The following is a 114,093-nucleotide window of genomic DNA, read 5'->3' on the forward strand; positions in this document are numbered from 1 at the left end:
CCCGTGGGCGGAGCCGAAAGTGCGAAGCCGACAAGCTTCCTGTCCTCGTTCTCCGCGACGCAGATCCGGAACAGCGGATTCGGGTCATCCAGCACCCTGGTCCACATGCCCAGGCGTTGCTCATCATGCGCGGAGTCGAAGAACCCGTCAGGCAGCAGATGCGTGTAGGTTTCCTTCCAGCACTCGACATGCAGCCGGGCCAACTCCGGCGCGTCAGCCGGCAGAGGTTTCCTGAGTTTCTGCGCCACGCCTATCCCCTGACGTAGGCGGCGAGGTGTTCGCCGGTCAGCGTGCCCGAGGCGGCAAGATCTGCAGGGGTCCCTTCGAAGACGATGCTTCCGCCTTCGTGGCCTGCTCCGGGGCCCAGGTCGATGACCCAGTCGCTGTGCGCGACGACTGCCAGGTGATGCTCGATGGCAATGACGGTATTGCCTTCGTCGACCATCTCGTCGAGCAGCCGCAGCAGGTTCTGCACATCGGCAATATGCAACCCGGTGGTTGGCTCATCAAGGACGTAGGTGCCGGCGCCTTGCCCGAGGTTGATGGCCAGCTTGATGCGCTGCCGTTCGCCGCCGGAGAGCGTATTCAGCCGCTGGCCCAGTTTCAGGTAGCCCAAGCCCACCTGGTTCAGCCGTTCCAGCATGGCCTTGGCCTTGGGCACCTTCAGCTGCTCCAAGGCTTCTTCCATGCTCAAGTCCAGGACTTCGGCGATGTTCAAGCCGTCCAGGGTGTATTCCAGCACTTCAGCTGTATACCGCTTGCCTCCGCACTGCTCGCACGGCAGGGCGACCCCGGCCATGGAGGCCAAATCCGTGTAGGTGTAGCCGACACCGTTGCAGGCAGGACAGGCGCCGGCCGAATTGGCGCTGAACAAGGCCGGCTTCACGCCGTTGGCCTTCGCAAAGGCGGCACGGATCGGATCCATGATCCCGGTGTAGGTGGCGGGGTTCGAACGCCGCGATCCGCGGATCGCCGTTTGGTCCACCACGGCAACATCCTCGCGCTTGGCGATCGTCGAGTGGATCAGCGTGGACTTGCCCGAACCCGCGACGCCGGTGATCGCGCACATCACGCCGGTGGGAATATCCACGGAAAGATTCTTCAGGTTATGCAGGGAGGCGCCACGCACTTCCATCGCGCCAGTGGCCTTTCGCGGGGTCGTATTGAGGGCGGCACGCGTCGTGAAATGCTTCCCGGTGAGAGTATCGCTGGCGAGCAGGCCATCCACGGCTCCGCTGTAGCAAATGGTGCCGCCGTGGGTGCCGGCGCCCGGACCCAGGTCGATGACGTGGTCGGCAATGCCGATGACCTCTGGCTTGTGCTCCACCACCAGCACGGTATTGCCCTTGTCGCGCAGGCCGGCCAGCAACCTGTTCATCCGCTGGATGTCATGGGGATGCAACCCCACGGTGGGCTCGTCGAAGACATAGGTGACATCGCTGAGCGCCGATCCAAGATGCCGAATCATCTTCACGCGCTGGGCTTCGCCGCCGGAGAGCGTGCCAGCCGGGCGGTCAAGCGAAAGGTATCCCAGGCCCAGATCCACCATGGATTCGAGCACGGCCTTCAAATTGGTGATCAGCGGTGACGCATCCTGAATCTGGATCTGATCCAGTGCGTCGAGCAGCTCGGACACCTGCATTGCCGTCATGTCCGCGATTCCCAGGGAATTGATCTTTGACTCGCGGGCCGCCGGTCCCAGCCTGGAACCGTCGCAGGCGGAGCAAGGGGCGGTCGTGGAGATCCGCTCGATCCACTCGCGGATATGGGCTTGCTTGATTTCCCTGCCCGAATGGATGTAATTGGACTTGATGCGGGTGATCAAGCCGGAGTAGCTCATGTTCGCGCCGTTGAGCTTGACCTTGCCCGCTTCCTCATAGAGCATGCGGTCCAGCATGGCCTTGGGCATGTCCCTGAGCTTCACGTCCAGGTCCGGCTGCGTGCCGGCGGTCAGCGTCTGCCACAGCCACGCGCCCGGGGCGAAGTTGGGCGCCTTGATGGCTCCCTCGTTCAGGGTCTTGTCCCAATCCAGCAGTTCATCAAGGTCGATGCTCGCCTCGGTGCCGAAACCCTCGCATACCGGGCACGCCCCCTGGCCGAGATTAAACGAATACGCGCCCGCGCCGCCGGCGCTCGGGGTGGAGTACCGCGAATACAGCACGCGCAGAAGCGAATAGGCATCGGTTGCCGTGCCCACGGTAGAACGCGAATTCGCGCCCATGCGTTCCTGGTCGACCACTATGGCCGTAGACAGATTCTCCAGCACCTCCACGTCAGGCCGGGGCATCGACGGCATGAAGCTCTGGATGAAGGTCGTGTACGTTTCATTGATCAGCCGCTGGGACTCGGCGGCAATTGTGCCGAACACCAGCGAGGACTTGCCTGAACCCGATACGCCGGTAAAGGCGGTGATGCGGCGTTTGGGAATATCGACGTCGACGCCCCGCAGGTTGTTTTCCCGTGCTTGGCGTACTCGGATCGTGTCATGGCTATCGGCAGGGTGCTGGCTCATGTCCCAAGCCTACTGACAAATGAGCACATCAGCACCTCGCCCGGGCCTGCCTGCTTGCAATTGCTGCCCCTTCCGGTGGAGGATCGAATTATCAGGGAATCAGCGATTCCTCGTCGAGAGCGGAGAATGCCATGCCGGATGCACCTCGGAAACTACTCAAGCTCAGCTCGGCCGCAGCACTGGCCGGCTGCCTCGCGCTCGCCGGTTGCGGCAGCACCTCCGGCGGCGCACCTAGCGAATCGCCCACGGATCCTGGAGTCAGCCCGACGCAAACCTCCTCCGCAACCGCATCCCCGAGCGAATCCTCGTCCGAGCCGACAGAGCCGGCAGCTTCAAGCACGCCGGCCGATGAGGAATCGGAGCAAACGGAAACGATCGGGGGACAGGAGCTGGGCAAGCTGCCGTCAAACGCCACCGAGTATGCCGACGCGCTGGTCGTTGCCTGGGGCAATGGGAACGAAGCCCAAATGAAGCAGTTGGCCACCGCCCAAGTGGTCGCATCCCTGACAGGGCATTCGGCGGCAGGTGGACCAAATTGGTCGCAAACCAGCAGCGACGCCGGAGCAGGGTCGGTGTTCGTGAGCTATGAAAATGCCGATGACGGGACTGTGCTGAACCTGCGGGTGCGAAACCAGGTTGTCGGCCAGGGCCATGAACAAGGCGTGGTTGAAGCAAGCTTCGAGTAGTCCACGGCGTCACACTAGCGCCATACCGCTTAATTGTGGCCAGACGCCCTCATCCGCTGAATCGCTGAATATTCATCTAGGGAACGGTCGATACCCCAGCAATCGAATCCAATGGGAGTCCTTGCGATTTCTGGCGGGAATTATTCGGCAGAAGCGCGAATTTCCGTAACACTTAAGCTAATCACAGGATTTCGGTGTAATAGAAATTACGCCTATCATGATTGAGGCGTGCGCCACGACACACCTGTGGCCGTCGCGCAGGGTGCTCCGATCCCTAACCGTATTTAAGGACTTTCATGAAGCTGCTGAAATCTATCCCACTGCTTGGCTGGGTGCTCGTTGCCATCGTGCTGGGCATCCTGCTTGGCCCGGTCATGCCGGTCTGGCTGGGAAGCGTATTCCTGACCTACAACTCGATCTTCTCCGGATTCCTTGGCTTCATCGTACCTTTGATCATCTTCGGCTTGGTCGCACCGGCAATCGCTGAGCTTGGCAAGGGCGCCGGCAAGTGGTTGGGCATCACCGCAGTCATTGCGTACGCCTCGACCTTGGCCGCAGGCCTGCTTGCCTACTTCGTCAGCCGCTGGCTGTTCACCAAGTCGCTGTCCGGCGGCGGCGTCGAAGAAGTTGGTGCAGGCGAAGGATCTGGTTTCGAGCCGTACTTGTCCCTGGTCGGCGAGGCGGGAGATTCCGCAACTGAAATCGTGCTGACTCCGTTGATGGGTGTGATGACCGCACTGGTGCTGGCATTCATGCTGGGCCTGGGGCTCACTGCCTTCCGTTCCACCGTGCTCTTCCGTGGTGCGGTGGAATTCCGCAGCATCATCGAAATGGTCATCCGCCGCGTGATCGTTCCGGCGCTGCCGCTGTTCATCTTCGGCATCTTCCTGGACCTGTCCGCCGCCGGTGACGCCGTCGTCGTGGTCCAGAAGTTCCTCTTCGTTGCAGTGATTTCCTTCGTGCTCACCCTGGTGGTCCTGCTGGCGCAGTACACGATCGCTGGCGCGATGAACAAGCGCAACCCGCTGGCCGCCCTGTGGGGCATGCGCAATGCCTACTTCACCGCATTGGGCACCTCGTCTTCGGCCGCAACCATTCCGGTGACCCTGGAATCGGCCAAGAAGAATGGCGTGGCCGACGCCGTGGCAGGCTTCGTGATCCCGCTGTGCGCCACGATCCACCTGTCCGGCTCGATGGTCAAGATCACCTGCTTCTCCATCGCAGTGCTCCTGCTGACCGGCGGCGACGTATCCTTCGGCGTATACTTGCCATTCATCCTGATGCTGGGCGTCATGATGATCGCCGCCCCGGGCGTGCCCGGCGGCGCTATTGCGGCCGCTGCTGGCCTGCTCTCCCAGATGCTCGGCTTCGGCGAGGTCGAGGTCGGCCTGATGTTCGCGGCCTACATTGCACTGGATAGCTTCGGCACCGCAACCAACGTGACCGGTGACGGAGCGTTGGCCATGATCATGCACAAGCTGACTCGAGGCAAGCTCGGCACCCAGCCGCAGGATCCCGAGGACGAAATCGTTGAACTGGCAGATGGCACCGAATCGGGGGAGCACAAGCTGGCCTAACCCGCTTGCCACGCAAGCATAAGCATCGATGCCCGGTACCAGACTCGCAGGTACCGGGCATCGATGCTTTGTTCTGCCGGCAAGCAAGCCGGCCCACGAAGAAACCCGCCCAGCGGCCGAACCGGAACGGCTCGGACGCTGGGCGGGTTTATCGCTGCAGTGGAAGCAGAAGTCCTAGATCCACATGGCCGGGTCGATGTACTCGGCCGGGTCCACCGCCGGCTTGTGCTCCTCGGGCCGGCGCGGACGGTTCTGCGCAGGGATTCCGGTGACGATCGACCCTGCCGGTGCATCCTTGACGACGACGGCGTTCGCGCCAATTGCCGAGTCGGCACCGATCACGATCGGGCCCAGGACCTTGGCTCCGGCGCCGATGACCACGCGGTCCCCGATGGTCGGGTGGCGCTTGACCTTGGCCAGCGATCGGCCGCCGAGGGTCACCCCGTGGTACAGCATCACGTCGTCGCCGATTTCGGCGGTCTCGCCGATGACGATGCCCATGCCGTGGTCGATGAAGAAGCGGCGGCCGATGGTCGCGCCGGGATGGATCTCGATGCCGGTCAGTGCGCGGTTCGCCTGGGATAGCAAACGCGCTGGCCATTTCAGCGCCGGGTTCTGCCACATCTTGTGGGCCAGCCGGTGCATCCAGATGGCGTGCAGCCCGGAATACACGAAGAAGTTTTCCGGATCGCTTCGCGCTGCCGGATCATGCTGGCGTGCGTTAGCCAAATCCTCACGCAGGCGGGAGATAAAACTCATGAATACTACCTTAATGGTTGCGGTTCGCTGCGGGACAATCCGCAGATGTCACACAGCAAATCGGCGCGAGCTGCACCGATAAAGGTCTCTCTATAGACCCAACGGTGGCTCACGCCGATTTATTCTGCTACTGCGAATCTGCTTAGCCGCGGATGTCGTCGAAGAGCAGCGTGGAGATGTAGCGCTCACCGAAGTCGGGGATGATCGCAACGATCTGCTTGCCTGCATTTTCCTCGCGTGCGGCGACCTGCACGGCGCCCCATACAGCTGCACCAGCGGAGATGCCGCCGAGGATGCCTTCCTTGACGCCCAGCGCGCGAGCGGTCGACACCGAATCCTCGATGCTGGCATCCAGGACTTCGTCGTACAGCTCGGTATTGAGTACCTCGGGGATGAAGTTCGCGCCCAAACCCTGGATCTTGTGCGGGCCCGGCTTTCCGCCATTGAGGATTGGGGAATCCTTCGGCTCCACTGCCACGATCTTCAGGTTCGGGTTCTTTTCCTTCAGGTAGCGGCCTGCGCCGGTGATCGTTCCACCGGTACCGATGCCCGCTACCAAGATATCGACCTTGCCTTCGGTATCTGCCCAGATTTCCGGACCAGTGGTGTCTGCGTGCACCTGCGGGTTAGCGGTGTTGGCGAACTGCTGCGCCCAGATGGCGTTATCGGTGGTCGCAACGATCTCCTTGGCCTTTTCCACGGCGCCGCGCATGCCATCGGCGCCCGGGGTCAGCACGATCTCGGCACCGAAAGCGCGCAGCATGACGCGGCGTTCGGTGGACATGGTCTCAGGCATGGTCAATACGACCTTGTAGCCGCGAGCCGCGCCAACCATGGCCAGCGCGATGCCGGTGTTGCCGGATGTGCCCTCGACGATGGTGCCACCTGGCTTCAACGCGCCCGATGCCTCGGCTGCATCGACGATGGCCACTCCGATGCGGTCCTTGACGGAGTTGGCCGGGTTGAAGAATTCCAGCTTCACGGCGATGTTGCCTGGCAGGCCCTCGCCGACGCGGTTCAGGCTCACCAGCGGGGTGTTGCCGACGACTTCGGTGACGTTGTTGTAGATCTTGCCCATCTTGTATGCAATCCTTACGTGACTCTATGCAGCCGCAGATAGTTGCGGCGAAATAACTGCTGGAATCTGGCGTATCCGCCGGACACCCATCGGGTTCACAACTAACCCTAATAGGCCTAAAGCGCGACTAGGCTTCGTTTAGCCATTGAGCGTAATATTTCCTGACCTTTGCGATCTTTGGATCGATAATCACCCGGCAATATCCGACTCCTTGGTTTTCGGAGTAATAATCCTGGTGAATTTGCTCGGCAGGATAGAAATCTTTCGACTCTTCCAGCGTGGTGACGATCGGATTGGGGTATACGCGCGAGAACTTGTCGATGGCGGCTTCGAAAAGCTCGCGCTGCGCATCGTCGAGCGGAAACATCGCCGAGCGGTACTGGGTTCCCACATCGTAGCCTTGGCGGTTCAGCGTGGTCGGGTCGTGCACGGTGAAGAACATGTCCAGGATGACGTCGGCCGGAACCACTTGCGGATCGAAAATCACCGCGACACCTTCGGCATGGCCGGTGGTGCCGGTGCAAACCTCGCGGTAGTTCGGATCCTTGGTATGGCCGCCGATGTATCCGGAAATCACCGCGTAGACGCCACGCGTTCGCTGGTACACGGCATCCAAGCACCAGAAGCAACCGCCAGCTAGCACGAAGGTGCTCAACTTGGTGTCCTGGACTTCCAGGGTCGGAGTGAATTGATGAGGTGACTGAAGGCTGAGAATACTCACACAGTTCACAACGTTGCGGCGTTGCATTCTGTTCCATCCTCATTTGCACCGCGTAGTCTGGTTGGTATGCAGAGCAAGGCAAATAACTCGCAAGACCTGGGGAAGAGCAACGTTTCCCCGGAGGCCTCGACGCTCAAGCCCGTTACCGAAGCAAAGCCAGAGCAGCCGGTGGAGGACGCCTCGGCTGCGCAGACCACCCTGGGTAACGTCCTTGAAGCCGCCGAGGAACTTTGGCCAAAGTCGTTGGCCGAGGATTGGGATGCCGTTGGGCTGGTCACCGGGCGAACCGGCCAGCAGATTTCCAAGATCGTGATGGCTGTTGATCCAACGCTGGAGGTGATCGAGGACGCAATCGAGCGTGGGGCCGATCTGCTGATCACTCACCACCCGCTGCTGTTGCGCGGAGTCACCCAGGTTGCCGGCACGACATTCAAGGGTGAGGCCATCCACCGCCTGATTGAATCCGGTACCGCGTTGCTGACCGCGCACACCAATGCCGACAGTGCCATCGGGGGCGTCAACGACGCGCTGGCCGATGCCTTTGGGTTGAAGGACTGCGTGCCGTTGGTGGAGTCCAAGGACGGGCTGCCCGAGGAAGGCCTGGGCCGGGTCGGCTTCTTGGAGAAGCCGATGAAACTCGACGATTTCGCGGAACGCGTCTACACCGTGCTGCCGGCCGTCGCCGGCGGAGTGCGCGTCGCCGGAGAACGCAACGGAATCATCCGGAAGGTTGCCCTGTGCGGCGGCGCCGGCGATTCCCTGTTCGATGCGGTGCGCTCGCACCAGGCCGATGTGTACGTAACCGCCGACCTGCGCCATCACCCGGCAAGCGAAGCGCGCGAAGCTGCCAATGGCGGCTTCCCTTACCTGATCGACGTTTCCCACTTCGCTTCGGAATGGGTCTGGCTCTCGGCCGGTGCCCGCGCCTTGGGCAATGTGCTGAACGATCTGGGGCATGCGGTGGAAATCGAGGTATCCCAGGTGAATTCCGATCCTTGGGACTTTGTCCTCACACCCTAGCCGGAGCCTGGCATGCTGCACCACGTAGAGATTTGGGTGGAGGACTTGGCAGCCAGCACGGCATCCCTGGGCTGGCTGCTGACCCGTCTTGGCTACACGGTCAAGTCGCAATGGACCAACGGCATCAGCTATTCCTGCGCAGAGTTCTATATCGTTCTGGAATCAGGACCGGATGCGAAGAAGCAACGGCATGATCGGCGTGCTCCCGGGCTGAACCATTTGGCGTTCCGTGCCGGCACCAGGCAGGACGTCGACACGTTGGCGGCCGAAGCGCTGGATCACGGTTTCGCCCTCATGTTCGCGCAACTGCACCCTTATGCAGGGGGAGCGCAGCACTACGCGGCCTATTTGGAGGATGCGGCCGGGTTCGAAGTCGAACTGGTTGCAGCGCAGTGATGATGCCGTGCAGGCCTGGCGTGATTGCCCGGCCGGCACGGCATCATTCGCTGTCGCAACGAGCTCAGGCGGCGTGCCTCACGGTGGTGAACTGGTGGTCTTCTGGCAGCAGGATGTTCAGGGCCAGGCCCTTCTTGTCTTCAACTAGGGAAGCTTCCCACTTGGTCTGGACAAGGTCGAGCAATTCTCCAGGATTCTTCGGGTCGACCGGCTGCTCGACCAGGAAGCGTGCGACCTCGCCCCGGGTGTGCTTGGCGAAATGCGAGACCACTTTCGGCGTTCCGTTGCGCATCTGGAACACATTGACCGCAACGGTGTTGCCATTGGCTGGCTTGTAGGCGGCTGCGTAGGTGCTCGACCGGGCGTCAACGATCAGCTGGCTGCCGGCCGCCTCATCGAGAACCGGGGCCAGCCACTTTTTCCACCAGGTGGCCAGCTTGCCCAGCGGTTCGAGCTTGACCGACATGGACAAGCGGTACGGCGGAATGCGATCGCCAAATCGCACGGCGCCCCATAGCGCGGAGATCACGATGACGGATTCGTCGGCGCGCCGTCGCGCGGCTTCATCCAGGTTCGCGTAGTCCAGGGCTTCAAAGAGCACCCCCGAGTAGATATCGTGCGCCTGGGCTGCTGGCTCGGTGTGCAGGTTGATATTCCGTGCTACCTCATTGGCCAGCGAAGCTCCGACGCCCAGCAGGTCCATGGCATCTTCCCTTGCTGATACTTCTGCCAGGGCATCGAGCACGAGGCGGCGTTCTGCGGAGAGCTCCGGAAAAGAGAGATCTTCGATTTCGAAGGGAGCTCCTTCGACGTGGGCGGTTTTGCCTTCGGAAGGCGGCAACAAGATAAGCACGCTCTCCAGCTTATCGGAGTCCACCTGCTGCTGTGCGCCGGCCATGTCCCCGCCGTGGCGACTCCGGCTGTGAGCGATCCAGTGTTCGAAAGTGGTCCGAAGGCTGTCCTGAACCGATTAGACTGGTAGTGAATGGGATGGCCAGACGGTCGCGTGGCAAGCAATTGTCCCGAGGAACGTCCGGGCTCCACAGAACAGGGTGGTGGGTAACGCCCACTCGGGGTAACCCGCAGGCTAGTGCCACAGAAAATAGACCGCCAGGTTTTCCTGGTAAGGGTGAAACGGTGGTGTAAGAGACCACCAGCACCCCAAGTGATTGGGGTGGCTAGGTAAACCCCACTCGGAGCAAGGTCAGACAGACTGCGTTATGAGGGCTGTTCGCCCCATGCAGTCGGGTGGACCGCTAGAGGCTGCCGGCAACGGCAGTCGTAGATAGATGACCGTCCCGCTTCGGCGCGACAAAACCCGGCGTATCGGCCATCCCATTCATTAATCCCATGGCTGCATCCAGCCCTTCATTCCTGATCGCATCGCCCGGCCCTTGCCTGCTCGTGAGATGATTCACAGTTCCCGATCCGCGCTTTTTCAGCGCACGGTCTAGAATGGATCATGTACTTACGAGGATGATCCTGTTACCTCGTGCCACCGCAAAAGCAATGGTGCTTCCCACGGTGCCAACCGACTTCATGGATCTGCGAGTCGGCTGAATTGGAAGGATTTTCTGTGACCCAGCAGTCTGTCGTTGCCCAGCAAGAATGGAGCGGGCGCGAAGAGCTCGCCGAGGCCATGATTCCACTGATCGGACGTCTGTACCGCAGGAACAATGTGGTGACCTCCGTCTACGGCCGCAAGCTGATCAACCAGTCCGCCATCGACATCATCAAGGCCCACCGCGTCGTGCGCCGCATCGATGGCGAAGAGCTCGACCTGAACGACACCAAGGCGATCCTCGATGCCATCGAGTCCCTGAATGTCGGCTCGGTCTCCGTTGATCTCGGCCGTATGAACAAGAAGTTCAAGGAGTCCGGTTCCGCTGATCTGAACGCCTTCCTGGCTGATGAATTGGGCGAGAAGGTTGGCCAGGCTGGCGCAACCGACGCAGAACCGCAGGATGTCGTGCTGTACGGCTTCGGCCGCATCGGCCGCCTGCTGGCCCGCATCCTCATCGAGCGCGGCGGCTACGGCCTGCGCCTGCGCGCCATCGTAGTCCGCAAGGGCGCGGAGAACGACTTGGTCAAGCGCGCCTCGCTGCTGCGCCGCGACTCGGTGCACGGCCGCTTCGACGGCTCGATCACCGTTGACGAGGAAAACAGCACCATCCTCGCCAACGGCACCCTGATCAAGGTCATCTACTCGAATGACCCGACCACCATTGACTACACCGAGCACGGCATCGACAACGCCATCGTCGTTGACAACACCGGCCGCTGGCGCGATGAGGCCGGCCTGTCCCAGCACCTGCAGGCCAAGGGCGTTTCCCGTGTCCTGCTGACCGCACCCGGCAAGGGCGATCTGAAGAACATCGTTCACGGCATCAACGATTCGTGGATCACCGCAGAAGACAAGATTGTCACCGCTGCATCGTGCACCACCAACGCCATCACCCCTGTGCTGAAGGCGCTGAACGAGAAGTTCGGCGTTACCCACGGGCACGTCGAGACCGTTCACTCGTTCACCAACGACCAGAACCTGATCGACAACTTCCACAAGGGCGAGCGCCGCGGCCGCTCGGCAGCGCTGAACATGGTGATCACCGAAACCGGTGCCGCCAAGGCTGTTGCCAAGGCCTTGCCGGAGTTCGAAGGCAAGCTGACCGGCAACGCCATCCGCGTTCCAACCCCGGATGTCTCCATGGCGATCTTGAACCTCAACCTTGAGAACGAGACCACCAAGGAAGAGCTGAACGCCTACCTGCGCGAAACCTCGCTGACCTCGAACCTGCACAAGCAGATCGACTACATCGATTCGCCTGAGGTTGTTTCCACCGACTTCGTCGGCTCGCGCCGCGCTGGCATCGTTGACGGCCTGGCCACCATCGTGTCCGGCAAGAACGCTGTCGTCTACGTTTGGTACGACAACGAATTCGGCTACTCCTGCCAGGTAGTCCGCGTCATCGAAACCATGGCCGGCACCCACCCAGCTGCAGTGCCTGCAGTGAAGGCAGAAGCCGTCACCGTCTAGGACCTCAAGGGTTTCAGCTGAAGGGGCCATCCCGACGCATTGCGCGTTGGGATGGTCCCTTCTTGGGTTCTGGGCCTGCGATAGGAACGGTCTTGCCGGGTTTTCCTGATGCACGCTTTTCCGCGTCGTGGGCAGGACCGGACGGGGGTCCAGTATTCCCGGGGGGTCGCTATCCTGTTTCCTGCGCTCAGAACCTATTGCCAGAGGAAGTGCCCTGTGCAAGGCTCGGGGCATGATGCGATCAACGAATCCGGCCCTGAACCACGGCGGGTGGCCCGCGGACATGTCGCTGTCCATGGATGATCACGCGCAGCCAATCCGGATGCTGTTGTTCATCCGGCAGGCCTGGGGCCTGGCCGAAGATCTCGCGCTGCCCCAGCTCAGCCCGGTTCCCGAGACGGGATCCTCGGCCCTGCCGGACGAAGCCGACCGGGACCTGTGGGAGCAACGGTGGATCCAGACCTGGTCGAACGCGTGGGCGGGAAAGGCTCGGGGTGCCCATCGTATCCCTGGGCTGGCGGCAACTACCGCGGCAACCGGTCCAGCCACCGGCAATGATTTCTGGACCCAGCAGTACGGCGACGAGGGGATCGACCTCATCGCGTTCGAGCAATGGGAACAGATGTTCGATCCGTGGTTGGGATTGAATCCAGAACCGGTGCTGCGCAGCACGGAGGTCCAGCCGGTGCTGGTCGCCGCCTGGGAGCGCGGGCTGACGGATCTCACCGTGGTGCCGTGGGCCGGGTACTGCATGCACCGGCTAGGCGATTCACATCTGGTAACCTCCTTCGACACCGCCGCCAACTGCTCCCTGCTCAGGCAGGCGCTCGCCGAATGGATTCGCGCCCCGCTGAAGTGAGGCGTCGCCCGCTGCTGCGGCAGTCTTACGTCAACGACCATCTGCACATCAAGGCGAGGCATGGCGGCTGCGGATCCGGAGGCGCATCCGCTGCGCCGGGCTGCTAGGCTCTACGCCATCGGGAATGGATCGAGGTGGACCGATGGACAGGACCAGGGTACTGGCAGCACGCATGGCCAGCCAGCTTCTGCTGGAACCGGCAGAATCCACGCTGCAAGCCTCAGAGCACTTGCTCGCCTTCCAGTCCCAGGACTTCGCTGCAGGACGCTACGGGCTGGCCCAGCGCTCGACAGCCCAAGAATCGCGCCAGCGGGTCGACGAGCTGTTCACCGGCGGCCAGCTGGTCCGGTCGTGGACCATGCGGGGCACGCTGCACATCTGCGTCGCCGAGGATCTCCGGTGGCTGGTACGCTCAAGCCGTGAACGCACCCTGCGCTCAGCAGCCGCACGCCTGCGCGGACTGCAGATCGACGCGCAGGTCATTGACCTGACCGCCGGCGTCATCAGCTCGCTTTTGCAGGAGTCCAGACAGGCCAGCCGAACCGAGCTCTTCAACGTGCTGAACCGGCACGGAATCGAGACGGACAAGCAACGCGGCTTGCACCTGCTGCAGGTCCTTGCCCTGGACGGTTTGATCTGCCTGGGGCCCATACCGGATGATGCGAAGCTCACCGCCCAGGACTTCGTGCTCGTCGATGAACGGATTGCACAGCACCGAGAACCGGCGGATCCGCTGGCGGAAATATTGCGCCGCTATCTCAGCTCCCATGGGCCAGCCACCATCCGCGACGCAGCCTGGTATGCGGGGCAGACGCTTACTGCCATGAGAACCGCTGCCCAAGCCCTCGGCGACGTGCTGGTCAGCGCAGGCAACGATGAGCGAGGAGAAGACTATTGGGTCATTGCCGGAAGCCTGGCCCACCGCGAGCTTGAATCGCCGCAGCTCACCCGGTTGCCGCTGCGCCTGCTGGGCCCCTTTGACGAGTACTACCTGGGCTATGCTGATCGGACGCTGGCAGCCGAAGCGCAGATGTCCCAGCAGATCCTGCCGGGAAAGAATGGCATGTTCCTGCCCTTCTGGCTTGAACAAGGCAGGGCGGCAAGGCTCTGGAATGCAGAAGCAGCGCCGACCGATCAACTCGGTGCGGCGCTGCATCAGCGGTATCTGGACTTCAAGACCGCCCGGTAGGCGGCTGCCTGGCAACCGACACTGGCCTAGTGGCCGAAGGGATCCTCATCGGTACCCGGCAACCAGGTGTTGCCCGGTACGCCCCAGCCAAGAGCCTTCTTGGCCTTCTTCCACTTCTTCTCCCAGCGCGGCTGCAGCTTGTCCACGTACAGCAGGCCGTCCAAGTGGTCGTACTCGTGCTGCATGATGCGGGCGAACCAGCCATGCGCCTCGAAGGAGATCGGCTTGCCGAACTCGTCGAAGCCCTCCACCTTCGCATAGTCGGCGCGCTGCAACGGGTAGTTCAAGCCAGGTACGGACAAGCAGCCCTCCGAATGGTCATCGGGATGGGCAGGAGCCTGCGAAACCTTCGAAAGGGTCAGCTTGGGATTGATCACCACACCGCGCTCGGGAGCATCATCCTGGTCCGGGAAGACGTAGGTGAACATGCGCAGGCCCAAACCGATCTGCGGAGCGGCCAAGCCGACACCGTGCGCCTCATCCATGGTGACGTGCATATCGGCAACGAGCTCGCGCAAGGCGTCGTCAAACTCGGTGACCTCCACCGCACGCTGGTGAAGTACAGGTTCTCCGTAAACAGTGATCTGCCGAATAGGCACGTGATCAGTTCCTTTCAAAAGTGCTTAGAGTGCTCGTCCAATAGTTTCACGCATGATCTCACTTGTGCCACCGAAAATGGTCAGCAAGCGCGAGGCGGTGAACGACTGGGCGATCGGGTACTCCATGATGTAGCCGTAGCCGCCATGGATCTGCAACGCCTTGTCGGAAAGCTTCTTGGCGCTCTCACTAGCCCAAAGCTTGACCTCCGCGGCCTCTGCAGGATCCAGCTCGCCATCGTTGAACGCCAGCACAGCCCGATCCACGAAGCTCTGGGTGACATGCGCCTCAGTCTTCAGGTTGGCCAGCTCGAAACGGGTGTTCTGGTACTCGGTCAGCGCCTGGCCGAAAGTGGAGCGGTTCTGCGCATGCTCCAGCGCCTGCTCGAAGGACGCGGTGCAGATCGCCGACGCTGCTACGGCAATGGCCAAGCGGGCCTGGGGGAGGTGCGCCTTGACATAGGACAGGCCCTGGCCGACCTCGCCAACCAGATCGGCAGCCGTAACATGGACATCGTCGAAGAACAGCTCCGCGGTGTCAGAAGCGCGCAACCCGATCTTGTCGAAGGGGCTGCCATTGGTGTACCCCTCGGAACGCTCGACCATGAACAACGAGAAGGACTGCTCGGTGGCCCGTCCGCTCTCGCCATCGGTACGCGCCAGCACCAGCGCGGCATCGCCGAAGGCCGCATTGCCGATGAAAGTCTTCTGCCCGCTGATCAGCCAGTCATCTCCATCTCGGACCGCCTTGGTGCGTACGGCACGCAGGTCGGACCCCGCGCCAGGCTCGGTAAACGCGCAGGAGGTAATGGTGGAGCCATCGACCATGCGCGGCAGCCACTTGTCCTTGAGCTCGGCAGAACCGTAGGACAGCAGATAAGGCAGAACCAGATCGTCATGCAGGTGGAATGCCAATGCCACGGCCAGATGCCCGGCACGCACGAACTCCTCGTCAAGCACTACACGGAAGCGGTAGTCATCGATCCCCATGCCACCGAACTCCTCGGGCACGGCAAGACCCAGCAGGCCGTTTTCGCCGGCGGCCTGCCACACCTCACGAGGGATCTGGTGCTCCTTCTCCCACTGGGCGTATTTGCCGGAAATCTCCCGGGCATTGAACTCCGTAGCCAGTTCACGGAACTGCTCGTGGTCCTCTTCAAAGAGCGCGCGTTTCACAGGGGAGTACCTTTCGGTGGGTAGAACGAAGGCATGTAGCTCACTGGCTTGCCGAAGTACATGATCCATTATGGTTGCTCAGGCCAATTCATGCCTATTCGCCAGGGCAAACAACGATTCAAGTCACCAAATAACGCAAAAAGTCTCGAAAAACACGGGGTTAGACCTCGAAACGCCGAGTATTCGAAGATACTTTCGAATCAGTGTTTCAACCTGCCGAAATATGACTTAATGCCTCATTTGGGCGGCGTTGCGCTCGCCGGTAGGGCCGAGTTTCCTGTTCATCTAGGCGCTTCCGTATCGTGCTTGCAGCTGGCCTCGGTAATGGACTGGGCTTGCCGGTCTTGCCGTGCCTGGACTCGTGACTTTGCGTGGCGCGCAGCCCGATGCGTCTGGGCGCCCAGTGTGGTTGACGCTCCATTTGGACGGTTGATAGGCGGATTGCAGGTCGCTCTGGGCGGGGAGCAGCGAGGCAGCGTGACGAGGACCTCGTCTGTTCAGTGAAACCGTTTTGCCCGTCTTGGGCATGACCTTGCATCTCACGGGTTCATGCGATGGCTGTCGGCGGTATGAAGTCGAACACTGAGCCAGGAAATGTGCCGCCGTGGTCATGGAGCTCCACAGTGCTGGAAGCAAAAAAGATCTGGTTCAGAATTTCCATTCCAAACCAGATCTTTCGAACTGGGGTGAGTAACGGGGTTTGAACCCGCGACCTTCTGGACCACAACCAGACGCTCTACCGACTGAGCTATACCCACCATGTCTACTTCGATACTAGTCAGGAGCTATAGCGCTCAAGATTTCGTACCGGGCAACGAAAATTACTATACACGCATTCGAGCCAGAAATACCAATTCGCCCACTGCTGCCAATGGGATTGTGACGCAATGCTCATGATTCGTGATTGGGAACCTTTCGTGCGCTGCTGATCTGGCATAACGGGTGATGTTCAGTGCCAAGCTGTTGCCCTTGCCTTCGGCGTCTGGTGCAACAGGGCTATGGCAAGTGAGGCGGGCAACCTGGCTCCATGTGGATGCACGAAAGTCGCTATGGTTCGATCTAATGGTTCGAATAGCTGATGGGGGAGTCGTGGACGTTGATGATCTGTTGGAAGTGCTGGATTCAGGCCAGCGAATTGCCGCCGGTTCTGAGCTGCATGCTCTCATGCACGGCGCGAGCCAGGACGCGTTGCGCATCTGCGCGGAATTGAATAGCGGCTACCGCAGTCCATGCGAAGTGCGTGAGCTCCTCCGGCAATTGACCGGCAGGCATGTTGACGAGTCGGTGGTGTTGTTCCCGCCGTTCAACTCGGACTTTGGACGCAATATCAAACTGGGCAAGCGCGTCTTCATCAATGCCGGGTGCAAGTTCCAGGACCAGGGCAGCATCAGCATCGGGGACGAGTGCTTGATCGGCCATAACGTCGTCGTGGCTACGCTCAACCATGATCTCGATCCTGCTCGTCGAGGTGACATGCTTCCGGCCCCGGTGGGCATTGGGCGCAATGTCTGGGTTGGCGCGAATGCGACGATACTTTCCGGTGTGGCGATCGGCGACAATGCTGTGGTTGCTGCTGCCGCGGTGGTAACCAAGGATGTTCCTGCTGGTGCAGTGGTGGTCGGATCGCCAGCCAGGGTAGTGCGCACGGTCTGATTCTGCGCGGTGCCGGCCGCGCGGCGGCGCGCCCGGCGTGCGGGGAAAGCAAAAGACTCGATTCAGAATCTCCATTCCGAACCGAGCCTTTTCTGCTGGGGTGAGTAACGGGGTTTGAACCCGCGACCTTCTGGACCACAACCAGACGCTCTACCGACTGAGCTATACCCACCATGTTCGCTTCGATACTAGTCAGAACGCTTTCGCGAACCGATTCCGTATCGGGCAACGAGAAATACTATACACGGATTTTCCGCTTGGACGCCAATCGGAAAGCCCCTGGGGCACTGTGCAGTGCATCACCCATACCCCAGGGCCCATCCCTGGCAGCTAGCCGGCGCTTTGGTTGATCTCGGTGGCGATCTTCCGGGCTTCATCGGAGGTTGGGCCCGGGGCCGGAACCATGATGGCTTCGCGGTAGTAGCGCAGCTCGTTGATCGAATCCTGGATGTCTCCCAGCGCCCGGTGGTTGCCGGTCTTGGCCGGAGCGCCATAGTGGGCCTTCGGGAACCAGCGGCGGCTCAATTCCTTCAGGGTCGATACGTCGATAATGCGGTAGTGCAGGTGCTCAATGACCTCGGGCATATCGCGGGCCAAGAAGTTCTTGTCGGTACCCACCGAGTTGCCGCCAAGCAGCGCCTTCTTCGGCTCCGGAACGTGCTTCTTGATGTAGTCGACCACCAAGCGCTGGGCTTCGTCCATGGAAATGCCGTTTTCCAGCTCGGGCAGCAGGCCGCTGGCCACATGCATATTGCGCACGAAGTCATCCATTTGCGCCAGAGCCGCTGGCTCGGGCTTGATGACAACCTGGATGCCCTCATCGACGATCTCCAGATCCGAGTCGGTAATGAGCACCGCTACTTCGATCAATGCGTCTTTAACCAGATCCAATCCGGTCATCTCGCAATCGATCCATACAATTTTTTCTGAATTACTAGCCACGCAACCAATCTACACTTCAACGAACGCTGTGGGGGAGCGCACCCTCTTAACGGCGCGGAAGAACAGTGTCCCAACCGGCCCGAAGGCATGGTGAATGCTAAAATCGTCTGAGATTTCCGGCTGTTGACGTGCCACGCTCGCAAGGGCGGAGCCCAGGCGACGCTGGCCTAATTACTCTCGAACTCATGTCCGTTACAGCCCGAGGTGCCAACGTGTCAGCCAGCAACCCAGCCGCAGTGAGCTCCCCGCCCTACGCTGGAGTGAACAGGACCCTTCTCAGTGGCGTCATCGGTTCCTCCCTGATCCTCTTCGGATCCTTCGGCACCGGCTGGCTGGCCAGCGTCTCCCCGCTGAACCGCGACCCGTTCTTCATCATGCTGCGCACCGAACCCGCCGGCGTGACTGCCTGCGTGATCCTGCTGACCCTGGGTTGCTGGCTGCTCTTCCGCTCGTGGTGGCGGCTGGGACAGAAGCTCAAGGGCTGGGGCGAAGGCTCGCTGAAGGTGGTCCGCCGCGCCGTCTGGCTGTGGAGCATCCCGATGCTCGTCACGCTGCCGATCATGAGCCGGGACGTGTTCGCCTACATCGGCCAGGGCCGTTTGGTCGACGCTGGGCAGGATCCCTACGTTGACGGCATTTCCTCGCTGAACAACTGGTTCCAGCTGGGAACCGACACGATGTGGGCCCAGGACGGCACGCCCTATGGCCCGCTGTACCTGAGCATCGAATGGCTTGTGGTCAACATTGTCAGCGGCTCCACCGACGTGGCCATCCTGGCTTTCCGGGCCATCGCGTTCATCGGCGTGCTGCTGTGCCTGCACTTCGTGCCGAAGCTGGCAGAACTGCACGCGGTGTCCGGGGCCAAGGCCACCTGGATGACCGTGGCCAACCCGCTGTTCCTCGTCAACTTCGTGGCCAGCGCGCATAACGACTCGCTGATGACCGGCCTGGCCGTATGGGCTGTCTACCTGGCCTGCAAGCGCCACGGATTCTGGGCGGTGGTCGTGCTCGCCGCCTCGGTCGGAGTCAAGCCGATCACCCTGGTGCTGCTGCCGTTCATCGGCCTGCTCTGGGCAGGCCCGGACGCCAAGTGGCCGCGCCGCATCCTTTACTGGTTCTACACCGGCATGCTGTTCCTCGCGCTGATGACCCTGGTGGGCTGGCTCAACGGCTACTGGTTCGGCTGGCTCTCGGTCATGCTCAACTACACCGGCGCCGGATTCTCGATCTACGCTCCGCTGGGCCTGGCGACCGTGGGCATCCAGAATATCTTCCATTCCTTCGGCTTGGATTCAGGCGGCGTGCTGGACGTGGTCAAGACCGCTGGACGCCTGATCGGCGTGGTGATCGCCTTCGTGCTGATGTTCCGCGGCAAGTATTCGCACCTGGTGCAGCGCATGGCCATCGCGTTCACCGCGATTGTCGTGCTCTCCCCGGTGATCCAGCCGTGGTACCTGCTGTGGCTGCTGCCGTTCTTCGCCGTCACCGGGCTGCGCGACGACTGGCAGATGCTGTGGCTGCACCTGACCACCATCTTCTTCCTCGCCTACCAGGCCGCTGACCAGATCTTCGTCTGGCAGTTCCTGCAGGAGTCGCTGGTTCCGCGCGTCCAGCTGATTTCCTGGGGCATCTCGATTGCCTGCGCCGTGTACCTGGTCTTCTTCGATCTGAAGACCAAGAACATCTGCGCCGATCTGCTCAGCTCGACGAACTGGCTCAAGAAACTCAAGAAGGCCTAGTGGCAGTGCAGGAGCGAAAGCTGGAACCGCAACGCGCAAGCCTGCGGTCTTTATCCTGGCAGGGGTTCATCGCCTCGGCGCTGATAACCGTTGCCTCCTGGGGAATCGGCTGGTTCCCGCGCAACCAGCTTTCCCCGCTGGCCCGCAGCGGCTTCTTCATCGAGTTCCGCACCGATGCGCCGGGGGTCATCATCTGCATCGTGCTGATGGCCGTGGGCATCGTCTGGCTGACCCGGACCTGGATCCTGGCCCGGCCATGGGTGCAGAGCACAGGCGAGATCACCCGGAAAGAACTGAGCCGCCTGCTGGCCATGTGGTCCACCCCGCTGATGCTCAGCTTCCCGATCCTCAGCCGAGATGTCTACTCCTATCTGGCGCAGGGCCGCATGCTGCACGCGGACAAATCCCCGTATGCCGAAGGCATCTCCGCGCTGCCCGGCTGGTTCGACGGGGGATCCGACGGCCTCTGGGCGCAGTCGCCCTCGCCCTACGGGCCGTTCTTCCTGGTGCTCTCGCGCATCATCTACTTCGTCTCCAACGGCATCCCCGAAGTGGGCGTGGGCCTGCTGCGCATCATCGCCGTGCTCGGCGTCTGGGGCTGCTACCACTACACCGCGAAGCTGGCAGCGAAAATGGGGCAGAGCCCCAACTGGGCCAACTGGGCGATCGTGGGCAATCCGCTGTTCCTGCTGACCATGATCGGCGGAGTCCACAACGACGCGCTGATGGTTGCCGGCGTCTTCAGCGCCTTCGCCTACGCCTATGACCGCCGCACGATGGCCGCCACCATGGCCCTGGCCATCGCCGTATCGGTCAAGCCCATCGTGCTGCTGGTGCTGCCATTCATCGGACTGGTGCTGCTTGGCCGCACCCGCACGATGCGCGCACGCTGGAAGATCTGGGTCAAGGTCGCGGCCATGTCGCTGACCTGGCTGCTGCTGATCGGCGCCGTCACCAACCTCTGGTTCGGCTGGCTGCCTGCCATGTTCACCGCCGGCGACGCGGCGTTCCCGTATGCTCCGGTCGGACTGATTGGCTGGTCGGTGAGCAACCTCGCAGGCCTGTTCGGTGCCGACATTTCGCTGGTCAATACCATCGTGGTGGCCATCTTCCAGCTGCTGTCCCTGGTGATCGTCGCGCGCTTGGCGCTGGCCAAGGACGCCTCCAGTCCGGTGCGCCTGGCGGCCTGGGCGCTTTCCGCGGTGGTGCTGCTCGCTCCGATCATCCAGCCCTGGTACATCCTGTGGCTGATTGCGCTGTTCGCCATTTCGCACAGGGTTGCCTGGGGATCGGAAAAGCTGATGATCCATGCATCGAGCATCATCCTGGTGGCGGTCTTCGTCGACCAGCTCTCCATCGAGCAGTGGCATTCGGCCTGGCTGATGAAGTCGCTGGCCGGCGTGGTGGTCCTGGGCCTGTTCGCTGTGCTCTTCACCGCCGATGCCCCCACCAAGCGGGTGCTGCGCGGGCCGGAAGCATAGCCAAGCTCACAGTCCGCGGCTCAGCTTCCTCACGGATTATTCCGGTTAGATGGAAATATGCAAACGATGTTCTGGCCAGCGACTATCGCGATTCTCGGCGGCGCCTTCTTCCTGGCCTCCGCCGGCATCTTCCTGCTGGCCGTGCAATACCGCCGGCACGGACGACTGTCCTGGCGCCGCACCGTAACGACAGCCACCGCGGCGATCTACGGCTTCGGGCTGTTCAGCTACACCATGCTCCCGTTGCCCTCCTCGCGCGACGAGTATTGCCGGCCCGGGGTGGCCATCCCTCAGCTGGTGCCCGGACGGTTCCTCGATGACTTCAAGCTGGTTATCGTCGAGCGCGGGCTCAGCGGATTCGCAACCAGCTTCACGCTGTGGCAGGTGCTGTTCAACATCATCTTGTTCATGCCGCTGGGGATCCTGGCGGTGCGCTGGCTGCGCGGCAACATCATCACCGGCGTGCTGCTGGGCTTTGCCGCCTCGCTGGCCATCGAGCTGACCCAATACACCGGCATCTGGGGGCTGTACACCTGCGCCTACCGCGTGGCCGACGTCGATGACCTGATCACCAACACCGCCGGAGCGCTGCTCGGTGCGATCATCGCCTACCTGCCGATCTTCCGCTTCCTCTCGGGCCCGGTGGAAGCCGATGCGGCCCAGGCGCCGGCGCGCCCGGTCACCCGGGCCCGCCGGGCACTGGCCAACGTCTTCGATGCGGGCTTCACCTCCGGTGCGCTGTTCGTCATCGGCGCCGCGCTGGAACTGCTTCAGCGCCTGGGCGGCGTGGACTTCGGCGAAAAGTGGATGAACTTCTGGCTGCCGCTGATCGTGTGCTTCTTCGTCTTCTGGCTGCCGAGCCTGGCCCCGGGGCGGGCCACACTGGGCCAGAGGTGCGCCTGGCTGATGGTCGCCAGCACGCAGGGCGGGCCGGCTCCGGCAGGCAGGGCGTTGCTGCGCAGCCTGCTCGGGTTTGGAGGGATCAACTTCCTTTTCCAGATATCCACCAGCATGGACGAGATTAGCGTCTACCCGCTGCTGAACATGCTTGCTGTGATCTATATCGCGATCAGCGCCTTCTACTTCATCTTCGACGCAGATCACCGGGGGCTGGCCGGAAGAATCAGCGGAACCGGATTCATCGACCGCCGCGCACTTTGACTCAAGGCACCCCGGCAATGCCGGGTGCAAGCTAAAATGGAACGCGGTGGCCTGCGCCTTTCGGCGCGGTCCAGCACAACTCGCGTTTGAAGACATACCGTTATTCTCAAAAGATAGGTCTGCTCAGCAGCATGGAAGATAACAAACCACAGGTCCCGGCCGAACCGCACCGCGCCGTCCTAGGCACGGCAGTAGGCGCGACGGTCCTCATTGCCGTCGGCGCATTCGTGCTCTCATTCGCGGCGTTGACCGACCTGGCAGAACGCTCGGGCATCAGCCCGCGCCTGGCATGGATCTGGCCAATCATCATCGACGGCATGATCGTTGCCGCCACCGTGGCCATCGTGGCCCTGAACGGCTTCAACCGCAAGGCCATGATCTACCCGTGGTCGCTGCTGTTCTTCGGCGCGATTGTTTCCACCGCGGCGAACTCCACCCATGCAATCCTGACCGTGGACTCCATCGAGAACGGCGTGCCGCCGCTGGTGTCCGCGCTGGTCGCCGCCATGCCGCCAATCGTGCTGCTGGCCATCACCCACCTGACCGTGCACATGTACCAGAAGAAGTCCGAAGCCGCGAAGCTGCGCGCCGAGCTGGAGTATGACGAGGAAAAGGAAAACGCCGAGAAGTACGGCGTGGCCTATGACGATGGCTACAACGCCGCCTTGGCCGACACCAAGACCGCCGAGGAAGAACGCCTGGCCGTCCTGGAGCAGGAGCACCAGGACGCGCTGGCCCGGGCCCGTGCCGAAGGCATCGCCGCAGGCCGATCGGACTCGAAGGTCACCCCGATCAAGCAGAATGCGCAGCCAGCCAAGGAGACCAAGGCCGCCGCGCAGAAGAACGGCGAGGACAAGGCTCCATTGTTCGACGACATGGCCAAGCGCCTGTCCCGTCCATAGGGACCCAGCCGCACCCGGTTGGCGCGTGAGCACGAACTGAAGGACAGCATTTCCACAGAAGCTGCAGCATCCAGGAGGCATCAATGATGGATCCGGCGCAAGGCCAGGGGCACGACGAGTTCTCCGAGCAGATTGCGGCCGCCGTTGAGCAGTACAAATCGGTGACCGGCGAGCTGAATACCGTCATGTCTGCCATGAAGGCGAAGATCCGCAGGCTCTTCGCGAATTCCGAGGTGCAGCCGCTGTTCATCACCGGCCGGGTGAAATCGCCGCAATCCTTTGCGGCCAAGGCCTCGCGCCGCCTGCAGGAGAACTCCGAGACCGCCCCGGTGCTCGAATTCCCCAACCCGCTGCGCGAGATCCACGACATGGTGGGTATCCGCATCATCGTGATGCTGCCCCATGAGATCCAGCAGGTGGCCAGCCTGATCAAGTCGCACCGGGACTCCTTCGACTGCCGCAGCGACCGCGAGAAGGACATCGGCTCGGTGGAATCCGGTACCTACGGCTACTCCTCGCGCCACCTGCTGCTCAAGACCCGCAGCGAGCCGGTCGTGCGCAAATTCCAGGAAGCCCTCGGCAAGCCGGTGGTTGCCAGCGGCAACTTCGTCTTCGAGGTGCAGATCCGCACCGTGCTGCAGCATGCCTGGTCCGAAATGGAACATGACATCCGCTTCAAGCATCCCGGCGAAGCCGCCTGGAATCCGCAGATCGACCGCCACTTCACCGCCACCGCGGCGATGCTGGAAACGGTTGAGGACTACTTCACCGACATCGACGAGCTGTACCACCGGCTCAACGGCTACCACGACCAGCAGGGCGCCGGATCGGAGCCGCTGACCGGGGAGAAGATCGGCGAAATCTGGCAGACGCTGCTGCCGCATGTCGACCGCAAGCGCGATGACGACTGGTCCTGGGCCGCCGAGCTGCTCGGCGCCCACGGCATCGGCCAGACTTGGCAGCTGGCGCAGCTGCTGGACGCGAATGTTGTCACCGACGTGCGTGCCGCGCTGGATCACCGCTATTCGCCGGGCCCGGACCGGCTGCTGGACGACGTGCTACTCTGGCGCTTCGGCAAGGACCACATCGATAAGACCAGCGGGGGAGACTTGCGCCGCGAAGCCTCGTTGCGCCGCCGGCTGATCCAGATGATGGACTACCGCTCGCAGCTGGGCGCCAAGAACTGACCGGGCTTCGAACACTTCTACCAGCTCAACCGCGGGACTGTTAGTTTGTGCACGTTCGGCCAGCCGGGGAGCCGTTGGCCGGTAGACTAGTGAAGTTGCCCAATTTCTGGGCCGCATAGCTTTATTACCCGCGTGAAAGGGCCACACCATATGATTTCCGTAGCCAACCTTGAGCTACGCGTCGGCGCCCGCCTGCTGATGGACGAAGTGAACTTCCGCATCGACAAGGGCGACAAGATCGGACTGGTGGGACGCAACGGTGCCGGGAAGACCACCATGACCAAGGTCCTCGCCGGCGAGACCCAGCCAACCGCTGGCGAAGTCACGCACAAGGGATCCATCGGCTACCTGCCGCAGGACCCCAAGACCCCTGACATGGAGCAGCTGGCGCGCAACCGCATCCTCGGCGCCCGTGGCCTGGATGTGGTCGTCACCAAGCTGGCCCAGAACCGCGAGGACATGGCCAGTGATGATCCTGCGGTATCCGCCAAGGCGCTGCGCCAGTACGACCGCCTGGAAGCTGAATTCATCGCCGCCGGCGGCTACGCCGCCGAATCCGAGGCCGCGGCCATCTGCGCCAACCTGGATCTGCCCGACCGGATCCTGGACCAGCCGCTGCGCACCCTTTCCGGCGGCCAGCGCCGCCGTGTGGAGCTGGCCCGCATCCTCTACTCGGATGCCGAGACGCTGCTGCTCGATGAGCCCACCAACCACCTGGACGTCGATTCGATCATGTGGCTGCGCGACTTCATCAAGAACTACCCCGGCGGCGTGCTGATGATCAGCCACGACACCGGCCTGATGGAAGCCACCGTGAACAAGGTGCTGAATCTGGACGCGAACCGCGGCGTGGTGGATGTCTACAACATGAACTGGAAGCGCTACAAGGTCCAGCGCGAAACCGATGAGCGCGCCCGCAAGCGCGAGCGCGCCAACATCGAGAAGAAGGCCTCGGTCCTCTTGACCCAGGCGAACCGGATGAAGGCGCGCGCCTCCGGTGCCTCGGCCGCGCAATCCATGCTCAAGCGCGTGGACCGTATGCTCGCCGGACTGCAGGAAGAGCGCGCCTCCGACAAGGTCGCGGCCCTGCGCTTCCCGGATCCTGCCCCCTGCGGCAAGACTCCGCTCATGGCCGAGGGACTGTCCAAGGCCTATGGGTCGTTGGAAATCTTCAACGACGTCTCGCTGGCCATCGACCGCGGTTCGAAGGTGGTCATCCTGGGCCTGAACGGCGCCGGCAAGACCACTCTGCTGCGCATGCTCGCCGGCGTCTCCGAGCCCGATACCGGAAAGATCGTTCCGGGCCACGGCCTGAAGATCGGCTATTTCGCCCAGGAGCATGACACCCTGGATCCGGATGCCAGCGTGCTGGAGAACATGCGCCGCAACGCGCCGGAGCACCTGAACGATGCCGACGTGCGTTCCATCCTCGGCTCCTTCCTGTTCGTCGGCGACGACGTCACCAAGCCGGCCGGCGTGCTTTCCGGCGGCGAGAAGACCCGTCTGGCCCTGGCCACCATCGTGGCCTCCAGCGCCAACGTGCTGCTGCTCGATGAGCCGACCAACAACCTGGACCCTGCCTCGCGCGCCGAGGTGCTCGGCGCGCTGTCCACCTTCCCGGGTGCCGTGGTCATGGTGTCCCACGATGAAGGCGCGGTCATGGCGCTGAAGCCTGAACGCGTGGTCATCCTGCCCGATGGCGACGAGGACCTGTTCAGCGAGGACTACCTGGAATTGGTCTCGCTGACTTAGATCCTTACCAACACCAAAGAACTCTCGTAGGCTTGGCAGATCACCACCGTGAAGGGGATGTGCCAAGCCATGAGTGTTTTAAGACGCAGATTGCCGGTGCTCGCAGGCGCCGCAGCGCTGCTTGCCAGTACGCTGGCCGGTTGCGCAGTCCAGGTGCCCGACGAGGTCAACGCCCAATGGGCGCTGATCGACCCGGCTGGAGTGAATGCGTCGAGCACCAGCCTGGAACTCGGCGTGATGGGCCTTGCCTGCGCTTCCGGGAAGACCGGGGATGTCACCGCCACCCATGTGGACCTGGCCGATGGCCAGATCGCCATCGGCATTGCAGTTGAACCGCTGGAAGGCGAGGCGCAGAACTGCCAGGGCAACGAGACGGTGCCGTACACGCTTGAGCTTGGCGAGCCGGTGGGGGACCGCGTCCTGATTGATGCCTCCTGCCTCGACCGGGCAGAACAGCAGGCGCCCAACTGCAGCGACGGCGGGATCCGCTGGAGCCCGCCTGCCACGCCAAGCTAAACGCCATGGGACGAGAAACCGCGCGGCACCTGGACTACGTCCACGTGCCGCGCGGTCTGCGTTTGCTGCGCACTGCTACTTCGTGGTGCCGCCTGGCGTATGCTCCGCCTCATCGAGCATTGCATCCTCGATGGCCTCGTCGGTCAGCGTGCCGTCGCGGCGGAACTTCTTCTCCTGCTTCGCCCGGATCTTGCGCACCTTGTGCATCGGCTCCTCCAGGCCCAGTGCCTCGGCTTCGGCCCGCTCGGCGGCCTCCTCGGCGTTCAGCTTCTTCTGCTGACGGGCCGCGTACCAGAAGCCGACGAAGGCCAGCACGCCGAAGATGTACCACTGGATCTCGTAGGACAGGTGCGGACCTTCGTCCATGTCCGGCGGATCCAGCTGCTGGGGTGCCTCGGCCGGGGCCGGGTCCTCTCCATACATCAGGCCGTAGGCGCCCTGGGCGATCTCGTAATCCAGCTGCTTGGCGTAGTCCTCGAGCTGGATGGAGGCCAACTGGCCTTCCGGGGCGCCGCGGTCCAAGCGGATTTCCGATGGCTTCAAGCGCACGTCCACGGTGACCTTGCCCTCAGGCGGTGCCGGAACCGCATCCGGGTGGCCGCTTTCCTCGTTGCCGATCGGCAGGTAGCCGCGGTCAACGATGACAGTTTCGCCTTCGCTGGTCTTGAACGGCACCAGAACCTCGTAGCCGGGCCGGCCGGCCTTGATCCGGTTGCGCACGATCATGGTGTCCTCGGCGACGTATTCGCCGGTCAGCTCGGCGGTCATCCAGGTCTTGTCTTCGTCGAGGTTATGGAAGTTCTCCAGAGCCTGCTTGCCGGTCACCGGCTCGGCGAAGTAGTTGCGGTTGACGCGCTCGATGCCTTCCAAGACAGCATCGCGGCGGTCATTCTGCCAATTGCCCAGGGCAATGCACGCGGAGGCGAAGACGGCGACGAGAACCAGCCACCCGACCCAGCGGGTGCTCGCCAGAAAACGATACATCTACTTGCCTTCTCCTTCGTTGCCCTGCATTGGCAGCGTTTCCTTGTAAAGCAGCCGTTCCTTGAGGTAATTTTCGAGCCAATCGCGATGCTCTTCGCAGGCCAGCCAGATCTTGCGCCGGTCCGGGGTATGGATTTTCGGATTGTTCCACAGCAGCTGGTAGTCGGCGCCTTTCCGGCAGCCCTTTCGCGAGCACTGGATTTCGGCGGCAGCGGGGAGGCCGCCTAGCGAACCTAGCAGATCCACTAGTCCTCCTTGGGGGATGTTGTCGGGTGTTGCACTGGTACCTCGTCATCGGCAAAGTTGCCGTCAATCACTTCTGGTTCCCGCTCCTGCTGCTGTGCGGTGTCCTTGGGTGCGTCGAGTTGATTGGCATCGGGCGCCCTGTAGAACTCGGCTGGCGGTTCACGTTTGGTCAGATCCGCACCTCCGTTGGCGATCACCACAGCGATGTAGGGCAGGACCACCGCGCCAATGAGCAGGACCCAGCGAAGCCAGCCGTCGAAAAAGAAGGCGAGAACAAAGCAGACCAGGCGCACGGTCATCGAAATCGTGTATTTGCGCACACGGGTATCACGCTCGGCGGTATGCGACTGTCGCGCTTCGGTAATGCGGTGAACTTCGGGTTGGCCGGAACCGTGGTTCATTGGCTGTGAGGACATGTAAAAGACTTCGCTTTGCAATACGGGATCTGCTCCCATTGTCTCACTTGTAGCACCCAGAGGGTAATTTCTACGCGCCGTCGAAGCGGTAAAACTGGTGAGTAACTAATAGGATTGTTCACGGAGTAGCTACTTAACTAGGCAAAGTGCGTTTTCGGCTGGCCAATGGAGGGATTTTCCATGCCAGGAACTCGAGCGCATGAATGGAGAAATACATTGACTACGGAACCAACCACTGGCCGCAGCGTCCTCGTGACCGGCGGCAACCGCGGAATCGGACTTGCTATTGCGCGTGCATTCGAAGCCAACGGCGACAAGGTGGCCATCACATACCGCAGTGGAGAGGTTCCGGCCGGACTGCTCGGCGTCAAGGCTGATGTCACCGACAGCGAGTCCATCGACGCCGCTTTCAAGGAAGTTGAAGCTGCGCACGGTCCAGTGGAAGTTCTTATCGCCAATGCAGGAGTCACCAAGGACACCTTGCTGCTGCGCATGAGCGAAGACGACTTCACCTCGGTCATCGACACCAACCTCACCGGCGCCTTCCGCGTGATCAAGCGCGCATCCAAGGGCATGATCCGGCTCAAGCGCGGCCGCGTCGTGCTGATCTCCTCGGTCGTGGGCCTGTACGGCTCGCCAGGCCAGATCAACTACGCGGCTTCGAAGTCCGGCCTGGTCGGCATCGCCCGCTCGCTGACCCGCGAACTGGGTTCGCGCGGCATCACCGCCAACGTCGTCGCTCCGGGCTTCGTGAACACCGAAATGACCGCAGTCTTGCCAGAGGAAACCCAGAAGGGATACCTCGAAAGCATTCCGGCCAACCGCTTTGCTGAGCCAGAAGAAGTTGCCAACGTCGTCCGCTGGATCGCCAGCGATGAAGCAGCGTACATCTCCGGAGCGGTAATCCCGGTTGACGGCGGCCTGGGCATGGGCCACTAGAAGTTTTCAGCAAGAGATCTAAAGGAGTATCACCATGAGTGAGTTCAAAGGTGCCATTGTTACCGGTTCCTCCCGCGGCATCGGTGCAGTCACCGCACAGCTGCTGGCCGAGCAGGGCATTGGCGTCGTGGTCAACTACCGCGCCAAGGCCCCACGCGCCAACAAGATTGTCGCCGCCATTGAGGAAAAGGGCGGCAAGGCAGTGGCCGTCGGCGCAGACCTGACCTCCGCCGAGGGGCCGCAGGCTCTGGTCGACGCCGCCGTGGAGAATTTCGGTTCGCTGGACGTCGTCGTGCTGAACGCTTCAGGCGGCATGGAAACCTCCATGGGCGAGAACTACGCGCTGCGCCTGAACCGCGACGCGCAGGTCGCCATGCTCCAGGCTGCGCTGCCCAAGCTCAGCGAGGGCGGCCGCGTGGTCTTCGTGACCAGCCACCAGGCGCACTTCATCAACGAAGTGAGCACCATGGATGCCTATGACGCTGTAGCGAAGTCCAAGCGTGCCGGCGAAGATGCATTGCGTGAAATGATCCCGGAGCTGGCCGAGAAGAACATCACCTTCGTGGTGGTTTCCGGCGACATGATCGAAGGCACGATCACCGCAACCCTGCTCAACCGCATGGAGCCAGGTGCCATCGACGCCCGCCGCGAAGCTGCCGGCAAGCTGTACTCCGTTGAGGAGTTCGGTGCCGAGGTAGCCAAGATGGTCTTCGCCGACGTCGAGACCGGCCACACCGAGCTGGTGGGCGGCGCAGGAGACTTCCTGACGCAGTCGGGCAAGTAGGCCCCTCAGCAACCGCATCAGCTGGCGGCCGGGATCCTGTTTCGGGGTTCCGGCCGCCAGCTTTTTCGTGCCTGGGCCGCAACGGCAGGAATAAAAAATCGCCGGGTACCTCTCATAATGGAGGTGCCCGGCGATTCGGCTAGATATAATCGGTGATCTAGTCCTTCGGCTTTTCGTCGCAGACGATCTTATGCCATGGGCTGTAGGTCCAGCTCTTGGTTTCGGCTGGCAGCTTCTTGGAGCCGTCGATGGTCTCCCGGTAACGGGTGATATCGATGCTGAAGCCCTTCTTGCCGCCGGATTCCGAGACGCACTTCTCGGCCGGGTTGTACTTGGTTTCCGGGTTGGTCAGGTTGTACTTCCCCGAGCTCTTCTGCGAGACATCCCAGTACTTGGTGGACCACAGGCGGGTATTGACCTTGTCGCCCGAAACCCATGCCTGGATCATCACGCCGTAGGGGGTGTTGTTCTCCCAGATCATGTCGATCTGGCCTTCCCACAGGGTAGCTTCGCGTCCTGCAGGGTAGCGTTCGAACCAGCGCGAATGCGGCTTGTGGGTGATGTCGTCGTAGCCGGCCAGGAAGCCGACGTTGTACATCTGGGTGGAGATCTGCGAGAGTCCGCCGCCAACGGCTTCGGTACTGAAGCCGTTTTCCACAACCCCGGAGCTGTAGTAGCCGTTGGCCACGGTGATCGGGCCCAGGGCTTCGAGCAGCGAGAAGCGTTCGCCAGGCTTGATGATGTCCCCGCTGACGCGAGCCGAACCGGCACGCAGGTTCTTGGTGCGCACGGTGTCTGAGGCAGGGTACGGGGTGGAGAAGGTGACGATCGGTTCCTTGATGCCAAGCTTCTTCGCATCTGCGGTGGTGAAGTCCGCTTCCTTCTCGGTCATCTCGACTTCGGCAGTACGATTCTTGGCGGCCGTCGCGGCCAAGACCTTGGCACCGAGGCCCTTGGTCTCCAGCGAGATGCCCTTGGAGGACTTGATGATCGAAGGCTTGCCGTCCTTCAAGACGATCTGCGCATCCTTGGCGGTGCTGGAAAGATCGGAGTTCTTCGTTGCCGCCTTGTAGAGCTTCTTGTCGTCCAAAGCGATCGCCGGAGCACCGTCCTTGGGCGCGTAGCTTGCTGCCGCGGCAATGGATGCGACCGAGATGGTAGCTTTCTTCTTGCCCGAGGCCAGGGTGACTTCGTCCTTCAGCAGCGCCTTGACGTCCTTGTCGTAGAAGGCCTGCAGAGTGTCGGCAGAAATCTGCGGCTTAATGACATCGGCTGGCAGGGCGATCGCAGGGCCGGCAATTTCCCAGTCGTCGCTGATCAAGTCCGCAGCTTCCTTGGTCTTCAGCGCGACGCCGTCAACGGGCTTGGTCAGCTTGGAGGTGCCGTCCTCGAATTCGATGGTTCCTTCGGCAACCTCGGCGTTGGCCTTCTTGGCCAGTGCATCGAGTTGCGCGGCCAGCTTATCCTCGTCAACGTCGACAGTCGGGGTGACGTGGAACTCGCCGGTGAGGCGTTCGTAGAGCTTGACCGGGTTGACTTCGTAGGACGTCAGTTCATTGACGGTGTCTTCAACGTTCAGTTCCAGACCGGCCTTGGCAGGATCCAGTGTGTACTTTTCACCGTTGACAGTGACATCCACTGGCTTCTGAGCCAGGGGGAGAACCTCGCGCTCCAGCTCGGCGCGAGCCTGGTCATTGTTCATGGATCCGATGTTCACACCCGCAATGGAGGCGTTGGCCGGGACCTGGGAGCTGACAAAGGCTGCTCCGCCGAAATATGCTGCTGCTACGGCTGCCACGCAAGAACCGGCAATGATCCAAGGCTTGGCCTTGCCCTTCTGCTTTTTCTTGTCCTGTTGGGAGTGAACAGTCGTAGATGAGGAACTGTCCGGGGAGGGGGTCTGCACTGGTCTAGTAGCTCTTTCGAAAGCGATGGGGGCTCGACGCGCGGCTAAGGCTAATGCCTCAAGCCGTTGCACGCATCAATAGAAATACTAACTGCTGGAACAACCGAACGAGATATCAAAAGCCGGTGAGCGCATAATCGTTATGCAGTTGTTGGATTCCCCTAAGCCAAATCATCGAGAACCAGGTCGGCGATGGCATCCAGGCGCGAGAAGTCCAGACGAACGTCCGCCTCGTCGCGCAGGGCAGGCTTCGCGTTGAAAGCAACACCCAATCCTGCGGCGGCAACCATGGCGAGGTCGTTGGCGCCATCACCGGCGGCGATCGTTGCAGACATCGGGATCTGGTGCTCCTGCGCCCAAGCGCGTAGCATTGTTTCCTTCATTTCACGGTCGACAATCTTGCCGTGAACGGTACCGTCAAGAATTCCTCCGGTAATCCCCAAGGTGTTGGCAAGCGCATGGTCCAGTCCGAGGTGGGCAGCCAACGGATCCAGAATCTGCTGGAACCCGCCGGAAACTACGCCGACCTTGTGCCCGGCCGCATGGAACCGCTTGACCAGGGATTCGGCGCCGTCGGAGAAGATAATGCGCTGGCCAACCTCGGCGAGGACATCAACTGGCAAATCCTTCAAAGTAGCTACGCGCTGGATCAAGGATTGGGTGAAGTCCAATTCGCCGCGCATCGCGGCCTCGGTCACTGCAGCCACTTCTTCTTCCCGACCAGCGTGGGCGGCGAGCAATTCGATGACTTCCTGCTTGATCAAGGTGGAATCGACATCCATCAGCAGCAGGAGCTGTGGCGCCTCGGTAAGCCCGGCAGGAACCGCAGCTACGCACAAGTCCGCATAATCCAGTGCCCCGTCGGCGACTAGGGCATCGACGAATTGCTTGGCAGCCTGCTGCAGCTGAGCGTGATCGGCCTGCTCGATGCGGAATTTGGCAACCAATCGCTCTTCGATGGTTTTGATCCGGCTTTCGTCGGCGTCCGGAATCAGTCCGGCTCCCGTTGCCCGCTGCAGGACAGCGGCGAAGTCGGTGCGTGAAAGGGATGGGCGGGATGCGAAAACCAATGATGAAGCCATGCAATCATTTTTCATTGCCCCGGTGATTACGACCAAACATGACGTGTTGGCCCCGGGCACAGGCACCGGTCCGATGGGCGCGAACTGGCATTGCAACAGGAGGCGATGCAGGTCAATCCGCCGATTTTCGAGTCTTGCATGGCATTTCCGATTAGTGAAACAGGGGTGGAAAGTCTAATCTTGAATACCATGAGCGAAGTGCTAACTTTCAAAGATGTCAGCGTTGTACGCGGGCGAAAAGAACTGCTCAAGGACGTGTCCTGGGAAGTCAAAGAAGGGCAGCGGTGGATTGTGATCGGCCCCAATGGCGCCGGCAAGTCGACCTTGATGAACATCGCATCCACTCGGCTGCACCCCACCCGCGGTACCGCGGATATTCTTGGTGAACGCTTGGGCAAGGTTTCGGTCTTCGATCTGCGTCCGCTGATCGGCCTGAGCTCGGCCCTGGTTGCCAACTCCATTCCAGCCAACGAAACCGCGCTGAACGTGGTGCTCACTGCCGCCTACGGCATGACCGGCCGCTGGCGCGAGAAGTACGAGAAGCTCGATGAGCGCCGTGCTTTCCACCTGCTGCACAACTGGGGCATGTCTACCTTCATGAACCAGCCTTTCGGCAAGCTTTCCGAAGGCGAACGCAAGCGCGTGCTGATCGCCCGTGCCTTGATGACCGATCCCGAGCTGCTGATCCTCGATGAGCCGGCAGCTGGTCTGGATCTTGCCGGTCGCGAAGACCTGGTTGGCAAGCTGGCTGAACTGGCAGCCGACGAGGATGCTCCAGCACTGGTTCTGGTGACCCACCACCTTGAAGAGGTGCCAGCGGGATTCACCCACATCTTGATGATGCGTGACGGCGAAGTCGTCGCCGCCGGCGAGATCGGCTCCACGCTCAACGAAGAAAACCTGGAAGCAACCTACGGCGTGCCGCTGAGCCTGCGCCGTGAAGGTGGACGCTATTCGGCTTTCGCACGCAGCTAACAACAACAACTAAAGGGGAAAGTACCACGTGATCGAATTTTGGCGTGAAGCCCTGATCTTCCTTGGAGGACTCTGGGCCGGAACTATTAACACCGTCGTCGGGTCGGGCACCTTGGTCACTTTCCCCATTCTCGTGGCGTTGGGCACGGCACCGGTGAATGCCGTGGTCTCCAACGCCATGGGTCTGGTTGCTGGAGGCTTCTCCGGCGCCTGGGGCTACCGGCGGGAAGCCGCCAGCGTCAAGAAGACGCTGCTCAAGCTCGTGCCAGTCTCCTTGGCCGGCGGGTTGATTGGTTCACTGCTGCTATTGAATTTGCCGGAGTCGGTCTTCGGCGTCGTGGCGCCGGTGCTGTTGGTTTGCGCTCTGGTCTTGGTAATCTTCCAGCCGCGGCTTTCCAAGTGGGCGAAGACCCGCCAGACCGCATCTGGCGGTATAGACCCGGATGATGCCGACCGCGCGCCGATTCCATTGGTGCTGTATATCCTCGTGTTCCTGATCGGTGTCTACGGCGGCTACTTCACCGCGGCGCAGGGCGTACTGCTGATGGCCGTATTCGGTGTTTTCCTGCACGCTTCGCTGCAGCAGTCCAACGCCATCAAGGTGATACTTTCCTTGATCGTGAACCTTGTGGCGGCCGCGATGTACCTGATCATCGCGCCCGAGCGCATCCACTGGCTCATCGTGCTGCTGATTGCTGTCGGCTCGCTGATCGGCGGTTTCATCGGTGCCAAGGTGGGACGCAAGCTCTCGCCGGGATGGCTGCGCGCCGTCATCGTCATTCTGGGGCTGATTGCTTTGGGCAACATGCTCTACAAGCTGGTGTAGCTTCGTGGTAGAAATTCTTAATCCTGAACGCATCTTGCAGGTGGCGGATCTGGAGGATCCCCGTCTCGATGAGTACCTCCGGCTCTCGGAGGCGCATCTGCGCATGCGCACCGATGTGGAAAATGGCCTCTACATCGCCGAGAGCACCAAAGTTGTCCAGCGTGCAATCAATGCAGGCCATGTGCCACGCAGCTTCCTGCTCGCTGAAAAGCATCTGGATCAGCTGGCCGAGGAATTCAACCGCTTCCCGGACGCGCCGATTTTCATCGGGGACGACCGGCAGCTTCAGGACTTAGTCGGCTTCCATCTGCACCGCGGCGCCATGGCCGCGATGAATCGTCCCGAACCGCTGGATCTGGACGACGTGCTTGAGGCCAATTCCCGGATTGCCATCTTGGAAGACATCGCAGACCATACGAATCTCGGCGCAATTATTCGCTCGGCCTCGGGCCTCGGGGTAGATGCAGTGCTGCTCACCCCTAAATGCGTTGACCCTTGGTACCGGCGCAGCGCGCGTGTCTCGATGGGTACGGTCTTCGACCTTCCTTGGGTGCGAATGCAGTCCTGGCCAGAAGATCTCCAGACGCTGAAGAACCATGGCTATGAGATGCTCGCCATGGAACTGACCGATGACGCGACCCCGTTGAACGAAGTGGAGATCAAGGCTGGGCAGAAGGTCGCGATGATATTGGGCAATGAAGGCAGGGGAGTCACCGATGAAGCTCTCGCCGCCGTTGACCGGACCGTCATCATCCCGATGCACCGTGATGTGGATTCACTGAATGTTGGTGCCGCAAGCGCAATTGCGTTCTGGCATTTGTGCTCCGCGCCACGCTGAGAACGTTTCTGCAGTCATCGATTTTGCGATAGGATGGACTGTCTGTGCTTTGAGGTTTCTACGTGGAGCCCTGAATGCGGGACACAATTTCCGAGTAAGTAGCTGCTGGCAAAATCCAGTGGCCATAAACAAAAAGGTGTATAGCTATGAAGGCTGATATCCATCCACAGTACGGCCCAGTTGTCTTCAACGACCTGGCATCCGGCGAAAAGTTCCTGACCCGTTCGACCGCTAAGTCGGACAAGACCATCGAATGGGAAGATGGCAACACCTACCCAGTAATCGACGTCGAAATCTCGGCAGCTTCGCACCCGTTCTACACCGGCAAGCAGCGCATCATGGACACCGCTGGTCGTGTCGAGCGCTTCAACGCCCGCTTCAAGGGCTTCGGCGGCAAGAAGTAATACTTCGCCCCCAGGAAGCTTTCGCGGCGTGTTTCCAGTTTCTGGAAACACGCCGTCGCTGCTTTAACGGACTGGCCATCCCCGGATGCCGGACCTGCAATGACTGAAAAAGTTTTCACTGAAAAATTGGCGGGACGCCGTTGAACGCAACGTGCGACGCGCCAGGTGTCCCGAACGTCAGGTGAAGACTCGACTGACTGAAAAATTCTGTCGTTGGCGTCGGCAGGGAGCTTCTTGATGCGATAGCCGTCGGGGTCTACCGGCGGCGACAGCAAAAAAGTGTGCACTGGCCTCTCGAAGAATCGCATTTGGCCGCATCGAGATGGGCAACCGGCTCCATTGCGGTTGCCTGAAGTGTTCATGGGTCGTGTGGTGCTTCTGGTGACTGAAAAATTTGTCACCCAAGATCGGTCATCCGGGCTAGGGCACTTGGCCTGTTTCCCGTTGTCCGCCCATGTGGGGCGGTTCGGTTCCTGGACTCTTATCCGGAATGTCGATGTGTGGCTTGAGCTCGAGTAACCTGCCCCCTTCTGGCGTCAATCGGACTTGAGGAAGGGGGATGACCCTGGGGCGCTTTGGGCAATGATCGCTCACATGATCGAACTGATCTACGCGCTTTACGCTGCCCGGAACCACAATGGAATTCAGGCCGCGCGGTGTCACTTCGCGTTCCTCCTCCTCGGTGCTCGAGTCCTGCGTGGCAATGGTATCGGCCAATGATTCACTGACCTGTTCGGTTGAGTCCGCCAGCAGCACTGAGGTCAGCGCATCAAGGCTGCTCTGCAGGCGCTGGATCATTCTCAGCCGTTCGAGGGCGTCGCCTGGGCCATTGAGCGGCTCTGCGTCGTAAAGCTCATCGGCAATGAGTTTCGCAGGACCATAGAACAATTGATGTTCGATGCGATCACTGAAGAAAGTGTCCTTGTGGGATTCTCTTCGGGTGCAGGCTGGGAGCAGCGGCAGACGATGCTCATCATCGTCGTCTTGGATAGAGTCGGGTATTGCCATAGTTAATTCTCCGGCCGGGGTCGGACATTTTGGCCCGGAAATCCGCGGAGTGTTGATGCCTTTTCGAATGGTTATTCGGTTGTTAGCGTGGGGGTGCTTGTCGACCGTAAACCGGCGAGTCTACCGCTGCCCGGATTCGACTCGCCGGTGGCCGGGGATAGAATGAAACCATGATGCATCATGGTGAATACAAGGTAGTCGGTGGCAAATTAGTCGTTGTAGATCTGGATACTGCCGACGGCGTGATCACCGAAGTGTCGTTGAATGGCGACTTCTTCCTGGAGCCGGACGATGCGCTCGACGACCTGAATGATGCGATCCGCGGACTGCCAACCGATGCCAGCCACAGCACCATTCGCACGGCGGTAACCGAGAACCTGCGCGAAGGCGCGGTGATGTTCGGCTTCGACGAAAACGCTATTGCGCGCGTAGTGCGTCGCGCGCTGGGCCATGCCACCAAGTGGGAGGACCATGAGTGGGAAATCCTGGGCCCGGAGATCATCCCCATCACCGAGCAGGTGGCGCTGGATGAGGTGCTGACCCGCCAGATTGCCAAGGGCGCGCGCAAGCCGACGATCCGTTTCTGGGACTGGAGCGAAGGCGCCGTGGTCATCGGATCCTTCCAGTCGCTGAAGAACGAAGTCGACATGGAGCAAGCCGAAAAGCATGGCATCCAGGTGGTGCGACGCATTTCAGGCGGAGGGGCGATGTTCATGGAGGCCGGCAACTGCATCACCTACTCGCTGTACGCGCCCGAATCCCTGGTGGACGGCATGAGCTTTGCCGATTCCTACCCGTTCCTGGATGCATGGGTGATGGAAGCGCTGGAAAGCATCGGGCTGAAGGCGCACTACAAGCCGCTGAACGACATCGCCACCCCGGCCGGAAAGATCGGCGGCGCCGCGCAGAAGCGCCTGGCCCATGGCGCGATGCTGCACCACGTCACGATGAGCTACGACATCGATGCGCAGAAGATGACCCAGGTGCTGCGGATCGGCCGGGAGAAGATTTCCGACAAGGGCATCGCCTCGACGGTCAAGCGCGTTGATCCGCTGAAGTCGCAGACCCAGCTCGAACGCATGGAGATCATCAAGGTCATGATGGATACCTTCGCCAAGCGCACCGGTGCCAAGCCGGCACAGCTGGATGCCGAATCCCGACAGGCGGCGCAGGAGCTGGCGGCTGCCAAATTCGCCACCGAGCAGTGGACCGCACGCGTTCCATAAGACGGTAGGATCCAAGGGCTCGTTCTCGATTCCGCATCGAGAACGGGCCCTTGCTTCGTTTCAGGCGGCAAAAAGCCGGCCCTCTGCTTGATGAAGCAGGGGGCCGGCTTGGAGCGCCAGTGGCTATCGGCTAGCGGCTGGCGCGGCTGTAGGCCTGGGCCTGCAGCGAGCGCTGCAGCTCGGCGCGTTCCTCCAGCAGGATGCGCTTGAGTGCGGCCGGTGCGCCCTCGTGGCGTTCGAGCCAGGTGGTGGCTGTGGCCAGCGCCTTGTTCTGCTCGATGGAGCCCTGAAGATCCTGGTGGCCTGGATACAGTCCCTCGATCACGCGGGTGGCGAATTCCATGCCCATGGTCTCGAAGACCGGCAGGATCGCGGCCCAGTAGCGCTCCTCGAATGGGGCTAGCAGTGCGGCTGAACCCAGGGTGAAGCCCAGGGCGGTGGCCGAGAGGGCGTCGTTGGACAGTTCTCCCTGCTCATCGCGTGCCATCAGCACGGTATCGAAGGCGGTGTCCTTGGCCTGCAGGTCCGGGCGGGCGGCCAGCGCGGTGCGTACCGAATTCTGCGCAACACTGGTGGGGTTGGCCTTGGCCGCCTCGTGCATGCGTGCTTCGGCGGCGTCATCGAGCCGGCCGGAGGCGGCCAGCGCGATATAGGAACCCCAGAGCAGCTGCTCGTCGACGGTGACCTGATAGGCGTTGGGTTGCTCGCCGAGGAACGCATCGAGCACCTCGGGGGCCACGCCGGAGCGGGCCAGGCGGACCAGGGTGCGTGCGGTGGTGGTTTGCTGGTCGCTGCCTGCCTCGAATTCGTTCAGCCATCCGGTGAGCGTTGCGGCTGCCTGCTGGCGCAGCCCGGCGCGCAGCTCGGGAGCCACGTACTTGGCGATCGAGGTGGCCAGCTGGTCGGTGAGCACCCCGAAGACGCCGGCATCGGTGACGGCGTGCGCGTGATCCAGGATGGCTTGCACATAGCTCTGCGCGTCGAGCGTGGCTGAACGCACCGCATCCCACAGCGAGGCCCAGCAGGTGGCGCGCGGCAGCGAGTCGGTCAGCCCCGAAAGGTGGCCAAGCAAAGTGGCGCGCGAGACCGGATCGAATTCGATCAGCGCGTATGTCTCGTCCCCGTCATTGGGCAGCAGCAGGTCAGGGACCTTGCGTCCGATGAGGAAGTCCAAGGCCACCTGTTCGCCTGCCAGCTCCACCTGCACCGAATCGGTGCGCTGCAGCTTGCCCGAGTCCAGCTCGTAGGCGCCCACGGAGAGCACATGCGGGCGGGCGATCGGCGCTGCGGTAACCGGGTCGGTGCCCGACTGGATCAGCGAGGCCGAGGTGATGGTGCCCGACTCGTCGGTGTCGTACTGGACGTGCAGCTTCGGCACGCCGCTGGTCTTCAGCCAGGCGTCGGCCCACTGTCCCATGTCGCGGCCGCTGGCGGCTTCCAGCGCTTCGAGGAAGTCATCCAGCGAGGTGTTGCCGTAAGCATGCTTGCGGAAGTAGGCGCGGGCGGCGTCGCGGAAGGCATCCGCGCCAACGAAGGCAGCCAGCTGCTTGAGCACGGACGCCCCCTTGGCGTAGGTGATGCCGTCGAAATTCTGGTCCGCTGCCAGCAAATCGGGGATGTCGGCGACGATCGGGTGAGTGGTGGGCATCTGGTCCGCGACGTAGGCCCAGGCCTTGCGGCGCGCGGCGAAGGTGGTCCAGGCGGTGATGAAATCGGTGGCCTCGTCGTTGGCCAGGGTGCCGATGTAGTCGGCGAAGGATTCCTTGAGCCACAGGTCGTCCCACCACTTCATGGTGACTAGGTCGCCGAACCACATGTGCGCCATCTCGTGCATCAGGGTGTTGCCGCGCTGCTCGTACTGGCCTTCGGTGGCGTGCGAGGTGAACACGTAGCGTTCGGTGAAGGTGACCAGGCCCGGGTTCTCCATAGCGCCGAGGTTGTACTCCGGGACGAACGCCGAGTCGTACTTGCCCCACGGGTAGGGGTAGTCGAATAGCTCGTGGAAGTAGTCAAGGCCCTGGCTGGTCAGCTTGATGATTTCCTCGCCGTCGAAGTGCTCGGCCAGTGAGGCCCGGCAGGTGGCGGCCATCTCGATGGCCAGCTCTTCGCCGTCGGCCAGCTTCTGCACGTGCTCGCCGCGCACCACGTGGTACGGGCCGGCCAGCACTGCGGTGATGTAGGAGGAGATCTTAGGTGTGGGGGAGCAGGCGACGGTCTTGGTGCCGTCCTCGTTCACGACCTCATCGACGATCGGCTGGTTGCTGGCCAGGTGCCAATCGGCCCGACCGGTGAGCGTGAAGCGGTAGCTGGTCTTCAGATCCGGCTGTTCGAAGCAGGCGAAGACGCGGCGCGCCTCGGAAGGCTCGAACTGGGTGTAGAGGTAGGTTTCGCCGTCCTGCGGGTCCACGAAGCGGTGCAGGCCCTCGCCGGAGCGCGAGTAGATGGCCTGGCCGGTGATCTTCACGGTGTTCGGCGCATCGGTGCGCAGATTATCGAGGTAGATGCGCGCATCAAGCACGGCGGAATCCACATCGATCGCGGAGCCGTTAACCAGCACCTCGGCCACCGATTCGTGGATGAAGTCGATGAAGGTCGCCGGTTCCCTGGAGCTGAAGTTCAGCGTGGTGATCGAGGTGAAGCTGGTGGCGTTGCGGTCGGCGGCATTGGCCAGGTCGAGCTGGACTTCGGCGAAGTGCCATTCGATATTCCGTGCGCGCCAGGCCGCTTCGTCGCGCCTGAGGTTTTCATTGGGTGCATAGCGTTGAAGTGTGTCCACCATCCCAGCTTAGCTGTGAAACGAATGCTTTAGGGTTTTTTCTACTGGATTTCCTCGGTTCTCCGGCGCCAGGCCTTCCTGCGCTAGGCTTGATGGGTCTGTGCAAGCACCTGTGAGGATGGAGAAAACAGTGGACGTCTTTATCAAAGGCCCTTCCAAGCGCGACGTAGCGGGCATGAAAGCGGCCTTCGGCGAGGTCCAGGGTGGCGATGTCCTCTCGGTGCTCTACAAGACCGAACGCTTTGGCAACTTCCTGATCACCGGGGCCGCGCACGCGACGGTGCTCGATGACGTGATGGTCGGCGGGCTGAACGCAGCCGCGGCGAAGAAGAAGGCCAAGAATGCCGATGGCGGCGAGATCATGCAGCGCCAGCCCGACAAGGATGTTCGCGCCTTTCCTGCGGTCTTCGAGGGCGACTTCGTCCCGGAGGACATCGAGGTGTCCGAGCTGTCCCACGGCGATCTGGTGGTGGCTTCCTTCAGCCAGGAACCCTACGGGGATTTCGTGGTGACCGGGGTGGTCACCGAGGCCGAAAAGGACCGCGGCTACCTGATGGTCGGCCCGTGGATCCTGCAGACCGCGGATGGACCCGCTTCACGCTTGCTGTCGGTGCAGCGGGTCGCGGCCAACGGCACGCACGTGGCTCCGGTGCCTACCCGTCGCGGCCTGGTCGAGGTCGACGGGCTGTAGCCCGCGAAGATTCCGGTGGCTGCGGTGTTTGGGAGGTTCTGCCCAAGACCACAGCCGCCGTTCCATTGAGGCGCGGCGATGGTGGCGGTTTATCGCGTCTGGCTGAGGACAATAATTCGAGGTGACTCGGCCATGGTGCCGGGGCTTTACATGTCCGGGGGAGCTGTGGATAGGCGGATTGAGGATGGATTCGTTGTTTCTCAGAATCACCAGACGTCGAATTATGAGTAGCTCAGCTACTCATAATTCGACGAAGAGGTTTTATGACTAAGAGCAACGCCAGGTCGAATCCGGTGAGCATGCCCAGGGTTGCTTCGTCCTCGTCGGAGACTTGGATGCTGCGCAAGGTATGTGGCATGGTGCGTGCCGCGTCGGCGATGATGAAGGCGTCTTTTTCGTCTGTTTTCGCCGTCCCGGGATACTTGTCGGCGATGCGCCGCATCGAGAGTCCGGGAAGGTAGGCCACCGGAATTCCGAGGTTCTGGGCTATGGCAACAGCGAGCGCGCCGATGGTGGCAGGCTGGTCCACGACTACCAGAACCTGTCCTTGAGCTAGCAGCTTTTGATGCACGGCGGTGAGTTTGGCTTCGTCGTTGGCCAGGGCCTTGTTCCAGATTTTGGTGCCGTCTTGGATGAGGGCGCAGGCCCAGTGGTCGGTTTTGCCGATGTCGAGGCCGAGGAAGATCTGGATGTCTTCGGTTTTCATGACCGGTGCTCCTTTGAACCGATTAATTGTTCAAGGTCGGCCAACCGTCGGTAGCAAAGTCTTTCATCCACGTTGCGACTGGCGTCCGTTTTTGGCGCCGTGCCCCAATCAGCAATCACCTCGCCGCCATCCAATCCCGGTGGCGACACCCCGGGCTATTGGATACGCAGGGGCAAGAAACCATGCCGGGATTGGCCGGCCGACAGTTCCTATCATCCTCGGGTGAAGGAGCTATTAACAAGGTAACGGGGTGGTTCCGGACACCTTGCTGGGGTACCCTGTGGCTAACTGGTCGCCAATCAAGGAAAGCGTGCCCACCGCCATGCCACGGATTATCCATTTTGACCATGTCGGAATCACCGTTGGAGATCTCGAGCTGGTGACCGCCTTCTTCATTGGCCTGGGCCTGCATGTCGAGGGGAGAGTCGAGGGGATGGAAGGCGAGTTCCTGGAAACCGTGTGCGGGGTCAAGGACTCGCGCACGAACATCGTGATGCTCAAATCCGAGGATTCCTCCGTCGGCATCGAGCTGTCCAGCTTCGAGAAGCCGGCGCACGAACCGGGCAACCCGCACGCCATGGCCAATGAACTCGGGTTGCGCTCGATCGCGTTCGAGGTCGACGATCTCCAGGGGATGCTCGCCGGCCTTGAATCCAAGGGCTATGGGCTGATCGGAGGCGTCGGGGAATACGAGGGCGTGTGGAAGATGGCCTACGTGCGCGGTCCCGAAGGGCTGACCGTGGCTCTGGCCCAGCGGCTGAAGAAATAATACCAGCCGCCGCGGCTGCCGTTAATCTGCAAGTGCCCGGCCCAGGGGAAATTCCCCCGGGGCCGGGCACCGGTGCGCTGGTCCTCAGGCAGGTACTAGCGCTTGGCCTTCTGCAAGGACTTCTCGCTGATCGGCGCATTGTCGCTGGCGCGCAGCTTACGGAAGTACTCCATGGCCTCATCCTGGCGCTCGGCTTCGCCGCCCGAGGAGATGTCGGCACGCAGGTGGTCCTGGGTGTAGCCGAAGGCGTCGACCAGGTCCTGGGCGTGCGGGCGCAGGCGGGCAAGCAGGCGGTTGATGTAGCCGGACAGGGTGCGGGCGCGCTGCATCGAGAGCAGGCCGTTGGCCAGGTACCAGCCCAGGTCGTCCTCGACCAGCGACAGCGCGAAGACATCGCGCAGCCAGGTCAGCACCTCGGCGGTGGCCGGATCCTGGATCTTCTCCAGTGCCGCGGTGAATGCCTCCCAGCGCAGCAGCTGGCCGTGGTCGCGGGCCGCGGAGATCAGCAGGTCCTGGTTCTCGTTGAACGCGGCGGCGCCCTTGGCCTTGTCCTTCCCGGCGGCGCGCAGGGCGTTGGCCACCGCGGCGACCTTGGCATTGATGCGGTCGGTAAGCAAGGCGCGCTGGTTCTCCGGGTCCTTGAAGAAGTTGGCGCTCTTGCGCTCATCGGAGATGTCCGCGAAGGCCTGGCCCACGCTGCGCAGCCCGGACCGGTGCAGTGCGGTGGTTCCTGCCTGCTTGGCCGCGTACAGCGCCATCGCTCCGGTGTCGAGCTTGCGGAACTCGGCCGCATAGTCGGTGAGCAGGCGCTTGCCCACCAGCTGCAGCAGCACGTTGTTGTCGCCCTCGAAGGTCACATAGACATCCAGGTCGGCGTAGAGCTGGGTGAAGCGGTTCTTGGCGATGAACCCGGCACCGCCGCAGGCTTCGCGGCATTCCTGGATGGTGTCCAGCGCGTCCCAGGTGCTCAGCGGCTTCAGCGCGGCGGCGAGGGTTTCCAGATCCTGGCGGTCGTCGTCGCTGTCGGCGCGGCCGGAGAATACCGCGTCGAACTTGTCCAGCAGGCCGTCGTGGGCGAAGGAGGAGGCGTAGGTGCGGGCCAGGCGGGTGATCAGCCGGCGCTGGTGGCGCTGGTAGTCCAGCAGGGTGGTTTCCTCGGTGTCCGAGGTGGAGTTGAACTGGCGGCGCTGGTTACCGTAGGTCACGGCGATCTGCAGGGCGATCTTCGAGGCGTTGGTGGCGGCGCCATCCAGCGAGACGCGGCCCTGGACCAGGGTGCCGAGCATGGTGAAGAAGCGGCGGCCCGGCGAGGGGATTGGAGAGGAGTAGGTGCCGTCGGCGTCCACGTTGCCGTAGCGGTTGAGCAGGTTGGTGCGCGGAACACGCACGTTGGTGAAGTGCAGTCGGCCGTTGTCGATGCCGTTCAGCCCGCCCTTGAGCCCGTCGTCCTCACCGCCGACGCCTTCCAGGAAGTTGCCGTCCTCGTCGCGGATCGGCACGTAGAAGCAGTGCACGCCATGGTTCACGCCCTTGGTGATCAGCTGGGCGAAGACGGTGGCTGCCTTGCCGTGCAGCGCGGCGTTGCCCAGATAGTCCTTCCAGGCGGCCTTGAACGGGGTGTGGATGACGAATTCCTCCGTGGCTTCGTCGTAGGTGGCAGTGGTAGCGACGGAGGCTACGTCCGAGCCGTGGCCGATCTCGGTCATGGCGAAGGCGCCCGGGGTCTTCAGGCTCATGGCATCCGGCAGCCACTTGGCGTGGTGCTCTTCGCTGCCTAGGTGCAGGATCGCTCCGGCGAACAGGCCCCACTGCACCCCTGCCTTGATCTGCAGCGATGGGTCGGCTGCCACCAGTTCCTCGAAGGCGGCCAGCGAGCCGCCGTGGTCATCGAAGCCGCCGAATTCCTTGGGGAAGGCACGCTGCACGGCCTCCTGCTCGACGAGGATGCCCAGCTGGCCGAGCACCCGTTCGCGGTGCTCGGCCATGCCCAGCAGCGGGTCGCGCTGCAGCTGCGGATTGGCGGCGCGGGCGCGCGAGGCCTTGCGGATTTCGGCGTAGGGGCCGAGCAGCTGCTCGGAGAGGGCGGTGATGTTGATGCGGTTCTCGCTCATGGCGTGCCTTTCATTTCGGTGGTTCGGGTTGGGGTGCACCAAGGGGTGCTTTAGCGGGTTGTCGGTGTCCGGGTGGAGGCGATGCCGTAGGCCAGCCAGTTGGTCAGCTCGGTGGCCAGCGACTGCAGCGACGGCTTGCCGGGGCCTGCCGGGTGGCTCAGCCACTGCTCACCGGCGGCTCGGACCATGCCCAGGGCCGCACGCGGCCACAAATCGAGGGTGGAGGCGGTGGCGTGCTGGTCATAGAGCTTGAGCAGGCGTTCGCTCATCAAGCTGGAGGCCTCCTCGAAGAAGGTGTTCAGAGCCCCGGCCGACTCGTCATCGGCCGAGCGCGGGGCGGAGGTCACGAAGAAGTACAGGTTGGGGCTGTTGTCGGCCAGCTCCAGGTAGGAGGAGACCATCGCGTGGAGCGCGCTGATTTCGTCTTCCTTGGCCAGGCCGGCGGCGATGACGCGTTCGCGGAAGTCGTTGATGACCATGGCGCTCAGTGCCTGGCGCAGGCCTTCCTTGTCGCCGAAGTACCGGTAGTAGACCGGCTTGGAGGTCTTTGCGTGTCCGGCAATGTCCTCCATGGAGACCTGGGGACCGAGCTTGTGCACGGCTTTGCGTGCCAACCTGAGCAGTTCCTCGTGGCGCGCGGTGCGATGCGCTTCCCAGCGAGCTGCCCGGCCGTCGGTCTCGCGGTCGATTTCCTCAGCGATCTTGTTCACGTAACTCAGAGTATCATGTACTCTTGGTTACAGTAATACTTGTCACACCAGAATATTTGTAGGAGTTCAACGAACATGAGCCAGCCTTCTGTGCGCAACGCCGTGATCATCGGTGGCAACCGCATTCCCTTCGCCCGTTCCAACACCGCTTATGTGAATGCGTCCAACCAGGACATGTTCACCGCCGCACTCGAGGGCCTGGTTGCCCGCTACGGACTGCAGGGACAGCGCATCGGTGCAGTCTCCGGCGGTGCGGTGCTCAAGCACTCCAAGAACTTCAACCTGATCCGCGAATCGGTACTCGGCTCCTCGCTGGATCACGCCACCCCGGCCTACGACGTGCAAATGGCCTGCGCCACCGGCATGGAAGCCATCGGCTCGCTGGCCAACAAGATCAAGCTCGGCCAGCTCGACTCGGCCATCGGCGGCGGCGTGGACACCACCTCCGACGCGCCCATCGCCGTATCCGATTCGCTGCGCGCGATCCTGATGGAACTTTCCCGGGCCCGCTCCACCAAAGCCAAGTTGGCTGCGTTGTCCAAGCTGCGCCCAGGCCACCTGGCCCCAGCGGCTCCAGGCACCGGCGAACCACGCACCGGACTGTCCATGGGCGACCACCAGGCGATCACCACCAAGAAGTGGGGCATCACCCGCGAAGCACAGGATGAACTGGCCTTGGCCAGCCACAAGAACCTGGCTGCAGCCTATGACCGCGGTTTCTTCAACGACCTGATCACCCCATTCAACGGCCTGTCCAAGGACAACAACCTGCGCGCCGACTCCAGCATGGAAAAGCTCGCCAAGCTCAAGCCGGCCTTCGGCAAGAACCTGGGCGAAGCGGCGACCATGACCGCTGGCAACTCCACCCCTCTGACCGACGGCGCCTCGGCAGTGCTGCTGGGCAGCGAAGAGTACGCCCAAGCCAACGACCTGCCAATGCTGGCGAACTTCGTGGACTTCGAAGCCGCCGCGGTGGACTTCGTGCACGGCGAAGAGGGCCTGCTGATGGCTCCCGCCTACGCCACCGCCCGCATGCTCAAGCGCAACAACCTCACCTTGCAGGACTTTGATTTCTACGAGATCCACGAAGCTTTCGCCGGCACCGTGCTGTCCACGCTCAAGGCGTGGGAAGACGAGGAATTCTGCCGCGAGAAGCTTGGCCTGGATGCCGCGCTGGGCGCCATCGACCGGTCGAAGCTTAACGTGAACGGCTCCTCGCTCGCAGCCGGACACCCATTTGCCGCCACCGGCGGCCGCATTATCGCCAGCACCGCAAAGATGCTGCACGAAAAGGGCTCGGGCCGCGCACTGATTTCGGTCTGCGCAGCAGGCGGCCAGGGCGTCGTCGCTATTCTGGAGGCTCGCAACTAATGGCAGACAAGTACATGGAACTGGTAAACACCGGCCTGACCAAGAAGCTGGCCACCATGCTGGGCCTGCCGCGTCCGCCGCGGCTGCGCCGCTACAGCCCGGATGCCGCGCTGCTGCCCGGCCCGGTATTGATCCTCGGCGCTTCGGCCAAGGCGCAGGAATTGAGCGACACCTTGGTCTCCTGGGGCCTGGATGTGCGCCGCCACGAAGCAGGGGAAGCCAAACTCGGCGCTCTGGTCCTGCTGCTTGACGAGCTCGAGCGCCCCACTGACCTTTCGCCGCTGATGTTGGCGGCCGGCCAGGCGCTGCGCAAGCTGCTTCCCGGCGGCCGCGTGGTCGCTTTCTCCCGGCCTGCCGGGGATGATGATGCGCCCCAGCTGTCAGCCGTGCGCCAGGGCATCGATGGCGTGGTGCGCTCGATGGGCCGCGAAATGCGCGGCGGCGCGACCGCCAATGGCATCGTGCTCGAAGCTGGCACCACCGTGGCCAGCCCGAGTGCGCTGGCCGCCTTGCGCTTCTTCTTCTCCGGGCGCAGCGCCTATGTGGACGGCCAATTCCTGACCGTGCGCACCAACGATGGCGTGCTTCCGGCTGACTTCGCCAAGCCGCTGGCCGGCAAGGTGGCAGTGGTGACCGGGGCCGCCCGCGGCATCGGCGCGGCCATCGCCAAAACGCTGTCCCGCGATGGGGCGCAGGTGGTCGTGGTGGACATGCCGGCCGCCGGCGAAGCGCTGGCCAAGGTGGCCAATTCCATCGGCGCCACCACCTTGCAGCTGGATGTCACTGCCGAGGATGCGGCGCAGCAGATCATGGATCACGCGATCGGCCGCCATGGCTCGCTGGATCTGGTGATCCACAATGCCGGAATCACCCGCGACAAGCTGCTGGCCAACATGGACGCCGGCCGCTGGGATTCGGTGATCGCAGTGAACATCGCCTCGCAGCTGCGCATGAACGAGGCCTTCCTGGCGGCCAAGCTGCCGGGCCTGCGCATCGTATCGCTGGCGTCCACCTCCGGCATCGCCGGCAACCGCGGGCAGACCAACTATGCTGCTTCCAAGGGCGGGGTGATCGGCATGGTGCACGCCAGCGCCAAGCTGTTCGCCGAAAATGGCGGCTCCATCGCCGCGGTGGCCCCGGGATTCATCGAGACCGAGATGACCGCAAAGATCCCGCTGGGCACCCGCACCGTCGCCCGCATGGTCCTGCCCTCGCTGATGCAGGGCGGCCTGCCGGTGGATGTTGCCGAAGCCATCAGCTTCCTCGGCTCGGATGCCGCGGCCGGGCTGAACGGCCAGGTGCTGCGCGTCTGCGGCCAGTCGCTGGTAGGTGCCTGAGATGGGTGCGCAGATCGTTTCCGGAATTCCGTCGATGGCCTCGGTCTATGCCCAGTCCGTCAAGACCCTGAAGCGCAAGCCGAAGAACCCGGTGCTGCCCGAAACCGTGCTGGTGTTCCAGGGTGCGAAGGCCGATCCGGCGAAGCTTGCCGAGTTCCGCAAGGCCGTGGACGCACCGATGAACGGCGTGCTGCCGAGTCTCTACGTGCACTCCTTGGCGTTCCCGCTGGCCATGTCCTTGATGGTGCGCGACGATTTCCCGTTGCCGCTGCTGGGCATGATCCATCTGGTCAACCAGGTGGAGGTCCAGCAGCCGCTGGGGGAGGTGGAGGCATTCGACATCGAGGTGCACAGCGAGAACCTCGCGGCCCATCCGCACGGGGTGACCGCCGACCTGGTGATGCGCATTGTGGTGGATGGGCAGGACCGGATGCTGCTGCGCAGCACGTTCTTGGCCAAAGGCGTGCGGCTCGATGGGGCCACGCCGGAGAAAAGCACGCACCCTGACTTTGCCGCACCGCAGCGCACCGCAAGCTGGAAACTGGATGCGGGAACCGGACGCCGCTGGGCCGCGGTTGCCGGGGACTACAACCCGATCCACCTGTCTGCGCTCAGCGCCAAGGCATTGGGCATGCCGGCGGCCATCGCCCACGGCATCTACCTGGCGGCCCGTGCGCTGGCGGGGATCGAGCCTGCTGGCGGAAGCTACCGCTGGAGCATCGAGTTCAAGACTCCGGTGGTGCTTCCGGCTTCGATTGACCTGGCCTTCCAGCCGAACTCCGACGGTTACACCGTCCAGGCGTGGAACGCGCGCAAATCCAAGCCCCACTTCGAAATGGAGCTGGTGCGCGGCTAGGTGAAATCACCAGTGCCCTGGTCATCGACGCAGTAGCGTTGACGACCAGGGCACTGTGGTGCCACCGTCCTTGACTAGGCTCGGTGGCGCTCGGACTGGGCCATGCGATAGCTGGCCAATGTAGCGACAGCGGCGCGCTCCCAGGTGAATAGTCCCGAATGCTCCAGTGCGCCATGGCCGGCGGCGGTAATCTGTTCAGGATCCCGGGCAAGCTCAAGCAATTTTTCGGCCCACAGCTGGGCATCGGGCTCGTCCATGAGCCACCCTGACTCGCCGTCGTTCACGGCGTACGCCAAACCGCCCACGGCATTGGCCAGAACCGGAGTGCCGCAGGCCTGCGCTTCGGCAGCTACCAGGCCGAAGGTCTCGGAGAGTGAAGGGACTGCAACGACGTCGGCGTTGGCGAAGACGAGAGCCAATTTCTCGGGGGAGAGCGGATCGAAGAAGCGGACGACGTCCTGAAGGCCGTGGCGTTGCACGAGCGAAGGCAGGTCGTAGTTGGTTTGCCCGGACAGGGCGCCGAAGAGTGATGCGGTAATGCGCAGGCTGGGGTCCTCGCGGCGCGCGATGCCCATGGCCTCGAGCAGCAGATGCGCTCCCTTCAGCGGTTGCATCCGTCCGGCATAGACCAGATGCAGGTCATCCTCGCCCAGCGGGCGGCGCACCTTGTCCTGGTCCGGATGGAAGATTCGGTGGTTGACGCCGGGCAACACGATGTCGAGCTTTTTCAATTCCACGGCGTAAAAGCTCCCGAGCTGCTTCGCTTCCACCGGAGTGTTGGCGATGATGCGCGCGCATTCGGCAAGCAGCTGCTGCTCGGCTTCCTTGCGGTACCCGGGCTCGGGGATGCCAGATTCGTGCTCCTTGGCCGCGGCCGAGGTGTGCATCGACACCAGCAGGGGAGCGTCCCACCGTGCGGCCAGCTGCTGTCCCACCATTCCCGAGAGCCAATAGTGTCCATGGATTACATCGATGTTCACGCCGTGCAGGTGGGTGGCTATTTCTTCCGCGGCATCGTCGATGATTTCGGGCAGCTGCTCCTTGGCCAGGGTCCGGTTCGCGGCTACCTGCACCTGGTGCATCCATACGCCCTCACTGACCTGCAGCGACTCTGATTCCCCGGCGGTGCGCGTGAGCATATGCACTTCGTGGCCCAGCGCGCCCAGCGCGTAGGAAAGGTTCTGGATGTACACGTTCATGCCTCCTGCATCGCCGGAGCCGGGTTGCTGCATTGGCGAAGTATGCAGGGAAAGCATGGCTATGCGCATGATTGGTGCTCCCAAGGTGCTGTGCTGGTGACGGAATTTTTCGTTCAAAACTCCGCCTCTGATGCTATCAAGAAGCCAGGTCAAGCATCTTCGCGTTTGCGGATGTCCAGTGATCCACCATGTCCGCTCCTCCGTGGCCATCTTCTTCGCAGATGACCAGCGAGGAAGCCGGCCAAAGCTGGTGCAGCTTCCATGCGGTTCTTGCAGGACCGGAAACATCGGCGCGTCCGTGGATCAGGACGGCCGGAAGATGCTGGATCTTGGCCATGTTCTCGAGGATCGGTGGCTGGCAGAAGCCGTCGTGGGCCCAGAAGTGCGTCGTCATCCGGGACATCGAATGCCGAAAACTGCGCTCTTCCCAGCGCGGATCCCGAACCACCTGCTCGGAGCCGAGGGAAATGTGGGTGTCCTCCCACAGGGCCCATTCGAGGGAGGCCGCATCGCGAAGTTCAAGATCGCTGGAGCTGAGCAGTTGCGCGTAGGCCTCGACGAGCCGCAACTCTCCGGACGCATAGGCAGGAACATGCCTGCTGGCGAATCCCGCGAGCCGGTCCCATGCCTCGGGGAAGAGCGCTCCGACGGTTTCGGTGATCCATTGGACTTCTTCACGGCTGGTTGTCGTCACCGCGAACAGTACGATGCCGATAACACGTTCGGGATGCGCCTGCGCGTAGGCGAGCGCCAAGGTCGAGCCCCAGGACACGCCATTGAGGATCCATTTCTCGATTCCCAGCCCGATGCGCAACGTTTCGATGTCGGCAATGAGCCGCGGGGTAGTGAATGATTCCATCTCCACGTTTGCATCTGCAGCCGAGGGGAGGGAACGGCCGCAACCGCGCTGCTCGAAACCAATGAGGCGCGTACGGGACAGGTCCCAGCGGTTTCGATAGCCGCTGACGCCGAGCGTTCCTCCCGGGCCGCCGTGCAGATGCAGTGCCGGGATTCCGTCGCGCCGTCCGAACTCTTCCCAGTACAGCTGGTGGCCATCGTCGGTCGGCATCAGCCCGTGATGGATGGGATCGCTGCCGAGGGAAAAATCAGTCATGTACGCACTTTACGGGAAAGCGGGCCAACGAGGGATTCATCGAAAGTTGCTTCCGCTCTTCTAAATCTCCTTGGCCGGCCATCATTGAAAATGCGGGAAGCTCGGCTGGAGAGTTCAAGCTGTCCGTCGATGAAGTTGATACTCGCGCCATGTCAGTACAACGATGAATGCGTCCAAAACTGTGAGCCCGATGAGTCCCCAGCTGAAGCTGATAAACAGCTCGTAGATCTGGTACACGATGAATGCAATCAGGAATCCAATGAGCCACGGATAAGCCCACAATTGCTTTCTCAGCACTGCCCACACCAGCACCACCTTTACTATCCCATGGAGTATCAGGTAAGCCGCTGCAAAGAGTGTTGCAGAAACATCTAGGCGTTCAGCCAAACTGACCAGAAAGCGGGCGATGAAATCCTGCGGATCTTTGGAAAGTTCGTGGTGAGTCACTGCACTTACGAACACAATGATCTGAGATGGCCCGGCAAAGAGAAATATGGTGCCAGCCACGAGTTCCGAAACGCCCGTGATGCCCTTGAGGATCAGACCCACGTAAAAAGTTCGGTCAAGCAATCTGCGGCGTTTGCCTTGTCCTGGTGCTGATTCCGGATGGTTCATGGCCCGCTGTGCTTTCTTCATTGTTTGACAAGCATTAACGATGATCTGAGCTTACTTCTCAAAGTGCGACGAATCGCTATGGAGTATCTGAGAGCTGGCATGCTGCCAATTCGATTCCACGTGGCGAGCGATGTTCATTTGCAATCAGTTTTCGTTCCTGAATGTCGTAGCGAGATCAGGCGCTGATCGAAGCCACGAGGACAGTGAGCCGTCGCTTCGCCTAATTGATCAACGAAAGACAGTGGGCACTCGCGTCATTCGCACGCCTGAGCGAGTACAGTTGAATGCTTGAATCGCTGGCAACTGGCACCACGGTCGGCGAAAACCTGCAATTCTGCCGAAAATCTTGTGACCCTTGACACGAAATTGCAGTGAAAATGCTGAAACCTCCTACTCAAGGCCGAATATTCCGCGAATTTACGGGCGTTTCGACGACTTCGGGGCAGCTGGTGGCCGATTGGAATTCACGCGAAAGCGGTGGTAGAGTTTTACTTCGTTGCCAGCGATAACAACGCGAACAACAGACAACCTGCGCGGGTGGCGGAATAGGTAGACGCGCCAGCTTGAGGTGCTGGTCCTCGAATAGAGGGTAGGGGTTCAAGTCCCCTTTCGCGCACAGGTAAATCCCCGGTTGACTTTGGTCAACCGGGGATTTTTCACATCTGCCAGAAATCTTGGCCCGCTGGGGACGGATTCAATGAGCCGCGGCTCCCTGCGCCATCGCGATGCCATCCGGGGACTTTGCTTCCTGTGCCGCGCTGATTCCGGCGCGGCGTCGGAAGAAGCTTCCACCGCCCAGGCTGGTACCGCTGGCGTAGCCGCCGGCGCAGACCCCCGAAGTGTAGCGTCCCGCCGCGAACAAGCCCGGGATCGTTGCGCCCGAAACATGCAGTACCTGTGGGTTGGTATCGGTCTTCAGTCCGCCCAGGGTGAATCCTCCGGTTCGGCCACGCAGGTCGATCGCCGCCAGCGCACCGCGCAGTGGGTTGACCCACTTGGGGTTCTTGCCCAGCAGGGGATCGGTGCCCTCGGCCGCGAAGCGGTTGTACTGCTCGATGGTGGCCTGGAGGCTGCCTGCAGGCAGTCCCATCTCGGCTGCCAATCCGGCGGCGGTGACGGCAACCTAGGTTGGCTGCATCAGCAGTTCCGGGCTGGAGGTTTCGCTGGCCCAGCCTTCTTCGAATGCAGTCTCGTCGATGACCAGGAACGCTTGGTTTTCCTGGTGGAACAGCGTCGCCTGGCCGAGCCGGCCCGGGTAGGTGTCCTCGTTGATGTAGCGCTGGCCGCGGCCGTTGACCAGGATGCCGCGCACCAGCAGCTGCGGATCGCAGAAGAATGCGACCTCGGTGGCGTCCGTATGGGCGGTGGCAGCGCCAATTGACTGGCCCATCTGGATGGCACGCCCGTCGTGCGCCTCGATGGATGCAGCCAGGCGGCCCAGGAAGCGCGGTTCGTTGGCGCGGACCATGTCCTCATTGAAGGCGAAACTGCCCATGGCCAGGAGCTCGCCGAGGCGGGCCTTGACGTAGACGTCTTCGCCGTAGCGCTTGGCTCCGATGCCAACCACTCATCCATCCGCCTCGACGACCAGTGACTGGACGCGCAGGTCGAATTCGGCGCGCACGCCCAGGGGTTGCTCGGTCTCGACCAGCGGTTTCATGAGCATGTAGCTGCCGCCCTGCTCGCCGGTCTTCTTACTGGACATCTTCGGAACGTGCCCGCGCGGAGCCGGAGAATCGAGGCGCTGAACGGGGCTGTATTTTCGCCGCCGGAGTGCAATCGCCCGTCATCATGGGGAGGTTCCCAGCCAGGCTGCCCCCAGAAGGATTCCTTGAAGACGACGCCCGCGTCGACCGGCCAGTTGTAATGATCCACGCTGCCCTCGCACTAGGCATCGACCTTCGCCTCGTCGGTCCCCGGGCGGAGAGCGGCCTTCATGAATGCCTTCATGTTCTCCACCGTGTCCTCGAAACCCAGCGCCCGTTGAAGGGGAGTGCCTCCTCCGAGGTAGATGAAGCCGCCGGCCATGGACGCGGCGCCGCCCCAGCCTCCGGAACGTTCGAGCACCAGCACCTCGGCTCCGGCGCGTGCAGCCTCGATGGCGGTGCTCACCCCGGCGATGCCTAGCCGGCAACCACCACACCGGCCTCGTAATCCCAGTTGCTGATGCTGCTGGCTGGAATGTTGAACGAGGTGCTTTCGGACATGTGCGGGCATCCTCTCGAAATGGACCAAAAGTATCCAGAAGATTAACTGTCCACTGCCGATTCACTGCGAACCAGTCGCACTGGATGGAACCGTCGTGTCTTGAGCCCAGCTACCCTCGGGTACCGCTGAGCCGGCGCAGGCTCTCGGCATCCAGCACCTGGTTGAAGACCGGTCCCTGCGGTTCCAGCACCCGGCCGGCTGCCAAGCTGGACAGCTGCACCGGGGAGAAACCCAATGCCTTGGTGAGTTCCGAAACCATCTGGGCATCCTGCGCGTTATCCGCGGCGACGCCCAGTGCACGTTGCGCAGATTGCTTAGTTGCCCGATCCGCATCCATATCCCAATGGCTGATGTGATTCAGTGCCTTGACTACGCGCGAGCTCTTGAAGCGGGCCGCGATGCCCTCGGAACTGGACAGGCCGGCATCCAGCGAGGCTTCCAGCCACTCGGGAAGCGGCTCTTCTTCCCAACGGTTGGTCGCATCCACCAGCAGGGTGCCAGCCAAGGAGGAGACATCGATGTCGCCGAGTTCTTCCTGCGGCACCATGAGAACCACCAAATCGACATCCTCGGCGATCTCCTCGGCCAGCACGCCGGTGGCCCGGGATGCATACTGCGCCAAGTGGTATTTCATCATCCGCGGCGGCCGCGAGCCCGCGATGCGTACCTCAATGCCGGCAGCTGCCGCTGCCCGGGCCAATGCCGTGCCAGCTCGTCCTGCGCCCAGGATTCCAATCCGCTTGATGCTCATAGCTCCAGCCTAGACGCGAAGGCCGTGGTGGCATGCAATTTATTGCATGCCACCACGGCCTTCAACTTAGCGGAAGCTTGTCAGCTCCAAAGCGGAGCAAGGGACTTGATCAGCTGCTGCAAGCCCAAGATGATGAACAGCACCGCGGTAATCGCCAGCGCCGTATTGGTGTGCCAGCGGTTCGCCCATGCCTTCGGGATGCGCTTGCCGTTGAGCAGGCCCAAGAGGGTGACTGCCAGGAACGGCATGAACAGTGCGCCCAGGACGCCGTAGGCCAGGATCAGGGCGATCGGCTTGTCCAGCAGGAACAGCACCATTGGCGGGAAGGTCAGCCACAGGACGTAGAACTTGAAGTACTTGCCACCGGTCATGGTGTCCGGGTGGTTTGCAGGCTTCTTGCGCATGTGGCCCCAGAAGTCAGCGAACATCAGCGAAACGCCGTTCCACACGCCGATGATCGACGAGAAGGAAGCGGCCCAGAAGCCTACCAGGAAGCCGTTGCCGACAACATCGCCGTACTCGGCCTTCAGCACATCGCCCAGTTCCAGCAGTCCCTTGTCGCCACCGGAAATGGTGACGCCAGCGGCGCGAACAACTTCTGCGCCGACGACCAGCATCGCGAGCACGAAAATGCCGGTCATGACGTAGGCCATGGTGTTGTCGATGCGCATGACACGCATCCACTTAGGGGTGTACCAGCCCTTTTCGCGCAGCCAGTAGCCGTAGGCGGCCAAGGTGATGGTGCCGCCGACGCCGCCGGCCAAAGCCAGGGTGTAGACCACGCCGCCCTGTGGAATCATCGGGATCAGGCCCTTGAGCATCTCCGGAATGTTCGGCACAGCGATGAACGCCAAGCCCACCACGGTCACGAACATGATGCCCACCAGCACGGCGGTGATCTTCTCGAAGAAGTTGTACTTGCCGAACCAGACCATCACGAAACCCAGCAGGCCCATGATCACTGCCCAGATCTTCAGGTCCACTGCAGGCATCAACGCCGCCAGCGGCAACGCGGCAGAGCTCATCGCGGTAGCGCCGTAGACGAAGCCCCAGATGATGATGTAGGGACCGAAGTACCAGGTGGTCCACTTGCCCAGGGTGCTCCAGCCCTCGAAGATGGTCTTTCCGGTGGCCAAGGTGTAGCGGCCGGCGCCTTCAACCAGAACAATCTTCAGGATCACGCCGACAATCACCGCCCACAGCAGGGCATAGCCATACTGGCTGCCTGCTACCAGGGTGGCAACCATGTCGGCCGCGCCCACGCCGGTCGCCGCAACGACCAAGCCAGGGCCGATGACTTTCCAGCGCGGTGGGCCGCCAGCGTCCAGGTCGGCGCGTTGCGCCTCGATGTTTTCACTCATTTAATTTCCTTTGCCGCAATGCGATGCCGCCGCGGCATCGCATCTACGGTGATGCGGACCACGGGGGTGTGAGATCGTATTCAATCTTGGTTGTGATCTTTCTTACTGGCAAACTCGCGGTCAACTACTAACACTTTCTTAAGTTTGAGGGTGACGTGAGAAACACTGCGTGCCCGAATTGCTAGAATTGACCAGTTACCTGCGGGCTTCGCGCCCGGATCTGATCACCGAGGATGATGCCGTGCAGCTGTTGATCGTCGAAGACGACGAGGCCGTCGCCCGCGCCCTGATTGATGCGGTGCGTGCGGCAGGCCACCAGGCAGAGCATGTCGGCCGCGGTGCCGACGCCCTGTTGAAGCATCGCAACGCGCAGATGATCCTGCTGGATCTGGGCCTGCCGGATATGGACGGGCTTGAAGTCCTGCGCAAGCTGCGTCAAGTTAGCGACGTTCCCGTCGTCATCCTCTCGGCTCGCAATGACGAGCGCAGCGTGGTCCGGGGGCTGCGCCAGGGCGCGGACGATTTCCTGGTCAAGCCCATCGGCCTGGCAGTTCTCCTTGCCCGCATTGACGCAGTGGCACGGCGGGCGAAGGTGCTCGCCGACGACAATGACGGCGTGCTCATCGCCGGCGGGCTGCGCGTGGATACTGGCAAGCACGAAGCGGTACTCGACGGGCGGTCGCTGCATTTGACCGCTAAGGAATTCGACTTGCTGGCGTTGCTGTCCCAGCACGCCGGATCGGTAGTCACCCGGGAGCAGATCCTTGACCACCTCTGGGGCGACGCATTCATTGCGGTTTCTCGTTCCTTGGATGTCCACCTCACCGGCTTGCGTTCCAAGCTCGCTGCCCCGGGGATGATTGTGAACGTCCGCGGGGTCGGCTACCGGTTGGAAACGCCGAACCCGTGAGGCTGCGCGTACTGGGAATTTTGGGCACGCTGCTGCTGGCGATCGTCGCGATCACCAGCGCGATGCTGCTGCAGAGCGTGAGCCGGGATGCCACCGCGGATCTGCAGCTGAACCGGATTTCGGCATTGAACCGTTTCGTCCAGCTCGCCACCCATGCCGACCTGAACAGCGACATGTCGCTGCTCCAGCTGGAGATGGATACCTATAGCGATTTGTACGGCGAAGGCCTGCTGATCAACCTTGGCCAGCGGCAATTGGTCTCGGGGAGCATCGACCCGCAGGACCCCGAGGTGGCGCAGGCCGTGCGCAATGCCGAACTGAACCTCGGGCTCCTCCAGCTTCCGCCCATCGATCTCTTCTCCGATGCCACTGCATTGCTTTCGCAGCCTTTCGGCAATTCCGCCCAGGTGCTCGGCTCGGTCACCATGCAAGTGAACCTGGAAACTGCACGCACAAAGGTGCTGGAAAAGTCCAGCGTGCTCTGGCTCATGGTCATGTCCCTTGGTGCCGGACTGCTGCTCCTGGCCGACCGCCTCACCTCTTGGGTGCTTCGCCCGGTGCACCGGCTCAACGATGCGGTCAATGACATTGCGCAGCACCAGGTGCCGGTGCATCTGGAAGAGCAAGGACCGCCAGAGCTGCGCCAGCTGTCCCGGTCGCTAAGCAATATGGCCCGGACCATGGCCGAGAGCCTTGAACAGCAGCAAGAGCTCATCGCCGAGACATCCCATCAGCTGCGCAACCCGGTAGCAGCTTTGAGGCTTCGCGTGGATCTGCTGAAGATGCGCCTGGGCGAGCAGGCGGATCCCGCTGGAGTGCGCGCCGTGGAAAGCGAACTGGATCGGGTGGAGACCTTGCTGGATGGCGTCACGCGCTTGGCCAGCGCCGAGCATAGGCTGACCGAGCAGAAAGCCGGGGACGCACTGCCCGACGCAGCTGTGCGCGGCCAGCAAATCGACGTCGGGCAGATGCTTGCCGAAGAAGTCGAACGGCAATCCGAAGCTGCCCGGCTGCTGGGCAGCCAGCTGGTACTCGATGCCAGTGCCACCTCGGAACCGGAAGCCATCGCGTGGTGCAACGGCTTTGATCTGCAGCAGATGCTCGCAGAGCTCGTGGAGAACGCCTTCAAATACGCACCCGGCAGCAGGATCGTACTGGGCCTTGGGCTCCACCAGCGAACTGCCGAGATCCAGATACAAGACCACGGTCCCGGCATGAGCGCCGCTGAACTGGAGAACGCCGCAGATCGCTTCTGGCGCGCAGAACAGGTGCGGCACCGCCCGGGAACCGGCCTGGGATTGGCCATCGTCGATCGCCTGGCACGCGCCAATGCCGGTGGGCTCACGCTGGAATCGGCTCCGGGCCAGGGGCTGAAAGCGACCATCAGCCTTCCGCGGCACACCGAGGAAACCGAGGTCAACGATGAATCCTGAGCCATTGCCATCGCGGCGGAATCTGCTCAAATACCTGCTTGCGCTCCCGGTGGCTGCCACGATCCCGGCCTTGGGTTCTTGCACTTCGAGGGCAAGTGCAGGCCGATTGGATATCGCTTCAGGGGAAGATGGGGGAATGTACTTCCAATTTGCCTCCTTGCTCTCCAAGGTGTTGGTGGCCAACGGGGTCTCCGAGCAGTCCAGCGCCTTGAACACCCAAGCTAGCGCCCAGAACCTGGCGATGCTCGCAGGCAATGAGGCCGAGCTGGCTCTGGCGCTGGCCGATACCGTGGAACAGTACCGGAAGGACTATGCTTCGAAAGCCCCGCCGCTGGCCCTGGGCCGCGTCTACCAGAACTACTTCCATTGCATCCTCCGTCCTGGAACCGGCATTGAATCGCTGCATGATCTGGCAGGACGCACCATCGGAACCGGCGCTCCGGAATCCGGTACGTGGGTTACCGGCCAGCGGATCCTTGAAGCGGCGAAGCTCAAGAACAGCGCGAATGCGCCCACGGAGCTGCAGTACGGGTACGCGGCAGGGCTGGACGCGCTGAGCCGCGGAAGCATTGACGCGCTCTTCCTCTTCGGTGGCCTGCCGGTGATGCCGCTGAGCGAACTCGCGTCCAGCATGGATCTGGAACTGCTCGACGTGTCGGGGGTCCTGCCGCAGTTGCGTGAGCGGTACCCGGACCTGTACGACGCGGTTGTCATCCCGGAGGGAACCTACCACGGCGTCAAGTCCGTCCAGACAATCGGGGTTGGCAACTTGTTGATGGCGCGCGCGGATATGGCTGATGACCTGGCCGGAGCCATCGTCAAGCTCCTGGTCGACCACGCTGACCAGCTGGTCCCGGCCTCCAGCGCCGGCATCCAATTCCTGAGCACTGAAACCTTGATCAGCACCGGTGGCCTGCCGTTGCACCCGGGTGCGCGCACCGCCTACCGGGAACTGCACGGATAAGCTTCGGGCACGCCGATACGAGACGGCCGGGGGCTTGGCCGACTAGTGTGTATGGCAGAGCACTGCTACGAGAGGATCAATTGCGATGCCCACTGCCGACGCCATTGCACGCATGGAAAATGAAGCCGTCGAGATTTGCCGGAAACTGATCCAGATCGACACGACGAACTACGGTGGCAACAAGGGGGCAGGCGAGCTGGAGGCCGCCGAATATGTTGCCGGTTTGCTCCAGGAAGTTGGCCTGGAGGCGAAGATCTACGAGTCTGCTCCCGGGCGGGCCAATGTGCTAACGCGTATTCCGGGTGCTGACCCGGCGCTGCCGGCCCTGGTGGTGCACGGCCATTTGGATGTCGTGCCGGCCATCGCCGAAGACTGGAGCGTGGATCCCTTCGGGGCGGAGATCATCGACTCGATGATCTGGGGACGCGGTGCGGTAGACATGAAGAACATGGACGCAATGATCATCGCCGCCATCCGCCATCTGCAGCGCGAAAAGATCACCCAACGGCGCGACCTGGTCATCGCCTTCTTTGCCGATGAGGAAGCCGGCGGGGACTATGGTGCAGGCTGGATGGTGCAGAACCATCCAGAGCTCTTTGCCGGCGCCACCGAGGCGATCAGCGAAGTCGGCGGGTTCTCGGTCGAGATCAACGGCCGCCGCGCCTACATGCTGCAGACCGCGGAAAAGGGCATCGCCTGGCTGAAGCTGAGCGCCCAGGGCATGGCAGGCCACGGTTCGCAGCTGAACACCGATAATGCGGTCACCCGTCTGGCAGGAGCCGTGCATCGCATCGGCGAGCATCAGTGGCCGCTGTCCTACACCAAGACCACGCGGGCCTTGCTTGAACAGGTGGCCGAGCTGTCCGGGCTGGACTTCGATGAAGCAGATCCTGCACCGCTGCTCTCGGCCATGGGCAACGTCTCGAGGTTCGTCGGCGCGACCTTGCAGAATACCGCGAACCCCTCCGCATTGGACGCCGGCTACAAGCACAACGTCATTCCCGGCCATGCCGAAGCGCTGATCGACTGCCGCACCCTGCCCGAGCAGCACGAAGCCACCGTGCAGACCCTGCGCGAATTGGCCGGGGAGCACGTCGAGCTGTCCATGGTGCATGAGCAGGATTCCCTTGAGGTGCCGTTCGCCGGTGCGCTGGTGGATTCGATGATCGAATCGCTCTTGGCCGAGGACCCGGACGCGGTGGTCCTGCCCTATATGCTCTCCGGCGGCACCGATAACAAATGGCTGGCCAAGCTGGGCATCACCGGCTACGGATTCGCGCCGCTGCAGCTTCCCGCCGAACTGGACTTCACCGGAATGTTCCACGGCGTCGATGAACGAGTGCCGGTGGACTCCGTCAAATTCGGCGTCCGCGTCCTGCACAAGCTCTTGCAGGACTACTAGAACTCTCCTCCACCCACCGAGCACAAGAGAAACCGGGAGCAGAATCATTGTCCATCGAATCAGTACTGACCAACGAGCTGCTTGAACGCTTCCGTGGCCGGGCAGCCGGCTATGACGAGGCCAACGCGTTCGCCATCGACGACTTCAACGAGCTGGTGGAAATCGGCTACCTCAAGGCACTGGTGCCGGCGGATCGCGGGGGACTGGGGTGGAGTTTCGACACCCTGGCGCTAGCCCAGCGCCGCCTCGCCACGGCCGCACCGGGTACGGCGCTGGCGATCAACATGCACCAGGTCTGGGCAGGCGTCGCCTATCTTCTGCAGGCCCGGGGGGACCGGCGCCTGGACATGGTTGCCGATTGGGTCGCCGAGGGCGAGGTGATGGCCTTCGGGATTTCGGAACCAGGCAACGATGCGGTGCTCTTCGATTCCAAGACCAGTGCGGCCACCGCTGCCGATGGTTCGGTGGCATTCACCGGCGTGAAGATCTTCACCTCGCTTTCCCCGGCGTTCACCCGTCTGGGGGTGTTCGGCAAGGATCAGGACTCCGGGGAGCTGGTCCACGGCTTCGTCGCCCGCGGCGAAGGCGTGCAGCCGATGGACGACTGGAACACCCTGGGCATGCGGGCCAGCCAGTCGCACACCACGAAGCTGGAGGATGCGGTGGCTCCCAGCGATTGGGTGCATAGCCGGCTGCCGGTCGGCCCGAACGCGGACCCGCTGATCTTCGGCATCTTCGCCTCCTTCCTCACCCTGACCGCGAGCGTCTACGTGGGCATCGCCGATCGTGCGGTGACCCTGGCGCAGGAGGCTCTGAAGGATCGAGTGCACCAGGACGGGACCAAGTATTCGCAGGATGTCCACGCCCGCGGCCTGCTGGCGGAGGCGGCCATGCGCCTGCTGTCCCTGGATGCCTTGCAGCGCTCGGTGGCCGGAGACTTGGAAGCGAAGGCTGACCACCAGGGTGCCTGGTTCCCGAAGCTGGTGACGCTGCGGACCATCGCGGGGGACACCGCGCGGGAGAACGTCCAGGTTGCCGGCCGGCTGCTTGGTGGCGGCGGGTATTTCCGCGGCTCGGAATTCGAGCGGCTCTACCGCGACGTGCAAGCCAGCTGGTACCACCCGTCCAATGCGGCCTCGGCTGCCAATACGGTGGCCTCTTGGCTGGTCGGCCCGCTCGACAGCTAGGGCGAGGCCCGGCGCCGCCTGCCTAGTGGCGGTTCAGGTAGCCAGCGTGCTGCGAATGCGCATCACGCGCCGGCGCAGCCAATACTTGTAGGCGCCGCCCTCGTAGCGGCAGGTGCGCATCAGCTCCCATTTGCCGTTATCCGCATGCTCGCGCAGGGCTGCCCGGGCTACATGCTTCGGCTCGCCGGGGAAGGAGGTGATGACCAGGTATTCGAAGCGCTGGTCATCGGGATGATGCAGCGGCGGCTTAATTCTTTCTTCGAGCATCCTGCCCCCTATCTAAAGAACGCCATGCGTTGTAGCCTCATGCTATGAGTACTGATCCGAGTTTTGCACTGCAAGCATTTATTGCCCGCCTGGAGCAGCATCTGGCAATTGTGTCGCAGAGCCGCGGTGCCGCCGAGGCTTCCGTCGACGACGCCTTTGGCGCGTTGGCCGATGCCTTCGAAGACTATGAGGACGCCCTCTACGAACAGTATTCCGAGCTTTTGCCCTTCACCATACCCTCGGATGATGCGTGAGTACGACCACGGGGTGAATTTTTCGCATTACGTGTTTCTGAGTCCGGATACTCGCAATCCGTGAAGTAATGTCGAGGGGTGAATTGGTTTGAAGCAGCTTTCCTAGGATTGATCCAGGGCCTAACCGAGTTCCTCCCGATCTCGTCCTCCGCCCACTTGCGCATCGTTGGCGAACTTTTGCCTAACGCCCAAGACCCCGGGGCGGCTTTTACCGCCATTACCCAGCTGGGTACCGAAACCGCGGTGCTCGTCTTCTTCTGGCGTGACATCGTGCGCATCATCGGTGCGTGGTGCAAGGCCTTGGCCGGCAAGATCCCGCATTCGGATCCGGATGCCAAGATGGGCTGGCTGATCATCGTCGGCTCCCTGCCCATCGCGATCCTGGGCCTGCTGCTGGAAGACTACATCGATACGAACTTCCGTTCGCTGTGGATCGTGGCGACAACCCTGGTGGTCTTCGGCCTGATCCTGGCCATTGCCGACTACTACGGCAAGCAGCAGCGCACCTTGGAGAAGCTGACCGTCAAGCACGGCATCTTCTACGGCTTCGCGCAGGCCATGGCCCTGATTCCGGGCGTCTCGCGCTCCGGCGGCACCATCACCGCCGGCCTGCTCATGGGCTACACCCGCGAGGCGGCGGCCCGCTACTCGTTCCTGCTGGCCATCCCTGCGGTATTCGCCTCGGGCCTGTACAAGCTGGCCAAGTCCTTCGATGAGCCGGGGGTCTACACCCTGGCGCAGACCGGTGTCGCCACCGTCGTCGCCTTCATCGTCGGCTTCCTGATCGTGGGCTGGTTCCTGAAGTTCGTTTCCACCCACTCCTACCGCTTCTTCGTCTGGTACCGCATCCTGCTGGGCCTGGCGTTGTTCGTCGCTCTCGGATTGGGCTGGATGGCCGCCTGATTCTTGCCCTGAAAGATGTCCGTGGACTGCTTCACGGACATGTTGCAGTTAATGGGAATAAACCTTGTCCTGCTTCACTTGGACTTAAAGGAAGAAATACGTCGCATCTGCGAAAGGATGTTCATAAGTGCACGCGTGGAAAAACCCTGAGGTACCTCAGGTGGCTGGTTCAGCACCGACACTGGAACTTTTCAACACCGCCACCGGTACCCAGCAGGCCACTGCGCCAGCGGACGAGGCTCTTGCACCGGCAAGCATGTACGTCTGCGGAATTACCCCGTATGACGCTACCCATATGGGCCACGCCGCCACATATGTCACCTTCGACCTGGTGCAGCGCGCCTGGCTCGATGCCGGGCGAACCGTGGCCTACACCCAGAACATCACCGACGTGGACGATCCGCTGCTTGAGCGTGCAACGGCCACGGGCGTCGACTGGCGCGAACTGGCCGAGTCGCAGATCCAGCTCTTCCGCGACGACATGGAAGCGCTGAATGTCATCCCGCCGCAGAACTACATCGGCGCCGTGGAATCTATCGGCTGGCTGGTGCCCGTGGTCGAGCAGCTGCTCGACGCGGACCTGGCCTACCGCGTGCCGGCCGGTGCCGATGGGGTGGAAGGCGACGTGTACTTCGACACCATGGCCGCGCAGAACGATGCCTGGAAGCTGGGTTCGGTCTCCAACTACGACCGCGAGACGATGCTCGGCTTCTTCGCCGAACGCGGAGGCGACCCGGACCGCGCAGGAAAGCGCGACGCGCTGGACCCGCTATTGTGGCGTGCCGCGCGCGAGGGCGAGCCCTGGTGGGATGGCGGCAAGCTCGGTGTCGGGCGCCCCGGCTGGCATATCGAATGCTCGGTGATTGCCCGCAAGACCCTGCCGGCCCCATTCACCGTGCAGGGCGGCGGCTCTGACCTGATCTTCCCGCACCACGAATTCTCCGCAGCCCACGCGGCCGCCGGCGATAATGCCGAACTCGCGCAGGCCTACGTGCACACCGGCATGGTGGGCCTGGACGGCGAGAAGATGAGCAAGTCCCTGGGCAACCTGGTGCTGGTCTCCAAGCTGCGCGCCGCCGGCGTCGAGCCGGTGGCGATCCGCGCCGTGCTGCTCTCCCAGCACTACCGCAGCGACTGGTTCTGGACCGACGAGCTGCTGGCCACCGCGCAGCGGCGCGTGGCGGCCTGGCGCGAGGCGCTGGCCAGCGCCAGCCTCGAGGATTCGGCCAGCGTGATGGCCCAGATCCGCAAGCACCTGGCCAATGACCTTGATGCGCCCTCCGCGCTGAATGCCATCGACCGGTGGGCCGCGCAGCCTGCCAGCTCGAATGGCGAGGGCGCCAACGCCTTGCGCGACGGCATCGACGCGCTGCTCGGGCTCAAGCTCTAGCACGCTGCTTCGCACGCAACCCGGGGTCCGCCTCAGATATCGTAGTCGGACCCCGGGCCGTCCGTGCGGTACTTTCCGCGGCGGCGCAGGTAGCGCTCGAACTCCCGGGCAATGGATTCGCCGCTGGCCTCGGGGAGTTCGCTGGTGTCGGTGGCCTGCTCCAGCTGCTCGACATACTTGGCGACATCCGGATCCGCTGCCGCCAGCTCGTCCACCCCATGCTTCCAGGCCAGCGCATCCTCGCGCAGCTTCTGGTCGCGCACGGACACCGGGAGGATCTCCTCCAGCAGCTCGATGATGGCCAGCTGGACCCGCGGGCTGGGGGATTGGGCGACATAGTGGGAGAGCTGCGCCCAGAGCGACAGGCTCGGGATCCCGTAGCGTTCGAATTCGACGCCGAGCACCGAGGGGATTCCGGTGGGCCCCTCATAGCTGGAGGCGCTGATCTTCAGATGCTCCTGCAAGCGCGCATCGTCGCTGGCCAGCGAGGTCGGCACCGGGCGGGTATGCGGCACGTCGGCCAGCAGCGCCCCCACGCTCAGCACCGCATGGGCATTGTGCGCCTGCGCCACCTTGATGATCCGGGAGCAGAACGCCTGCCACTTGAACGTCGGCTCGACCCCGAGGACCACCAGCAGGTCGGCGGCCGCCTGCGGCAGCGCGATCTTGAACAGCTCGGTGCGCGGCCATTCCACCACGCGTCCACTCTCGGTGCGCCGGGTCTTGGGCCTGGTGAACTGGTAGTCGTAGAAGTCGTCCTCGCCCACCGTGGCCAGATGCTCGTACTCGTGGGATTCGAGCAGCAGGCGCACGGCATCCGTCGCCGCCGAGCCGGCGTCGTTCCAACCCTCGAAGGCGGCCAGGGCAATGGTGGGGCGAATCTCATGCTGGGTCTTGGCGATATAGCTGTCCAGCGTCGGGGCGTGGTATTCCTCGTTCATTGACGACTCCTTGGCAGCACTCGATGTACCCGGCGTGGCTCGCCGAGGCGGCTTAGCCCCACTCTTCCATCTAGAATGGACTCATGCCAAGCACCAGTTTTGACTTTGCCGCCGGAACCAAGCCCGCAACCCCGCAAGCCGTGTTGTGGGATATGGACGGCACGCTGATCGACACCGAGCCCTATTGGCTGGCTGCCGAAGCCGAGCTGGTGGCCTCCCATGGCGGAACCTGGAGCCATGAGCAGGGCCTGGCCCTGGTTGGCAACGCGTTGCCCGATGGCGCCCGCGCCCTGCAGCTGGCCGGGGTGCAGCTGGAAATCCGCGAGATCATCGACTGGCTCTCGGCCCGGGTGGTTGCCGGCATCCGCCGCGAAATCCCCTGGCGCCCTGGAGCGCGCGAGCTGCTGGCCGCCTGCAATCAGGCAGGGATCCCGCAGGCCTTGGTGACCATGTCCGAGCGCAGCATCGTCGACGAGCTGATGCTCGCCATCCCCGAAGGCACCTTCCAGGCCAGCGTGACCGGCGAAGAGGTGGCCCACGGCAAGCCGCACCCCGAGCCCTACCTGCGCGGTCTGCGGCTGCTGGGCGAAGCCACCGGCCAGCAGCTGTCCGCCTCCCAGTGCATCGGCTTCGAGGATTCGGTGCCGGGCATCGCCTCGGCGTCCGAGGCCGGGCTGCATGCGGTGCTGGTTCCCAACGCCACCGACCCCGGCGAGGGCAAGTGGCGCCGGATCGACTCCTTGGCTTCCGTGGATGTGGCCGCAATGTCCCGCTGGCTGGTGCAGGTCAGCGCGTGAGCGATACCCAGGAAAAGTCCCCCGGAGTCAAGCTGGGCCGCATCGGCGGCGTCCCGGTCTACCTCTCCAGCTCGTGGTTCATCATCACCGCGGTGATCACCTTCAGCGTGGGCATCCAGCTGGCGCGCGGCGGCATGATCCCGCCGCTGAGCGCCTACCTGATGGGCCTGGCCTGCGCCGTGGCCATCGCCGTGGCGGTGCTGGTCCACGAGGTAGCCCACGCGATGACCGCGCGCGCCTTCAAATGGCCCGATGCGCACATTGTGCTGACCCTGATGGGCGGGCACACCCAGTTCGGCTCCTTCAAGGCCAAGCCCGGCGCGTCGCTCTGGGTGGCGCTCTCCGGGCCGCTGTCCAACTTCGTGCTGGCCGGATTGGGCTGGCTGGTGATCCAGAACGCCACCCTGGGCGTGTACCCGAACCTGCTGCTTGACTTCTTCGTCTATGCCAACCTGCTGCTCGGCGCGTTCAACGCCCTGCCCGGGCTTCCGCTCGATGGTGGGCGGCTGGTCGAGTCCATCGTCTGGAAGGCCACCGGGTCCCAGTTCAAGGGCACCATCGCCTCGTCCTGGGTGGGCCGGGCGATCGCCGTGGGCCTGATCGGCTACTTCGTCATCTATCCGCTCATTCGCGGCGAGCAGCCGCAGATCATCACCGTGGTGGTCGGCATCATGGTGGCGATGTTCATGTGGCAGGCGACCACGCAGCTGATCGCGCACTCCAAGATGATGCTGAACCTGCCCACGGTGATCGCTACCGACCTGATGCGCCCGGCTTCGGCCATGGTCTCGCACGCCAGCGTTGCCGATGTGCTGGTGCGCCAGGGGGCACGCGGGGGAGAGATCATCCTGGTCGACCCGAAGGGAATGCCGGTCGGGGTCATCGACGCGCAGGCACTGTCCCGGGTGGATCGGAGCCAGGCGGCGCAGGTTCCCGCGCTGGCAGTGTCCCGCGCGCTGGGCCAAGGCGCGATCGTCGCCGAGGATTCGGACGGGCGCGCGCTGATCGACTACCTGGCCAGCGTGGAGAGCGCCGAATACGCGGTGATCAGCTCCACCGGGAACGTGGTGGGCCTGCTGCACCAGCGGCAGATCGTCAACGCCGTCACCGGACGCCGCAAGTAGACTTCTATACAGACTGAAAGCACCAAGAAAAGGATCACATCAGTGAGCGAAGCCATCAGCCAGGCCCCCCACGGAGCGGCAGCCCGCCGCGGCCCCTTCCGGGTCGGGGACCGCGTGCAGCTGACCGACGAGAAGCGCCGGATCAACACCATCACCCTGCAGCGCGGTGGCGAATTCCATACGCACAAGGGCGTGCTGCCGCACGAGGACATCATCGGGTTGCCCGAGGGCTCGGTCATCGAGAATGCCGACGGCTTCCGCTACCAGGCCCTGCGCCCGCTGGCCAAGGACTTCGTGCTCTCCATGCCGCGCGGAGCTACCGTGGTCTACCCGAAGGACGCGGCGCAGATAGTGCAGTTCGGCGACATCTTCCCCGGCGCCCGCGTGGTCGAGGCAGGCGTCGGCTCCGGCGCGCTGTCCATCTCGCTGCTGCGCGCGGTGGGCGACGAGGGCTTCCTGCACTCCTTCGAGCGCCGCGAGGAATTCGCCGAGATCGCCCGCGGCAACGTCTCCACCGTCTTCGGCGGAGACCACCCGTCCTGGCAGATCTCCATCGGCGACTTCCAGGACAAGGTTGTCGAGCTCGAAGAGCCAGGCAGCATCGACCGCGTGGTGCTGGACATGCTCAGCCCCTGGGAATGCCTTGACGCGGTAGCCACCGTGCTGGCGCCGGGCGGGGTGTGGACCAACTACGTCTCCTCAGTGACCCAGATGTCCCGGGTGGTCGAAGCGATTCGCGCCTCCGGCCAGTTCACCGAGCCCGAATGCTTCGAAACTCTGGTGCGCGGCTGGCACGTCGACGGCCTGGCGGTGCGCCCGGACCACCGCATGGTCGCGCATACCGCCTTCCTGATCACCTGCCGCCGGCTGGCCGACTCGGCTGACGGCATCCCGAAGGCCAAGCGGATCAAGGAGCACTCCTACTCGGACGAGGACCTCAGCGCCTGGACCCGCGATCACGCTGAGGACGAATGGACGGCAGAAGCCCTGGGCGAGCGCGGCCTGTCGGACAAGAAGCTGCGCCGTGCCGCGCGCGACGCCAACCAGTCGGTGCGCGTGCGCGCAGCTGAGGAAAACGCCGAAGGCGCCGGCGGCGCCTGAGCAGCATCCGCATGCTGAGACGCAACGTCTCATTATGCGGATTTAGGCCCCGGGTGTTCTGCACTCGGGGCCTTCAGTTCCTAGGATGGAAGCAAGCCGGTGCCCCATGCACTGGAAAAACTTCATCAGGCTCCCAGAACGGGCCCGGATGGCGTTGGATGTTGGAGGTTGGAACGTGAACGATAATCGCGAAGCAGAACAATTGGCCGAGCGGCTGCAGATGACCGAACGCCAGGTCAACGTGCTGCGCGACAAGAACCGCAACCTCGACAAGCAGCTGGCAGGCATCAGCGGGAACAACAAGCGGCTGGTCGCCTTGCTGGAAACCACGCGCGAGCAGATCATCAACCTGAAGGCCGCGCTGGAAAAAGACGGCGACACCCCCTTCAGCCACGGCACCATCGTGGCCAAGCACCCGCGAAAGCACCCCGAACCGGGCCTGGGCATCGAATCCACCGGCGCGCAGGCGGCCGACGTGATCTACTCCGGGCGCAAGATGCGCGTGGCGGTCAGCCCGCTGCTGGACTTCGAGAAGCTGGTCATCGGCCAGCAGGTGCTGCTCAACGAGGCACTGGTGATCGTTGCAGCCCTGGGCTTCGAGGAAACCGGGGAACTGGTCACGGTCAAGGAACTGCTGGAAAACCACCACGCGGTGGTCATGGCCCGGGCCGATGACCAGCGCGTGATCGAGCTGGCCGGACCGCTGCGCGAGATGCACCTGCGCGTCGGCGACCAGCTGTCCATCGATTCCCGCTCGGGCATGGCGGTCTCCCGCGTCCAGCTCACCGACATGCAATCCCTGGTGCTCGAAGAAGTGCCGGACATCGCCTACTCGGATATCGGCGGGCTGAACTCGCAGATCGAAGCCATCAAGGACTCGGTGGAACTGCCCTTCACCCATCCGGAACTGTACCGCGAGCACGGGCTGAGCGCACCCAAGGGGATTCTGCTCTACGGCCCTCCGGGCTGCGGCAAGACGCTGATCGCCAAGGCCGTGGCCCACTCGCTGGCCCAGCGGGTCGCCGAGCGCAAGGAAGGCACCAGCAACCGCAGCTACTTCCTGAACATCAAGGGCCCGGAGCTGCTGGACAAGTACGTGGGCGAAACCGAACGCCACATCCGGCTGATCTTCGCCCGCGCCCGCGAGAAGGCGCTGCACGGCGATCCGGTCGTGGTGTTCTTCGACGAGATGGAAGCGCTGTTCCGCACCCGCGGCACCGGCGTCTCCTCGGACGTGGAAACCACCATCGTGCCGCAGCTGCTGGCCGAAATCGATGGCGTGGAGCGGCTGGACAACGTGATCGTCATCGGCGCCTCGAACCGCGAGGACATGATCGACCCGGCGATCCTGCGGCCCGGACGCCTGGATGTCAAGATCAAGATCCGCCGTCCCGACGCCGAGGGCGCCGCGGAAATCTTCAGCAAGTACCTGACCACGCAGCTGCCGCTGCACGCCGATGAGCTCGCGGCCGATGCCGGCGATGCCTCCGCCACCATTGCCCGGATGATCCGCGAGGCGGTGAAGGCCATGTACTCCACCGAACGGATCAACGAATTCCTCGAAGTCACCTATGTCACCGGCGATACCGAGGTGCTGTATTTCAAGGACTTCGCCTCCGGCGCGGTCATCCACAACATCGTGGACCGCGCCAAGAAGCACGCCATCAAGGCGCTGATCACGGACAACGAACGCGGCCTGAAAACCGAGTACCTGCTGCGCGCGGTCCGCGAGGAATTCGCCGAGCACGAAGACATGCCCAACACCACCAACCCCGATGACTGGGCGCGGATTTCCGGGCGCAAGGGCGAGCGGATCAGCAACATCCGTTCCCTGGTCAACCAGCAGGCCGGCAAATGAGCGCCCGCCGGCTAGTCGGCCTGGAAACCGAATACGGGATCATCCGCCCGAACATGCCCAAGGCCAACGCGACGGTGCTCTCGGCGCAGATCGTTGACGCCTACGCGCAACTCGTGGCCGAGCAGGACTCGGCGGCCAAGGCCGCGCGCTGGGACTATTCCGACGAATCCCCGCTGGCCGATGCGCGCGGCTTCGCTATGGACCGCGCGCAGGCGCACCCGAGCCAGCTGACCGACGTGGAACCGGGGCTGGAGGACGAGGGCATCTGGACCGCCGAGTCCATTGCGCTCGACGGCAATGACGCGCATGTGGGATCCACGCTCTACCAGGAGAAGGACTCCACAGATGTAGTGATGAATATGGTGCTGGGCAACGGCGCACGCCTATACGTGGACCATGCCCACCCGGAATACTCCAGCCCGGAAACGATGAGCCCGCGCGACGCGGTGCTCTGGGACCAGGCCGGCGATGAGGTGATGCGCCGCGCCGCCCAGGCCGCCGCGCGCCTGGGCAGCGGGGAACTGCTGCTCTACAAGAACAACACCGACAACAAGTCGGTCTCCTACGGTTCTCATGAGAACTACCTGATGCCGCGCGGCATCGAGTTCTCCGCCATTGCCAGCGGGCTCACCCCGTTCTTCGCCAGCCGCCAGATCTTCTGCGGTGCCGGGCGGGTAGGCCAGGGCATGCTCAACGAACGGGCCGCCTTCCAGATCTCCCAGCGCGCCGACTTCTTCGAAGCCGAAGTGGGGCTCGAAACCACGATCAACCGCCCGATCATCAACACCCGCGATGAACCGCACGCGAACTGGGACAAGTACCGGCGGCTGCACGTGATCATCGGGGATGCGAACCTCGGACAGATCTCCACCCTGCTGCGCGTGGGCACCACCAACCTGGTGCTCTCGCTGATCGAAGCGGGCATGGCCCCGCAGCTGGAACTGGCCGAGCCGGTCCTGGCATTGCAGCAGATCAGCCACGATCCGACGCTGAAGGCCAAGGTGGGATTGCGCGGCGGGGTGCAGCTGACCGCCATCGAGATCCAGCGCCATTACCTGCACGCGGCGGAAAACTACTGCGCGGCACGGGGGATTGCGGATCCGGATACCACCGAGATCCTCACCCGTTGGGCGCAGATGCTGGATCTGCTCGAGCGCGACCCGATGGACGCTGCCGATCAGATCGACTGGATCGCCAAATACCAGCTGGTCAACGGGTTCGCCCAGCGCCACGGAGTGGAGCTGTCGGATCCGCGCGTGGCGATGCTCGATCTGCAATGGGCGGATCTGCGCACAAACAAGGGGCTGTACTACCGGCTGGCCGAACGCGGAGCCATCCAGACGCTGTTCAGCCAGCAGGAGATCAACCAGGCGGTCAGCGCGCCGCCCGAGAATACCCGCGCCTACCTGCGCGGCATGACCCTGCAGCGCTATGCGCCGTATGTAGTCGCGGCGAACTGGGATGCTCTGTCCTTCGCCGTGCCCGGGGCGCGCAAGATCAGCCGCTTCCACATGCCCGAGCCGCTGGCCGGAACCCGGGCGCAGGTGGGCGAGCTGTTCGAGGCCGAGTTGGAGATTGCGGAATTTATCGACGAATTGGCGCGGCACCGCTAATCGGCGCAGAATAGGTATGAGTCCCGGTGCGTAATTCCGGGATTCGCGACTACGTCAGGAGAAAACGATGACCCAGGAAAGCTTCTCGTCCCGCCGCAACACCCATGACCAGCAGGCCGAAGCCGAGCAGGTCCAGGTGAACACCACCGGCCAGTCCGCCGGCGTGGACGACCTGCTGGACGAGATCGACTCGGTGTTGGAATCCAACGCCGAGGAGTTCGTGCGCGGATTCGTACAAAAGGGCGGCCAGTAAGCCCGCACGGGCTTTCGGCTTTGGACGTCGTGTTCTGCCACCCGGCGCAGAACCGCAGTTGAGGGGAAGTAGCTTCGCGTGGATCGCAGAATTTTTGGTCTGGAAACCGAGTTCGGACTGAATTATGTCCCGTCCGATGGGCGGCGGCTCACCCCGGAAGATGCCGCACGGCACCTGTTCAAGCCGGTGGTCAGCTGGGGGCGCAGCTCGAATGTCTTCCTGGAGAACGGCTCGCGCCTCTACCTGGATGTCGGCTCGCACCCCGAGTACGCCACCGCCGAATGCGACCAGCTCAAGCAGTTGATCGCCCATGACCGCGCAGGCGAAGTCTTCATGCTCGACCTCGTCGACCAGGCCGAAGACCAGCTGGCCGAAGAAGGCCACGAAGGCCGGATCTACATGTTCAAGAACAATGTGGACTCCGCCGGCAACTCCTACGGGTGCCACGAGAATTACCTCATCCCGCGCAAGATCGAGTTCAAGCGCCTGGCCGACATGCTCATTCCCTTCCTCGTCACCCGCCAACTCTTGTGCGGTGCAGGGCATCTGATCACCGATGAGGGGGAAACCAAGTACGTCTTCTCCCAGCGCGCCGACCACATGTGGGAAGGGGTCTCCTCGGCCACGACGCGCTCGCGGCCGATCATCAACACCCGCGACGAGCCGCATGCGGATGCCGAGTACCACCGCCGGCTGCATGTCATCGTGGGCGATTCGACAATGAGCGAAACCACCCAGCTGCTCAAGATCGGCGCCACCGACCTGGTGCTGCGGCTGATCGAATCGGGGGAGATCTACCACGATTTGCGGCTGGAAAACCCGATCCGCTCGATCCGCCAGATCTCCCATGACTTCACCGGCCAGACCGTGGTGCGGCTGATGGGAGGCGACGAGCCCACCGCACTGCAGATCCAATGGATCCTCTTCGAATCGGTCAAGGAATTCATCGCCCGCCACGGCGCGCACCACGACCAGGTCGACACCGTCCTGGAATTATGGGAACGCACCCTGAACGCCGTAGAGAGCCAGGACTTCTCGCTGATCGACAAGGACATCGACTGGGCCATCAAGCACAAGCTGCTGATGGGATATGCGCGGAAGAATTCCCTCGAGCTCTCGGCGCCCCGGCTCGCGCAGCTGAACCTGACCTATCACGACATCGATCCGCAGCGCGGGCTGTTCCACCTGCTCAAGCGCCGCGGCCTGGCCAGCTCGGTGGTCTCCGATGCCGAAATCCTGCAGGCGGTGAACAACCCGCCGGCCACGACACGCGCGGCGCTGCGCAGCAAATTCATTCGTGCCGCACGGGCCAACGGACGGCGCTACAGCGCGGACTGGGTGCACATGAAGTACGAGGACGGTCCGGGCGGCATCGTGCTGTGCAAGGACCCGTTCGCTACCAGCAATCCGCAGATCGACGAGCTCATCGAGCTGATGGGCCAGCAGCAATAGCAAGCTGGAAACAAGTATTTACACAGCAAAAACATCTATGCTGGACGCAGGCCATTTCGAGCCATGCCCTTCAGGCAAGCCCGCAATGCAAGACCAGCTAATCCAACCGGAAAGAAGATTCGTGCGAAAAGTTTTGGCAGTATGCGCCACCGCGTCCATCCTTGCCCTGGCGTCCTGCGGTTCGGGTTCGTCAGCCCTGAGCGACATCGACGTCAAGCCAGCGGCAGATGACAAGACCGCACCGGAGGTCAAGTTCGATGCCCCGTTGCTGACCGAGAAGGCAGAAGCTGTCACCGTGGTGGAGGGCGAGGGAGCGGACGTCAAGGAAGGCGACACCATCCAGATCCACTCGGGCCTCTACAAAACCATTGACGGCCTGCTGACCAATGAGAACTTCACCGCCGATCCGTCGCCGATGAAGGTTGACGAGACGCTCAAGGAGCAGATGCCCGAGCTGTACGACACCCTGTTGAAGTCCCAGATTGGCGACTGGATCGCCTATGCGGCGATTGAAGGCGTGCAGCAGGCAGATGGTTCCGTGGCCGAACCGGCCGAAGGCTCTCGTGCCGAACGGCTGATCGTGATCAAGATCGCCGATTCCAAGAGCCCTAGCCAGACCCTGGGCCAGGACGAGGTCAAGAAGCTCAAGGACGCGGGCAAGCTCCCCACCGTGAAGACCGGCAAGGGCGATCCGCAGATCACCATCCCGAAGGACACCGAGGCTCCTGAAGGGCTGGTCGTGGACGTCCTTGAAGAAGGAGACGGGCCAGCCGTTGGCGAAACCTCGAAGGTCACCGCCCACTACCACGGCGTGCGCTGGGAAGACGGCAAGAAGTTCGACGGCAACTTCGACAGCGAAGAAGGCTTCGAGGCCGATATGGCCGGAGGCGTGATCGAGGGCTGGCTGCAGGGCTTCCAGGGCCTGAAGGAAGGCAGCAAGGTCTTGCTGACCATCCCGACCGACTTGGCCTACGGCGAAAACGCTGAAGCCCAGGGCCGGCCTGCAGGCCCACTGGTCTTCTACGTAGAATTAGACAAGGTAAGCGAAAGCAAGTAACAGAAAGGCCGTGAGCATGTCGTTCGGAGAACGCAACTACGACCGCACCAAGCCGGAGATCGATTTCCCGGGCACCGACGCTCCTGAAGAACTGGTCATCACCGACCTGATCGAGGGAACCGGCGCGGAGGTCACCCCAGGCACCACCGTCCAGGCGCACTACGTAGGCGTCGCCTGGTCAACCGGCGAGGAATTCGACTCCTCCTGGGGCCGCGGGCAGACCCTCGACTTCCCAGTGGGCGTCGGAATGGTCATCCAGGGCTGGGACCAGGGCCTGCTGGGCATGAAGGTCGGCGGCCGCCGCCGCCTGGACATCCCATCGCACCTGGCCTACGGCGAGCGTGGCGCCCCGGGTGCCATCGGTCCTAATGAAGCGCTGATCTTCGTTGTCGATTTGATGGGCACGAAGTAATTCCATGTGCTGGCAACGGCCCCGATTCACGAATCGGGGCCGTTGCTGTCTTAAAAGTCATCGTTGCAAGTGAAAATTGGTTACTGTAGGCACGTGAGCACAAAGCAAACTCCTGGACCCAGCAAGGCAGAACGTCTGACCAGCCTCATCTATGCGCTGGCTACCAAATCACGGAAGTTCAACGCCGAGCGCATTGGATCATACCTGGTGCCGGAAGGCAGCAAGGAAACCCGCGAGAAGGCACTGGATCGCCTCAAGGACGACATCCGAAATGACTTCGGGCTGCAGCTGGACAAGGAAGTGATCGACGATGTCACGTACTACAGCATCGATACGACCGATTGGTTCCTGCCGCCGGTGGAATTCAGCCCCGCGGAAGCCGGCCTCGTCGCCTTGGCCGCGAGCCTCTGGAAAGACACCAAGCTGCAGACGCTCGGGCTCAACGCAGCCGCCCGGGTCACCGGGCTTGAAGGCGATGCCGCTCCGGTTGCCCCGTTGGCCGGCTCACTGGTTCCGCGCCTGTCCATGGATGAACCGAACTTCCGGGAATGCGCCCTGGCCGTCTTCAACCGCAACACGTTGAAGTTCGCTTACATGTCCTCCAACGGGACGCGCAGCGACCGCATCGTCGATGTGTGGGGGATCGGCCAGCGCTACGGCAACTGGTACTTCACCGGCTACGACCATACGCGGGACGACACCCGCGTCTTCCGCCTTTCGCGGGTGCAGGGCAAGTTCGCCAACTTCCGGCATGGCGGTGCTGGGTGCAACGGGCAGTATCGTGCCCGCCCGGCAGATTTCGACATGACCCGGGTGCTGCAGGACTTCGACCTGCAGCATCCGGGGCTGATGGCAACGGTGCTGCTCCTGGGCGATGACGCCATTCCGCTGCGTGCCCAAGCAGTGAATGGACGCAGCGACCAGGATGAGCTGCAGATCGGCTATGCGGATCCGCATTCATTTGCCCGGCAGCTGGCCGCCTACGGTCCGGCAGCCAAAGTCCTGGCGCCAGCCGAACTCGTAACGCAGGTGCAGCAGATTCTGCGCGACGCACGCACCGCCCAGAGCAGCCAGGGCACCGAGGGCGACTTTGCAGACGTGAAGTTCCGTCCGCATCGCGCCACCGGCCGTGGCACCACCACGACCCAGGTCATGCGGAATATCGACATGATCCAATATGTGCACGCCCACGGTGTCGTGGAAATCGGGGAGCTGGCCGAACGCTACGCCATGAGCGTTGCCAAGGTGCGCGAAGAATTGGCCATGATCATGATGTGCGGCGTGCCAAACGGCCAGCACGATGAGCTGATCAACGTCAACGACGGAGACGTCGAGTCCGATACCGTGACGATCTCCAATGCGGCACTGCTCGCCGAGCCGCAGAAGCTGGCACCGCTGGAGGCAGTGGCCGTGCTCGGCGGGCTAAATGCCCTGGCGAGCATTCCCGAGTTCGAGCACCAGCAGGTGCTCGATGCCGCGCTGGCCAAGGTCAACTCCGCCGTGGCCCGCTTTGACGGCTGGAGCGGGGCGCTGGGCTTCGCGCTCTCCAAGGCGCGGGAGAACGACATTCCGCAGCAGCTGGTCCAGGCAATACGGTCCCAGGACGTCGTGCGCATCGACTACTACTCGGCCAGTTCGCGCACGCACCAGCTTCGCGATGTGGAACCGATCCGGCTCATTGAAGATGGCGCAGTGCAGTATCTGCGCGCATGGTGCCGAAAACGACACAGCGTATTAACTTTCAGGGTGGACCGGATGTTAAGCGTGGAAACTATCGGTGAACACTTCGAGCTGGAATCCCGGCATCAAGACCAGCAGGATGTCCAGATCCGCTACGAGTCCAGCGACGAGGATCTACAAGTCATTGTCCATGTTGACGCGGAAATCTTGCCGGTTATCGAAGCATTCCATCCGTCATCCTGGTCTACGGGAAGGATCGGTGCGGGATATTTGGCCAAGGTCCAGTTCTCGGATCACCAAGTAGCTGCGCCGCTGGTGGCTCGCCATAGCGGTAAACTGACTGTGGTCTCTCCTGACGCTACGCGCGAACATGTGGTGGGTTGGTTGGACGAGGCTATCGCAATGTATGAGGATAAGTAGATGCTTCCTTGGTGGTTCTGGGTCCTTTTGTGGACTGTACTCGTTTTGGCAACAGTACTTGCAGCAGTGATGGCCGGCTTCCGTTTATTCAAACGAGGCATGGCGGTCGTTGAGGGGCTTGGCGACGCGGCTGATCACATCAGTGCCGGTTTAAGCCAAGAAGGCAGCGTCGTCGAATACGCTGCGAACCCGCGTCGCTACCCGCACGGAACCGATGCGACGCATGGGGATCCGGAGATGATCAAAGCGCTTCGCGATCAGGGGAGAGCCGAAAGAATCGAGGCGCGTCGAGTACGACGTGTCGCACGTCGCGCACAGCGCGGCCAGGCTCAGAACATGCGTGATCTGCGCCTGTTCTGACGTAGACTTAAGGAAAGAGAAGGGAATCCACATGGGTGGCTTACAGGGATGGCATCTGGTCATCATTATCGTGCTGGCGCTTCTGCTGTTCGGCGCTCCAAAGCTTCCAGGCTTGGCTCGCTCGATGGGTCAGTCGTTGCGCATTTTCAAGTCCGAGGTTCGCCAGATGAAGGACGACGATCCTAAATCGGAAACCGTTGATGGCACCGTCAATGAACCGAACCCCAACGAAAAGAACAACTCGTAGACCTCTTCAGTGGCAACAAATAAAGACAAGAACCCGCGCGGCAAGAAGAAGCGGGTCAAGAACGACGAAGGTCGGATGGCTCTTAAAGAGCATCTGATTGAAGCGCGCAACCGGTTATTCAAGTCGCTCATTGCGCTGACCTTGGGTACGGTTGCCGGCTTCTTCGTTTACGACTGGCTGCTTGCCTTGCTGATTGCACCTGTGAAAGATGCAGGCGGCTCGGTAGTATTCACCGCAGTGATGTCGCCCTTCGACATCATGATCAAGGTAGCGCTCTTCGTTGGCCTCATAGTTTCCTCCCCGGTATGGCTCTACCAGTTGTGGGCATTTATCGTCCCGGGGCTGAAGAAGAACGAGCGCCGGTTGAGCTACAGTTTCGTCGCCGCTGCGGTGCCGCTGTTCCTTGGCGGCGTCGCGATGGCGTACTTCGTTCTGCCTTTCGCACTGGAATTCTTCATCAGCCTGTCGCCGGAGAACTCCGATAACCTGCTGAACATTTCAGAGTACCTGCCCTTCATCTTCCGCCTGCTGCTGGCATTCGGCCTGGCCATGCTGGTGCCCGTGCTGATGGTCGGCCTGAACATGGTGGGCATCCTGCCAGCCAAGCTCATCTTGAAGCACTGGCGCATCACCGTCTTCCTTATTGCGCTGGTGGCCGCCATGGCTGCACCGGGTGGCGATGCGATCACGATGTTCGCGTTGGCTGGGCCATTGTTCATCACCTTCGCGGTGGCTACCTTGATCTGCCACTTCAATGACAAGAAGCGCGCGAAGAAGCTGGCGGCGCAGGAAGCCGAGAATGAGCGCTTGGCCAGTGGCGAAACTTCTGGCATTGATACCCCAAGCCCGATTGACAAACCGAAATCCCAGCTCTGATCCAGGGCGAGAAAGTGAACGACCACAAGTGACTTCACCCGCGGAACGCTACGCGATTTCCAAGGCACGGCAGGTCGAAAACGGCACTGCACTTCCGGAATTCCGAGCCAGCATCTCCTTCGACCTGGATCCGTTCCAGGCCGAAGCCTGCCAGAAGGTCGCAGAAGGGCACAGCGTCCTGGTCGCCGCACCCACCGGCGCGGGCAAGACCGTAGTTGGCGAATACGCCATCTACCAGGCGCTGGGTGAGAACCGCAAGGCTTTCTATACCACGCCGATCAAGGCGTTGAGCAACCAGAAGTATTCGGAACTGGTCAACCGCTATGGTGCCCAGAAGGTCGGATTGCTGACCGGCGACACGTCGATCAACTCCGAGGCGCAGATCGTCGTGATGACTACCGAAGTGCTGCGCAACATGCTCTATGCGGATTCCCAGACCCTCGACGGCTTGGGTTACGTGATCATGGACGAGGTCCACTACCTTGCGGATAAATTCCGCGGCGCCGTCTGGGAAGAAGTCATCATCCATCTGCCGTCCAACGTGCAGATCATTTCGCTCTCGGCTACCGTATCCAACGCCGAGGAATTCGGCGGCTGGCTGGATACCGTCCGTGGCCAGACCGACATCATCGTTTCCGAGCATCGTCCGGTGCCTCTGTTCCAGCATGTCATGGTCGGCCCCAATGTGGTGGACTTGTTTGCCGAGGATGTGGCCTTCGACAAGGTCGCCGAAGACGATTCAAAAGCCTCGGTCAACCCCGAACTGCGCAAGCTCGTCCGCTCGCACAGTCCTGGAGGACGCGTGCAGCGCGGCCGCGGAAACGGCGGCCGAGGCCGTGGCGGCCGCGGACCCCAGCGTGGATCCGGGATGGGGCATCGTATCAGTCGCCCTGCGGTGATCGGCAAGCTCGACCGTGCCGCTTTGCTGCCAGCGATTTTTTTCATTTTTTCGCGCAAGGGCTGCGATATGGCGGTCCAGCAGTGCGCCATGGCGGATCTGCGCCTGACGACCAATGAAGAAGCGGCCGAGATTGCCCAGGCTCTGGATGAAGTTGCTTACCGGATCCCCAACGAAGATCTGGACGTTCTCGAATTCTGGTCTTGGCGCGATGGGTTGGTTCGCGGCTTTGCCTCGCACCACGCAGGCCTGCTGCCGATCTTCAAGGAAATCGTCGAGGACCTCTTTGCGCGGAACCTGATCAAGGTGGTGTTCGCGACAGAAACCCTCGCGCTGGGCGTGAACATGCCGGCTCGGTCGGTTGTGCTGGAGAAGCTGGTGAAATTCAACGGCGAATCCCATGTGCAGATTTCTTCGGGGGAGTACACACAGCTCACCGGGCGTGCGGGGCGCCGTGGCATTGACGTTGAGGGCCATTCAATTGTCCTCTGGAACCCTGATCTGGAGCCGGAGGCCTTGGCAGGCCTCGCTTCGAAGCGCACCTATCCGCTGAATTCTTCGTTCCGCCCGACCTACAACATGTCGACCAATTTGCTGGCGCAGTTTGGCCGTGAGCAGACCCGGCAAATTCTCGAGTCGTCCTTTGCCCAGTACCAGGCGGACCGTTCCGTGGTGGGGATGGCCCGCCAGGTTCGTTCCAAGGAGGAATCCCTAGCTGGCTACGCGAAGTCGATGGAATGCCATCTCGGTGATTTCACGGAGTACCTGAAACTGCAGCGGAATCTGGCGCAGGTCGAGAAGAATGCTGCCAAGGACCGCCGCCACCAGCGCCGTTCGGCAGCAGAGCAGTCCTTGCAAGCAGTGATCCGCGGAGATGTGGTTGACCTGCCCGGCGGACGCCGCTTTGGCCGTGCCGTGGTTGTCGAGCTTGATAAGGCGATGTACAACCCACGCCATACGGTCCTGACCGAAGAAGCGCAGCTTCGCCGGCTCTCAGTAGAAGACCTCAACGGGCCAGTCCAGATCATCTCGAGGATCAAGATTCCCAAGGGTTTCAGCGGGCGTACGCCGAAGGAGCGCCGGGACCTCGCTTCGTCCCTGCGCAACTCGATCTACGAGTCGCGTCCTCCGCGCCAGGATGCCCAGAGCTTCGATTTCGAAGGATCGGATTCTTTCGAACGTGAAATCAACGCGCTGCGCCTTGAGCTCAAGGACCATCCTTGCCACGCCTGCTCGGAGAAGGACCAGCACATGCGCTGGGCCGACAGGTACTGGAAGCTGAAGAAGGATACGGACAAGGCCCGTCGCGCCATCCGCGGACGGACCAACACCATTGCCACGCAGTTCGACAAGGTCTGCAAGGTGCTGGAGCAGTTCGAATACCTTGTTCCATCCGACGGCGGCGAAGATTTCGTGCTGACCGACTCGGGCCGCCGGTTGCGCCGGATTTATGGCGACCGCGACCTGCTCACCAGCCAGATCCTGGAGACCGGCAAGTTGACCCAGCTCAAGTCCGAAGAACTTTGCGCAGTGGTGGCCAGCCTGGTCTACCAGGCGCGCCGGGACATGGATCGTGCCGATCCGAAAATGCCCACGGGCAAGATCGATGACATCTGGAACACCACCATCAAGATCTGGGGCGAACTCTCGGATGCTGAAGAGGCGTTGAACCTCGACCCGACCGCTCCGCCGGAATCCGGCTTGATCTGGCCGATATACAAGTGGGCGCGGGGCTCGAGCCTGAACAGCGCGTTGCGCGGTACCGATCTGGCACCGGGCGACTTCGTGCGCTGGGCCAAGCAGGTCATCGATACCCTGGACCAGTTCGCGAAGAATTCCGACCTTCCGCCCTTGCTGGTGCGCAACGCCTACAAGGCAGTGGACCAGATCAAGCGCGGCGTCGTGGCCTACTCGAATGTGCTGGACTAGCCGGGTCGTCCAGTCGAATACTTATTAGCCAGTGCAGGAGAAAAGGGAGACGCTGATGGCAAAATCACTCTACCGAAACGGGTCCATCTATTCGCCGGCCGATCCATTCGCGACCGCCATGGTGGTGGACGGCGACACCATTTCTTGGTTGGGCGGCGAGGACGCGGCCGAGCGCCACGTGGCGGCCGTCGACGAAGTGATCGACCTGAAGGGCGGCCTGGTTACCCCTGCCTTCGTCGAATCCCATACCCACCTTGCCGCCCTGGGCCGGACCCTGTCGGGCGCCGATCTGGGGGCAGCCGCCTCGGGTTCGTCGTTGCTTTCCCTCGTCGCCGAGCAGGCTCAGAAGTCGACCAAGCTGGTACTGGCCCAGGGCTGGGACAACTCCGCTTGGGCCAACCAGGAACTGCCTGCGGAAACGGATCTGACCAGTGCCGCTGAAGGCCGTGGCTACTATCTGGCCCGCCGGGATGTGCATAGCGCATTGGTGAATCGGGAACTGCTGGATTTGCTGGATCTGGGGCACCTGGTCTCCGGCATCGTTGCGGGTGCGGATCACGACACGGTGCGTGAAGCGCTGGCCGTAGCGCACAAAGCGGAACAGGAATACCAGCGCCTGGCACTGGAGCACTATGCCTCGCGTGGATTCGCCAGCGTTGTGGAGATGGCGGCCCCGCATATCGAAGGCCGCGAGGCACTGGAACAGCTGCTGTCCATCGACAACGCTGAGCTGCCGCAAGTGCATGCCTACTGGGGTGAACTGGTCAGCGATCCGGATATCGCCCAGGAACTGGTCGCGTCGTTCCCGCAAGGCAAGCTGCTGGGTTTGGGAGGCGACCTTCGCGTGGATGGTTCGTTGGGCAGCCACACGGCATACCTGCGCGAGGAGTATAGCGATCTGGCAGGTGAACGTGGCTGCCTGTACCTGAAGCGCGAGGAGATCGCGGCCCATCTGGTTGCGTGCAGTTCCCGGGGAATCCAGGCAGCATTCCATGTGATCGGCGATGGCGCCCTGGACGAGGTCTTGGCAGGTTTCGATCTGGCCGCCGAGCAGATTGGCGTAGCCAAACTGCAGATGTGCCGCCACCGTCTGGAACACGTCGAGATGGTTGATGACGCTTCGCGGGCCCGTTTGCTGAAGTACGCCATCATGGTTTCCATGCAGCCGGTCTTCGACCAGGCGTGGGGCGGTTCGAACGGCATGTACGCGCAGCGCCTGGGGGAGCGCGCAAGCTCAATGAACAACCTCTCGGCCATGCTCTCCGCCGGTGTCCCACTGGTGCTTGGTTCTGATGCCCCGGTCACCGAGGTCGACGGCTGGCAGGTTGTGCGCGCCGGCATGAACATGGCGAATGCCGAAGCGCGAATCTCTGCACGTGCGGCCTTCCTGGCGCAGACCCGATCCACCTATCGAGCCATGGGCGAGATGAACCCATTTGCCGGGCAGCTCGTGATCGGTGCACCGGCGACCTTTGCGGTGTGGACTGCCTCTGAACTTGCTGTGCAAACCCCGGATGTCCGAATTAGTTCTTGGAGCACTGACGCCCGTGCCGGGACTCCGATGCTCCCGGTGGTTGATGAGGAGATTCCACAGTGCCTGCGTACAGTACGCGCTGGAGTCACGCTTTTCAATGCGCTCGAACCAGCGGAATTAGCCTAAAGCGAAACAGTTGCTCAGTAATTGGAATAATTTCACGAATTTTATCCTGACTAGTGGTGTCTAGATAAAGAGTGAAGTCATTTGATGGTTGACAGGCTAGGTGGGGTACGCACTAGGCTGGACTAAGCGCCTCTTCGAGATGCACATTCATTGCGTTGGAAACGACGTAATTTATACAACGATCCTCAGTGACCTTAGATAACATTCTCTGTGCCTTTCGACGTAGAGAATAGGGCCGAAGTCACTGAGGATCGTTCGTTAACACGGTGTCCGAAGATCGCTGGCTTGCAATTGATGACTATAATTTTAGTTTGGATTAACTCTTGTTGGCCTAGATTCCTGCTGAAGTCATGGGCCGAAGCCGAGCAGGCAACAAGCTTTGTGTCGAATACCAAGAAAGGTGCCGCCGCGTGCGCGTCATTACAATCATTCCGACTTACAACGAACTGGAGTCGCTTCCGCTGACTGTAGGACGCTTGCGTACCGCAGTTCCTGACTCGGATGTATTGATCGTCGATGATAACTCGCCCGACGGCACAGGAGAACTGGCAGACAAGATGGCTGCTGAGGACTCGAATATCCATGTGTTGCACCGTACCGGCAAGGATGGCCTAGGCGCCGCATACATCGCAGGTTTCGAGTGGGCCCTGGCACGCGACTACGACGTGCTGGTTGAGATGGACGCTGACGGCTCGCATATGCCAGAGCAGCTTCCACGCCTTTTGGAGGCAAGCGCTGCAGGTGCGGATCTTGTGATCGGTTCGCGCTGGGTCAAAGGCGGCGAAGTAGTTAACTGGCCGTTGCTGCGCAAGATCATTTCCCGCGGCGGCAGCTTCTACTCGCGTACCATGCTGGGCTTGCCGCTGCGTGACATCACCGCAGGCTACCGTGCCTTCAAGCGAGAAACCTTGGAAGCCATCGACTTCGATGCAGTTGAGTCGCGGGGCTACGGCTTCCAGGTCGATATGACCTTCCGCGTGGCCATGCTGCGCAAGAAGATCGTTGAAGTTCCGGTCACGTTCGTAGAGCGCGAACTGGGCGCTTCGAAGATGAGTGGCAACATCGTATTCGAAGCAATGTGGAATGTCACCCGCTGGGGCTTGGGCGCCCGGTGGAAGAAGCTGACTTCCAAAAAGTAAATACTTGGCAAAGGGAACTGGCGTGCAACGAAGAATCGTTGCACGCCAGTTCCCTTTAACCCAGAAGCATCGGAAAGCTTCAAGCATCCGCCTTACAGCGACCGCAAATTACGCATCACCATCGGCGTTTGTGCTCAAGCCATTCGGTACAAGTTCGAGGGCTCGGTTTGACAGCGATAATGCTGTCAAACCGAGCCCTCGACTAAAACCCTTGCGGAGATGCCAAAACGGCATCCAACCGGCAGTGGGGGAGATTAGACGGCTTCTCCACGCGCAGCACGCAGCTGCTGGAGGCGGTCAGCCAGAGTCTTTTCCAGTTCTTCCTCGGAGCGGCGCTCCAGAAGCATGTCCCAGTGGGTACGGACAGGCTTCTCATTGCCTGGTTCTTCGGCCTTGGCTTCGCCATGGACGAGCTTGGCTTCCTTACCGGTCTTGGTGTGCCAGGTCGCTGGAATTTCAGCTTCTGCAGCAAAGACGACGAAGACGGTCTCGCCCTCTTCGGTACGGTATTCCACGCGCTGACGGGCAGCCGGCTCCACACCTGCCTCAGATTCCATGCTCTGTGCACCCAGGCGCATGCCTCGTAGGCTGCGATCGCTCATGTTTTCCCTCCGCGATGTTTGAAGAATTCGCTACACGTACCAACGTTTGGCATTCGGAAATCATTCCCTCCGACTAGAGATGAAGATAATTCCTGGTGCCAAAACATCCATTATACGCGTCTGCGGCGAGGTGCATCGTATGCACCTCGCCGCAGACGGCTATTAGGTTCTCAACCGGTTGTCGCTAGAGGTTGCTGTCGGGAGCTGATGGCGATTCCGGAGCCGCAGGTTTGCTGCTTGAACCGTTGCCGCCCAGTGCTCCGCCGATGCCCTTGAGCGCTTCGGTCAGTTCACTCGGAATGACCCACAGGGTGTTCGAAGTGCCTTCGGCAAGCTTCGGGAGGGTCTGCAGGTACTGGTAGGCCAGCAACTCGTGATCCGGGCGTCCTGCGTGAATTGCGTCGAAGACCTTCTGGATAGCTTGGGACTCGCCATCCGCGCGCAGGATGGATGCCTGTGCGTCACCTTCGGCTTTGAGAATCGCTGCCTGGCGCTCACCTTCGGCGGTGAGGATATCGGACTGCTTGGTGCCCTCAGCGGTCAAGATGGCCGCACGGCGGTCACGCTCGGCACGCATCTGCTTCTCCATCGAGTCCTGGATCGACAGCGGTGGATCAATGGCCTTCAGCTCGACACGGGAAACACGGATGCCCCATTTGCCGGTGGCCTCGTCGAGCACGCCGCGCAGCTGGCCATTGATCTGGTCGCGGCTGGTCAAGGCCTCTTCCAGATTCAGGCCACCTACGACGTTACGAAGCGTCGTGGTGGTCAGCTGTTCGACAGCTTGGATGTAGTTGGCGATTTCATAGGTGGCCGCGCGTGGCTCGGTGATCTGGAAGTAGACCACGGTGTCAATCGAAACGACCAGGTTGTCTTCGGTGATGACTGGCTGTGGCGGGAAGGAAACAACCTGTTCACGGAGGTCCAGCAGGGGCAGCAAGCGATCCACAAAGGGGATCAAGATCGTCAGGCCGGGGTTTAGGGTTCGGTTGTACTTGCCGAGCCGCTCAACGATGCCAGCACGTGCCTGTGGCACGATACGCACGCTGCGCAGCAGGACGACAATCACGAAGATTGCCAGAACGACAAGCACAATAGTCAAGCCAAAACCATCTGAATTCATGGTCGTACCCTCTTTCTTTGTGCAGTAGTGATGAATTTGGGGCGTCAGGATATTTAGCCGTTTGCGGGGTCCGGGGACTTCGCGGTCAGGTACGCAGTTGCCCCGTCGATACGGGAAACCACGGCATACGTACCGGGATTCATGGTTGGAACGCTCGAATCAGCGCGGGCAGTCCAAATCTCTCCATGGATCTTGGCCGAACCCGACATGCGCGAGGTCGGTTCAAGAATTAGTGCATCCGCACCAATGAGCCGCTCGATGTTCGTGCGGAATCCCTCGGGTGATTTCCGTAGATGCTTGACCGCGATTGGTCGAACCAAGAAGATCATCAACAATGAAATAACGCAGAATACGAGAACCTGCAGCCATATGGGTCCACTGAGCAGTGCGACCGCTACGCCACCTAGGGCCCCGACGCCGAGCATGATGAAGTAGAGATCAAGAGATAGCATCTCGATGATCGCCAGCAGCAAGAACAGTGCCAGCCAGATCACCCAAGCGTTGCTGATGATCCATTCGGCGGTTGTCATGGCATTCACCTAAATTCTGTTAGGACCCTGACCAGCCGTAACTGGTCTTTCCTCCATTCTGCCGTAGATGTCGGGTAAAGAGTGTAGTCATTTTGGGGTATTTTCTAGCCCTGCGTGACGAATGCGTGTACTCCGAAGGAGGCGGTTACCGCCTGGTCACCCAGTTCGAAAGCTTGCTGATGCAGCAATTCGGGGGAGAGGTGGTGACCGGATGGACCCATGAATGCAAGTTGAAAGAGATCATCCGTATTCAAATTCATTCGATAGGACAGCTTCGTGGATTCGAGATGGCGGAATCCTTCGGCATCAAATTTTTCAATCAGGGCTGCTTGCTTGCCTGGGGCGACGGAGAGCATGCCCAGCGGCTCGATGACTTCGTTCAGATGCTCTGGTTCACCGGTCACGACAATGCATATCCCACCGGGACGGAGCACGCGCTGGAACTCGGCGGGGTTATGCGGAGCGAAGCAGTTGAGCACCACATCACGTGATCGATCAGCCGTGGGCAATTTTCGCCAGACATCCCAGACCACGGCGAGCGTGCTGGGAACTTTCGCGGCTCGACGCATTGCAAAGCGCGAGATGTCCAAGGCCAACGCATCACGTTCGTCAGCAGGGGAGTGTTCCAGGATTCTTGCTAGGTAGTAGCCAGTACCTGCGCCCGCATCCAGCACGTCGAGAGAACTTCCGTGGTGATGACTATTGATCAGCTGGGACAGCGCGAGCGCCAGAGGCTCGTAATGCCCCTTGGCTTGGAACGCATCACGGGCCTGGACCATGCCCGAGGTGTCTTCGAGGAAATTGGTTCCCTTGCCAGTCAAGAAATTGAAGTAGCCCTGTTTTGCGGCATCGAAGCGATGCCCTGCATCGCAGCTCAGGGTTCTGCCCGGGGTTCCTGTGTAGCCTAGGGGTTGCTCGCATACCGGACAGGTAACGCTGGCAGCGCCGGAGGACATTAGAATTTCAGTACCTTTTGTGCAGTTGCGACGTCCGTGCTTTCATGGCGCCACAGTTCGGACTCGTTGATCAAGGAGCGGGTTACGGCCTTGTCGATGTAGACGGTGCCCGACAGGTGATCGGTTTCGTGCTGGAAAATGCGGGCCTGCCAGCCGGAGAAGTTGCGCGTGATTTTCTGGCCGTCGCGGTCTTGGTAATTTGCGGTGATATCGGCGGGGCGGGTGACTACGCCTTGGAACCCCTCGAAGGACAGGCAGCCTTCATAGAACACTGCTTCACGATCCGTGGCGGCAGCATAAGCAGGGTTGAAGATCTCGAAGTAATCCAGCGGTTCACGCTCTCGTTGCGCAGCAATTTCCTCTGGAACTGGATAGAGATCTTCGAGTACCGCGATCTGCAGGGGGATACCCACCTGAGGCGCTGCGAGGCCTACGCCAGGAGCATCGTACATGGTCTGGCGCATCGCATCGAGCAGTTCTTCGAGCAATTCCTGTGGCAGCTGGTGATCGTAGGCTTCGGCCTGCTGGCGGAGAACTGGATGACCTAGCTGGACGATTGGCAAAACGAGATCATCGTTTGCCGTGTCCAGGACTTCTCGAACCAAAATCTCGATGTCCTGGGCGGTGTATGGGGTGTTCATCGGGAAACGCAAGTCCTTTCGTACTCGTTGAGCTGCAGTTGGGCCAGGCGCGAAGTGAGTCGAGCCCTTTCGGTGTCATGCAGCATATGGCCAAGATCGCCGAGATTGTCCGCGGCGTACAGGTGCACTTCCACGTTCTTGTCATAGAAGATATCGATGAGATTCGCTAGTCGACGTTCCTCATCCATCGGCAAGGTGGAGCTCGCTGGGATGGAAGTTATATGCCAGCATGAATACCGTCTTGCCAGCTCCAGATAGTCGGCAGTATTGCGGCGGGTTCGGCAAATTTGATCGAAGCTGATCCAGATTTCATCCGCCCTCAAGTGCACAGGACCGATTTCGTCGTAGCCGATCTCGACCATCGTATCGTGAACTGGCATTTCGTTTGGCGTCTCGAAAAGATTCAGTGAGCCTTTCCGATACCCGTCAGGAGCGAGCCCTGGATCGGAAACGAGCTGACGATAATCAACTGAATGATCCAGGGAAAAAACAATGAAGTCCCGTTGAATCCGGTCAATGGTCGGCTGTACCAAGTGATGGAACGCGTCATCATCCAGAAGGTTCTCCGGACCGTAGTTCGACGTGGTGAACAGCTGGATTCCATGCTCCGTGCAATGCCGGAGGAGTTTTGCCATGAACATCGCATCTCCGGGTTCGGTGCAATGGAACTCATCGAAAACCAGTACCTCGAGGCCAGACAGTTCGCGCTCAAGACCTTGCGCGAAGACCGCCCCCAGTGGCTGGCCAGGGACGCGGTTGACCGGCGAATTCAAACGCTGGAAGAACTCGTGGAAATGGAAGCGCGCCGTGGTGGCGTTTGGCAAGACGGAGACCAAGGTGTTCATGATGAGTGTCTTGCCGCGGCCTGGAGGCCCGTAAATATAGACACCGGGTTGTTTTGCGGGCGACTGCGCGCGCAGAGTGCGTTCAAGAAGGTCGATCAGTTCACTCTGGACCGTATCAGCTTCGATATTTTGCAGCTTGAGCGATTCACGGATCCGACGAGCGTACTTATTCCTGTGGGGAATGCCCAGCAGCGGTTTAGCCATATCTAAATTTTGCCACCGGGCACTGATACGACCAATCTTCTGTGATGCAATCGCCACCTTTGGAGACGGCACGAAAGCTTTGTGCTAGAAAATTGTGGTCAAAACTACTAGTCACCGGTTATGTAGTGTATAACTAAATGAATGATTTAAGCAGGGGAGTGCTCACAGTTTTGACCATGAACCCGCTCAAGACATGTGAATTTTTTTGCGTATCTATCGCTTTATCGCATTACGTGGCCATAATGGACACACCCATAGGGCTGGACCGCAATGGTTGGATCAGGCCAGGGCGGGCGAATGGCGGAGAGGGAGTGCGTGAGATGACCAGCGAATTCATTGTCCCAACGACTGAAGACGGGATCGTCTCCAGTGATCTCTTGGACATGTCGGTAACCGTGCTCAAGACCTTGTCTGATCCGGCAAGACTTCAGATGCTCTGGGCGTTGTCCATGGAGGACCTATCTCTGTCTGATCTGGCCCAGTTGATTGGCGTCAGCCCAACGGTCGCCAGCCAGTTGCTGTCCAGGTTGCGGGCCGCGGGTGTGCTTCAAACTAGGAAATCCGGACGTCACGTAATTTACTCGATGCACGACGAGCGATCGCGGGAGTTCATCCGGCAGACCTTGGACTTCGCGAAGCATCGGCTTGATCTGCAGGATGTGCGCCTAGAGGAAGACCAATAAGCAACTGTAGAAATACGTGTCCAATGGAACGAGTGCAGCCACTTCCAGCCGCATTTCCGGTAAGCCGATAATCTACATTATGTAAAGTAGTGGAAATCTAGGCCTCCCCGATTCGGGTTTCAGTGCGCTATTCCCCTTGGCGACGTCAAAGTATCGTCGTAGTGTCTTCATATGCCACTCATCCGAAAGTTCGTGGACGATTCGTCGGGTTCGCTAGTTCTTCGATGGTGTTTCAACGTATCGGCTGACCGACTCTGGAATGTGCTGACTCGCTGCCAGACCTTGCCACTCTGGCTGGGTACCCACCGCGCTGGCAACCTTGCCGTGGGTTCGACTGTGAAAATCGAACATGCGGAAGGCTATATCTGCGAAAGCCTGATTGAGCGGATTGATCCAGCGACGGCCCTTGAGATGTCCTGGAAGTTTCCAGAAGAATCGGAATCGAAGGTTAGTTGGAATCTGCGGTCCGTCCCGATCGGAGCTGAACTCGTGCTCACCCACTCAAATATCAGCGTTGACGTCGCAACTTACTTGGCTGGGTGGGAAACGCATCTAACCTATCTGGAGTCCGTCTTGCTGGGAGCGCCGCGGTCGATGGATCAATTTTGGGATCTATATCGGGAGATATACGAGAGTTTGGGCGATTCGCCTGCACCTCTCCCCTAATCTTTTTGCCGACAGCTGGTTCCGATGTCTCTAGACTTTGCGGACGGTTCGCATGACCGTGCAGAAACACCACCTGGGACGAAGCTGATGCTCACCTCGCCTTCGCCGTGCAGGGCCGCGATTGGTGGTCTGCTGGTTTTACTCTCGGCCATCTCGGCGCTTTCTTCCTGGAGGGATAGGCGACGAGGCCAGTGCTCATCGGATTGATTCAACGATCGATTAATATTGTGTCTGGTGGCGTAATTGCCGCTCTGGTCGTGCAGGATGGGCATCCCCCATCCGCTCATTTCAATGACCCCAACGACGGTGCATCATTATATTCGAGATGTATTGCTTACAGTTTGGATTGCAATGTGGTGCTTTGTTTCGGCGTGAAGCGAACCATCACCAACATGCCAAGCAGCTCTACCAAGGTCTGGCTCACGACTACGGCAGAGGCTAATTCCAGCTCCGCCGGCAGGGCCAGGGCCAGTGGAAGCACTACCAGTGAATTTCGGGTGACGCCGCTGAATGTCGCGGCCCGCAGTGAGGCCATGGGTAGCTGGAAGAGTTTTCCTGCAGAGTATCCAAGGATGTTCATCAGGCCGATAAAAAGGACAAAAACAAGGATGGCCAGCGCCAATTGGGCAAAGCTGGACTGCACCGTGTAGATCTGCGAACCGACCACGCAAAACAGCGTTCCCATCATCAAGGGAACCATGAGGTAGTCGGCCCAATCGCCGATGCACTCCATCCGTGCAAAGCGCGTTGACAGTGCTTGGGTGAGTGCTGCTGCGAGCAAGGGAAGCGCAATGAGCCACAGCAACGCCATCAGGAAAGGCCCTGGAACGATCATGCTGATTGCAGAAGGGCCAGCAAACAAGTAGAGGTATGCCGGCACAAGCACCATCTGTAAAATCAGCAAAAGGGGTGTGGCGGCCAGCAGCCTTTGGCTGTCTCCCCCAGCTAAGCCGGTAAACACGATGACGTAGTCGATGCAGGGTGCCAGCAGGACCAGTAGAACCCCGAAGAGCAGAGGCTGTTCCCCCGCTACGAGACGCGATAAGCCGAAGGCCACGATCGGCACTACGACAAAGTTGATCGTGCACAGTGCACCCATGAACCGGATGTCCCGGAAGGCCTGGGGCAAACGTGTTAGCGGCATGCTCAGGAAAGTAGCGTAGAGCAGCAGACCCAGGATTGGATTGACCGTGAATTCAAGCGCCTTGCTGGCTGAAGGCAAAACCAGGCCGAAGACGCATCCGGCCGCGATCGCGGTGAGATAGAGAGCGATCTGGTGAGCTTGCATCCATGCATTGCCAGGCCACGTCTTCATGGGACTAATGCTAGAGCAGACCTTGCATCAGGAAGGAATGCCAGGGTATTTGTGGCGAGCCTTCATCAGGCACGCGTGTGTCTGAACCGAGATCGATCGAAACAGCACCAGATTATTCATGGTTCGCAGGGTAAACCTATGATGAGTACATGAAGGAATCTATTCGTATGTGGCCATTGTGGATGGCTGTCGACGTTGTTCTGATTGTTCTCTTCGCCCTGCTCGGCAGGCGTGAACATGAACATGCCTTGAGCTTTAGTGGCATCTTGATGACAGCCTTGCCGTTCTTGATCGCCTATGTGGTGATGACCTTGCTGTCCAGGCCATGGTTCACGATCAATAAGCTCTTCCCTGCAGGCGTACTGGTCTGGGTAGGGACCGTAGCAGCTGGGCTAGCGCTGCGCATCGCTTTTGGTTCCACCGCAGCTGTCCCATTCATTATCGTTGCTTCGCTGGTCCTGGGCCTGTTCTTGATGGGGCGTAGGCTGTTAACTTCGTTGGTGGCCAAGCGCTTAGATAAATAGCAGTCCAAGCCCGTAGGAACCTGCGGCAACAAGGCCGCTGGCGAAAGTCCCCAGGATGAACTGTTCAGCGGCGCGATGATCTTTCAGTTCCGAGAACCGCCCGAGACCCTTAACCGCCAGAACGACCGCAATGCCTTCTGGCCAACCAGCCCAGAGGCTTCCGACAATTGCTGTCCGTTCCAGAAGTCCGATCCAAAGTCCGCCACGAAGCGGTGAAGGGTCACACTCTTCCTTTTGGAGCTCGACGTCATTCTTGGCAGCAAGCCGGAAAGTCAGCTCCGTAAAAGGGCCGCCGAAACTAATGGCAAAGATGGAACTCAGGACGATAGCGTAAACCGGTGGAATCCCTTGCGTCTGCATCGATGTTTGGGAGACTGCAGCCAGCAGTGCCGAAAGCAGTGCGAACAAGCCAGAACCAACTACGAGCCAGTCACGAACGCGAGCTCGTTTGCCCATGGCATGACCGAAGTAGGCGGACATGCAAGAGACGAATGCCGCTAGGCAAAGACTCCCCCACGCGATCCAAAGCATTTACTGCTCCTTTAACATCTTGAGCTGACGGGTTAGCGATTTCGCAGCTTCATCCATCATCCGATTCGCTTCAAACCATAGTGCGGCCGACAGCCGAGAAGAGACGGCTTGCTGAGTGATTCCAAGTGCCTTGGCAATCTGTTGCTGGGTCATGCCCTCGTCAGCCAATGTGCCGGCTTCCCAAGCTGTGGCCCTTCGCTTGGAAACGATACAGGCAGTTAACTGGAGCTCAGCTTCCAGACGGGTGGCTTCATGCGATGGCCCGTGAACAGCGATATGTGCGTTGGTGTTCTTAGCGCGTTCCACGGCAACACGGGCATACTCAAAGGCCGGTCCTCGGCCAGCCCGGGTCTCTTCCGGCAACGGCGTTTCGACCTGTCCGAAACCAAGCCCAACGCTCCAGTCCCCTGACGCCGCCATCATCACTGCCAAGCGAATTGCTTCATTGGCATCATCCAAGACAGCCTGAACCTCATCGCCGGCGGTTCGCTGGAACGGCCGGACCACAGGGACGGTAGCATTAGCTTGCTTGACTAGTGCTTCCACCTTGTCTTCGGTGGATCGGGAACGTCGCTGGTCAATAGTCAAGACAATCATGGAACAATCATAAAACTTTGTATTCATATCTACAAATTAAAATTCTTGTACTGTGCTAAGTCTGGTGATGCAGCTATGCCTGCCATTCTCGGCTTTTCGACTACAGTTGATTCCAGATCAACCGCCTCTTGCCAGGCGGCAAGTTAGAACCGAAAGGCATAGTGATGGTCACCGCATTCGTCATGATCCAGACTGCAACTGACAGTATCCCCGAGTGCGCACAGCAGATCTCGGCAATCTCGGGCATCAGTGAAGTCTACTCCGTCGCAGGCGACTGGGACTTGATTGCCATTGCACGGGTCAACAAGCACGAGGATCTAGCCGAAGTCATCGCTAATAAGCTTTCCAAGATTCCTGGCATCCGCGGCACCCAGACCCACATCGCTTTCCGCGCTTATTCCGAGCATGACCTCGAAGCAGCTTTTTCCCTCGGTCTAGACGACTAAGCGGTATCGAAAACAAAGCCGGTCTTTGGTTCACTGATTGTAAAGTCGTGAACCAAAGACCGGCTTTGTCGCTGCCTGCAGGAGCTACTCCCCTACGATCGCCTGGGTCGTTGACGACCAAGCGTCCAGGGCGGACTTCGCCGCACCGGAATCGATCGAATGTGCTGCCTTTTCAATGGCGGCCCGCATGCGATCTTCGAAACTGCCCTCAGCAGTATCGCTGTAAGCAACCATTCCTGCGGCCGCGTTGAGGAGAACCGCGTCCCGAACAGGGCCGGTCGCTCCCGAGATGACATCGAGTACAACCCCTGCGTTGTGTTGCGCATCCCCACCGCGGAGATCATCGAGCGTCGCCCGGGCAAGTCCAACATCTTGGGCGTCGAACGTGAACTCGGTGACTTGGCCATTGCGCACTTCCCAGACTCGGTTGGCAGCAGTGGTCGTTAGTTCATCCAGTCCGTCGTCTCCGCGGAAGACCAGGCCGCGCACGCCACGGCTTGCAAGCACGCCAGCCATGATTGGTGCCATGACCAGGTCGGAGCATCCGATGGCGGATGCGGTTGGCAAGGCGGGATTGGTCAACGGGCCCATGAAGTTGAAGGCGGTAGGTATCCGCAATTGACGTCGTGCTCCGGCAACGTGGCGCATTGAGGGGTGAAAGACATTGGCGAAGCAGAACGCTATCCCAACCTTGTCGTACACCTCTACAAGGCGCTCGATTGGTACCTCAAGGCGGACCCCTAGTGCTTCGAGCACGTCGGCCGATCCTGAGGATGAAGAGGACGCGCGGTTGCCGTGCTTAACTATGCTCACGCCGGCACCAGCGCAGACCAACGTGGACATCGTGGAGATATTGACCGTGTTCTGGCGATCGCCGCCCGTGCCGACAATGTCCAAGGTTTGTGCGTCAATGGTCAATGGGCGCGCGTTGGCCACCATGGAGTCCACTAGGCCGGTCAATTCGGCCACGGTTTCGCCTTTGGAGCGCAGTGCAACCAGGAAGCCGGCGATCTGCACGTCGCTCGCCTCGCCGGACATGATCTCATTCATGGCCCAAGCGGCCTGTTCGCGGCTGAGATCGCTACCGTCGATCAGGGTGGCCAATAGATCTGGCCACGTCGGGAACTTTTCGTTTACAAGGCTCGTTGACACATGAGAAAGCCTATCGAGACACTGGCCGCGCCACCCAATTCATGTCGCTAAATGATGTGGCTCAAGTCGCTAAAATCGCCTAGTTTCCAAGGATAAATACGCAACACTTTCGTTGCATAAGTGATTGTTTCGTGAGACGCGCCGAATGAAGCTCTACGAATTGTAGAAAGAGTTTTCTCTGTACTTCCGCATGTTTCCGCGGATGTTGCCGTGGTGTGGCGCAACAAACCTCCGTGAACCCGCTTTTGCATTGGTATCTGAGGGCCATTTAGAGACATAATGTCAGTGTGACAACTGCGACTCATGCCCCAAATACGACGGCGCCACATGCGCCGAACCGCCCAAACATGGTGTCGGTGGGAACGATGGTGTGGCTCTCCAGCGAGCTCATGTTCTTCGCCGCCCTCTTCGCCATGTACTTCAGCCTCCGGGCTGCCGCGCCCGAACTATGGGCGACTGAAACTGCCAAGCTCAACGTGCCGTTCGCGCTGGCTAACACCATCATCCTGGTGTCCAGCTCGTTCTCCTGCCAGCTAGGCGTGTTCCGTGCCGAAGAATTCAAGCCTCGCCGCTCTGGCGGGCTGTTCAACTTCAAGGAATGGGGAATGATTGAATGGTTCATTCTCACCTTCATCCTTGGTGCGATCTTCGTTTCGGTCCAGGCCTACGAGTACGCTGTCCTCGTTAGCGAGGGCGTGGCCATCAACTCGAACTCCTACGCTTCGGCCTTCTACATTACGACCGGCTTCCACGGCATCCACGTCGCTGGTGGTCTGATCGCATTCTTGCTGATCATTGGTCGTGCGATGCTGGCTAAGAAGTTTGGTCACTTCGAAGCAACCGGCTCCATCGTGGTGTCCTACTACTGGCACTTCGTTGACGTTGTTTGGATCGCCCTGTTCGCGATCATCTACTTCTTGAAGTAGCAGCTTAAATTCATTAGTTGCCTCAACAAGAAGTACGGCAACACCACACCAAAGAAACTAAGTGAGGAACCAGCAAGTGAAGGCTCTTTCGAAAAAGCGCCGCCACCCGCTCGCCGCTGTGGCCCTGCTTCTGTTCGGATTGCTGATTACCGGCAGTCTCTACACTGCAGCCGGTAACATCAGCGAAGCGAAGGCAGCTGAGACCACTACTGCATCGCAGGCCGATGTAGAAGAAGGTCAGAAGCTTTTCATCGCCAACTGCGCTACTTGCCACGGCATGAATGCCCAAGGCTCCGATTCCGGTCCATCGCTGATTGGCGTTGGCGCGGCATCCGTGGACTTCCAGGTCGGCACCGGCCGCATGCCGATGCAGATGCAGGGACCACAGGCCCAGGTCAAGCCGGTGCAGTTCGACGACGAGCAGATCTCCCAGCTGGCAGCATACGTTGCAAGCCTGGGTGCAGGCCCAGCGATCCCTGATGAGGAATACTTGGATACCACCCAGGGCGACGCCGCCCTCGGTGGCACCCTCTTCCGTGTGAACTGCGCGATGTGCCACAACGCGGCTGCTGCCGGTGGTGCGCTGACCCGCGGCAAGTTCGCGCCAACCCTGACCGGTGTATCCGAAAAGCACATCTACGAAGCGATGGCTACCGGCCCGCAGAACATGCCAGTGTTCAACGACTCGAACATCACCCCAGAAGAGAAGCGTGATGTCATCACCTTCCTGAAGACCATTGAAGCCAATGGTTCCGCTGGCGGTGCAGCCCTGGGCTCCCTGGGTCCAGTTGCTGAAGGCCTGTTCACCTGGACCGCAGGTCTGGGTATCATCATTGCCTTCACCATTTGGTTGACCTCGCGTCCTTCCTAAGGCAAACCACGGCCACGGCCGTAACCATCACTACGTACATAAATTCCTAACAGAAGGATGAGAGAGAAACATGGGCGACCATAGTCACGGCAGTCCCGAAAACTCGGGCACCGTTGCTAAGGCTGACGATGTAGCTCCGGATCGTTTCCCAGATCCGGGCCTACCACCGCATCGTCCGCGTCTCGCAGACCGCGATCCGCGCGCAGCCAAGCGACATGAGCGTCAAGTAGCGCTCCTATTTACCATCTCCATCATCGGCACGCTCTTCTTCTTCGTGGCCTACTTCGTCCTGGGCCGCCTAGGCGAGATGACCTTCGCTGAACTGCGTGTGCAGAATGCTGCACTGGGACTGGGCACCGCCTTCGCGATGCTTGGTATCGGTGTGGGTATTGTCCACTGGGCCAAGACCCTGATGCCGGATCACGAGCTCATGGAAATGCGCCACGAGATCCGCTCGGAAGAAGATCGCCAGGATGCCGTCGAGATCATCGATACCGTTATCGAGGAATCCGGCATCAAGCGTCGTCCGCTGATCCGCAATACCCTGATCGGCGCCATTGCCTTGGCTCCAATCCCGGCAATCTTCATGTTCCGCGACCTGGATCGCACCGGAAACACCGCGAGCCAGATGATCGATTCCCTGCGCCACACCATGTGGGACAAGGGCGTCCGTCTGACCCGCGACCCATCCGGTACCCCGATCAAGGCTTCAGACGTGCAGATCGGTTCTGCTTTCCACGTGATCCCAGAAGGTCTGAACGAGGCCGAGCACCCGCTGAACGAAAAGGCCAAGGCCGTCGTTCTGCTGATGCGCATGGATCCAGCGGAAATGCAGATCTCCGAGGGGCGTGAAACCTGGAACGTCGACGGCATCGTCGCGTACTCCAAGATTTGCACCCACGTTGGTTGCCCGATTGCTCTGTACGAGCAGCACACCCACCACTTGCTGTGCCCATGCCACCAGTCGACCTTTGACCTGACGCAGGAATGCAAGGTCATCTTCGGCCCGGCTGGCCACGCACTGCCGCAGCTGCCAATCACCGTGGACTCCGAGGGCTACCTGGTCGCCCAGAGTGACTTCCACGAGCCAGTTGGCCCATCGTACTGGGAGCGTGGTTAATCATGGCTACTAACGAGTACCAAGCATCGACCGCTACCGGTCGCATCGCGAACTTCGTGGACTCCCGCGTAGGCGCGTCGGGCATCGTCAAGGAATTCGGTCGCAAGATCTTCCCTGACCACTGGTCGTTCATGTTCGGTGAAGTGGCGATGTACACCTTCGTGCTGCTGCTGCTCTCCGGCACCTTCCTGACCTTCTTCTTCGATCCGTCGATGGCGCACGTCATCTACAACGGTTCGTATGTACCGATGAAGGGCATCGGCATGTCGACGGCTATGGCCTCGACCATGGAGATCTCCTTCGACGTGCGCGGCGGCCTGTTCATGCGCCAGGTGCACCACTGGTCGGCACTGCTGTTTGTTGCTTCCCTCTCCGTGCACATGCTGCGCGTATTCTTCACCGGCGCATTCCGTCGCCCACGTGAACTGAACTGGGTTGTTGGCGGCGTGCTGCTGATCATGGGTCTGGCTGCCGGTTTCACCGGCTACTCCCTGCCGGATGACCTGCTGTCCGGTAACGGCCTGCGCATTATCGATGGCGTCATGAAGGCTCTGCCAATCGTGGGCACCTACCTGTCGATGTTCTTCTTCGGCGGAGAGTTCCCAGGCGATACGGTGATCCCGCGTCTGTACTCGCTGCACATCATGATCGTTCCTGCGATCATCATCCTGCTGATTGTGATCCACCTGTTCATGGTTGTGACTCATAAGCACACCCAGTACCCAGGCCCAGGCCGCACCAACGACAACGTTGTTGGCTTCCCTGTTGGCCCGGTCTACGCAGCGAAGGCCGGTGGATTCTTCTTCATCGTCTTCGGCATCGTGGCATTGATTGCTGGCCTGTTCCAGATCAACCCGGTATGGAACTACGGACCTTACGACCCATCCCCTGTTTCGGCTGGTACCCAGCCGGACTGGTACATCGGCTTCGTTGATGGCGCTCTGCGCCTGATGCCTGGTGTGCTTGGCAACTTCAGCTTCGAATGGATCATTCCATTCCCATGGGGCGACAACACCCTGGTGCTGTCCGTCCTGCTGCCAGCATTGGTTCCTGCCGGCGCACTGTTCGCAGTGATGTTCGCCTGGCCATGGATCGAACGCTGGGTCACCAAGGATGACCGCGAGCACCACCTGCTCGACCGTCCACGCAACGCTCCATTCCGTACGGCAATGGGCGCGGCAGGCGTAGTGTTCTACTGCGTCATGTGGGCTGCTGCCTCCTCCGACTTGATCGCGACCCACTTCCATGTGTCGCTGAACGATGTCACCTACTGGCTGCGTACGCTGTTCTTCCTGGGCCCAATCCTGGCCTTCTGGCTGACTCGCCGTATCTGCCTGTCGCTGCAGCGCAAGGATCGCGAGATCGTCCTGCACGGCCGCGAAGCCGGCATCATCCAGATGTCGCCTGAGGGTGGCTTCTCGGAGAAGCACGAGGAAATTGATGTCTACAAGCGTTACCTGCTGACCAACTACGTTGATCGCCAGTACATCCCGGCTCAGCCTGATGCAGCAGGACACGTCTCCGGTTCGGAGAAGCGTCGTGCGGCACTGTCGAAGTTCTTCTTCGAAGACCGCGTCGCCCCGGTAACCCCATCGGAGTTGGAAGCTGCTCATGCAGCCCACGGCCACCATGAGGTCGAAGGCGACAAGCAGGACTCGATCACTAAGTAATAGCGACTCGAGTTAGTCACAAAGGAAAGGGACACACCGCAAGGTGTGTCCCTCCCTTCGTTAACCCATCTTTCCTGCGGCCTTGTGTGCACCAGAGCTCCAGCCAATGCCGCGAACATGATCTCTCGGGGCCATCCACGGATCTCCCAGTCGATTAGAAGGGCTTCTGGCGCTGTGCCAGCATGCGACGCGGGGGCCAGCATGGGCTTGCTCCCCCGCCAGGTTCGCAAAAGGCGTTGGGTTACCGGGTGTGGCCAAGAACCTGCTGCGATGGTTGATTCAACCTGTGCGCGTAGGCTCCCTTGCTCTTCACCCGCGAGGAAGCGGAATGCCGTCTGCAGATGAATCTGGGAGGCCACCAGCCAGCCGCAATTCCGGATCGGAGCCGCTCACAACTGTGGCTGCCCGAGGTGGTTGCTGCCCAGACAATTGTCCAGCTCCAGGAAGCGATCTAGGACTATTCCCTTCAGCAGCCAACTTGCTGCGTCTCTCTCCTGACACACTTTCAAGTGATCAAGGCCGGCACCGGCGTTGGAATAGTTGATCAGGACCTAGAGATGGCGTTTTGGAGGTTGGTCTGTTGCCGTGGATGACGGTCGCCGCCGTGCTTGCACGGATAGGCCAGTGTGCAGTGGTGCTGCTGACCGTCAACGTGCAGTTCTGTTGGCCATCAGTGGGCATTATTCATGGCCGCTGTTGGGCAGAAACCAATTTCCTTGACACCCGAGTCGCAAGCCTAGGCTCAGAACGTGTCCGTGTAGCGTGGCGTGCGAGTACCGACTCGCTGCAGTGGAACGAACAGCTTGTAGCGGTCCGACCGGTAGAGCGAGACAGAATAGTCGGCCAGCCGATCGCCGATGTAGGCGTAGCGCGTGATCTGCAGGAGCGGGAAGCCGGGGTCTACGCCCAAGAGCACCGCTTGCCTCTTGCTGGCTGCAGTGCTTTCCACTTGATCCTCGCCCCATTCAAGCAAGATGCCGTAGCGCTCGTGCAAGGCTTGATATAGCTTGGACGGCGGCTCGCCGTCCACGAAACCCGGCACGAGATCAGCGGGCATATAGTTCTCGTCCAGGCTCATGGGAATGCCATCGGCGAGCAACAGGCGCTTGAACTGGACGACTGCTGTGCCCTCCTCCATCATCAGCTGCGCCGCAAGGCTGGCGTTCGCCTTGATCTCCGCGAATTCGAGTACGTGGGCATCGGGAACCATGCCGCGGCGCATCATGTCCTCGGAGTAGGAGTGCAGGCGGACACGGAGATCCAGTTTCTCGGGCACAACGAAGGTCCCAATTCCGACTACCCGCTTGAGCACCTGTTCATCGACCAGCGCGTCGATGGCTTGCCGGATGGTTTTGCGGGCCACGCCGAAGTGCTCAGCCAGCACGCGTTCGGGTGGCAGCTTGTAGCCAGGTTTGCAGGCTTCGCGCGCATGGGTCTTGAGAATCTCGCGGATCTGCCGGTACTTGCTTTGCTTGCTCTGCGGATCAAGGTGCGCCTGAACGTGTGGCTGCGGTGCGTGGCGCATGCTGCTTCTCCTCGAACTGGATATCCCGAAGGCCAATTGCCTTCGAAGAACTGTTATTAAAAGACTAACGGGGTGGCAAGCAAAAGTGCTTGCCACCCCGTCAGGGTTGCTGCTTAGTGAGCGTGATCGCCACGGCTGTATTCGTAAACCCAGCCGGTCACACCAACGACGGCCAAGCCGGCGCCGATGAAGAAGACCCACCAGCCGACAGCCAGGCCAAGGAAGCCAACAGCTGCCGCGGATGCCAGCACCAATGGCCACCAGCTCCATGGGGAGAACATTCCGATATCGCCGGCGTTCTCGTGGATTTCGCCATCCACACGGTCCTCCGGGCGGTTGCCAACGCGCTTAGCGGTGAACAGCAAGTAGCCGCCTACCATTGCCGAGAGTCCAACCAGCATGATCAAGGACAGCAATCCGACCCATTCTTCCCAGTTGGTCATGTAACCGTAGACAATTGCTACCGGGGTGAAGAAGAAGACGCCACCCAGGAAAATCCAGGATTCAACTTTCATCGTTATACGTCCTTCTGGTCGGCGGAGCCGAAGATCTTCGCAACCGGAGTTTCGGGGGTAACCCGTCCGCTCAGTTCCGGGTGGTGCAGATCCAGTGCTGGACGCTCCGAACGGATGCGAGGGATGGAGTGGAAGTTGTGACGTGGTGGAGGGCAAGAGGTTGCCCACTCCAGCGATGCGCCGAAGCCCCATGGATCGTCAACTTCAACCTTCTTGGCGTTTCGGTGGGTTACCCACACGTTCCAGAAGAATGGAATCATCGATGCACCCAGGATGAATGCGAAGACGGTCGATACCTGGTTCATGGTGGTGAAGCCATCTTCAGGCAGGTAGTCGGCGTAGCGACGTGGCATGCCCATGACGCCCAGCCAGTGCTGGATCAGGAAAGTGCCGTGGAAGCCGATGAACAGCAACCAGAAGTGGATCTTGCCAAGGCGCTCGTTGAGCATCTTGCCGGTCCACTTTGGCCACCAGAAGTAGAAGCCAGCGAACATCGCGAACACGACGGTACCGAAGACCACGTAGTGGAAGTGGGCCACAACGAAGTAGGTATCCGATACGTGGAAGTCCAGGGACGGAGCCGACAGGATGATGCCGGTCAGGCCGCCGAACAGGAAGGTGATCATGAAGCCCATGCTCCAGAGCATGGGGGTTTCGAAGGTGATCGAGCCGCGCCACAGGGTACCGATCCAGTTGAAGAACTTCACACCGGTTGGAACTGCGATCAGCATGGTCATGAAGCCGAAGAATGGCAGCGCAACCGAGCCGGTGACGTACATGTGGTGTGCCCACACGGAAACCGACAGGGCGGCAATTGCGATGGTCGCGAAGACCAGGCCCTTGTAGCCGAAGATCGGCTTGCGGGAGAACACTGGGAAGATCTCAGATACGATGCCGAAGAACGGCAAGGCAATGATGTATACCTCAGGGTGGCCGAAGAACCAGAACAGGTGCTGCCAGAGTATGGCACCGCCATTGTCCGGATCGAAGATGTGAGCGCCGAAGCGGCGGTCTGCACCCAGTGCGAACAGGGCAGCTGCCAGCGGCGGGAAGGCCATCAGGACCAGCAACGAGGTGATCAGGGTGTTCCACGAGAAGATCGACATGCGCCACATGGTCATGCCAGGCGCGCGCAGGCAGATGATGGTGGTGATGAAGTTGACGGCGCCAAGGATGGTACCGAAGCCCGACAGTGCAAGGCCGAAGACCCAGAGGTCGCCGCCGATGCCTGGCGAGAAGGTGGTGTTCGACAGCGGTGCGTACGCGAACCAACCGAAGCTCGCTGCACCCTGAGGGGTGAGGTAGCCGGCCAGGGCGATAATCGAGCCCAGCGAGAAGAACCAGAATGCCAAGGCGTTCAGACGTGGGAAGGCCACATCCGGCGAGCCGATCTGCAGAGGCATCATGACGTTGGCGAAACCAGCGAACAGCGGGGTTGCGAACATCAGGAGCATGACGGTGCCGTGCATGGTGAACAGCTGGTTGTACTGTTCCTTGGTCTGCAGGATCTGCATGCCTGGTTCGAACAGCTCTGCACGAATCAGCAGCGCCATCAGGCCGCCGATGCAGAACAGGATGAACGAGCTGATCAGGTACATGTACCCGATCTTCTTGTGGTCGGTCGAAGTGATGTAGTCGACGAACAGACGACCCTTAGACTTCGGCACTACGGCTGGGGCAATCGACTTTACGTCGTCAGTCGCATATTCAAACGTTGTCATGATTACTCTCCTTCCCCGCGCTCTACTACTACGCCGTTTACAGCATTTGGCTGACGGTCGTATTCTTCACCAATGTGGCCATCTTCCATCTTCGCCAGCTGAGCCTTGAACTCGGACTCGCTGACAACCTCGACGTTGAAGAGCATCTCCGAGTGGTACTCGCCGCAAAGCTCGGCGCACTTGCCGTCGTAGCTGCCTTCAACCTGCGGAGTCAGGTAGATGTAGTTGGTCTTGCCTGGGATCATGTCCAGCTTCTGCAAGAAGGCTGGGACCCAGAAGGAGTGGATGACATCGCGGCTATTGAGCTCAAGGGTTACCGACTTGCCTGCTGGCAGGTACAAGGTTGGCAGTTCTTCGCGAACGCCTTCCGAGCCATCGGTGTTCAAGTGAGCCTGTTCGCCGGCAAAGTACTTCTCGGTGCCCTGGTAGCTGTAGTTGAAGTCCCAGGCCCATTGCTTGGCTCGGACGTCCACTACAACCTCAGAATCAACAGGAGCGTTGATCTGCTTTACCAGGTTGTTGTTGAAGCTAAAGAAGACTAGAACAAGGACCAAAGGAATGGCCGTGTAGAAGATCTCCAATGGCAGGTTGTAGCTCAGCTGACGCGGGTAACCCGTATCGTTCTTGCGGCGACGGTAGGCAATGACGCACCAGAGCATCAATCCCCAGGTCAATACGCCGATGACAATAACAGCGATCCACGAGTTAACCCAGAAATCCTGGATTGCCCCGGTGTGGTTGGTGGTATCGCGCTCCACGTTTGGGAGCCAACCGCGTTTTGCCTCCGCTGTACATCCCGTCAACAGCAATGCGCCAGTGCCGACTAAAGCCAGTACTTTGGCTTTAGCGGACCCGCGACTGCCGGTTCGGTCTTGCGAACTCACAGACGGCCCTTCCTCTTTGTTGGTGCAGAATGTGGTCTTCATAAGTCACCTCGTGGTTTAAACGAGTTGCACGGTGAGGTGGCTCACGAAGGGAAACATAGTTTTACTACTTAGTGTAGAGCTTACCCTCTTTGGGGTCAGAATGCCGAAAAACGCCGCTGTTCTAACGAGAAATTTCTTCAACGTTTGAACAGCGGCGTTAGTTCCCTACGGCCTAGTGGAAGGAATCTCCACACGCGCAGGAGCCGGATGCGGCGGGGTTGTCGATGGTGAAGCCCTGCTTCGAGATGGTGTCCTCGAAATCAATGGATGCGCCAGCAAGATAAGGCACGCTCATCTTGTCGACGATGACTTCAACGCCGTCGAAGTCGCGCACAGCGTCGCCTTCGAGCATGCGCTCATCGAAATAAAGCTGGTAGATCAGGCCCGAGCAGCCTCCTGGCTGCACTGCGATGCGGAGACGAAGATCATCCCGACCTTCCTGCTCCAGAAGCGAGCGAACCTTGGCCGCTGCCACGTCGGAAATTTCTACCTCGTGGGTTGGAACCTCGGTTGGGTCGCCCTTGGTCTGGTCAACAGATGCAGTCATGATTTTCCTCCCATACTGCTCGATGCGGTACCAAGCCCCAGATTTGTTCTGGAGCTGGCACCTCTGTTCTTGCTTCTATCCTACGTCGCTACGCTGAAGATTTCTCCCCTTGCGTCTCTCCGTATGACACGCTTCATAGTCCCTCGGCGTTGATCCTTGCCAGCATCAGTGCTTCAGCCTCAATGGCGTGCTGGAAGTCGCCCAGGTGCAGCGACTCGTTGGCTGAATGCGCGCGCGAATCAGGATCCTCGACGCCAGTGACGAGAATCTGGGCCTGCGGGAAGACTTCCAGCAAATCTGCAATGAATGGAATTGATCCACCCAGCCCCATATTCACTGGTACAACACCCCAAGCTTGTTCCAGTGCCCAGCGCGCAGTGTCATTAGCTGAAGCATCCAAATCGGCCTTGTAGGCGTTGCCCGCTTCCGTAGCCACAAATTCAACTTCGGCGCCACGCAGGTCAATGCTCTTGACATGTGATTCAAGGGCCTTGAGCGCATCGGCCGGGTCCTGCCCTGGCGCCAGCCGCATCGATACCTTGAGGCGAGTTGCCGGCAGCAAGGTATTCGATGAGTGGTCAACGCTTGGGATATCCATTCCAATCACGCTCAGTGCTGGTTTATTCCATAAGCGGTCGGTGATTTTCCCGGATCCAGCGAGCTGGAAGGAATCCAGTACGCCGGAATCCTTGCGGAACTCGGCTTCATCGAAATCGACTTCGGCAGCGTCGTTGGCGACCAATCCCGCAACGGCCACGGAGCCATCGTCATTGTGGAAACTGGAAATCAGCTTGGCAGCCAGGATGGGGCCATCGAGAACTGGGCCGCCGAACATGCCAGAATGGACCGCATGGTTCAGCGAGCGGACGGTTATCTCTGCCGCGCACATGCCGCGCAATGAACTGGTCAGCGCCGGAGTTCCAACTGACCAGTTGGACGAGTCGGCAACGACGATAACGTCTGCCGCCAGCTTTTCCTGATGCGCTTCCAAGAAGTTGCGGAAGGATGGGGAGCCTGCTTCTTCTTCGCCTTCGAAGAAGTAGGTTACGCCAACGCCGAAGTCGCTGACGAGATCCAGCACGGCGCGCATCGCAGCGATGTGCACCATGATGCCCGCCTTGTCGTCGGCGGCGCCGCGTCCGAACAGCCGGTCCCCTACCCTCGTGGCTTCGAAAACCGGGGTATTCCAGTCTGCCTCGTTGCCTGGGGGCTGGACGTCGTGGTGCGCGTAGAGCAGCACGGTCGGCTTCCCGGGGGCCGCCTTGCGCTGCGCGACAACGGCAGGTGCGCCCATAGCGCCATTCTGCGCTGGTTCGCGCAGGATTTCCACGGTCTCCATGCCAGCCGACTTCGCCAATTCGGCAGCGGCAGCAGCTGATTTTTCCAGGTTCTGCGGGTCGAAGGATTCCCATGCGATGCTTGGGATCGCGACCAGGGAGGTGAGCTCTTCGAGGATCTTCTCGAAGTTCGTTTCGATGTGGCTCTTGAGCGCGGCAATATCGACACCGTTAGCAGCGGCGTCCAAGGTAGTATTTTCGGTCATGTCTTCAGCCTAGCAATTCCACGGGTATCGAATGTCACGCCGTTGTCGAATCCCGGCTAAGATGGAGGGGTGTTTGGACGTAAGAAGGATGAACCTCAATCCCCCGTAAATGTGGAGCCTGCTCAGCAGGCCCCGGAATCCACCGACGGCCGCAAGACCGGTCCAACGCCCAAGCGCAGTGCGCAGCAGGCGAACCGGCAACGCCCGTTGGTTCCTACTGATCGCAAGGCCGCGAAAGAGGCTGAACGTCAACGACGCATCGAAGCCCAGAACCGTTTACGCTTGGCGAACGAAACTGGCGATGAACGCTACCTGATGCCGCGCGATAAGGGCGAGCAGAAGCGCTACACCCGGAATTTCATTGACTCCCGCTGGATGTTCGGCGAGTTCATGATGTTCATCATCCTGGCCTTCTTGGTCATCTCGCTGGTATTCCAGAGCAATCTGCAGGTCCAGATGTTCGTGCAGCTGGCCCTGTGGGTCGTGATCGCATTGATCATCGTCGAGGCCATCGTGACTTCCATAATCTTGAAGAAGCGCTTGACTGCCAAGTTCGGCCACATGGAGAAGGGCGTACGCATGTACGCTGCGATGCGCGGCATGCAGTTCCGCAAATTGCGCCTGCCGAAGCCGCAGGTCAAGCGCGGCGAAATTATCGACTAGTCGATCCAGCTAGACCACTGAGGGGCAAGCTCGCATGAGCTTGCCCCTTTTCTAATCGAATTCCTCCATGTGGTACAGGGTTATAACTTTGTGAAAGTGAATACAAGAAGAATGGAGATCTTCATCTACCGGGCAATTCCAGCAGGAAATTTTCTATACAGCCTTGTATCTGGAGGTGAGTCTCGTGCTTGTGGACGCGGATACAAGGATTCCTGGAGCCTGTCGCTCTAAATTGCCAGCTTCTCCCCTGCCTCCCTGGCTCTGGATTCACCACGTGCTCGAGATAGCACACGAGGTCATTGTCGGGCCAGCTTCGCAGTAGCTGAACGAGCTTAAAGCTGTACGGCCCCGATTGTGAAAATCGAGGCCGTACCAGAGTGATGATGGGCTTGCACGACCAACGCTCTAGAGCATGCGCTCCAGATCCTTGTTGATGGAACGTGCCCAGAACGGACCCTCGTAGAGGAATGCCGTGTAGCCCTGCACCAAGTCCGCGCCCGCGTCCAGGCGTTCCTTCACATCCGTGGCATTTTCCACGCCGCCGACGGAAATCAACGCCATTTCGGCAGGAACGAATGAACGCAGCTGGCGAAGAACCTCAAGCGATCGCTGCTTGAGCGGAGCCCCTGATAGTCCGCCGGCACCAATTTCTTCAACTTTGGCGGCATCGCTATTCAAGTTCTCACGACCGATAGTCGTGTTGGTGGCAATGATGCCATCGAGTTCAAGTTCGATGGCCAAGCGCGCGACATCGGCAACGTCCTCATCGCTCAAGTCGGGAGCGATCTTAACCAGCAGCGGGATGTGCCGGCCTGCAACCTTGTCAGCCAGCTGGCCAACTTCCGAAAGCAGCGGGCGAAGAGAATCGACGCTCTGCAGCAGGCGAAGTCCTGGGGTGTTCGGGCTTGAAACGTTCACCACCAGGTAATCCGCGTGGATCGCCAGCTGGCGAGTGGACGACAGGTAATCCGCGACCGCATCCTCCAACTCCACGACCTTGGTCTTGCCGATATTCACGCCAATCACCGGACGGGTTCCAGCGTAATCAGACTTGAGCTCCTGGCGGGCACCGGCGACGCGGGCAGCCACGCGCTCGGCACCTTCATTGTTGAAGCCCATGCGGTTGATAACCGCGCGGTCGTCAACCAGACGGAAAAGCCTTGGTTGCGGATTGCCGGGCTGGGCCTGTCCGGTAACCGTTCCGATTTCAACATGGCCGAAACCTATGTCGCTCAACGCCAAGATGCCGGTGGCTCCCTTGTCGAAACCGGCAGCCAATCCAAATGGCGATGGGAAGTCGATACCCATGACGGTGCGATTCAGTTTGGGTGCCGGGGCGAAGAATTTGCGTGCTGCCTTGGTGAGCCCTGCACGTTGCGCAATCTTGATCGCGTTGAAGGCAAAATGGTGAGCCTGTTCAGGATCCATCTTGGTGAAGACGTGCTTGAAGACCAGTGGGTATATGCGCATAGACCCATTTTCCCGCGAAGAGGCCGAAACAGACAACTTGAGGTGGGTAGTATTCAAGATATGAAGCACTTCGTCGTCCCAGAAAGCAGCAACTGGCCCGACTTCATGTCTTCCACCTGCCCGGGGCAATGGGTTGAAGATCCGCTGGGGCCCGATTTCGAGCACCAAACCCTGGATTTCGGAACCGATGCCGAAGGCCCGGCGGTGGCAACGCTGATTCGGTACCGCCCGGCAGGATTCCGGCAACGTCTCGGGCGCAAGGCGCAGGGAATCGTGCTGAGCGTGCACGGCTGGAGCGACTATTTCTACAACCGTGAACTGGCTGCTTTCTGGCATCATCACGGATACCACTTTTACGCACTGGATCTGCGCAGGCATGGTCGCAGCTTGAGAGCAGAACATGCCTTGCCCGGATACGTTGACGACTTGGCGGACTTCGACGAAGAGCTTGAAGCGACTTTGGAACTGCTGCGCAAGGAGCATCCGGGCCTGCCAGTAGTGGCCCAAGGGCACTCGACCGGCGGACTGATTCATAGCTTATGGATTGCCCGCCGGCAACCAGAGATCAAGGCTCTGGTGCTGAATGCTCCATGGCTCGAATTCCAGGGAACAGCCTTCTTGCGCATTCCCATTCATGGCCTGATGGAAGCGATCACCCGCACGAATCCGCGCCGGAAGCTCAGCGGGCCAGAATTCGACCATTACTGGCAATCACTGAGTACCGACAGCCACGGCCAGTGGGATGTTCATCGACTGTGGCGGCCAAGAGTCGCTTTTCCGAATACCGCGGGATGGCTGAAAACGATCTTCGATGGCCATGCACTAGTAGCCAAAGGGCTGAAACTCCAGCAGCCGATCTTCGTGCTCACCTCGGACCGGACCCACATCGGCACGACCTACTCCCCCGATATGCAGCATTGCGATTCGGTACTGGACGTTCAGCAGACTCGCCTGCGGGCGATGAAGCTGGGCAGTTTCGTCACCCTGTCCGAAATTCCCGGAGCAATGCACGATGTGTTCACCTCCGCTGAACCGGCCAGAGCCGCGGCGTATCGCGACTTGAGCCTTTGGCTGCGGATGGTGGGCACAGCGCGCTGAACGTCCTACCCCTGGGGCTTGTCGACGGCTCCGCCGTAGCGGCGATCGCGCTTTGCGTATTCTTCCACTGCGGCATACAGCGTCCGCCGGTCGACATCCGGCCACAACTGGTCCAGGAAGACCATCTCCGCGTAGGCCGACTGCCACAGAAGGAAGTTGCTGGTGCGCTGCTCGCCACTGGTCCGCAGGAAGAGATCCACATCTGGGAGTTCTGGCGCATGCAGGTACTTGGCAATGGTCTTTTCGCCAACGGAACTGGCGCGAAGCTTGCCGGCAGCGACATCTTGGGCAATTTGGCTGACTGCGTCGCCAAGTTCTGCCCGACCGCCATAGTTCACGCACATGGTCAGCTGGCATCCCAAGTTGTCCTGGGTCAGCTCTTCGGCTTCTTTGAGCTCGTTGATCACTGACTTCCAGAGCTTGGGCTCCCGGCCCGACCAGCGAATGCGCACGCCCCAAGAATTCAACGTATCGCGTTGGCGGCGCAGGACATCACGCGAAAAGCCCATCAGGAAGCGGACTTCCTCTGGGCTGCGCTTCCAGTTTTCCGTGGAGAACGCATAGACCGAAACATATTTGACACCCAACTCCACGGCGCCTGCCATCACATCGAGCAGCGCGGCTTCGCCTGCACGATGCCCCTCGGTACGCGGCAGTCCGCGCTGGTTGGCCCACCGCCCATTGCCGTCCATGACAATCGCCACGTGCTCAGGGATGAGCTCCTGGGGAATGGCCGGCACCTGTGGATTCTCCGGATGCGCAAAGGGAGCAACGGGGCCTCGGCGGCCGGTGATCTTTGGAAGCTTCTTCAATTTCTCTCCACAAGACGTAGGGAATTCACTGCACGCTCTAGGTGCCATTGCAAGTAATTGGCCACGATATCTGCTGCTTGCTTGCGCGCACGGGGTCCTGCCTGTGCCACGGTGAACCAGTCCCCCTCCAATAGGGCCTGCAGATATTCGATGGTGATGGGGTGCGGGGATAATGACCCGGAAGGGCGGCATTCGGGGCAAACCACGCCGCCAAGCTGGACGTGCAGTGCTTGATGCGGGCCAGGCTTGCCGCAGCGCACGCAATTGGTGAATGACGGTGCCCAACCAGCGACCGACAGCGCCCGCAGAATATAGGAATCGAGCACGGCCCCGGAATCAACCCTCTGCTTGGAGAGCAGCGCGATCGCACCGTGGAAGAGCTGATATTGCTGGAGCGTTGAATCGCTGTCCGTCTCGAGCAGCCTTTCGGCGATCTCCGACATGGCGTTGGCCACCGTATAGCTCGGGTAATCCATGACCAGCAGCTGGCCGTAGGGGTTGCGCAGCTGGGCCTGCGAGACGATATCGAGGTTCCGGCCCATCACCAGCAGGGCATTGACCTCCATGAAAGGTTCCAGCGTTGCGCCCATCCTCGACGAGGTCCGGCGTACGCCCTTGGCCACGGCACGGACAATTCCGTTGGGGGTCAGCAGCGTGATGATCCGGTCGGCTTCACCTAGCTTATGGGTGCGCAAGACCAGACCACGGGTGTGGTAGCTCTTGGAAGCGAAACCTGATCTGGACACAGACAGTATTCTCCCACTTCAACTGCCAAAGTTCTGAATCGCTTGAATACCAGGAGTTCCGATTCGCCGGCGGACATGGCAGTTGCACGAGCAAACCGGCATCTACCGGGCCCGAATCCAAAGGGTTCGAGGCACACCTCGACTTGAACCGGGCAGAAAGGCCGAGAACGCCGTGCAGGACTAAACGCCACGGCCAGCTGAGTGGGCTGGCCGTGGCGTTTTGCTGACGGCAGGTTCTGCCGGCTGCCTACTTGCTGTCGCGGATTGCGCGGTTGACCGCAGAGACCACGGCCTTCAGCGCCGCGATGTTGGTATTGGTGTCCAGGCCGATGCCCCAGAGGATGCGGTCGCCCACGGCGCATTCGACGAAGGCCGCGGCGCGGGCGTTGCCGCCTTCGCTCATGGCATGTTCGGAGTAGTCCAGCACACGCAGATCCACGCCATCGTCGTTGAGCAGCTTGACCAGTGCGGAGACCGGACCGTTGCCCTGGGCGCTGCGCTCATGGGCCACGCCGTCGATGATCAGCTTGGTATCCAGGCGGAAGCTGCCATCCTCTGCCGAAGCCGCGGTGGCTGAAGCGATCTGGTAGTAGCCCCACGAGTTCATTCCCGAATCCTCGCTGACCGGCAGGTACTCGTCCTGGAAGACATCCCAGATATGCTGCGAGGAGATCTCGCCGCCCTCGGTATCCGTCTTGCGCTGGATGACGCCGGAGAACTCGATCTGCGCGCGGCGCGGCAGATCCAGATTGTAGTCGTTCTTCAGCAAGTAGGCCACGCCGCCCTTGCCGGATTGCGAATTGACCCGGATCACTGCTTCGTAGGAGCGGCCGATATCCTTCGGATCGACCGGCAGGTACGGAACAGCCCAGACCAGGTCATTGATGTCCTTGCCTTCAGCCGAAGCCTTGGCTTCCATCGCTTCCAGGCCCTTCTTGATCGCATCCTGGTGGGAGCCGGAGAAGGCGGTGAAGACCAGGTCGCCGCCATATGGGCTGCGCTCGGGCACTGGCAGCTGGTTGCAGTACTCGACGGTGCGGCGGATGTGGTCCATGTCCGAGAAGTCGATTTGCGGGTCGACGCCCTGGCCGAACATGTTCATGCCCAGGGTCACCAGGTCGACGTTGCCGGTGCGTTCGCCGTTGCCGAACAGGCAGCCTTCGATGCGGTCCGCGCCGGCCAGGTAGCCCAGCTCTGCGGCTGCGACGCCGGTGCCGCGGTCATTGTGCGGGTGCAGCGAGAGGATGATCGAATCACGGTTGGCCAGATTGCGGTGCATCCACTCGATCGAGTCAGCGTACACGTTCGGGGTGGCCATTTCCACGGTGGCCGGCAGGTTCAGGATCATCTTGTTCTCCGGGCTGGCTTCCAGCACCTCGGCGACGGCCTCGGAGATGCGCTTGGCGAATTCCAGCTCGGTGCCGGTGTAGGACTCCGGCGAGTATTCGTAGGT

110 protein-coding genes, 3 tRNA genes, 1 other RNA gene and 1 pseudogene (2 of these 115 running past the window's edge) are annotated in these 114,093 nt (G+C 61.1%); 63 read left to right on the top strand and 52 right to left on the bottom strand.

Translation table 11 applies throughout. The annotated features are described in order from the left end of the window. Positions 1 to 248, bottom strand: partial view of a GNAT family N-acetyltransferase gene (locus tag JOE62_RS09005; protein ID WP_204721997.1) — the start only. Its footprint begins 253 nt before the window's first position; 248 of the gene's 501 nt are visible here — the first part of the coding sequence; it begins with the start codon at positions 246 to 248; the stop codon falls past the left edge of the window. A 2-nt stretch (positions 249 to 250) separates the two neighbouring features. Next, a complete protein-coding gene (locus JOE62_RS09010; protein ID WP_204721999.1) occupies positions 251 to 2,512 on the bottom strand; it encodes an ATP-binding cassette domain-containing protein in 2,262 nt (753 codons plus the stop codon). Between the two features lie 131 nt (positions 2,513 to 2,643). On the opposite strand from JOE62_RS09010, the gene JOE62_RS09015 reads away from it, so the two are divergent. Together JOE62_RS09015 and JOE62_RS09020 are read left to right on the top strand one after the other, a co-directional pair. Then, a complete protein-coding gene (locus tag JOE62_RS09015) occupies positions 2,644 to 3,198 on the top strand; it encodes a hypothetical protein (protein WP_204722001.1) in 555 nt (184 codons plus the stop codon). A 296-nt stretch (positions 3,199 to 3,494) separates the two neighbouring features. Beyond that, positions 3,495 to 4,775 (top strand): dicarboxylate/amino acid:cation symporter, encoded by a 1,281-nt coding sequence (locus tag JOE62_RS09020; protein WP_204722003.1) that lies wholly within the window; start codon positions 3,495 to 3,497, stop codon positions 4,773 to 4,775. A 174-nt stretch (positions 4,776 to 4,949) separates the two neighbouring features. On the opposite strand, the gene epsC is transcribed toward JOE62_RS09020, so the two are convergent. The 3 genes from epsC to msrA all read right to left on the bottom strand — a co-directional run bounded on the left by epsC (position 4,950) and on the right by msrA (position 7,267). Beyond that, positions 4,950 to 5,534 (bottom strand): serine O-acetyltransferase EpsC, encoded by a 585-nt coding sequence (epsC, locus tag JOE62_RS09025; RefSeq protein ID WP_038990962.1) that lies wholly within the window; start codon positions 5,532 to 5,534, stop codon positions 4,950 to 4,952. A gap of 142 nt (positions 5,535 to 5,676) precedes the next feature. Then, on the bottom strand, positions 5,677 to 6,612 hold the full coding sequence (gene cysK, locus JOE62_RS09030; protein WP_204722005.1) for a cysteine synthase A: 936 nt from the start codon (positions 6,610 to 6,612) through the stop codon (positions 5,677 to 5,679). 127 nt (positions 6,613 to 6,739) lie between these two features. Beyond that, positions 6,740 to 7,267 (bottom strand): peptide-methionine (S)-S-oxide reductase MsrA, encoded by a 528-nt coding sequence (msrA, locus tag JOE62_RS09035; protein WP_204723264.1) that lies wholly within the window; start codon positions 7,265 to 7,267, stop codon positions 6,740 to 6,742. A gap of 132 nt (positions 7,268 to 7,399) precedes the next feature. On the opposite strand from msrA, the gene JOE62_RS09040 reads away from it, so the two are divergent. Then, positions 7,400 to 8,353 carry a Nif3-like dinuclear metal center hexameric protein gene (locus JOE62_RS09040; protein WP_204722007.1) on the top strand — a complete coding sequence of 318 codons (954 nt, stop codon included), beginning with the start codon at positions 7,400 to 7,402 and terminating at the stop codon, positions 8,351 to 8,353. A 12-nt stretch (positions 8,354 to 8,365) separates the two neighbouring features. Next, positions 8,366 to 8,749, top strand: coding sequence for a VOC family protein (locus tag JOE62_RS09045; protein WP_204722009.1), 384 nt, complete (start codon positions 8,366 to 8,368; stop codon positions 8,747 to 8,749). 64 nt (positions 8,750 to 8,813) lie between these two features. On the opposite strand, the gene JOE62_RS09050 is transcribed toward JOE62_RS09045, so the two are convergent. Continuing rightward, entirely contained in the window at positions 8,814 to 9,602 is a 789-nt protein-coding gene (locus JOE62_RS09050) for a peroxide stress protein YaaA (protein ID WP_204723265.1), read from the bottom strand. A 133-nt stretch (positions 9,603 to 9,735) separates the two neighbouring features. On the opposite strand from JOE62_RS09050, the gene rnpB reads away from it, so the two are divergent. From rnpB to JOE62_RS09070, 4 genes are all read left to right on the top strand, one after another. Beyond that, positions 9,736 to 10,091: RNase P RNA component class A (gene rnpB / locus JOE62_RS09055), an RNA gene on the top strand. Between the two features lie 234 nt (positions 10,092 to 10,325). After that, complete coding sequence (locus tag JOE62_RS09060) at positions 10,326 to 11,783, top strand: glyceraldehyde-3-phosphate dehydrogenase (RefSeq protein ID WP_204722011.1); 1,458 nt, start codon at positions 10,326 to 10,328, stop codon at positions 11,781 to 11,783. 232 nt (positions 11,784 to 12,015) lie between these two features. Beyond that, on the top strand, positions 12,016 to 12,642 hold the full coding sequence (locus JOE62_RS09065; RefSeq protein ID WP_204722013.1) for a hypothetical protein: 627 nt from the start codon (positions 12,016 to 12,018) through the stop codon (positions 12,640 to 12,642). 142 nt (positions 12,643 to 12,784) lie between these two features. Continuing rightward, positions 12,785 to 13,831: a winged helix DNA-binding domain-containing protein gene (locus tag JOE62_RS09070; RefSeq protein WP_204722015.1), complete on the top strand. Its 1,047-nt coding sequence runs from the start codon at positions 12,785 to 12,787 to the stop codon at positions 13,829 to 13,831. 26 nt (positions 13,832 to 13,857) lie between these two features. Here the strand turns inward: JOE62_RS09070 and def (JOE62_RS09075) are convergent, their stop codons facing one another. From def (JOE62_RS09075) to JOE62_RS09085, 3 genes are all read right to left on the bottom strand, one after another. Continuing rightward, entirely contained in the window at positions 13,858 to 14,430 is a 573-nt protein-coding gene (gene def / locus JOE62_RS09075) for a peptide deformylase (protein ID WP_204722017.1), read from the bottom strand. 24 nt (positions 14,431 to 14,454) lie between these two features. Further along, on the bottom strand, positions 14,455 to 15,603 hold the full coding sequence (locus JOE62_RS09080; protein ID WP_066138171.1) for an acyl-CoA dehydrogenase family protein: 1,149 nt from the start codon (positions 15,601 to 15,603) through the stop codon (positions 14,455 to 14,457). A 682-nt stretch (positions 15,604 to 16,285) separates the two neighbouring features. Further along, a tRNA-His gene (locus JOE62_RS09085) sits at positions 16,286 to 16,361 on the bottom strand. A 304-nt stretch (positions 16,362 to 16,665) separates the two neighbouring features. Between JOE62_RS09085 and JOE62_RS09090 the strand changes: the two genes are divergently transcribed. Continuing rightward, positions 16,666 to 17,256 (top strand): DapH/DapD/GlmU-related protein, encoded by a 591-nt coding sequence (locus JOE62_RS09090; protein WP_239543298.1) that lies wholly within the window; start codon positions 16,666 to 16,668, stop codon positions 17,254 to 17,256. 96 nt (positions 17,257 to 17,352) lie between these two features. Here JOE62_RS09090 and JOE62_RS09095 read toward each other — a convergent pair. Continuing rightward, a tRNA-His gene (locus tag JOE62_RS09095) sits at positions 17,353 to 17,428 on the bottom strand. Between the two features lie 158 nt (positions 17,429 to 17,586). Continuing rightward, the gene (gene orn, locus JOE62_RS09100; protein WP_204722019.1) at positions 17,587 to 18,198 is read right to left on the bottom strand and encodes an oligoribonuclease; all 612 of its coding nucleotides are present in this window, start codon (positions 18,196 to 18,198) and stop codon (positions 17,587 to 17,589) included. A gap of 185 nt (positions 18,199 to 18,383) precedes the next feature. On the opposite strand from orn, the gene mptB (JOE62_RS09105) reads away from it, so the two are divergent. The 7 genes from mptB (JOE62_RS09105) to JOE62_RS09135 all read left to right on the top strand — a co-directional run bounded on the left by mptB (JOE62_RS09105) (position 18,384) and on the right by JOE62_RS09135 (position 26,936). Continuing rightward, a complete protein-coding gene (mptB, locus tag JOE62_RS09105) occupies positions 18,384 to 19,937 on the top strand; it encodes a polyprenol phosphomannose-dependent alpha 1,6 mannosyltransferase MptB (RefSeq protein WP_239543301.1) in 1,554 nt (517 codons plus the stop codon). 5 nt (positions 19,938 to 19,942) lie between these two features. Next, on the top strand, positions 19,943 to 21,418 hold the full coding sequence (gene mptB, locus JOE62_RS09110; RefSeq protein WP_204722021.1) for a polyprenol phosphomannose-dependent alpha 1,6 mannosyltransferase MptB: 1,476 nt from the start codon (positions 19,943 to 19,945) through the stop codon (positions 21,416 to 21,418). Between the two features lie 57 nt (positions 21,419 to 21,475). After that, positions 21,476 to 22,579, top strand: a complete 1,104-nt coding sequence (locus tag JOE62_RS09115; protein ID WP_204722023.1) for a VanZ family protein — start codon at positions 21,476 to 21,478, stop codon at positions 22,577 to 22,579. Between the two features lie 131 nt (positions 22,580 to 22,710). After that, on the top strand, positions 22,711 to 23,481 hold the full coding sequence (locus JOE62_RS09120) for a DUF2637 domain-containing protein (RefSeq protein WP_204722025.1): 771 nt from the start codon (positions 22,711 to 22,713) through the stop codon (positions 23,479 to 23,481). Positions 23,482 to 23,564: 83 nt separating this feature from the next. Further along, positions 23,565 to 24,668 carry a GTP pyrophosphokinase gene (locus tag JOE62_RS09125; RefSeq protein ID WP_204722027.1) on the top strand — a complete coding sequence of 368 codons (1,104 nt, stop codon included), beginning with the start codon at positions 23,565 to 23,567 and terminating at the stop codon, positions 24,666 to 24,668. Positions 24,669 to 24,818: 150 nt separating this feature from the next. Then, a complete protein-coding gene (locus JOE62_RS09130; RefSeq protein ID WP_204722029.1) occupies positions 24,819 to 26,420 on the top strand; it encodes an ABC-F family ATP-binding cassette domain-containing protein in 1,602 nt (533 codons plus the stop codon). 69 nt (positions 26,421 to 26,489) lie between these two features. After that, on the top strand, positions 26,490 to 26,936 hold the full coding sequence (locus tag JOE62_RS09135; RefSeq protein WP_204722031.1) for a hypothetical protein: 447 nt from the start codon (positions 26,490 to 26,492) through the stop codon (positions 26,934 to 26,936). A 75-nt stretch (positions 26,937 to 27,011) separates the two neighbouring features. On the opposite strand, the gene JOE62_RS09140 is transcribed toward JOE62_RS09135, so the two are convergent. The 3 genes from JOE62_RS09140 to JOE62_RS09150 are packed head-to-tail and all read right to left on the bottom strand — an operon-like array spanning position 27,012 to position 28,582. After that, positions 27,012 to 27,920 (bottom strand): SURF1 family cytochrome oxidase biogenesis protein, encoded by a 909-nt coding sequence (locus JOE62_RS09140; RefSeq protein ID WP_204722033.1) that lies wholly within the window; start codon positions 27,918 to 27,920, stop codon positions 27,012 to 27,014. Continuing rightward, on the bottom strand, positions 27,921 to 28,166 hold the full coding sequence (locus tag JOE62_RS09145; protein WP_128470337.1) for an acetone carboxylase: 246 nt from the start codon (positions 28,164 to 28,166) through the stop codon (positions 27,921 to 27,923). Next, positions 28,166 to 28,582: a DUF3099 domain-containing protein gene (locus JOE62_RS09150; RefSeq protein WP_204722035.1), complete on the bottom strand. Its 417-nt coding sequence runs from the start codon at positions 28,580 to 28,582 to the stop codon at positions 28,166 to 28,168. The genes JOE62_RS09145 and JOE62_RS09150 overlap by 1 nt, the downstream gene beginning before the upstream one ends. A gap of 180 nt (positions 28,583 to 28,762) precedes the next feature. Here JOE62_RS09150 and fabG point away from each other — a divergent pair, with 180 nt between their 5' ends. Next, a complete protein-coding gene (fabG, locus tag JOE62_RS09155; protein WP_204722037.1) occupies positions 28,763 to 29,521 on the top strand; it encodes a beta-ketoacyl-ACP reductase in 759 nt (252 codons plus the stop codon). A 34-nt stretch (positions 29,522 to 29,555) separates the two neighbouring features. Then, positions 29,556 to 30,305 carry an SDR family oxidoreductase gene (locus JOE62_RS09160; protein WP_204722039.1) on the top strand — a complete coding sequence of 250 codons (750 nt, stop codon included), beginning with the start codon at positions 29,556 to 29,558 and terminating at the stop codon, positions 30,303 to 30,305. Positions 30,306 to 30,462: 157 nt separating this feature from the next. Here the strand turns inward: JOE62_RS09160 and JOE62_RS09165 are convergent, their stop codons facing one another. Together JOE62_RS09165 and serB are read right to left on the bottom strand one after the other, a co-directional pair. Next, on the bottom strand, positions 30,463 to 32,211 hold the full coding sequence (locus tag JOE62_RS09165) for a VanW family protein (RefSeq protein ID WP_204722041.1): 1,749 nt from the start codon (positions 32,209 to 32,211) through the stop codon (positions 30,463 to 30,465). A 161-nt stretch (positions 32,212 to 32,372) separates the two neighbouring features. Further along, complete coding sequence (gene serB, locus JOE62_RS09170) at positions 32,373 to 33,293, bottom strand: phosphoserine phosphatase SerB (RefSeq protein ID WP_204722043.1); 921 nt, start codon at positions 33,291 to 33,293, stop codon at positions 32,373 to 32,375. Positions 33,294 to 33,482: 189 nt separating this feature from the next. On the opposite strand from serB, the gene JOE62_RS09175 reads away from it, so the two are divergent. From JOE62_RS09175 to JOE62_RS09190, 4 genes are all read left to right on the top strand, one after another. Further along, positions 33,483 to 34,268: an ABC transporter ATP-binding protein gene (locus tag JOE62_RS09175; RefSeq protein WP_204722045.1), complete on the top strand. Its 786-nt coding sequence runs from the start codon at positions 33,483 to 33,485 to the stop codon at positions 34,266 to 34,268. Between the two features lie 28 nt (positions 34,269 to 34,296). Beyond that, positions 34,297 to 35,094 (top strand): sulfite exporter TauE/SafE family protein, encoded by a 798-nt coding sequence (locus tag JOE62_RS09180; protein WP_338085773.1) that lies wholly within the window; start codon positions 34,297 to 34,299, stop codon positions 35,092 to 35,094. 4 nt (positions 35,095 to 35,098) lie between these two features. Next, positions 35,099 to 35,932, top strand: a complete 834-nt coding sequence (locus tag JOE62_RS09185; protein ID WP_204722046.1) for a TrmH family RNA methyltransferase — start codon at positions 35,099 to 35,101, stop codon at positions 35,930 to 35,932. Positions 35,933 to 36,078: 146 nt separating this feature from the next. Beyond that, positions 36,079 to 36,336, top strand: a complete 258-nt coding sequence (locus tag JOE62_RS09190) for a type B 50S ribosomal protein L31 (RefSeq protein ID WP_038991006.1) — start codon at positions 36,079 to 36,081, stop codon at positions 36,334 to 36,336. Positions 36,337 to 36,756: 420 nt separating this feature from the next. On the opposite strand, the gene JOE62_RS09195 is transcribed toward JOE62_RS09190, so the two are convergent. Next, on the bottom strand, positions 36,757 to 37,344 hold the full coding sequence (locus tag JOE62_RS09195) for a hypothetical protein (RefSeq protein ID WP_204722048.1): 588 nt from the start codon (positions 37,342 to 37,344) through the stop codon (positions 36,757 to 36,759). 170 nt (positions 37,345 to 37,514) lie between these two features. On the opposite strand from JOE62_RS09195, the gene JOE62_RS09200 reads away from it, so the two are divergent. Further along, entirely contained in the window at positions 37,515 to 38,570 is a 1,056-nt protein-coding gene (locus tag JOE62_RS09200; protein ID WP_204722050.1) for a lipoate-protein ligase LplAB, read from the top strand. Positions 38,571 to 38,700: 130 nt separating this feature from the next. On the opposite strand, the gene pepN is transcribed toward JOE62_RS09200, so the two are convergent. Further along, a complete protein-coding gene (gene pepN / locus JOE62_RS09205; protein WP_204722052.1) occupies positions 38,701 to 41,346 on the bottom strand; it encodes an aminopeptidase N in 2,646 nt (881 codons plus the stop codon). 130 nt (positions 41,347 to 41,476) lie between these two features. Here pepN and JOE62_RS09210 point away from each other — a divergent pair, with 130 nt between their 5' ends. Then, a complete protein-coding gene (locus JOE62_RS09210) occupies positions 41,477 to 42,037 on the top strand; it encodes a hypothetical protein (RefSeq protein WP_204722054.1) in 561 nt (186 codons plus the stop codon). 274 nt (positions 42,038 to 42,311) lie between these two features. Here the strand turns inward: JOE62_RS09210 and JOE62_RS09215 are convergent. Continuing rightward, a pseudogene (locus JOE62_RS09215) lies at positions 42,312 to 42,743 on the bottom strand (IS110 family transposase); the annotation flags it as partial. 250 nt (positions 42,744 to 42,993) lie between these two features. On the opposite strand from JOE62_RS09215, the gene JOE62_RS09220 reads away from it, so the two are divergent. Beyond that, positions 42,994 to 43,512, top strand: coding sequence for a VOC family protein (locus JOE62_RS09220; RefSeq protein WP_338085774.1), 519 nt, complete (start codon positions 42,994 to 42,996; stop codon positions 43,510 to 43,512). A gap of 95 nt (positions 43,513 to 43,607) precedes the next feature. Here JOE62_RS09220 and JOE62_RS09225 read toward each other — a convergent pair whose 3' ends face one another. Both JOE62_RS09225 and JOE62_RS09230 read right to left on the bottom strand, forming a co-directional pair. Further along, entirely contained in the window at positions 43,608 to 45,623 is a 2,016-nt protein-coding gene (locus JOE62_RS09225; protein WP_204722056.1) for an acyl-CoA dehydrogenase family protein, read from the bottom strand. 50 nt (positions 45,624 to 45,673) lie between these two features. After that, positions 45,674 to 46,333 carry a TetR family transcriptional regulator gene (locus JOE62_RS09230; RefSeq protein ID WP_204722058.1) on the bottom strand — a complete coding sequence of 220 codons (660 nt, stop codon included), beginning with the start codon at positions 46,331 to 46,333 and terminating at the stop codon, positions 45,674 to 45,676. A 75-nt stretch (positions 46,334 to 46,408) separates the two neighbouring features. On the opposite strand from JOE62_RS09230, the gene JOE62_RS09235 reads away from it, so the two are divergent. From JOE62_RS09235 to JOE62_RS09245, 3 genes are read left to right on the top strand one after another with little or no spacing between them, the layout of a single operon-like run. Next, a complete protein-coding gene (locus JOE62_RS09235; protein ID WP_204722060.1) occupies positions 46,409 to 47,704 on the top strand; it encodes an acetyl-CoA C-acetyltransferase in 1,296 nt (431 codons plus the stop codon). Next, positions 47,704 to 49,041: a 3-oxoacyl-ACP reductase gene (locus tag JOE62_RS09240; RefSeq protein ID WP_204722062.1), complete on the top strand. Its 1,338-nt coding sequence runs from the start codon at positions 47,704 to 47,706 to the stop codon at positions 49,039 to 49,041. Before JOE62_RS09235 ends, JOE62_RS09240 begins: the two co-directional genes overlap by 1 nt. A gap of 1 nt (position 49,042) precedes the next feature. After that, on the top strand, positions 49,043 to 49,897 hold the full coding sequence (locus JOE62_RS09245) for a MaoC family dehydratase (RefSeq protein WP_204722064.1): 855 nt from the start codon (positions 49,043 to 49,045) through the stop codon (positions 49,895 to 49,897). Between the two features lie 74 nt (positions 49,898 to 49,971). Here the strand turns inward: JOE62_RS09245 and JOE62_RS09250 are convergent, their stop codons facing one another. The 3 genes from JOE62_RS09250 to JOE62_RS09260 form a co-directional block, all read right to left on the bottom strand. Then, positions 49,972 to 51,213, bottom strand: coding sequence for a glycosyltransferase (locus JOE62_RS09250; protein ID WP_204722066.1), 1,242 nt, complete (start codon positions 51,211 to 51,213; stop codon positions 49,972 to 49,974). A gap of 19 nt (positions 51,214 to 51,232) precedes the next feature. Next, positions 51,233 to 52,210 (bottom strand): alpha/beta fold hydrolase, encoded by a 978-nt coding sequence (locus JOE62_RS09255; RefSeq protein WP_204722068.1) that lies wholly within the window; start codon positions 52,208 to 52,210, stop codon positions 51,233 to 51,235. A gap of 114 nt (positions 52,211 to 52,324) precedes the next feature. After that, positions 52,325 to 52,846 (bottom strand): DUF2127 domain-containing protein, encoded by a 522-nt coding sequence (locus tag JOE62_RS09260; protein ID WP_204722070.1) that lies wholly within the window; start codon positions 52,844 to 52,846, stop codon positions 52,325 to 52,327. Positions 52,847 to 53,356: 510 nt separating this feature from the next. On the opposite strand from JOE62_RS09260, the gene JOE62_RS09265 reads away from it, so the two are divergent. Continuing rightward, a tRNA-Leu gene (locus JOE62_RS09265) sits at positions 53,357 to 53,441 on the top strand. Positions 53,442 to 53,519: 78 nt separating this feature from the next. On the opposite strand, the gene JOE62_RS16280 is transcribed toward JOE62_RS09265, so the two are convergent. The 6 genes from JOE62_RS16280 to JOE62_RS09280 form a co-directional block, all read right to left on the bottom strand. Continuing rightward, on the bottom strand, positions 53,520 to 53,915 hold the full coding sequence (locus tag JOE62_RS16280) for an FAD-binding protein (RefSeq protein ID WP_239543305.1): 396 nt from the start codon (positions 53,913 to 53,915) through the stop codon (positions 53,520 to 53,522). A gap of 33 nt (positions 53,916 to 53,948) precedes the next feature. Beyond that, positions 53,949 to 54,392 carry a hypothetical protein gene (locus JOE62_RS16285; protein WP_239543307.1) on the bottom strand — a complete coding sequence of 148 codons (444 nt, stop codon included), beginning with the start codon at positions 54,390 to 54,392 and terminating at the stop codon, positions 53,949 to 53,951. Next, positions 54,393 to 54,530, bottom strand: a complete 138-nt coding sequence (locus tag JOE62_RS16290) for a hypothetical protein (protein WP_239543309.1) — start codon at positions 54,528 to 54,530, stop codon at positions 54,393 to 54,395. A 182-nt stretch (positions 54,531 to 54,712) separates the two neighbouring features. Further along, complete coding sequence (locus JOE62_RS16295; RefSeq protein ID WP_338085775.1) at positions 54,713 to 54,937, bottom strand: FAD-binding protein; 225 nt, start codon at positions 54,935 to 54,937, stop codon at positions 54,713 to 54,715. Positions 54,938 to 55,142: 205 nt separating this feature from the next. Next, the gene (locus JOE62_RS09275) at positions 55,143 to 55,784 is read right to left on the bottom strand and encodes an NADPH-dependent F420 reductase (RefSeq protein ID WP_204722072.1); all 642 of its coding nucleotides are present in this window, start codon (positions 55,782 to 55,784) and stop codon (positions 55,143 to 55,145) included. Positions 55,785 to 55,864: 80 nt separating this feature from the next. Next, complete coding sequence (locus JOE62_RS09280; RefSeq protein ID WP_204722074.1) at positions 55,865 to 57,145, bottom strand: Nramp family divalent metal transporter; 1,281 nt, start codon at positions 57,143 to 57,145, stop codon at positions 55,865 to 55,867. Positions 57,146 to 57,386: 241 nt separating this feature from the next. On the opposite strand from JOE62_RS09280, the gene JOE62_RS09285 reads away from it, so the two are divergent. From JOE62_RS09285 to JOE62_RS09305, 5 genes are all read left to right on the top strand, one after another. Then, positions 57,387 to 58,055 carry a winged helix-turn-helix domain-containing protein gene (locus JOE62_RS09285; RefSeq protein ID WP_204723270.1) on the top strand — a complete coding sequence of 223 codons (669 nt, stop codon included), beginning with the start codon at positions 57,387 to 57,389 and terminating at the stop codon, positions 58,053 to 58,055. After that, a complete protein-coding gene (locus tag JOE62_RS09290; protein WP_204722076.1) occupies positions 58,052 to 59,488 on the top strand; it encodes an ATP-binding protein in 1,437 nt (478 codons plus the stop codon). The genes JOE62_RS09285 and JOE62_RS09290 overlap by 4 nt, the downstream gene beginning before the upstream one ends. Next, a complete protein-coding gene (locus JOE62_RS09295; protein ID WP_204722078.1) occupies positions 59,478 to 60,452 on the top strand; it encodes a TAXI family TRAP transporter solute-binding subunit in 975 nt (324 codons plus the stop codon). Before JOE62_RS09290 ends, JOE62_RS09295 begins: the two co-directional genes overlap by 11 nt. An 85-nt stretch (positions 60,453 to 60,537) precedes the next feature. Continuing rightward, on the top strand, positions 60,538 to 61,854 hold the full coding sequence (locus JOE62_RS09300) for a M20/M25/M40 family metallo-hydrolase (RefSeq protein WP_204722080.1): 1,317 nt from the start codon (positions 60,538 to 60,540) through the stop codon (positions 61,852 to 61,854). A 47-nt stretch (positions 61,855 to 61,901) separates the two neighbouring features. After that, the gene (locus tag JOE62_RS09305) at positions 61,902 to 63,041 is read left to right on the top strand and encodes an acyl-CoA dehydrogenase family protein (protein WP_204722082.1); all 1,140 of its coding nucleotides are present in this window, start codon (positions 61,902 to 61,904) and stop codon (positions 63,039 to 63,041) included. Positions 63,042 to 63,074: 33 nt separating this feature from the next. Here the strand turns inward: JOE62_RS09305 and JOE62_RS09310 are convergent, their stop codons facing one another. Further along, positions 63,075 to 63,308, bottom strand: coding sequence for a DUF5703 family protein (locus JOE62_RS09310; protein WP_204722084.1), 234 nt, complete (start codon positions 63,306 to 63,308; stop codon positions 63,075 to 63,077). 44 nt (positions 63,309 to 63,352) lie between these two features. On the opposite strand from JOE62_RS09310, the gene JOE62_RS09315 reads away from it, so the two are divergent. The 3 genes from JOE62_RS09315 (at position 63,353) to mshC (ending at position 65,855) form a co-directional block, all read left to right on the top strand. After that, entirely contained in the window at positions 63,353 to 63,562 is a 210-nt protein-coding gene (locus JOE62_RS09315; protein ID WP_204722086.1) for a hypothetical protein, read from the top strand. Positions 63,563 to 63,640: 78 nt separating this feature from the next. After that, positions 63,641 to 64,465, top strand: a complete 825-nt coding sequence (locus JOE62_RS09320) for an undecaprenyl-diphosphate phosphatase (protein WP_204722088.1) — start codon at positions 63,641 to 63,643, stop codon at positions 64,463 to 64,465. Between the two features lie 127 nt (positions 64,466 to 64,592). Then, complete coding sequence (gene mshC, locus JOE62_RS09325; protein WP_204722090.1) at positions 64,593 to 65,855, top strand: cysteine--1-D-myo-inosityl 2-amino-2-deoxy-alpha-D-glucopyranoside ligase; 1,263 nt, start codon at positions 64,593 to 64,595, stop codon at positions 65,853 to 65,855. A 32-nt stretch (positions 65,856 to 65,887) separates the two neighbouring features. Here the strand turns inward: mshC and JOE62_RS09330 are convergent, their stop codons facing one another. After that, a complete protein-coding gene (locus JOE62_RS09330) occupies positions 65,888 to 66,796 on the bottom strand; it encodes a proteasome assembly chaperone family protein (protein WP_204722092.1) in 909 nt (302 codons plus the stop codon). An 83-nt stretch (positions 66,797 to 66,879) separates the two neighbouring features. Between JOE62_RS09330 and JOE62_RS09335 the strand changes: the two genes are divergently transcribed. The 16 genes from JOE62_RS09335 (at position 66,880) to JOE62_RS09410 (ending at position 85,672) form a co-directional block, all read left to right on the top strand. Continuing rightward, positions 66,880 to 67,593 carry an HAD family hydrolase gene (locus JOE62_RS09335; protein WP_204722094.1) on the top strand — a complete coding sequence of 238 codons (714 nt, stop codon included), beginning with the start codon at positions 66,880 to 66,882 and terminating at the stop codon, positions 67,591 to 67,593. Further along, on the top strand, positions 67,590 to 68,717 hold the full coding sequence (locus tag JOE62_RS09340; protein ID WP_204722096.1) for a site-2 protease family protein: 1,128 nt from the start codon (positions 67,590 to 67,592) through the stop codon (positions 68,715 to 68,717). Before JOE62_RS09335 ends, JOE62_RS09340 begins: the two co-directional genes overlap by 4 nt. 42 nt (positions 68,718 to 68,759) lie before the next feature. Then, positions 68,760 to 69,818, top strand: coding sequence for a tRNA (adenine-N1)-methyltransferase (locus JOE62_RS09345; RefSeq protein WP_204722098.1), 1,059 nt, complete (start codon positions 68,760 to 68,762; stop codon positions 69,816 to 69,818). Between the two features lie 148 nt (positions 69,819 to 69,966). Then, a complete protein-coding gene (gene arc / locus JOE62_RS09350) occupies positions 69,967 to 71,676 on the top strand; it encodes a proteasome ATPase (RefSeq protein WP_369826762.1) in 1,710 nt (569 codons plus the stop codon). Further along, on the top strand, positions 71,673 to 73,289 hold the full coding sequence (gene dop, locus JOE62_RS09355; RefSeq protein ID WP_204722100.1) for a depupylase/deamidase Dop: 1,617 nt from the start codon (positions 71,673 to 71,675) through the stop codon (positions 73,287 to 73,289). The genes arc and dop overlap by 4 nt, the downstream gene beginning before the upstream one ends. Positions 73,290 to 73,356: 67 nt before the next feature. After that, the gene (locus JOE62_RS09360; protein ID WP_038991046.1) at positions 73,357 to 73,542 is read left to right on the top strand and encodes a ubiquitin-like protein Pup; all 186 of its coding nucleotides are present in this window, start codon (positions 73,357 to 73,359) and stop codon (positions 73,540 to 73,542) included. A 78-nt stretch (positions 73,543 to 73,620) separates the two neighbouring features. Beyond that, complete coding sequence (gene pafA, locus JOE62_RS09365; RefSeq protein WP_066138288.1) at positions 73,621 to 74,994, top strand: Pup--protein ligase; 1,374 nt, start codon at positions 73,621 to 73,623, stop codon at positions 74,992 to 74,994. Between the two features lie 121 nt (positions 74,995 to 75,115). After that, positions 75,116 to 76,051 carry an FKBP-type peptidyl-prolyl cis-trans isomerase gene (locus JOE62_RS09370; RefSeq protein WP_204722102.1) on the top strand — a complete coding sequence of 312 codons (936 nt, stop codon included), beginning with the start codon at positions 75,116 to 75,118 and terminating at the stop codon, positions 76,049 to 76,051. Between the two features lie 16 nt (positions 76,052 to 76,067). Then, positions 76,068 to 76,463 carry an FKBP-type peptidyl-prolyl cis-trans isomerase gene (locus tag JOE62_RS09375; RefSeq protein ID WP_066138294.1) on the top strand — a complete coding sequence of 132 codons (396 nt, stop codon included), beginning with the start codon at positions 76,068 to 76,070 and terminating at the stop codon, positions 76,461 to 76,463. Between the two features lie 93 nt (positions 76,464 to 76,556). Beyond that, complete coding sequence (locus JOE62_RS09380; RefSeq protein WP_204722104.1) at positions 76,557 to 78,563, top strand: WYL domain-containing protein; 2,007 nt, start codon at positions 76,557 to 76,559, stop codon at positions 78,561 to 78,563. Further along, the gene (locus JOE62_RS09385) at positions 78,564 to 78,923 is read left to right on the top strand and encodes a hypothetical protein (protein WP_204722106.1); all 360 of its coding nucleotides are present in this window, start codon (positions 78,564 to 78,566) and stop codon (positions 78,921 to 78,923) included. It abuts the gene before it with no gap. Between the two features lie 31 nt (positions 78,924 to 78,954). Then, positions 78,955 to 79,170: a Sec-independent protein translocase subunit TatA gene (gene tatA / locus JOE62_RS09390; RefSeq protein WP_022875116.1), complete on the top strand. Its 216-nt coding sequence runs from the start codon at positions 78,955 to 78,957 to the stop codon at positions 79,168 to 79,170. A 9-nt stretch (positions 79,171 to 79,179) separates the two neighbouring features. Beyond that, on the top strand, positions 79,180 to 80,046 hold the full coding sequence (gene tatC / locus JOE62_RS09395) for a twin-arginine translocase subunit TatC (RefSeq protein ID WP_204722108.1): 867 nt from the start codon (positions 79,180 to 79,182) through the stop codon (positions 80,044 to 80,046). Positions 80,047 to 80,074: 28 nt separating this feature from the next. Further along, positions 80,075 to 82,873, top strand: a complete 2,799-nt coding sequence (locus JOE62_RS09400; RefSeq protein ID WP_204722110.1) for a DEAD/DEAH box helicase — start codon at positions 80,075 to 80,077, stop codon at positions 82,871 to 82,873. Between the two features lie 55 nt (positions 82,874 to 82,928). Continuing rightward, positions 82,929 to 84,533, top strand: coding sequence for an amidohydrolase (locus tag JOE62_RS09405; protein ID WP_204722112.1), 1,605 nt, complete (start codon positions 82,929 to 82,931; stop codon positions 84,531 to 84,533). Positions 84,534 to 84,943: 410 nt separating this feature from the next. Further along, a complete protein-coding gene (locus tag JOE62_RS09410; RefSeq protein WP_038991057.1) occupies positions 84,944 to 85,672 on the top strand; it encodes a polyprenol monophosphomannose synthase in 729 nt (242 codons plus the stop codon). A 254-nt stretch (positions 85,673 to 85,926) separates the two neighbouring features. Here the strand turns inward: JOE62_RS09410 and JOE62_RS09415 are convergent, their stop codons facing one another. From JOE62_RS09415 to zapE, 6 genes are all read right to left on the bottom strand, one after another. Next, positions 85,927 to 86,274: an RNA polymerase-binding protein RbpA gene (locus JOE62_RS09415; RefSeq protein WP_038991059.1), complete on the bottom strand. Its 348-nt coding sequence runs from the start codon at positions 86,272 to 86,274 to the stop codon at positions 85,927 to 85,929. A gap of 184 nt (positions 86,275 to 86,458) precedes the next feature. Beyond that, positions 86,459 to 87,397: an SPFH domain-containing protein gene (locus JOE62_RS09420; RefSeq protein ID WP_204722114.1), complete on the bottom strand. Its 939-nt coding sequence runs from the start codon at positions 87,395 to 87,397 to the stop codon at positions 86,459 to 86,461. 53 nt (positions 87,398 to 87,450) lie between these two features. Beyond that, positions 87,451 to 87,927 carry an NfeD family protein gene (locus JOE62_RS09425; RefSeq protein WP_038991063.1) on the bottom strand — a complete coding sequence of 159 codons (477 nt, stop codon included), beginning with the start codon at positions 87,925 to 87,927 and terminating at the stop codon, positions 87,451 to 87,453. Between the two features lie 104 nt (positions 87,928 to 88,031). Further along, positions 88,032 to 88,883 (bottom strand): putative RNA methyltransferase, encoded by an 852-nt coding sequence (locus JOE62_RS09430; protein WP_204722116.1) that lies wholly within the window; start codon positions 88,881 to 88,883, stop codon positions 88,032 to 88,034. Then, positions 88,883 to 89,524 (bottom strand): peptide deformylase, encoded by a 642-nt coding sequence (gene def, locus JOE62_RS09435; RefSeq protein ID WP_204722118.1) that lies wholly within the window; start codon positions 89,522 to 89,524, stop codon positions 88,883 to 88,885. The genes JOE62_RS09430 and def (JOE62_RS09435) overlap by 1 nt, the downstream gene beginning before the upstream one ends. Beyond that, entirely contained in the window at positions 89,521 to 90,573 is a 1,053-nt protein-coding gene (gene zapE, locus JOE62_RS09440; RefSeq protein ID WP_204722120.1) for a cell division protein ZapE, read from the bottom strand. Before zapE ends, def (JOE62_RS09435) begins: the two co-directional genes overlap by 4 nt. 320 nt (positions 90,574 to 90,893) lie before the next feature. Here zapE and JOE62_RS09445 point away from each other — a divergent pair, with 320 nt between their 5' ends. Next, positions 90,894 to 91,256 (top strand): ArsR/SmtB family transcription factor, encoded by a 363-nt coding sequence (locus tag JOE62_RS09445; RefSeq protein ID WP_204722122.1) that lies wholly within the window; start codon positions 90,894 to 90,896, stop codon positions 91,254 to 91,256. Positions 91,257 to 91,427: 171 nt separating this feature from the next. Next, on the top strand, positions 91,428 to 91,922 hold the full coding sequence (locus tag JOE62_RS16775; RefSeq protein WP_204722124.1) for an SRPBCC domain-containing protein: 495 nt from the start codon (positions 91,428 to 91,430) through the stop codon (positions 91,920 to 91,922). Positions 91,923 to 92,256: 334 nt separating this feature from the next. Here JOE62_RS16775 and JOE62_RS09455 read toward each other — a convergent pair whose 3' ends face one another. After that, positions 92,257 to 93,237 (bottom strand): arsenic resistance protein, encoded by a 981-nt coding sequence (locus tag JOE62_RS09455; RefSeq protein ID WP_204722127.1) that lies wholly within the window; start codon positions 93,235 to 93,237, stop codon positions 92,257 to 92,259. A 149-nt stretch (positions 93,238 to 93,386) separates the two neighbouring features. Between JOE62_RS09455 and JOE62_RS09460 the strand changes: the two genes are divergently transcribed. Then, the gene (locus JOE62_RS09460; RefSeq protein ID WP_038991071.1) at positions 93,387 to 93,761 is read left to right on the top strand and encodes a DUF3054 domain-containing protein; all 375 of its coding nucleotides are present in this window, start codon (positions 93,387 to 93,389) and stop codon (positions 93,759 to 93,761) included. On the opposite strand, the gene JOE62_RS09465 is transcribed toward JOE62_RS09460, so the two are convergent. Both JOE62_RS09465 and JOE62_RS09470 read right to left on the bottom strand, forming a co-directional pair. Beyond that, entirely contained in the window at positions 93,750 to 94,292 is a 543-nt protein-coding gene (locus JOE62_RS09465; protein ID WP_204722129.1) for a hypothetical protein, read from the bottom strand. The genes JOE62_RS09460 and JOE62_RS09465 overlap by 12 nt on opposite strands. Continuing rightward, a complete protein-coding gene (locus tag JOE62_RS09470) occupies positions 94,293 to 94,916 on the bottom strand; it encodes a sigma factor-like helix-turn-helix DNA-binding protein (RefSeq protein WP_239543321.1) in 624 nt (207 codons plus the stop codon). A 137-nt stretch (positions 94,917 to 95,053) separates the two neighbouring features. Here JOE62_RS09470 and JOE62_RS09475 point away from each other — a divergent pair, with 137 nt between their 5' ends. Continuing rightward, positions 95,054 to 95,335 (top strand): Lrp/AsnC family transcriptional regulator, encoded by a 282-nt coding sequence (locus tag JOE62_RS09475; protein ID WP_066138340.1) that lies wholly within the window; start codon positions 95,054 to 95,056, stop codon positions 95,333 to 95,335. Between the two features lie 84 nt (positions 95,336 to 95,419). Here JOE62_RS09475 and trpD read toward each other — a convergent pair whose 3' ends face one another. Further along, positions 95,420 to 96,487, bottom strand: coding sequence for an anthranilate phosphoribosyltransferase (trpD, locus tag JOE62_RS09480; RefSeq protein WP_204722131.1), 1,068 nt, complete (start codon positions 96,485 to 96,487; stop codon positions 95,420 to 95,422). A 287-nt stretch (positions 96,488 to 96,774) separates the two neighbouring features. Between trpD and ctaE the strand changes: the two genes are divergently transcribed. From ctaE to qcrB, 4 genes are all read left to right on the top strand, one after another. Further along, positions 96,775 to 97,413, top strand: a complete 639-nt coding sequence (gene ctaE, locus JOE62_RS09485) for an aa3-type cytochrome oxidase subunit III (protein WP_038991074.1) — start codon at positions 96,775 to 96,777, stop codon at positions 97,411 to 97,413. A gap of 76 nt (positions 97,414 to 97,489) precedes the next feature. Then, on the top strand, positions 97,490 to 98,284 hold the full coding sequence (qcrC, locus tag JOE62_RS09490) for a cytochrome bc1 complex diheme cytochrome c subunit (protein ID WP_038991075.1): 795 nt from the start codon (positions 97,490 to 97,492) through the stop codon (positions 98,282 to 98,284). A gap of 70 nt (positions 98,285 to 98,354) precedes the next feature. Next, entirely contained in the window at positions 98,355 to 99,404 is a 1,050-nt protein-coding gene (gene qcrA / locus JOE62_RS09495) for a cytochrome bc1 complex Rieske iron-sulfur subunit (protein ID WP_038991076.1), read from the top strand. Positions 99,405 to 99,406: 2 nt separating this feature from the next. Beyond that, positions 99,407 to 101,074, top strand: coding sequence for a cytochrome bc1 complex cytochrome b subunit (gene qcrB, locus JOE62_RS09500; RefSeq protein ID WP_038991077.1), 1,668 nt, complete (start codon positions 99,407 to 99,409; stop codon positions 101,072 to 101,074). Between the two features lie 742 nt (positions 101,075 to 101,816). Here qcrB and JOE62_RS09505 read toward each other — a convergent pair. From JOE62_RS09505 to JOE62_RS09530, 6 genes are all read right to left on the bottom strand, one after another. After that, positions 101,817 to 102,599, bottom strand: a complete 783-nt coding sequence (locus tag JOE62_RS09505) for a GntR family transcriptional regulator (protein WP_204722133.1) — start codon at positions 102,597 to 102,599, stop codon at positions 101,817 to 101,819. 113 nt (positions 102,600 to 102,712) lie between these two features. Next, positions 102,713 to 103,114, bottom strand: a complete 402-nt coding sequence (locus tag JOE62_RS09510; RefSeq protein WP_204722135.1) for a cytochrome c oxidase subunit 4 — start codon at positions 103,112 to 103,114, stop codon at positions 102,713 to 102,715. Positions 103,115 to 103,116: 2 nt separating this feature from the next. Further along, a complete protein-coding gene (gene ctaD, locus JOE62_RS09515) occupies positions 103,117 to 104,835 on the bottom strand; it encodes an aa3-type cytochrome oxidase subunit I (RefSeq protein WP_204722137.1) in 1,719 nt (572 codons plus the stop codon). A 2-nt stretch (positions 104,836 to 104,837) separates the two neighbouring features. Beyond that, entirely contained in the window at positions 104,838 to 105,719 is an 882-nt protein-coding gene (ctaC, locus tag JOE62_RS09520; RefSeq protein WP_204722139.1) for an aa3-type cytochrome oxidase subunit II, read from the bottom strand. A gap of 214 nt (positions 105,720 to 105,933) precedes the next feature. Continuing rightward, complete coding sequence (locus JOE62_RS09525) at positions 105,934 to 106,308, bottom strand: HesB/IscA family protein (RefSeq protein WP_038991082.1); 375 nt, start codon at positions 106,306 to 106,308, stop codon at positions 105,934 to 105,936. Positions 106,309 to 106,441: 133 nt separating this feature from the next. Further along, entirely contained in the window at positions 106,442 to 107,851 is a 1,410-nt protein-coding gene (locus JOE62_RS09530; RefSeq protein ID WP_204722141.1) for a M20/M25/M40 family metallo-hydrolase, read from the bottom strand. A 69-nt stretch (positions 107,852 to 107,920) separates the two neighbouring features. Between JOE62_RS09530 and JOE62_RS09535 the strand changes: the two genes are divergently transcribed. Continuing rightward, positions 107,921 to 108,514, top strand: coding sequence for a DUF3043 domain-containing protein (locus JOE62_RS09535; protein ID WP_038991084.1), 594 nt, complete (start codon positions 107,921 to 107,923; stop codon positions 108,512 to 108,514). A 405-nt stretch (positions 108,515 to 108,919) separates the two neighbouring features. Here JOE62_RS09535 and JOE62_RS09540 read toward each other — a convergent pair whose 3' ends face one another. Continuing rightward, on the bottom strand, positions 108,920 to 109,984 hold the full coding sequence (locus tag JOE62_RS09540) for a quinone-dependent dihydroorotate dehydrogenase (protein ID WP_204722143.1): 1,065 nt from the start codon (positions 109,982 to 109,984) through the stop codon (positions 108,920 to 108,922). Between the two features lie 60 nt (positions 109,985 to 110,044). Between JOE62_RS09540 and JOE62_RS09545 the strand changes: the two genes are divergently transcribed. Continuing rightward, positions 110,045 to 111,082, top strand: a complete 1,038-nt coding sequence (locus JOE62_RS09545) for an alpha/beta hydrolase (protein ID WP_204722145.1) — start codon at positions 110,045 to 110,047, stop codon at positions 111,080 to 111,082. Positions 111,083 to 111,087: 5 nt separating this feature from the next. Here JOE62_RS09545 and JOE62_RS09550 read toward each other — a convergent pair whose 3' ends face one another. The 3 genes from JOE62_RS09550 to leuA all read right to left on the bottom strand — a co-directional run. Continuing rightward, a complete protein-coding gene (locus JOE62_RS09550) occupies positions 111,088 to 111,894 on the bottom strand; it encodes an isoprenyl transferase (protein ID WP_204722147.1) in 807 nt (268 codons plus the stop codon). Continuing rightward, a complete protein-coding gene (gene recO / locus JOE62_RS09555; protein ID WP_204722149.1) occupies positions 111,891 to 112,640 on the bottom strand; it encodes a DNA repair protein RecO in 750 nt (249 codons plus the stop codon). The genes JOE62_RS09550 and recO overlap by 4 nt, the downstream gene beginning before the upstream one ends. Positions 112,641 to 112,887: 247 nt before the next feature. After that, a protein-coding gene (leuA, locus tag JOE62_RS09560) for a 2-isopropylmalate synthase (RefSeq protein ID WP_204722151.1) crosses the window boundary here: on the bottom strand, positions 112,888 to 114,093 show its 3' portion. Its footprint extends 537 nt past the window's final position; 1,206 of the gene's 1,743 nt are visible here — the last part of the coding sequence; its start codon lies beyond the right edge, outside the window — the gene reads right to left on this strand; the stop codon is at positions 112,888 to 112,890.

The sequence above is a fragment of the Glutamicibacter nicotianae genome, assembly GCF_016907615.1.
Lineage (GTDB): Bacteria > Actinomycetota > Actinomycetes > Actinomycetales > Micrococcaceae > Glutamicibacter > Glutamicibacter nicotianae.

Coding starts and splice junctions, on each gene's coding strand:
- JOE62_RS16280 (WP_239543305.1), bottom strand. CDS start 53,915: ATGGGACTGCCTGCAGGCAGCCTCCAGGCCACCATCGAGCAGTACAAC.
- JOE62_RS09430 (WP_204722116.1), bottom strand. CDS start 88,883: ATGTCCTCCGGCGCTGCCAGCGTTACCTGTCCGGTATGCGAGCAACCC.
- JOE62_RS09040 (WP_204722007.1), top strand. CDS start 7,400: ATGCAGAGCAAGGCAAATAACTCGCAAGACCTGGGGAAGAGCAACGTT.
- JOE62_RS09065 (WP_204722013.1), top strand. CDS start 12,016: ATGATGCGATCAACGAATCCGGCCCTGAACCACGGCGGGTGGCCCGCG.
- JOE62_RS09445 (WP_204722122.1), top strand. CDS start 90,894: ATGACCAGCGAATTCATTGTCCCAACGACTGAAGACGGGATCGTCTCC.
- JOE62_RS09235 (WP_204722060.1), top strand. CDS start 46,409: ATGAGCCAGCCTTCTGTGCGCAACGCCGTGATCATCGGTGGCAACCGC.
- JOE62_RS09425 (WP_038991063.1), bottom strand. CDS start 87,927: ATGACAACCGCCGAATGGATCATCAGCAACGCTTGGGTGATCTGGCTG.
- ctaD (WP_204722137.1), bottom strand. CDS start 104,835: ATGACAACGTTTGAATATGCGACTGACGACGTAAAGTCGATTGCCCCA.
- def (WP_204722118.1), bottom strand. CDS start 89,524: ATGAACACCCCATACACCGCCCAGGACATCGAGATTTTGGTTCGAGAA.
- tatA (WP_022875116.1), top strand. CDS start 78,955: ATGGGTGGCTTACAGGGATGGCATCTGGTCATCATTATCGTGCTGGCG.
- JOE62_RS09190 (WP_038991006.1), top strand. CDS start 36,079: ATGAAGGCTGATATCCATCCACAGTACGGCCCAGTTGTCTTCAACGAC.
- JOE62_RS09540 (WP_204722143.1), bottom strand. CDS start 109,984: ATGCGCATATACCCACTGGTCTTCAAGCACGTCTTCACCAAGATGGAT.
- qcrA (WP_038991076.1), top strand. CDS start 98,355: ATGGGCGACCATAGTCACGGCAGTCCCGAAAACTCGGGCACCGTTGCT.
- JOE62_RS09130 (WP_204722029.1), top strand. CDS start 24,819: ATGATTTCCGTAGCCAACCTTGAGCTACGCGTCGGCGCCCGCCTGCTG.
- JOE62_RS09455 (WP_204722127.1), bottom strand. CDS start 93,237: ATGAAGACGTGGCCTGGCAATGCATGGATGCAAGCTCACCAGATCGCT.
- JOE62_RS16775 (WP_204722124.1), top strand. CDS start 91,428: ATGCCACTCATCCGAAAGTTCGTGGACGATTCGTCGGGTTCGCTAGTT.
- JOE62_RS09475 (WP_066138340.1), top strand. CDS start 95,054: ATGGTCACCGCATTCGTCATGATCCAGACTGCAACTGACAGTATCCCC.
- JOE62_RS09020 (WP_204722003.1), top strand. CDS start 3,495: ATGAAGCTGCTGAAATCTATCCCACTGCTTGGCTGGGTGCTCGTTGCC.
- JOE62_RS09460 (WP_038991071.1), top strand. CDS start 93,387: ATGAAGGAATCTATTCGTATGTGGCCATTGTGGATGGCTGTCGACGTT.
- JOE62_RS09045 (WP_204722009.1), top strand. CDS start 8,366: ATGCTGCACCACGTAGAGATTTGGGTGGAGGACTTGGCAGCCAGCACG.
- JOE62_RS09405 (WP_204722112.1), top strand. CDS start 82,929: ATGGCAAAATCACTCTACCGAAACGGGTCCATCTATTCGCCGGCCGAT.
- dop (WP_204722100.1), top strand. CDS start 71,673: ATGAGCGCCCGCCGGCTAGTCGGCCTGGAAACCGAATACGGGATCATC.
- JOE62_RS09090 (WP_239543298.1), top strand. CDS start 16,666: ATGGTTCGAATAGCTGATGGGGGAGTCGTGGACGTTGATGATCTGTTG.
- JOE62_RS09275 (WP_204722072.1), bottom strand. CDS start 55,784: ATGAGCATCAAGCGGATTGGAATCCTGGGCGCAGGACGAGCTGGCACG.
- JOE62_RS09415 (WP_038991059.1), bottom strand. CDS start 86,274: ATGAGCGATCGCAGCCTACGAGGCATGCGCCTGGGTGCACAGAGCATG.
- JOE62_RS09115 (WP_204722023.1), top strand. CDS start 21,476: ATGCAAACGATGTTCTGGCCAGCGACTATCGCGATTCTCGGCGGCGCC.
- JOE62_RS09465 (WP_204722129.1), bottom strand. CDS start 94,292: ATGCTTTGGATCGCGTGGGGGAGTCTTTGCCTAGCGGCATTCGTCTCT.
- JOE62_RS09150 (WP_204722035.1), bottom strand. CDS start 28,582: ATGTCCTCACAGCCAATGAACCACGGTTCCGGCCAACCCGAAGTTCAC.
- JOE62_RS09330 (WP_204722092.1), bottom strand. CDS start 66,796: ATGAACGAGGAATACCACGCCCCGACGCTGGACAGCTATATCGCCAAG.
- JOE62_RS16290 (WP_239543309.1), bottom strand. CDS start 54,530: ATGTCCAGTAAGAAGACCGGCGAGCAGGGCGGCAGCTACATGCTCATG.
- JOE62_RS09010 (WP_204721999.1), bottom strand. CDS start 2,512: ATGAGCCAGCACCCTGCCGATAGCCATGACACGATCCGAGTACGCCAA.
- JOE62_RS09195 (WP_204722048.1), bottom strand. CDS start 37,344: ATGGCAATACCCGACTCTATCCAAGACGACGATGATGAGCATCGTCTG.
- JOE62_RS09160 (WP_204722039.1), top strand. CDS start 29,556: ATGAGTGAGTTCAAAGGTGCCATTGTTACCGGTTCCTCCCGCGGCATC.
- JOE62_RS09510 (WP_204722135.1), bottom strand. CDS start 103,114: ATGAAAGTTGAATCCTGGATTTTCCTGGGTGGCGTCTTCTTCTTCACC.
- cysK (WP_204722005.1), bottom strand. CDS start 6,612: ATGGGCAAGATCTACAACAACGTCACCGAAGTCGTCGGCAACACCCCG.
- JOE62_RS09140 (WP_204722033.1), bottom strand. CDS start 27,920: ATGTATCGTTTTCTGGCGAGCACCCGCTGGGTCGGGTGGCTGGTTCTC.
- JOE62_RS09505 (WP_204722133.1), bottom strand. CDS start 102,599: ATGCGCCACGCACCGCAGCCACACGTTCAGGCGCACCTTGATCCGCAG.
- JOE62_RS09245 (WP_204722064.1), top strand. CDS start 49,043: ATGGGTGCGCAGATCGTTTCCGGAATTCCGTCGATGGCCTCGGTCTAT.
- JOE62_RS09255 (WP_204722068.1), bottom strand. CDS start 52,210: ATGACTGATTTTTCCCTCGGCAGCGATCCCATCCATCACGGGCTGATG.
- arc (WP_369826762.1), top strand. CDS start 69,967: ATGGCGTTGGATGTTGGAGGTTGGAACGTGAACGATAATCGCGAAGCA.
- JOE62_RS09120 (WP_204722025.1), top strand. CDS start 22,711: ATGGAAGATAACAAACCACAGGTCCCGGCCGAACCGCACCGCGCCGTC.
- JOE62_RS09125 (WP_204722027.1), top strand. CDS start 23,565: ATGATGGATCCGGCGCAAGGCCAGGGGCACGACGAGTTCTCCGAGCAG.
- mptB (WP_239543301.1), top strand. CDS start 18,384: ATGTCCGTTACAGCCCGAGGTGCCAACGTGTCAGCCAGCAACCCAGCC.
- JOE62_RS09360 (WP_038991046.1), top strand. CDS start 73,357: ATGACCCAGGAAAGCTTCTCGTCCCGCCGCAACACCCATGACCAGCAG.
- JOE62_RS09530 (WP_204722141.1), bottom strand. CDS start 107,851: ATGACCGAAAATACTACCTTGGACGCCGCTGCTAACGGTGTCGATATT.
- JOE62_RS09070 (WP_204722015.1), top strand. CDS start 12,785: ATGGACAGGACCAGGGTACTGGCAGCACGCATGGCCAGCCAGCTTCTG.
- JOE62_RS09280 (WP_204722074.1), bottom strand. CDS start 57,145: ATGAGTGAAAACATCGAGGCGCAACGCGCCGACCTGGACGCTGGCGGC.
- JOE62_RS09545 (WP_204722145.1), top strand. CDS start 110,045: ATGAAGCACTTCGTCGTCCCAGAAAGCAGCAACTGGCCCGACTTCATG.
- JOE62_RS09385 (WP_204722106.1), top strand. CDS start 78,564: ATGCTTCCTTGGTGGTTCTGGGTCCTTTTGTGGACTGTACTCGTTTTG.
- JOE62_RS09420 (WP_204722114.1), bottom strand. CDS start 87,397: ATGAATTCAGATGGTTTTGGCTTGACTATTGTGCTTGTCGTTCTGGCA.
- JOE62_RS09525 (WP_038991082.1), bottom strand. CDS start 106,308: ATGACTGCATCTGTTGACCAGACCAAGGGCGACCCAACCGAGGTTCCA.
- JOE62_RS09300 (WP_204722080.1), top strand. CDS start 60,538: ATGCCCACTGCCGACGCCATTGCACGCATGGAAAATGAAGCCGTCGAG.
- JOE62_RS09015 (WP_204722001.1), top strand. CDS start 2,644: ATGCCGGATGCACCTCGGAAACTACTCAAGCTCAGCTCGGCCGCAGCA.
- qcrB (WP_038991077.1), top strand. CDS start 99,407: ATGGCTACTAACGAGTACCAAGCATCGACCGCTACCGGTCGCATCGCG.
- JOE62_RS09470 (WP_239543321.1), bottom strand. CDS start 94,916: ATGAATACAAAGTTTTATGATTGTTCCATGATTGTCTTGACTATTGAC.
- zapE (WP_204722120.1), bottom strand. CDS start 90,573: ATGGCTAAACCGCTGCTGGGCATTCCCCACAGGAATAAGTACGCTCGT.
- JOE62_RS09310 (WP_204722084.1), bottom strand. CDS start 63,308: ATGCTCGAAGAAAGAATTAAGCCGCCGCTGCATCATCCCGATGACCAG.
- JOE62_RS09225 (WP_204722056.1), bottom strand. CDS start 45,623: ATGAGCGAGAACCGCATCAACATCACCGCCCTCTCCGAGCAGCTGCTC.
- JOE62_RS09175 (WP_204722045.1), top strand. CDS start 33,483: ATGAGCGAAGTGCTAACTTTCAAAGATGTCAGCGTTGTACGCGGGCGA.
- JOE62_RS09335 (WP_204722094.1), top strand. CDS start 66,880: ATGCCAAGCACCAGTTTTGACTTTGCCGCCGGAACCAAGCCCGCAACC.
- fabG (WP_204722037.1), top strand. CDS start 28,763: ATGCCAGGAACTCGAGCGCATGAATGGAGAAATACATTGACTACGGAA.
- JOE62_RS09200 (WP_204722050.1), top strand. CDS start 37,515: ATGATGCATCATGGTGAATACAAGGTAGTCGGTGGCAAATTAGTCGTT.
- JOE62_RS09240 (WP_204722062.1), top strand. CDS start 47,704: ATGGCAGACAAGTACATGGAACTGGTAAACACCGGCCTGACCAAGAAG.
- serB (WP_204722043.1), bottom strand. CDS start 33,293: ATGGCTTCATCATTGGTTTTCGCATCCCGCCCATCCCTTTCACGCACC.
- JOE62_RS09375 (WP_066138294.1), top strand. CDS start 76,068: ATGTCGTTCGGAGAACGCAACTACGACCGCACCAAGCCGGAGATCGAT.
- epsC (WP_038990962.1), bottom strand. CDS start 5,534: ATGAGTTTTATCTCCCGCCTGCGTGAGGATTTGGCTAACGCACGCCAG.
- JOE62_RS09315 (WP_204722086.1), top strand. CDS start 63,353: ATGAGTACTGATCCGAGTTTTGCACTGCAAGCATTTATTGCCCGCCTG.
- JOE62_RS09295 (WP_204722078.1), top strand. CDS start 59,478: ATGAATCCTGAGCCATTGCCATCGCGGCGGAATCTGCTCAAATACCTG.
- JOE62_RS09135 (WP_204722031.1), top strand. CDS start 26,490: ATGAGTGTTTTAAGACGCAGATTGCCGGTGCTCGCAGGCGCCGCAGCG.
- JOE62_RS09260 (WP_204722070.1), bottom strand. CDS start 52,846: ATGAAGAAAGCACAGCGGGCCATGAACCATCCGGAATCAGCACCAGGA.